This is a genomic window from Streptomyces sp. NPDC047043, assembly GCF_040644055.1.
In the GTDB taxonomy this organism is placed as follows: domain Bacteria; phylum Actinomycetota; class Actinomycetes; order Streptomycetales; family Streptomycetaceae; genus Streptomyces.
Window position 1 is genome coordinate 1 of the sequence record NZ_JBEYVO010000032.1, and the last position, 113,735, is coordinate 113,735.

Sequence of the window (113,735 nt, forward strand, 5' to 3'; positions counted from 1 at the left end):
TCAGCTTGCCCTTGGCGTGCTGCGCCTGGGTCGCCTTCTCGCTCGGTCCGGCCAACGCCCGCGCACGGATCTCGTGCAGCTCGGCCACCCGGCCGCGCGCGTCCGTCGGCTCGCTCACCGGCTCACCCGTCGACTCACCCGGCGCCTCATCCAAAACGGTCATGTAGTGACCATACGAAGCCCACCAAGGATTGCGAGCCGTCGACTCCGTACAGTCTCTGCCCCCTTTTCCTGGTGCCACTGAACAGAACCCGGACGGCATGCAGGCGTTCCGACTGCTCAGAGGGCTCCGGCGTTGTAGGGGCCGAACAAAGCCGTCAGCCGAGAGCCAGGACACATTGGTGAGTCGCACATGACACGCCTGGGGTAATCCGCAGGGTCGTCCGGCGGCCGGTGGAGAGGACTTCGACCGTCTCGTCGGCCCGGAGCACCTCGCACACCGGATGGTCCCAGGTGATCTCGAAAGGTTCGCCCGTACGGGGCGGCTCGCTCACGCAGAGCGTAGCGGTGCGGGCCCGACGGCGTACGAGGACGCTCACGGGCGCGGAGGCGGCCAGCGGGCCCGCTGTACCGGGCTGCCAGAAGTTGGCCGCCGTCAGGCCGAGGGAGGGGACGTGGACGGCCTGGCGGGTGCTGTCGTTGGCGAGGAGCGACAGCCAGTGGCGGTCGGCGGCGCGGGCCGCGACGGCTTGGCGGGAGGCGCCGGGCATGAGCACGTACAGGTACGTGGCGTCCGTCGGGTCCGTGCCGTGGTCGAGCCAGAGGGTCTGCCAGCGGCGGGTGCGCCGTTCCGTCGTGCTGGTGGTGTTGATGTCGGACCAGGCTCCGGTGCGGTCCTCGCGCAGGGTGTGCAGGTCACCGTCGGGCAGGAGCCAGCCGCCGTGGCCGTCCAGGTGGGCCCAGCCCCGGCCCCGTACGAACTCCTGCGTGCCCTCCTCCCCCAGGTTGCGGTTGTCGAGGATCGTCTCGACCGGGACGCCGTCGGTGCAGCTGATGCCGGCGCCCAGGCAGATCACCGCGTCCTCGACGCAGAACCACGACTTGCGGGCCTGGAGCGTCGAGCCGAGGCCCCTCAGATGCTGGCCCACGGCCGCGTACTCGCCGTCGGTCGCGCCGCCGACCCAGCGCACGTCCGGCTTGGGGGCGCCCCATTCGCCGCCCGCGCGGTCGGCGAGACGGAGCGTGGAGACGGTCGTACCCGGCAGGCGGTACCAGTCGACGGTGGGCCAGAACCAGTCCGTGTACTGGTCGCTGCGCCCCTCGGCCCACCAGTAGAGCATTCCGGCGCCGGTGTGCCAGCCGCGCGGGTTCTCGCCGTTGCCGCACTCGTAGTACGTGATGCGGTCGCTGCACATGGCGATGTTCGCGGTGAAGCGGGGGCGGCGGTGGACGGCGCGGTCCATCGCCGGGAAGAGGCGGTGCTCGACGGGTTCGGGGGCGGCCGGGGCCGGCGAGTCGGCGACCGTGTGCAGACGGGCGAGGTCCGCGACACCGAACTGAGGCGCCGTCAGAATCGGTGTCACTGTGTCCCGTTCGATCCAGCCCTTGATGTACGAGTGCCAGCGCTCGCGTTCGGCTTCGCTCGCCCCGCCGGCCAGCAGAGCGATGGCCGCGATGATTCCCTGCCCGTGGAAGTGGTCGCTGCGCATGACGTGCCGGTCGTCGCTCTTGAGGTAACCCCTGCTGATGGCACGGCCGTTGACACTGTCCATCACCAACCCGTCGTGGATCAGGGGCGCGTAGGCGCGCTCGACGCTGTCGAGGACGATCTGGCGGCTGGGGTCGGTCACCTCCCACGCGGATCCGGCGAGGAGCGTGAAGAGGCGGCCGAGGCCGTCGAGCATGACTTGTCCGTACGTCCCCGAGTACGCGACCCAGGTGTGCTGGACGAAGGAGCCGTCCGCGTACAGCCCGTCCCCCTTCGTCACGTACGGGAAGACCGGCGAGAGGGCGTCCCGCGCGAGGGCGATCTTGGCATCCGCCCGGCCCAGGATGCCGCGCAGGGCGACCGAGCGGCACAGGTCGACGCGGTTGGCGCCGGTGGAGGTGCCGGAGTAGTCGGTGAGCATCGTGTCGGGGATGAAGTGGTCGACGGCGGCGCAGGCCGCTTCCCGCTGGGCTTCGGTGAGGTGGTCGTACAGGACGGCCGTGATGTCCGTCAGCAGGCGGGGGCTGCCGATCTGCCATTCCCACCAGTTGCCGTAGCGCGTGGTGGACGGGTTGTAGATCGTGGCGGAGAGGTGGTCGAGGCCGCGCAGGACGTCCGCGAGGAGGGCCGGGTCGCCGGTGGAGCCGGTGCCCTGCTGGACGTAGGCCTGGGTCATGGTCCACAGGCGGCCGTAGCTCTGGGTGATGCCGGCGGGCGGGTCGTAGGGGTGGCCGGGCCAGAGGGAGGTGGGAGTGGGGGCCATGGCGGCCTGGGCTGCGCGGGCGAGTTCGCCGGTCTCGGCGAGGCGGGAGGCGTACGGCTCGGCGGTGGGGTCGTAGCCCGTGCCGAGGGCGATCTCGAGCCAGCGGCGGCGGAGGGTTTCGTACGGGTCCGAGGGCGCGGCACGGGTGGCGGGGGTGGCGGTGGCCAGGAGCGCCGCCGTGAGTAAGACGGCTCTGCGGGTGAGTCTCATGGTGCCCCTGCGGTGTGGGTTCATGCCCTGGGCATCTACCACCTCAGGGTAATCACGCCAACACCTTGCGGATGATGTTGAAACTTGAACGGAATAGGTCTACGGTCGTCCGTGTTGAGTAGTTCAACATTCAACATCACTCCCGAGGAGCACGACATGGCGACCCCCGACCTCACCGCTCTGACCGGCGACTACACGATCGACGCCGCCCATTCCGCGATCGGCTTCACCGTGCGCCACGCCATGGTGACCAACGTCAAGGGCAAGTTCGTCGACTTCAGCGGCTCGCTGCACCTGGACGGCGGTGACCCGTCGAAGTCCGGAGCGTCCATCGACGTCAAGATGGACAGCATCGACACCGGGTCGGCCGACCGCGACGGTCACCTGAAGAGCGCGGACTTCTTCAAGATCGAGGAGTTCCCGACGATGACGTTCCGCTCGACCTCGGCGGAGTCCCTCGGCGGTGACGACTACCGCATCACCGGTGACCTGACGATCCTCGGCACCACCAAGCCGCTCAGCATCGACCTCGAGTTCAACGGCGCCGCGAAGGACCCGTTCGGCAACGAGCGCGTCGGCTTCGAGGGCAAGGCGGAGATCCTGCGCTCCGAGTGGGGGCTGACGTGGAACGCGGCGCTGGAGACGGGCGGTGTGCTGGTCTCCGACAAGATCAAGCTGAACTTCGACATCTCGGCGATCCGCAACGCCTGAGCCTTCACAGCACCTGCACCTGAGAGCGCCCGCCGTCCTGTATCAGGAGGGCGGGCGCTCGGTCATGTCGGTGGGACTTCGGATCCAGGGGGACACATGACCAGGAAGTCAGGACCGCAGCACTATCCGGGAGCCGACCGCGGCCACTGGTACCAGAACCGTTTTCCGGGCGACGCCATGGAGGTCAACGTCGTCGTCCTGCACACGACCGAGGGCCGCATCCTGCCCGACTACCAGGGCGGGCTCGTGGCACCGAACCTCACGGCGGTGCCGGACCTCGCCGCCCGGAAGCTCAGCTGGTACCAGCACTTCGACATCGACGTCTCCTCGCGTGCCCTGCGGAACCTGCCCGGGGGCGTCGAGACGAACACGCTGAACGTCTGCCAGGCCGAACTGGTCGGCACCTGCGACCCCGACCGGCACGCCAGGTGGGAGGCCACGGACAAGGCCCACGTCTTCTGGCCCGAGGCACCCGAGTGGGCCCTGACCGAGGTCGCCCGGTTCCTGGCGTGGATGCACGAGGAGCACGATGTGCCGCTGCGCGGGCCGGAGTTGTGGCCGCCGTATCCGAAGTCGTACGGGAACGGGGGCGGGCAGCGGATGAGCCGGCACCAGTGGAACGCGTTCAAGGGGGTGTGCGGGCACACCCATGTCCCGGAGAACGATCACGGGGATCCGGGGGCGATCGACTTCGGCGGCCTGATCAAGTTCGCGAAGGCGGCTCTGGACGACTGAGCCGGGCGAGGGCGGCCTCCAGCCGGGCCGCCCTGCCCTTCGGAGTGCGCGCTCTGAGCAGGGCGAGGATCACCTGGTAGCGGTCGGTGCGGCCGAGGGAGTCGAAGGTCGCCCTGGCACGGGGATTCTGGTCCAGTGCCTTCGCCAGGTCCTCGGGGACGGCGGCTTCGCTCTGCGACTCGTACGCCGCTGCCCAGCGGCCGTCCGACCGTGCCGCGGCCACCTCGGTGAGTCCGGCGGGGCGCATACGGCCGGCGGCGGTGAGCTCGGCCACGCGGCGGACGTTGACCATCGACCAGAGGCTGCCGGGGCGGCGCGGGGTGATCCGCTGGAGGAAGTACGAGGTGTCGAGGCCCTTGCGCTGTCCGGTGATCCAGCCGTGGCAGAGGGCGGTGTCGTTGACCTCGGCGGCGGTGACCGAGAGCAGGCCCGAGCCCTTCTTGGCGACCTTCACCCAGAGGCCGGAGTGCGGGGCGGGGTGGGTGCTCAGCCAGGCGTCCAGTTCGGCGGCGGAGGCGAAGGCGAGGGGTTGCTCCTCGTCGCGTGCGGTCATGGCGGCAGCGTAGGAAGTGAGTAGGCCGGAACCCGTCCTACTTCAGTAGTGGATGGTCGGATACCAGCCGCCGCACCCCTCCGGCGTGAGGTCGAGATGGTGCCAGACCGGGGCCGGCAGGCCTTCTCCTGGTGGCGCATGAGCTCGATCTCGGCGAGGCGCAGTTCTTCGCGGGCGGCGAGGTGGTCCGCGGATTCTCCGGCCAGGTTGGTGTACCGCATCGTCGGGTCCTCCTGTGGGTTGGGGGTCCCCCGTGCCGGTTCTTCGAGTCCAGGTCCGCGGCCCTCACGCGTCGCGTTTCCGGAACAGCACCGCTCCCACCGCCAACAGCCCCGCCGCATACGCCGCCAGTACGCCGAGGCCCGGCCAGGGGGCGATCGGCAGATGGTTCAGGTTGCGGGTTGCCTGGATGGAGAGGGCCGCCGGGATCGGGGCCCAGCGTTGCAGGCGGTGCTGCCAGGTGGGGGAAGGGAGGAGGTCGGCCAGGAGGGGGACGACGTAGAGGAGGGCCAGGCCCAGGGTGATCGCGGCGGCCGTGTCGCGGAGGAGGGTGGCCAGGGAGAGGCCCAGCAGGGTGACCAGGGTGAGGATGAGGATCGAGCCTGCTGTGGCGCGGAGGGTGGCGGTGTCGGTGAGGGTCGGTGCCTCGAAGCCGTTCGTGGGGAGGATCCGGCCGGCGGTCCAGAGGGTCGTCACCGTCGCCACGGCTCCCGCGGCCGCCGTCAGTGCCATGAGCGCGGTCGCCTTGGCCGCGAGCACGCGGGTGCGGATCGGGATCGCCGTCAGGGTCGTGGTGATCGTGCCCGTGCCGTACTCCGCGCCCATCGACAGGGCGCCCAGGACCAGACAGGTCGCCTGGCTCAGCCAGACTCCCGTCAGGGCCAGCTTGACCGTGTCCTCGTGGCAGGCGGACGGGGACGGGCACACGTCGCGGGTGAGGGAAGAGGCTGCCGCCGCGCCGACCGCCGTCGTCAGGACCACCGTCGCCGCCAGCAGCCACCAAGTGCTCGGCAGGGTGCGGAGTTTCGTCCACTCGGCGTGCAGTGATCTCATGCGTCCCTCCTGCGCAGGCGCCAGGCCGCCAGCAGCAGGGCCGCCGCCGTGTAGGCCACGAGGACCGCGAAGCCGTTCCAGGGGGCGAGGGGGTAACAGCCGCTCTCCGGGAGGCAGTTGTACTGCACCTGGGGGTAGTGCGTGACGCCCTGCTGGATCGCGAAGGCCGCCGCCGGGGTCACCCGCAGCAGCCACTGCGCGGCGGGGAGCGGGAAGGCGAAGGACAGGATCTGCGGGAGGATCACCAGGACCACGACCGTCGCAATGGTGCCCGCGCTGTTGCGGAGGACCGCGCCGAGGGCCAGCGCCAGGACCGCCACCAGGGAGAGCAGGGCCGCGCTGCCCACCACCGCCCGCAGCGCCGGGTTCTCGAGGAGGGAGAGGTCGGGGAACTCGGGGGGCCCGAAGCCGTTGGTGCGCAGGGCGTGCTGGGCGAGGGTGAAGCCCAGGGCGGTGGCCAGGAGGCCGGCCGTGAAGGTCACCGCGGCGATCACCGTCGCCTTCGCCGCCAGGACCTTCAGACGGGCGGGCGTCGCCGTGAACGTCGTACGGATCAGGCCCCGTTTGTATTCGACCGTCATGAAGAGCGCACCCAGCGTGATCATGAACAGGACGCCCACGAAGACGCCCTGGAAGCTCATCTGGACCAGGTCGGGGCCGTCCTGGGCGGGGGCGATGTCGCCGTGGCCGGTGAGGGTGTACGTGCCCGTCGTGGAGACGGCGGTCGTGCCCGGGGGGACGGCGTTCCCGGGGGCCGGGCCGTTGGCGGCCGGGCCGTCGGGGGACCCGCCCACGTCCGTGTTCGTCCAGGAGGTGGTGGAGCTGCCCCGCAGGGCGAGGTGGTCGTAGGTGCCCCTGACGAGGCCCCCGCCGTACGTCTCGCTCGTGCCGCCGAAGGCGCGGTGCACGTCCTGGTGGGCGGGGGTGCCGAGGAACAGGCCCACCTGGACCGTTCGCGGCAGGCCGGTGAGCCGTATGTCCTCGATCTTCGACCAGTTGTGGCCGTCGGCCGACTCGTAGCCGGTGAGGTGGTCGCCCGTCCTCGTCAGGCGCAGCCAGTGCGGGGTCCTCGTCACGTCGGTCTTCGAGCCCGCCGTGTCGTGGGTGAAGTTCCACTGCATACGGATGCCGTGGGCGGGGGTGGTGAGCACCGCCGCGTACGAAGAGCCTTGCACCAGGCTCGACTTGACCATGATCCCGGCCTTGGCCCAGGGCTCCAGGCCCTTGCCGTCGGCGCTGTCGATGCCGGTGACGCGGACCGTGACGCTGCCGTCGCCGGTCAGCGGGCGGTGGGTGAAGCGGAAGACGTCGACGACCGGTTTGCCGTCGGGGCCCAGGGTGACGTCACCGCCGCCGCTGGTGCTGGAACCGCTCGCGCCGAGCTGGCAGATCAGCACGGTGACCGCGGCGGCGACGGCCAGCACGACCGGCCAGGCGCGGACCGTACGGAACTTGGTCCACTCCGCGTGCAGAAGACGGCCGAAACCGGCGCGGGCCGGGTGCAGCCGGGAGCGGTAGGGGGTGGCGGTCGTGGTCATCGGGCCACCTCGTCGGTGTCCGTGGCGGAGGTGAACTCGACCGCGTCTCTGGTGAGTTCCATGTACGCCTCCTCCAGGGTGGCCCGGTGTGCGCCCACTTCGGCGAAGGGGATGCGGGCCTCGCCCAGCAGCTCGACGATGCGTGGTGCGGGCAGGCCGGTGATCGTGAGGGTGTCGCGGTCCGTCACGGCGACGGTGGCGCCCTCCCCGGCCAGGAGCTCCATGGCCTGGGTACGGGCGTCGGTGCGCAGGCGTACGCGGTCGCCGGAGGCCGCCGCCAGGAGGTCCGCGACCGCGGTGTCGGCGATCACGCGGCCGCGGCCGATGACCACCAAGTGGTCGGCGGTGTCCTCCAGTTCGCTCATCAGATGGCTGGAGACGAGGATCGCGCGGCCTTCGCCGGCCAGGTGGCGCAGGAGGTTGCGGATCCACTGGATGCCCTCGGGGTCGAGGCCGTTGACGGGTTCGTCGAGGAGCAGGACCGGCGGGTCGCCCAGCAACGCCGCCGCGATGCCCAGGCGCTGGCGCATGCCGAGGGAGTAGCCGCCGGCCCTTCGGCGGGCCGCGGTTTCCATGCCGACCTGTTCGAGGACCTCGTCCACCCGGTTCAGGGGCAGGCCATGGGAGTTGGCCAGCCAGCGCAGGTGGTCGCGGCCGCGGCGGGCCGGGTGCAGTGCGGCGGCGTCCAGGAGGGCGCCGACCTCCAGGAGCGGGGTGCGCAGGGCGTGGTAGCGGCGGCCGCCGATCAGGGCCTCGCCCTCGTCGGGGGTGTCCAGGCCCAGCAGGGCCCGCATGGTGGTGGACTTGCCCGCGCCGTTGGGACCGACGAAGCCGGTGACCGTGCCGGCCTCGACCGTGAAGGACAGGCCGTCGACCGCGAGGGTCCGGCCGAACCGCTTGCGCAGGCCGCGGACTTCGATGGTTGCGTCGCTCATGCCAACGGAGGCTAGGCGTGGGGCCAGTCGGTGTCGTCACGCCGGGGAGGTCCCTCGCAGGGGGGACGCCGGGTGCCGGGGCCCTGGGCACAATGACCGGGTGGGTGAGGAGAGATGGGTTTCGGCAAGGACGCGGGCGGCCCTGGGAAGCGCTCGCTCCCCCGTCGGTGTCTCAGGAGGCCTCGCTCTGCTGTCCGTCGGCGAGGGGCTCGTCCGCAGTGGCGATCCCAGCAGCAGTCTCGCCGTCGTACTGCTGCTGGCGCTCGCCACGACGCTGCCCCTCGCCCTCGTCCTCGGGGCCGGGCGGGGCAGCCGGGTGGGGGCCGCGATCGCCCTGAGCGCCGCCTGTGTGCTTGCGCTCGTGCCGTTCCGGGCGCTCACCGTCGGTGCCGCCGTCGCCCAGCTGATCTGCGTGTATGTGCTGGCGCGGACGGGGCGGCCGCTGATCGGCGGGCTGTTCGTGGCGCCCTACGTCGTCATCGCCCTGTTCGGTCACGAGGACGCCACCCGGATCGTGGCCGTCCTGCTCGCCACGTCGGCCTCGGCCGCCGCGGCGACCGGCATCGCGCACCACGTGCGCAGCACCGCCCTCGCGCACAGCGCGACCGAGCAGGCCTTCGCGGACACGCTGCTGGAGCATGCCGCCCGCGGCGAACGGGCCCGTATCGCAAGGGAGTTGCACGACGTCGTCGCGCATCATGTCTCGATGATCGCCGTGCAGGCGGAGAACGCGCGGCTGACCACGCCCGGCCTGCCGCCGGAGGGCGCCGCCCGCTTCCTGGCCATCGGGGACACCGCGCGCACCGCCCTGACGGAGATGCGCCGGCTGCTGGGCGTGCTGCGGGAAGACGCGGACACTCCTGTGCAGCGTCGGCCCCAGCCGGGTCTCGGTCAGCTGATGGAGCTGCTCGACGAGTCGCGCGAGGCGGCCGGTTCGCGGACCCGGCTGATCGTCAGCGGGCCGGTCGGACCGCTCGACCCGGGCATCGAGGTCACCGCGTACCGGATCGTCCAGGAGGCGCTGACCAACGCGCGACGGCATGCGCCGGGTGCGGCCGTGGACGTGGAACTCCGGTACGGGGAGGCCGAGTTGGCGATCCGGATCCGCGACAACGGGCCCGGCCCGGCGTCCCCCGGTACACCCCACTCCCCCGGATCTCCCGGCTCCCCGGGTCACGGCCTGCTCGGCATGCGCGAGCGCGCGGCGACCGTCGGCGGCACCCTCGGCACCGGCCCTGCACCCGGCGGCGGCTTCCTCGTCGAGGCACGGCTCCCGGTGCGCGCGGAGGCCCTCGCATGAGCATGAGCATGAGCACAAACGCGAGCACGGGCACGGGCGCGGGCGTCCGGATCGTCGTGGCCGACGACCACGAGGTGGTCCGTGCCGGTTACGCCGGACTCCTCGCCACCCAGCCCGACTTCAGCGTCGTCGGCACCGCACGCGACGGCGCCGAGGCGGTGCGCGTGTGCCGGGAGCAGAGGCCCGACGTGGTCCTCATGGACGTACGCATGCCGGTCATGGACGGCATCCAGGCGACGGCCGAACTCCACAGCGGACCGGACGCGCCGCGCGTCCTCGTCCTCACCACCTTCGACCTGGACGAGCACGTGTACGACGCCCTCGCCGCAGGGGCCAGCGGGTTTCTGCTGAAGGACGTGACGGCGGAGCGGCTGTTCGAGGCGGTTCGGGTGGTCGCCGCCGGTGAGGCGCTGCTCGCGCCCGCGATCACCCGGCGGCTGATCGCGGAGTTCGCCCGGATGCGGCCCAGGGCTCCTGCCCGGGGCACGCTCGCCGTGCTCACCCCGCGCGAGACGGACGTGCTGCGGCTGCTGGCGGAGGGGCTGTCGAACCCGGAGCTCGCCGAACGGCTGCACGTCGGCGAGGAGACGGTGAAGACACACGTCAGCCGGATCCTGTCCAAGCTGGGGCTGCGCGACCGTACGCAGGCCGTCGTGATGGCGTACGAGACCGGGCTGGTCGTGCCGCGGACGGGATGACCGCATCAGCCCGCACACACCGGCCTCAGGACGCGGTCGAGCCCGTCGTATCGGGCCGGGGCGGGCGCCATGGTCACGTAGCGGTCGCCGTGCCAGGTGTGCAGTGTCAGGTGCAGCAGGGGTGTGCCGTCGTGCGGGTGCGACAGCCAGTGCCGGCATGCGGCGGCAGGGTGGACGTACGGGTTGCTCACGGGTGTGCTGCCGATGCCGGTGGGCGCGGGGGACGCCGGGTGCGGGGCGAGGAGACAGCCGGTGAGCAGTGCGAGCGCGACCAGGCAGGTGGAGGCGGTGATGGTGGCACCGGCCCGGGGCGACAGGGGCTGCGAGTGCTCCCTTGACAGTGGCCGGCCCGCTTCGAGGATCTCGACGGCGGTCACTTGCGGCAGGCCTTCCGTACGGCCTTCCCGATCCGGTCGAACTGGGCCTCGGTGGGGACGACTTGGGCGAGCCCTTCACCGCGCTCGTTGCGCACGATCAGGAACAGCAGGGGTGTTCCGCGCCGTGGGGCGTGCCCGTGGCAGAAGACGTTGAAGCGGGTGTGCAGGGTGCGTGCCTGACCGGGTACGAGCGCGGTGCCGGGGGCGGGCATGCCCCACAGGAACAGGTTGTCGTAGCCGCCCTGCATGCCCGTGAACATGACGCGGGAGTCGGCCGTGACGCGGAGGGTGACCGGGAACTCCGAGCTGAGGTGGGCGGGCATGCCCACGTGCGTGATGCGGGCGGTGGTGACGGCGGCCGGGTCGGGCGGCGGTGGCGGAGGGCGGTTCTCGACGACGTAGCCCAGGACCGCGCAGAGCACGACCGCGCAGGTCGAGGCGGCGATGGCGACCCGGGAGCGGCGCGACAGTCCCCGCCAGCGCTCCCGGAACAGTGGCCGGTCCGCGCCGAGGATCTCGACGACGTCCCTGTCGTCCCCCTCTGGTGGGGTCACCATGGCGGGAGCCTAGGCGCGTCGGCCGACCGTTGGATATCGGCCGATCGGCCCCTTTTCAGCCGTCGCTCGGTCGTACGGCGATCCGTGCCGCCGCCGTGCCCCTGCGCGGCACCGGCAGCAGCCACCAGGCCGACGCCACGGACAGTGCCGCGCCGACGGCGATGCCCTCCAGGCGGACGGGGAGCAGGTGCTGGGCGTCCTGGCCGAAGTAGCCGAGGAGGAGGGAGAGGGCGCAGGTCATGCCGGCTGCCCAGTAGGCGTAGTTGAGGGGTCGCAGCCACAGGGCCACCGTGAGGACGGTGAACATCAGCGCCACGGCGGCACGGCCGCTGACGCCGATCGCCGCCACGCCCGCCGCCAGGAGGGTGCCGACGGTCGCCCCGGCGAGGCGCTCGACTCCCTTGCGCAGTACGTCGGTTCGGCCGCGGTTGCCGCTCGCGGCGACGTAAGCGGTGAGGACGACCCAGGGCCAGTGGCCGTCGAAGAGCAGATGACCGAGGGCGAAGGCGGTCGCGACACCGGCCGCCATCTGCAGGGCCATACGGGTGCTGGGGCGGGGGTGCAGTCGCGAGGGACGGCGCGACGGTTCGGGGGCGGCTTCCGCGCGCCAGGGCCCGAACCGGTCCCCCAGTCCCTGCACCAGCCACACGCACCCGCACGCCACCGCCCCGATCAGCGCCGACCAGCCCCAGGTCACCAGCCCGCTCTGCGCCTCGGGCGGCAGCGCGGGACCGGGGACGACCAGGAGGGCGACCAGCGGGATGGTCATCAGGGTGCCGGCCTTGGTGGCGGCGGGGCCGTAGCGGCGGATCCAGATGGCCAACGCCATGCCGGCGGTGAAGACGGCGGCGCCGATCGCGTAGTGCGAGGCGATCAGCCGGCCGAGGAAGACCGAGGCACCGGCCGTCGCGGGCAGCAGCACCAGCGCGGTGAGCCGGCGCCGGGTGTCGGCGGTGCGCTGTGTGGAGGCGAGCGTGAGGGTCAGGGCGATCGCGAGGACGAGCACGTCGGTGTGCAGTCCGGCGGCGCCCTCCAGCTCCAGGGCGACGGCCCAGCAGAGCAGCACGGCGGTCATCGTCAACGCCGATTCGTACGCGTTGCGTATTAGTTTTGCGGTCACTATTGGTATAGTACGCAGATCTGGGCTCCGAGGTAGTAAGTATTAGCGTACGATTTCTGTCATGGACCACCTCCTTCCCGAAGCCGCCCGCATCCGTCGCGGTGTCCTCCGCTTCAACCGTCGGCTGCGGCAGGAGCGCGGCGACGGGAGTCTCAGTCCCAACCAGCTGTCCGTGCTCGGGCATCTGCACCGGCACGGGTCCGCCACGCCCGGTGAGGTCGCGGCGGCCGAGCGGCAGCGGCCGCAGTCGCTGACCCGGGTCTTCGCGGAGCTGGAGGCGGAGGGGCTGGTCGTGCGCGAGCCGGGCACGGTCGACCGGCGGCAGTCCGTGCTGTCGCTGACCGCGGCGGGGCGGCGGGCGCTGGAGCGGGACATGGCCGAGCGCGATGCCTGGCTGGCCGAGGCGCTCGCGCCCCTGAGCCCGACGGAGCGGGGAGTGCTGAAGCTGGCGGCCGACCTGATGGAACGGCTCGCGGACGCTCAGGAACCGTAGACGGACGGTCGAGCCGTGGACGGACGCCGGCTTCAGAACCCTCCGCCGAAGTCCCCGCCGCCCCCGAAGTCGCCTCCGCCTCCGAAGTCCCCTCCCCCGCCGTCGCCGAAGCCGCCGCCGAAGTCGCCGGAGTCGAAGTCCGCGCCGGAGGTGTCTCCGCCGTCGTAACCGCCGAAGTCGCCGTAGCCGGAGCCGTAGTCGGCCGCGTAGGACGGGGTGGCCATCATGCTGCCGAGGAGGGTGCCGACAAGGAGGCCGGGGAGGAGGCCGCCGCCGAAGTAGCCGCCGGCCCAGGGGCCGTAGGCGGGGCCCGCGTCCCAGTACGGGCGGCGGCCGTAGTCGGTGTCGACCTCGCGGATGACGGGGTCGCGGCCGTCGGCGAGGCGGGTGGCGTCGGCCGCGCAGACGGGGACCTCGCGCGGGGCGCCGCCCGGGGGCGTCCAGGAGGCGTCGGCGACGGAGGGGCCGTGGCGCGGGTCGAAGAAGCAGGGCGGCCGACGCTCGGGCAGCGGGCGGCCCTCGCGGCGGGCGGCGAGTTGGGCGAGGGAGAAGCGGCCGTCCTCCAGGGCCTGGGTGACGGCGCGGACGTCCTCGGGCTTGGCGGCGGCGGCCATGTACGACTTGGCCTGCTCGTAGGCGTCCAGTGCGCGTTCGTAGTCCGCGCGCATGGCGTCGTCGGCGCCCGGCTCGGCCGGGTGGAAGTCGAGGCGGTCCAGTTCCTCGCCGAAGGCGGTGATGTCCTCGTCGACGACAACGCGGAGGCGCTCCAGGGCGGCCAGCCGCTCCTCGGCCTTGCGGCGCCTGTTGCGTCGTACGAGTGCGTACGCGCCGCCTCCTCCGGCGACCAGCACCGCGCCCACGGTGATCAGCGCGGTGGACGACACCCCACCGCTGTCGGACGAAGGCCCCCAGCTCGACGGCGCGGAGCCGCCCATGTTGGCGAGGGCGCGGTCCGTGAAGTTCGTCAGCTGGGTCTTGGCGTCCTTGTCGTCCTGCACGCTGGTGACCAGGTTCTGTACGGCGGTGCGCGGCAGGACGGAGGAGTCGGCCCTCGCGTCGAAGCGGTCGCCCAGGCGGATCGCGTACAGGCCGGTGATGCCGGTGTCGGTGCGCAGGTTCCGGAAGAGGTTCGCCGTCGGGTAGCCCGCCGGGAGGACCGCCACGAAGAGGGGCTTGTCGGCGTCCTTGATCTTCTTGGCGAGGGCGTCGGCGTCGGACGTCGAGAGCTGGGCCGAGGCGGCCGGGTCGACGTACACGGGACTCTTGCGCAGGGCCTCCGCGACCGTCGAGACGCTCGTGTCGGCGGCGGCCGGCGGGGCGCCCGCCGACAGCACGGTCAGGGCGGCGAGCACCACGGCCAGGAGCAGCCCTGGGAGGCTTCGGGTCCGTACGCCGGGCTTCATAGTTCGAAGCTACCCGAAGCCCCCCAAAACTGGTCATCCCTGCAGACGGCTGATTCCTCAGGTGGCCCTGTAGGCCGCGATCAGCTTCTCCACCGCCGCTCCGTAACGTCCGGTGAGCGAGAGGTGGTCGGCGTCGGCGAAGGGTTTCGCGACCGCCGCTGTGACGCCCGTGCCCACCTTCTGCTGGACGATCAGCCGTGCCTTGGTCACGAGCGCCCGGCCGGCCTCTTCGGTGCCCGCCTTCTCGGCGACGGCGGCGGCCACGGCCAGCGCCTTCAGGGTCACCGCGCCGCCCTCGGGCACCTTGGTCAGCGTGGTCAGACCCCAGCCGTACGGGAACTGCGGATCGTACGACGCATCGCCGACGTTGATCGGCAGCTGGGCCTCGGACTTGGGCCAGGTGACCGGGAGTTGGCCGGTGAAGGGACGCTTGCCGTAGAGCACGTCGGCCACCCCGTCACCCTCGGTGCCCGGCAGCCAGGAAGCGACCAGGGCATCGATGTCGCCGAGCCGGTCGCCGATCAGCTGGGGGCGCCCGGAGACGATCAGCACCGCGCACTTCATGGCCGCGCACACCTTGTCCACGGCGGCCTTGTCGACGGCCGAGAGCTGCAGATCGTGCCCGTTGCCGACGTCACCGACGCCCTCGGCGTACGGGGTCTCGCCGACGACGACCACACCGACGTCGTAGCCGGCCGTGGGCGCGGAGGCGTCCTTGGAGTAGGTGACGTCACCGTCCTTCCGCATCCCGTCGAGGACGGTCGTGCCCCGGGTGTGCGTGCCGGACGCGCCCTGCCAGGTGACGGTCCAGCCGCCGGTCTGGTTGCCGAGGTCGTCGGCGTTGGACCCGGCGACGTACGCCTTCTGGTTCTTCTTCAGCGGCAGCACGCCGTTGGCGTTCTTCAGCAGCACCTGCGACTCGGCGGCCGCCTGCCTTGCGACGGCCCGGTGCCCGGCGGATCCGATGGCTGAGGCGCCGCTCGTGTCGGCGTACGGCTTCTCGAAGAGCCCGAGCCGAAACTTCTGCGTGAGGATGCGCGCCACGGCGTCGTCGATCCGCCGCTCACTGACCCGGCCGGCCTCCACCTCGTCGATGAGCTGCGCGGTGAAGTCCTTGTAGGAGTACGGCACCATCATCATGTCGACGCCCGCGTTGACAGACGTGCGGACGTGCGAGGCGTAGTCGCCGGGGAGCTGGTCGATGGCGTTCCAGTCGCTGATCACGAAGCCGTCGAAGCCCATCCGGCTCTTGAGCACGCCGTTGATCATGTCGGCGCGGGCGTGCATCTTCACCGGCCCCTGTCCGTCGCCGAGGATGTCGAGCGAGGAGTACGAGGGCATGACCGTGCCGATGCCCCGGTCGACGGCGGTCCGGTACGGCGCCAGGTGGACGGCCTCCAGCTGCTGCCGGGTGACCTTGGTGACGCCCTGGTCGATGGTGTAGGTGCCGGTGGTGGAGGAGCCGTACTCGGTGCCGCCGTCACCGACGAAGTGCTTGGCCGTGGCGAGCACCTTGTCGTTCTTCCTCAAGTCCCGTCCGTCCGACCGGCCTTGAAGGCCCTGGATCATCGTCTCCATGGACTCGACGAGCGCCGGGTCCTCGCCGAAGGACTCGTAGGAACGGCCCCAGCGTTCGTCGCGGGAGACGCAGAGGCAGGGGGCGAAGTCCCAGGGGATACCGGTGGCGCGGACCTCGGACGCGGTCACGGCGCCTGTATTCTCCGCGAGGTGGGGATCGCGGGTCGCGCCGATGCCGATGTTGTGCGGCATGATCGTGGCGCCGACCAGGTTGTTGTGGCCGTGGACGGCGTCGACGCCGTAGATCAGCGGGATCTGGAACCGCGTTGCCTGCGCCCGGAGTTGGAAGCCGTCGATCATCTTCGCCCAGGCCTCGGCGGTGTTGGGCGTGGGTGTGGAGCCGCCGCCGGACAGGAGCGAGCCGAGGTCGTAGGCGGCGATGTCCCCACCGTTCCCCACGGCCCCGCGCTCGGCCTGGGTCATCTGACCGGCCTTCTCCGCGAGGGACATGCGGGACACGAGGTCCGCGACCCGCTTCCTGACCGGCAACTTGGCGTCCAGGTACGGCAGTCCGTGCGCGTCGACGACCACCTGCGGGGTCTCGGCGGGGGGCTTGGCGCCGGTGACCGTGAGCTTGAGGGGGATCGTCTCGGCGGGCTCGGCGGACTTGTCGCGCAGGGTCGGTACGCGGATGGTCCGCGTCGCGCCCGAGGCAGTACCGGCGGGGAAGGTGAGGGTTCCGGTGACCGGCGTGTAGTCCTTGCCGGGGACGGCGGTGCCGCCGGTGGTCTCGTACGTGACGGTCACCGGTTCGTCGACGGGGGCGGAGCCCGTGGTGGCGAGGGTGACCTCGACGGTGGCCGTGCCACCCTCCTTCACGGGGTAGACGGCGGCGTCCGTGGTGACGGAGGCGCGCAGGGACTGGTCCGCCCTGCCGTACAACTCGACGTCGTCCATGGCGAATCGGCCCTTGACGCCGACGGGGAGGGTGACGGCGTAGCCCCACATCTGCGTCAGCCCTAGGACGTGGTCGATGCCGCCGACGGGCTGGTAGTCGGTGCGGTAGACGAAGTCGGTGAAGGGGATCTCGACCTGCTTCCAGCCGCTGAAGTCGTCGGTGAAGGAGGTCGTCCACAGCTCGGAGGCTTCGCCGTTCGCGCCGCCGTCCTTGATCTCGAAGGCGGTCTTCTTGCCGTTGTTCCGCCCCTCCCACCAGAAGCGGATGCCCTTGTGGGCGGACCAGTCGTGGGCGGGTTCGTTCGCGGCGAAGTCGTGGGTGAAGCCGCCGTAGCCGCTGATGTCGTAGGTGCCGGCCAGGACCTTCTCGCCCTCGGGGGCGTCATCTCGCGCACCGAGCTGGAGAGTTGGCGGGTCGTCGCTGTCGCCGCCCCAGGTGAAGATGCCCTCGGCGGGCTGGCCGGCGAAGGGGACCTCGCCCTCGAAGCGGTCCACGGGGACCGGGGCGGGGTCGTCGGCGGCCCGGGAAACGGTGGGCGACACGAACGCGGCGAGCAGCGCGGCGGAGACGAGCAGAGCGGTTCTCGGCATGGACCATCCCTCGACTCTCGTGGTTCACTCAGGACTTAGATCACGCCGTGAGTTAACTAACGGCCCACAGACCCGTCAAGACGTCACGTCAGACATTTCGGGAAGGGCGACGCACGATGAGGAGAACCCCCCACCTGCTCCGGCTCATACTGGCCGGAGTGCTCTCCACCGCCGGTCTCACCGCGGCAGTACCCCCCGCGCACGCGGCCGGCGAGCAGATCACCGCGTATCTCACCACCACGGACGACACCGCCGGTCGGCATGTCGTCCGTGGGCTGCAGGCCCAGGCTCCGTTCGCCTTCCAGTCGGGCACCGGTGGTGGCGGCGAGAACATCACCGTCGACGAGAACACCCGGTACCAGACCTTCACCGGAGGCGGCGCGTCCTTCACGGACACCGCTGCCTGGCTGATGAACAGCAGCGGGGCGCTCTCGCAGGCGACCCGGGACGCGACCATGCGGAAGCTGTTCTCGCCCACGGACGGGATCGGGCTGTCGTTCCTGCGCAATCCGATGGGCGCGTCGGACCTGGCGCGGTACGGATACACGTACGACGACGTGCCGGCCGGGCAGACGGACCCGAACCTGGCCGGCTTCTCCATCGCGCACGACCTCGCGGACGTCGTGCCGCTCACCAAGCAGGCGCTGCAGCTGAATCCGTCCCTGACGGTGATGGCCTCGCCGTGGACCGCGCCCGCCTGGATGAAGGACAGCGGTCAGCTCAACGGGGGCTGGCTGAAGGCGGAGGACTACGGGGCGTACGCCTCGTACTTCGTCAAGTACCTTCAGGCGTACCGGGATCAGGGCGTGAACGTATCGTACGTGACCCCCCAGAACGAGCCGACCTGCTGTTCCGGGTATCCGTCGATGAGCTGGAACGCGAGCGGGCTGGCGTACTTCATGAAGAGCGAGCTGCTGCCCAAGCTGCAGTCGGCCGGACTGTCGACGAAGGTGCTCGCACACGACTGGAACTGGGACGTCTACGACTCGTACGCGGCGCAGACGGTGGACGACGCGGCGATCCGCAACCACCCCAACTTCGGCGGAATCGCCTGGCACGGCTACGGCGGCGACGTCGGCAAGCAGACGACCGTGCACAACCAGTATCCGCAGCTGGACGCGTTCGGCACCGAGCACTCGGGCGGGACCTGGATCGCGAACCAGCAGCGCGAGGACATGCTCAACATCGTCGACTACACGCGGAACTGGGCGAAGTCGGTGACCAAGTGGTCGTTGGCCGTGGACCAGAACATGGGCCCGCACAACGGGGGTTGCGGTACCTGCACCGGGCTGATCACCGTGCACGACGGGGACGGGGCGAGCGGCACCGTCGACTACACGGTCGAGTACTACACGATGGGCCACCTGACGAAGTTCGTCCGGCCGGGCGCCCAGCGCATCGCGTCCACCGCCTCCAGCGGCGTGCCGAACGTGGCGTGGCGCAACCCGGACGGTTCGAAGGCGCTGATCGCGTACAACGATGCCTCCGCCGCCAAGACGGTGACCGTCAACTGGGGCTCGCAGCACGCGACCTACTCCCTGCCCGGCAAGACGTCGGCGACCTTCACATGGTCGGGGACGCAGTCCGGCACAGGCGGACAGTCGGGGGCCTTCGTCGGCCTGTCCGGCAAGTGCCTTGACGTGGCGGGCGGTTCGAGCACGAACGGCACGGCGGTGCAGCTCTACGACTGCAACGGCTCGACCGCCCAGCAGTGGACCGTACAGACGGACGGCACGGTCCGCGCGCTGGGCAAGTGCCTCGACGTGACATCGGGTTCGGCCGCGGACGGGGCGAAGGTGCAGTTGTACGACTGCAATGGGACCGGTGCGCAGCAGTGGTCGTACAACGCCTCGACCGGTGATGTCGTGAACACCGCCGCGAACAAGTGCCTGGACGTCACGGACAACTCCTCGGCGAACGGCGCCCGCGCGCAGATCTGGAGCTGCACGGGCGCCGCCAACCAGAAGTGGCACTTGCAGTAGGGGCACCTGCCGGGGTGGCGCCCGCGGGACGTGACTACTCCGCCGGCTCCACCCCGGCCCGCAGCAGCCCGTACGTGTACGCGTCCTCCAGGGCCTGCCACGATGCCGCGATGACGTTCTCCGCGACGCCCACCGTGGACCACTCGCCCGCGCCGTCGGACGTGGAGATCAGGACGCGGGTCGTGGACTGGGTGCCGTGCACGCCCTCCAGGATGCGGACCTTGTAATCGACGAGGTCGAGCTTGGCGAGCTGGGGGTAGATCTTCTCGAGCGCCACGCGCAGGGCGCGGTCGAGGGCGTTGACCGGGCCGTTGCCCTCCGCAGTGGCGACGATGCGCTCGCCCTTGGCGAAGAGCTTGACCGTGGCCTCGTTGGCGTGGGTGCCGTCGGGGCGGTCCTCGACGATGGCGCGCCAGGACTCGACGTCGAAGTACTTCAGCGGCTTGCCCTCCACCTCGGTGCGCAGCAGCAGCTCGAAGGAGGCGTCGGCCGCCTCGTACGTGTAGCCCTTGAGCTCGCGCTCCTTGACCCGCTCGACCACGCGGCCGACCAGCTCGCGGTCACCGCCCAGGTCGATGCCGAGTTCCTTGCCCTTGAGCTCGATCGAGGCACGGCCCGCCATGTCGGAGACGAGCATCCGCATGGTGTTGCCGACCAGCTCCGGGTCGATGTGCTGGTACAGGTCCGGGTCGACCTTGATCGCGGAGGCGTGCAGACCCGCCTTGTGCGCGAAGGCCGAGACGCCGACGTACGGCTGGTGCGTGGACGGCGTGAGGTTCACGACCTCGGCGATGGCGTGCGAGATACGGGTCATCTCGCGCAGGTGGCCCTCGGGCAGGACCCTCTTGCCGTACTTGAGCTCCAGGGCGGCGACGACCGGGAAGAGGTTGGCGTTGCCGACGCGCTCGCCGTAGCCGTTCGCCGTGCACTGGACGTGGGTGGCGCCCGCGTCGACGGCGGCGAGGGTGTTGGCGACCGCGCAGCCCGTGTCGTCCTGGGTGTGGATGCCGAGCCGGGCGCCCGTGTCGGCGAGGACGGTGGAGACCACGGCCTGGATCTGCGCGGGGAGCATGCCGCCGTTGGTGTCGCAGAGGATCACGACAGAGGCGCCGGCCTCGGAGGCGGTCCGTACGACGGCCTTCGCGTACTCGGGGTTGGCGCGGTAGCCGTCGAAGAAGTGCTCGCAGTCGACGAAGACCCGGCGGCCCTGCTCGCGCAGGAAGGAGACGGTGTCGCGGACCATCTCCAGGTTCTCGTCGAGGGTGGTGCGCAGCGCGAGTTCGACGTGCCGGTCGTGGGACTTGGCGACCAGCGTGATGACCTCGGCGCCCGAGTCCAGGAGCGCCTTGACCTGCGGGTCCTCGCTCGCCTTCGCACCGGCCCGGCGGGTGGCGCCGAAGGCGACGAGCTGCGCGTGCTTGAAGTCGATCTCCTGCCGGGCGCGGGCGAAGAACTCGGTGTCCCGCGGGTTGGCGCCCGGCCAGCCGCCCTCGATGAAGCCCACGCCGAAGTCGTCCAGGTGCCGTGCGATGGCCAGCTTGTCCGCGACGGTGAGGTTGATGCCCTCACGCTGCGCACCGTCGCGCAGGGTCGTGTCGAAGACGTGGAACGAATCGTCGAGCTCGCTGGTTTCGGTCATGGTGTCAAGGCTCCTGTGTTGGATCTCGGTCTGTACCGGAATGACCGGCTCCACCGTCCTCCAATGATCCCTCGCGCTTTGCCTCCGGCTGAAGGTGGGCCAGAAAAGCGAAAAACCTCTCGCGGGTGCGAGAGGTCTGCGCGCGGGTCGAGGACGACGGTGTCCGCCCGTACCTGGTCGTACGTGGCGGTCACTGCGGACCGGCGCGCCTGCTGCCAATAATCATGGCGAACGAGAGCACGGGGGAAGTCTGGCACAAGTCGTCCCCGTGCTCACTGTCCGTCTCAGAATGCGAACCCCCCGGGTTCAGCCCAGTCGGCGCACGAACACGTCGACGGTGCCGTTGGTGTCGTCCGGCACCAGGTCACCGGCGTAGGACTCGAAGGAGACCGCCAGGCCCTCGGGCTGGATGGACGGGCTCCTCGACGATCCGTCGGCGGGGCCGCCCCGGGCGTCGGCGCTGACGAGCTGCTTCGTGCCGGCCGCCAGGTCCGCGAGCCAGACCTGGCGCGGCGCCGACGGGTCGGCCACGGGGGGCCGGACTCGTAGGCCACGTGCAGCCCGTCCGCGCCGAGCGAGGCCCCGTGGGTGAACTCGCCCCGGCCCGCACCCTTGACCAGCCGCGTGCGGCCCTTGTCGAGGTCGCGGACGAACACGTTGGCGCTGCCGTTGGTGTCGCCGGGCGCGAGGTTCGAGGCGTACGAGTCGAAGGCCACGCGGCGGCCGTCGGCGCTGATCGACGGTCCGGTGGACTCGCGGTTCGCCGGTCCTCCGCCGCGCGCCACGGACGCCTTCTCCAGGGCCCCGCTCTCCATGTCCCGTACGTAGATGCCGCTGTGGTTGGCCGGTCCTCCCGGGTGCGGGATCGAGTACTGGTTGTTCTACGGACACCCCACGCATGGCTCTGAACACGATTCCCCCAGCGTTCCCCGTGTGACGCTTCTCCCCCGGCCCTGCGCCGAGGGCTTCTCTCGAGACAAGCGCAACACTCAACACCGGGCAATCCCCCGAATTGAGTACAACCCGGGCGCAGGCTCACGCGTCCGCGAGGAGCCCCTCGTCCAGGAACTCCCGTACGTGGCCGAGAACTTGCGGTCGGTCCGCCCCCCGCAGCCCGACCGCGACATCAATCGAGAAGCCGTCCATCAGCGAGCGCAGCCGGGTCGCGAAACGGTCGGGGTCGACCCGCCGGAACTCTCCCCGGGACACCCCTTCGGCGATCAGAGCCACCAGGTCGCGGTGCCAGGCGCCCTCGATCGCGGCCTGGCGGTCGCGGGCGTCCTCGTCGGCGTTCTGCGAGCGGTTCCAGACCTCCAGCCAGAGGGTCCAGTGCGGGTCGCGGTGGCCGTCGGGGACGTACAGGTCGACGTACGCATCGAGCCGTTCGCGTGCCGTGCCCGTGCGGCCGAGGAGACGGCCGCGTTCGGCGCCGAGCCGGCCCTCGCTCCACTCCAGGGTCTGCAGCAGCAGTTCGTCCTTGGAGCGGAAGTAGTAGAGCAGGTGCCCACTGCTCATGCCGACCTCGCGGCCGAGCGCGGCCATGGTGAGCTTCTCCAGGCCGCGTTCGGCGATCATCTCCATGGCGGCGGCGAGGACGTCCTCGCGGGGCGGGGCAGGGGTGCGGCGGCGGGGGGACGGCGGGGTCATGCCGGGGTCACCCGCACCGCGTCGGGCAGGAAGTCCGTCTCGTACGCGCCGGTGCAGTCGGCGTACAGCGTCGCCACGACCGCGCCGCACCCCCCGCACACCTCGTTGGGCCCCTCGCGCCCGGGCGGACCGCAGCACCCGATCTCCTGGAAGGCGGGGTTGGCGGAGAGATACGCGCGGGTGTCCTCGGGATGGGTCACCAGAGTGTCGCGCGGCCCGGCGGACATCAGGAATCCCTGTCCGTCGGGGTCACCCATGCAGCTGTTGCCCGGGTTGGCGGAATCGCACCAGTCGGGATCGGGATGCGGCACATACGGCGCCCCGCACGGCTCCGGGTCCACCGCATACGCCCCGCGCGGCACGGTCGACGGGGCGTGGCGGGATCCGTCGGCGTTCTTCCGCCCTTCGTACTCCGGGCGGGGCGGTACCTCCGGCAGGAGCCGCAGCGGCTCGGTCAGCCGGCTTCCGCAGGCGACGCAGATCAGCACATTCACCCGTACGTTCTACCTGACCGCCGCCGTCGGCCGCCGCTGAGTAACGCCCCTCGGCTGCTGCTGGGTGATGCAGTGGATGCCGCCCCCGCCCGCGAAGATCGTCCGGGCGTCCACCAGCGTCACCGTCCGCTCGGGGAACAGCCGCCGGAAGATGCCCGCCGCGATCTCGTCCCGCGGGTCGTCGAAGCCGCACAGCACGACGCCGCCGTTGCAGAGGTAGTGGTTGATGTAGGAGTAGTCGGCCCAGTGGCCGTCGGCCTCCAGGACGGTCGGCGCCGGGACCTCGACGACCTCCAGGCTGCGGCCCCGCGCGTCCGTCCGTCCCCGCAGCAGGCCGATGACCTCCTTCGTCACCTCGTGGTCGGGGTGCGCGGGGTCCGGCTGGGAGTGGGCGACGACGACTCCCGGGCGGGCGAACGCGGCGACGATGTCCACATGCCCCAGGGTGCCGAAGCCGTGCGGGGGATAGTCGCCGGTGAGGCCGCGGGGCAGCCAGATCGCCTTGCGGGTGCCGAGCTGGGCGTGGATCTCGGCCTCCACCTCCTCCTTCCACCAGCCCGGATTGCGCTCGGTCCCGAGCTGGACGGTCTCCGTCAGCAGCACGGTCCCCTCGCCGTCGACATGGATCGCCCCGCCCTCGTTCACCAGCTTCGAGGTGTACGTCCTCGCGCCCGCGAGGTCCGACACATACGCGGCGATCTTGGCGTCGTGCTCCCAGCGGGCCCAGTGCTGGGCGCCCCAGCCGTTGAACGTCCAGTCCACGGCGGCCAGTTCGCCCTTGCCGTTGGTGAGGAAGGTCGGCCCGATGTCGCGCATCCAGGCGTCGTCGAGGTCCCGCTCGACGGTGTCGACACCCTCGCCCAGCAGGGCCCGCGCATCGGCGGACTGCCCCGGTCCGCACACCACCGTCACCGGCTCGAACCGGCGTATCGCGCGGGCGACCGACGCCCAGGCGGCGCGCGAGGCGGCGAGGTCGCCGGGGTCCTCGAAGGTGGGGTTGGGGCCCGGCCACGCCATCCAGGTGCGCTCGTGCGGGGCCCATTCGGCGGGCATGCGGAAGCCGTCGGCGGCAGCCTTGTTCATCCGGGAGGTCCTTAGAGGAAGTACAGACGGTTGAGGGAGACGGACTCGGCGGGCTCCGAGCGGATCGGTTCGCCGTCGAGCGTGACCAGACCTGTCCGCTGGTCCACATCCACCGCTCCGGTACGGGAGTTGAGGCACAGATCGGCGGGGCCGATCCCGCGGGTGCCGCGGACGGCGACCCTGCGTCGCCGGGTCGGCATGGTGTCGCCTCCCTGGTCGAGGGCCGCCTGTGCGACGAAGGCGACGGAGATGTCGGCGGGGGTCGCGCCGTGTGCGCCGAACTGCGGTCCCAGGACGAGGGGTTCGCAGGTGTCGGTGGCCGCGTTCGGGTCGCCGACCACGCCGTACGCCGGGAAGCCGGCCTTCAGGACGAGCTGCGGTTTGGCGCCGAAGTACTCCGGCCGCCACAGCACGATGTCGGCCAGCTTGCCGACCTCTATCGACCCGACCTCGCGCGAAAGCCCGTGCGCGATGGCCGGGTTGACGGTCAGCTTGGCCATGTAGCGCAGGACGCGCTCGTTGTCGTGCTCGTCCGGGGCGCCGAACTCGGCCTTCATCTTCCCGGCCATGGCGAAGGTACGGCGGACCGTCTCGCCCGCCCTGCCCATGCCCTGCGCGTCGGACGAGGTGATGCCGATCGCGCCCAGGTCGTGCAGCACGTCCTCGGCGCCCATGGTCCCGGCGCGGATGCGGTCACGGGCCATGGCGGCGTCGCCGGGCAGATCGGTCTTGAGGTCGTGGACGGAGACGATCATCCCGTAGTGCTCGGCGACGGCGTCCCGCCCGAAGGGCAGGGTCGGATTGGTGGAGGACCCGATGACGTTCGCAACGCCGGCCATCTTCAGCACATTCGGTACGTGACCGCCCCCGCACCCCTCGATGTGGAAGGCGTGGATCGTCCGCCCCTCCAGCACCCTCAGCGTGTCCTCGACCGAGAGACATTCGTTCAACCCGTCGCTGTGCAGGGCGACTTGGACATCGTGCTCCTCGGCGACGCGCAACGCCGTGTCCAGTGCACGCGTATGGGCGCCCATGTCCTCGTGCACCTTGAAGCCGGAGGCACCGCCCTCGGCGAGGGCCTCGACCAGCGGGGCCTGGTGCGAGGACGAACCCCGCCCCAGAAACCCGATGTTGACCGGCCAGGCATCGAAGGCGTTGAACGCATGCCGCAGCGCCCAGGGCGAGTTGACGCCAACGCCCCACACGGGCCCGAACTCCTGCCCGATGATCGTCGTCACGCCGGACGCCAGCGAGGCCTCCATGATCCGCGGCGACAGCAGATGGACGTGGGTGTCGACGGCACCGGCGGTCGCGATGAGCCCCTCGCCGGACACGATGGACGTACCGGTGCCGACCACGACGTCGACCCCGTCGAGCGTGTCGGGATTCCCGGCCCGCCCGATCGAGCAGATCCGCCCCTCCCGGATGCCGATGGAGACCTTGCGGATCCCCTGCACGGCATCGATCACCACCACATTGCTGATGACGACGTCACAGGTCTCGCGGACGGCGGCGGCCTTGAGGTGCAACCCGTCCCGCGCGGTCTTCCCGAACCCGGCGAGGAACTCGTCGCCGTAGCGCTGGGAGTCGGACTCCACGCGGACGACGAGCCCCGAGTCGCCGAGCCGGATGCGGTCGCCGGCACGGGGACCGTGGGTGGCTGCGTATTCGTACGGGTTCATCCTTCGGCTCCCATGTATCCGCAGGCGGCGGCCCTGCGCAGGGCCTCTTCCTTCACCCCCGGCGCGTCCAGCGCCCCGTCGACGAGCCCCGCGAACCCGATCGCGACCCGCTCGCCCCCGATCGGCAGCAGCCCCACCTCGACGCTCTCCCCCGGCCCGAACCGCACCGACGACCCGGCGGGCACGGCGAGCCGCATCCCGTAGGCCTTCTCCCGTACGAAGTCGAGGCGCGGGTTGGCCTCGAAGAAATGGAAGTGGGAGGTGACGGAGACGGGCACGATCGCGGTGTTGGTGACCGTGAGCCGCACGACCGCCTCGGGCCCGACGTGCACGGGCCCCGGCAGCAGCGCGCCCGGCGCCCCGTCCCCCAGCCGGCCGCCGGCTATCGGATCACTCACGACCGCGAGCCGCGAACCGTCGTCGAAAACGGCCTCGACATGCACCTCGGTGACGACGTCCGCGACGCCGGGCAGCACGTCGTCCGGCCCGAGCACCGACCGGGCCCGCTCGACGGCCTCGGCGAGCCGGGCGCCGTCGCGGGCGGCCTCGCAGACGGTGTCCGCGATCAGCGCGGCGGCCTCCGGCACGTTGAGCCGTAGACCGCGGGCCCGGCGGGCGCGTGCCAGCTCGGCGGCTCCGAAGAGCAGCAGCCGGTCACGTTCGGTGGGGGTCAGCCGCATGTCGTTCCCTTCATTTAGAGCGTCACTCTAACCGTGAGCATCCATGAACGGAAGGCTTGACGTCCCTCGCGGTGTGACTCACATTGAGTGTCGTTCTAAATGCGGTGCAACGCGAGGGAGCCCAGCCATGCCGATAGAACAGCGCGGAGTCGACACCATCCCCGACGAGGAACGCACCAGCGGCCCACGGGACCTGGTCTCGATCCTGCTCGGCTCCAACCTCTGCCTGGGCGTGATCGTCTTCGGCTGGCTGCCGCCGTCCTTCGGCCTCGACTGGTGGGCGTCGGTGAGCTCGATCGTGGCGGGCACGGTGGTCGGCACCGCGTTCACGGCCCCGCTGGCGCTGGTCTCCCTGCGCACGGCGACGAACCTGTCCACCTCCTCCGGCGCCCAGTTCGGCGTGCGCGGCCGGCTGGTCGGTTCGGTCGTCGGCCTGCTGCTGGCCCTCGGCTACACCGCCCTGACCGTCTGGATCGGCGGAGACGTGATGGTGAGCGTGCTGGGCCGCCTCCTCGGGCTCCCGCAGAACGGTGTCTCGTACGGCGTCGTCTACGCCCTGCTCGCCGCGGCGACCGTCGCGGGCGCGGTGTACGGCTACCGCGTGCTGCTCGCCATGTCCCGCGTCCTCGCCATCGGCATGACGGCCCTGCTGGCACTCGGGGTGATCGCGTACGCCCCGCACTTCACGACCGAAGCGCTCCCGCAGACCGGCGGCTACCTGCTCGGCGGCTTCTGGCCGACATGGCTGCTGGCGGCGGTGGCGGCGGGCCTCTCGGGCCCCATCGCCTTCATCACCCTCCTCGGCGACTACACCCGCTACATCTCACCGACCCGCCACACCTCCCGCCGGGTCCTGCACGCGACCTGGCTGGGCCTGACGGCGGGCCTGCTGGTCCCCCAACTGTTCGGCACCTTCACGGCGTACGGGGCGCGGGCGGCGCTCGACTACGCCGGGCCGCTGGTGTCCGCCTCCCCCACCTGGTACCTGGTCCCGCTCCTCCTCGCCGCCTCCGCGGGCTCGGTCGGCAACGCGGGCCTGATGCTGTACTCCATGGGCCTCGACCTGGACGCCATCCTGCCGCGCGCCTCCCGCGCCCGGGCCACCTGCACCGTCGCGGTCGTCGCCACGGCCTGCGTCTTCGCGGGCCACTACGCCTGGGACGCGCAGTCGGCCATGACGTCCTTCGTCCTGCTCCTGACGGCCATCGGCACACCATGGGCGGTCATCACACTGATCGGCTTCGCGCGCTGCCGCGGGGTGTACGACGCGGACGCACTCCAGGTCTTCAACCGCCGCTCGCGGGGCGGCATTTACTGGTACAGCGCGGGCTGGAACATCCCGGCGACGGTGTCCTGGGCGGTCGGCGCGGGGGTAGGCCTGCTCGCGGTGTCCCTGCCGTCGTACGAGGGGCCGTTGCTGTCGCTGACCGGTGGGGTGGACTGCAGTTTTGTGTTCTCGGGGGTGGTGGGCGGCGCGGTGTATCTGTTGCTGCACCCCCGGGCTCATTCCAGCGAGGGACGCCCGCACGATCGCCGAGCACAGATCAGCCGACGTCCAGCCCGGGCAGGAACCGGCTCAAACCGAACGCAGGCTTGAGGTCCGTGAACCACGTCGCCCCCTCGTCGTACGCCGCGAAGAAGGGGCGGTCCACCAACTCGGGATCCCGCGCCTGGATCAGGTGCAGGACGAACACCTTCTCGCCGGCGATCTCGGCGACCCCGTCCACGCACACCTTGCCCGGCATCGCCGACATCACCGGACCGCGTACCGTGCGGGCCAGCCCCGACACGCGGGCGTAGGCGTCGCGGAAGATCTGGTGGCCGCGGGCCAGGGGGACGCCGAAGTAGCCCTGCGGGCCGGTGTCGCGCTCCACGAACTGGTAGTAGGGCACGGCCCCCAGAGTCGTCGTCACGTCCCACAGCTCGGCCCAGGCCTCGGCGCTGTCGTTGATGCCGGCCACCAGCGGGCCCTGGCAGCGGATCACGGCGCCGGTGCCGCGCACCCGGCGCATCGCGTCCCGCACGACCTGCGGGCGCAGTTCCTGCGGGTGCGTGAAGTGGGCCATCAGCGCGAGGTGGCGGCCGCTTGCCACCACCTTCTCGAACAGGCGGAGGAGGTCGTCGGCATCGCGGTCGGTGGTGAAGCGGTACGGCCAGAAGGCGAGCGACTTGGTGCCGATGCGGATCGAGCGGACGGTGTCGATCTCCAACAGCGGCTCCACATAACGCCGCAGCACCTCCGTGCTCATCACCAGCGGGTCACCGCCGGTGATCAGGGTGCTGGTCACCTCCGGGTGGGCCCGCAGGTAGGCGGACGTGGTCGCGATGTCGTCGGTGGCGATGCGCAGGTCGGCCTCGCCGACGAACTGGGGCCAGCGGAAGCAGTAGGTGCAGTAGGCGTGGCAGGTCTGGCCCTGGCGCGGGAAGATCAGCACGGTCTCCGGGTACTTGTGCTGCAGCCCGGTCAGCCGCCGCCCTTCGTGCACGGGGACGTTGGCGTCGAGCTGGCCCGAGGGGTGCGGGTTGAGCTTCATCCGGATCTCGTGCGCGGCACGCTGGATCTCGGCCCGGGACGCATCCTTGAGCAGCAGATCCGCCATCCGGCGCACATCGGGCGCGGGCAGCATCCCGGCCTGCGGGAAGGTCAGCCGGAAGATCGGGTCGTCGGGGACCGCCGACCAGTCGATGAGTTCGTCGATGACATACGTGTTCGTACGGAACGGCAGGACCGACGAAACAGCGCGCAGAGCGAGCCGCTGATCGTCCGTCAGGGAGACGCGCTGCAGCAGACCGTCCAGGTCACGGGGCGTGAAGGCGCGAAAGCGGGGGCTCGTGGGACGAGCGAGGTGGAGCGCTGAACTCATGTGTGCCGGGGCCTCTATTCCGTGACCAGGACAGGCGGCCGCAACTCGACGAAGGCGGCCGCCGACGCATCGTACTTCTCCGCGAAGTGCTGCCTCAGCAGCTCATGCAGGTCGCTTTCGTCGTCGACGACGATCAGCTCATGGGCGCCCGACACGGCCAAGGCCTCGCTGTACGCGGAGAGTTGGTCGAGGCGGTGGCGCGCCATATAGGACACCAGGTCGTGCCCGGCGACGTAGAGACAGTCCTCGACGTAGACGAACCGGCAGGTGAACTCCCGGCGCCCGTCGGTCGCGTCGACCAGGGTCACCGGCAGATGGGTGAACCGCTCCATCGGCTTGCTCTGCTGCCACAGCTCGTCGAAGCGCTGCTCGACGAAGGCACCGAGCGGGGAGCGCACGGCGACCTCGAGCTGGACGCCCTCGCCGGAGAGCCGGCCGACGGTGAGGAAGGAGACGAGGGAGCGCTCGTCCCAGCGGTAGAGGGTCACGCCCGGGGAGGTGGAACAGAGGCGTACCTCGAGGAACTGGCGGGCGGTGTCGTCGAGGCGGCGGGCGAACTGGCTGAGCGTGCGCAGGTTGCGCAGGATGTCGCGGCGGATGTCGGCGCTCTGCTCGCCCAGTTCGCGGCCGCGCAGGATGACGGCGAGGGAGTCGGGGTCGAGGAGCAGGATCTGCACCCGGGCGCCGTGCGCGGTGGCGGACCTGATGCCGCGGAAGAGCCGTTCGGAGTACTGCGGGCCGAACAGGTTGGAGAAGGTGTCCAGCACCTTCACGTTCGAGGTCGAGCCGTAGACCTGGGCGCTGAACCACTCGTAGTCGAGCCGGGTGTGCTCGCGGACCCGGCCCTCCTGGGCGCGGGAGATCAGCGGGCCGATCACGAAGACGGTGACGACGACGCCGACGAGGTCGGTGCCGAGGTTGAGGGCGAGGTTCTCGCCGTAGCTGTCCATGGCGTGGGCCCACCACAGCAGCAGCCCGGCGACGGCGGCGAGCAGGGCCAGCACCGTGAGGCTCTGCGGCCGGCGCGGGGTGCGTAACGCACGGAGCAGCCAGCGTGGCCTCGACATCGGCGTACGCCCGTTCACCCGCGCTCCCTCCCCCGGCCGTTTCCGCACACCGGAGAGCACGCTCCCCCCGCGGAAGGAGTGGATACCCGCGCGGGGGAAGCGCTACGCGTCGAACGAACTCCCGGTCTTCGACCGGCAGTTGGGATCAGCCGAGGCGGTGCATCCAGCCGTGGACGTCCTCGGCCTTGCCGCGCTGGACGTCCAGCAGCGCCTCGCGCAGCTTGAGGGTGACCTCGCCGGGCTCGCCGCCCGCCTGCTGCCACTCGGCGCTCTCGCGCTTGACCGTGCCGACGGGGGTGATGACGGCGGCGGTGCCGCAGGCGAAGACCTCGGTGAGGGTGCCGTTCTCGGCGTCCTGCTGCCACTGGTCGATGGAGACGCGGCCCTCCTCGGACTCGTAGCCCAGGTCGCGGGCGACGGTCAGCAGGGAGTCACGGGTGACGCCCTCGAGGATGGAGCCCGTCAGGGACGGGGTGACGATCTTGTCGCCGTACACGAAGTACAGGTTCATGCCGCCGAGTTCCTCGACCCACTTGTGCTCGACCGCGTCGAGGTAGCAGACCTGGTCGCAGCCCTTGGCGGCGGCCTCGGCCTGGGCGAGCAGGGAGGCCGCGTAGTTGCCGCCGGTCTTCGCGTCGCCCATGCCGCCCGGGACGGCGCGGACGCGGTCCTCGGAGAGCCAGATGGAGACCGGCTTGACGCCACCGGGGAAGTAGGCGCCGGCCGGGGAGGCGATGACCAGGAAGAGGTACTCGTTGGCGGGCTTCACGCCCAGGCCGACCTCGGTCGCGATCATGAACGGGCGCAGGTAGAGGGACTCCTCGCCGCCGTGCGCCGGCACCCACGCCTTGTCCTGCTGGACCAGGGCGTCACAGGCCTCGATGAACGTGTCGACCGGCAGCTCGGGCATGCCGAGGCGGTGCGCGGAGCGCTGGAAGCGCTCGGCGTTCTTCCCGGGGCGGAAGGTGGCGACGGTGCCGTCGGGCTGGCGGTAGGCCTTGAGGCCCTCGAAGATCTCCTGCGCGTAGTGCAGGACCATCGTGGCGGGATCGAGGGAGAGCGGGGCGTACGGGACGAGCTGGCCGTCGTGCCAGCCGCGGCCCTCGGTCCACTTGATCGTCACCATGTGGTCGGTGAAGTGGCGGCCGAACCCGGGGTTCGCCAGGATCGCCTCGCGCTCCGCGTCGGAGAGTGGCGAGGCCGAGGGCTTGAGCTCGATCGTGGGCGTCGTCATGAGTGGTTGTCCTTCACCGGTTGTGTGTGACGGGCCGCGCTCACGTCCGTACTGCCAGTGGCCAGTGCTAGGACGTCCGAGCATTCCCTCAATCCGCGGCTCCGCGTTCGATTATCGCAAGGCGGGGTCCGATGGGGGTACCACCCATGCCCTTAAGGCTATGGGGGGGAGAAACGGCGTGAAATGCGGCCCAGGGGATGATGGTGGCACCCGGCGGGGGACATGCGAAAGCCGCCGGGTGCGGAGTGACCCGGCGGCTTCGGTGGGGGTCCCCCCGCTCGAGCGAAGTCGAGAGTGGGGGAGTTCGAGTGGCGCCGCGGGTCAGCCGGCTACTCGTACGGCCAGCGCGTCGCCGATCTCGGCGGTGCTGCGGGCGGGCTTGCCGGTGCGCTCGGCGAGGTCGGCGGAGACCGCCTCGTCGATACGGGCGGCCTCGGCCTCGTAGCCGAGGTGGCGCAGGAGCAGGGCGACGGACAGGACCGTGGCGCTGGGGTCGGCCTTGCCCTGGCCGGCGATGTCCGGGGCCGAGCCGTGGACCGGCTCGAACATGGACGGGAACTCTCCGGACGGGTTGATGTTGCCGGAGGCCGCGACGCCGATGCCGCCGGAGACGGCCGCGGCGAGGTCGGTGATGATGTCGCCGAAGAGGTTGTCGGTGACGATCACGTCGAAGCGCTCGGGCTGCGTGACCAGGTAGATGGTCGCCGCGTCCACGTGCATGTACTCGGTGGTGACCTCGGGGAACTCCGCGGCCACCTTGTTGAAGACATTGGTCCACAGGTGACCCGCGAAGGTCAGCACGTTGTTCTTGTGGATCAGCGCGAGCTTCTTGCGCGGGCGGGCCTGGGCACGGGCGAAGGCGTCGCGGACGACGCGCTCGACACCGAAGGCCGTGTTCACGGAGACCTCGGTGGCGACCTCGTGCTCGGTGCCCTTGCGGATGGTGCCGCCGTTGCCGGTGTACGGGCCCTCGGTGCCCTCTCGGACCACGACGAAGTCGATCTGCGGCTCACCGGCGAGCGGGGTGGCGACGCCGGGCAGCAGCCTGCTCGGCCGCAGGTTGACGTGGTGGTCGAAGGCGAAGCGGAGCTTGAGCAGGAAGCCGCGCTCCAGGACACCGGACGGGACCGAGGGGTCGCCGATGGCGCCGAGCAGGATGGCGTCGTGCCGCTTGAGGGACTCGAGGTCGGCGTCGGTGAGGGTCTCACCGGTGGCGTGGTAACGCGTGGCGCCGAAGTCGTACTCCTGGGTCTCCAGCTTCACATCCTGCGGAAGGACGGCGGAGAGGACCTTCAGACCTTCGGCCACGACCTCCTGGCCGATGCCGTCACCGGGGATCACTGCGAGATTGATGCTGCGAGACATGTGGGAACCCTACTCCCCGTCCCATGGGATGACACGTCATGTCCGCGATACGGACAGGGCGACGACGGAGGGCGTCAACTGGACGCCACCCGTTCACCCGTATGACTGGCGGGCGTTGGGATTCGCTGGGAACTTCACCACCATGGACATTCCCGACTTCGGCATTCCGCCGCAGCTCGCAAGCCGCATGAGCATGGCCGAGCAGCACGAGTACCTGCGCACGAAACTCATGCGGCGCCGCACGCTGGTGACGGCGGGCGCGGTGGCGGCGGGCGGACTGCTGACCGGCTGCGGCGGCAGCGGCTCGGGAGCACAGGGACCGCAGGGAACGACCCCCTCGCCCGCGACCTCGCAGGTGCACGGCTCGGTGGTCTCCCCCTTCGGCCGCCACCTCGCCTTCGGTGCCGACCCGAAGACGCAGATGCGGGTCTCGTGGCAGGTCCCGCTCGCCGTGAAGAAGCCGTACGTCCGCGTCGGCCTCGAGCCCGACGACCTGAGCCGGAAGATCGAGGCCGAGATCCGCGACCTGCACACCCCGGGCGTGACGGGTGTGCGCGCGGCGCTGGAGCAGTACTACGTCCACGCGGCCCTGGACGGCCTGCGCCCGGGCACGACGTACTACTACGGCGTGGGCCACGACGGCTTCGACCCGGCCTCACCGAAGCACCGCTCGACGATCAGCAGCTTCCGTACGGCGCCGGCCAGCCCGGAGAAGTTCGTGTTCACGGCCTTCGGCGACCAGGGCGTCAGCCAGGCCGCGGCCGCCAACGACCATGTCATCCTGCGCCAGAAGCCGGCCTTCCACCTCCACGCCGGCGACATCTGCTACGCCGACACCAACGGCCGCGGCGAGAAGTCGGACGGCTACGACCCGGGCTTCTGGGACCTGTTCCTCAAGCAGAACGAGTCGGTCGCGAAGACGGTCCCCTGGATGGTGACGACCGGCAACCACGACATGGAGGCCTGGTACTCGCCCGAGGGCTACGGCGGCCAGCTGGCCCGCTTCTCCCTCCCGGACAGCGGCTTCGACGCGCGCACGGCGCCGGGGGTGTACGCGTTCACGTACGGCAACGTCGGCTTCGTGGCGCTGGACGCGAACGACGTGTCGTACGAGATCCCCGCCAACTTCGGCCACAGCGGCGGCCGGCAGACGAAGTGGCTGGACGAGAAGCTCGGCGAGTTGCGGGCGTCGAAGACGGTCGACTTCGTCGTGGTCTTCTTCCACCACTGCGCCTACTCGACCTCCTCGCACGCCTCCGACGGCGGGGTGCGGGCGGAGTGGCTGCCGGTGTTCGCCAGACACCAGGTGGACCTGGTGATCAACGGCCACAACCACGTCTACGAGCGGACCGACGCCGTCAAGGACGGCGAGGTCGGCCGGTCCGTCCCCATCGGGGCGTCGACGGACCCGACGAAGGACGGGATCGTGTACGTCACCGCGGGCGGCGGCGGCCGTGATCTGTACGGCTTCCCGTCGGGCGTGAAGGAGAGCTACGAGGGGCACGCCACGCACCACGACTCCATCGACAGCTTCCACTGGACGAAGTCGAAGGCCTCCGCGGCGGAGACCGTGGAGTGGTCGCGGGTGCGCTACCGGGGCTTCTCGCTCCTCGCGGTGGAGGCGGAGAGCGGTGCGCGGCCGGTCCTCAAGGTGTCGGCGCTCGCGCAGAGCGGCGAGCGCATCGATCACTTCGAGGTGCGGCGCGGGACGTGAGTCCGCGCCGCACCTCATGGGGTCCCTCCCGCTCGAGCGAGTCGAGAGTGGGGGAGGGTGCGGCTCCCGGCCTGTAGGTGATGCCCGGCTCAGTGGCCGGTCGAACCGCCGTTGTCCCTGCGGTCGAGGGCGCGCTGCAGGGCGGCCGCGGCGTTCTTGCGGTCGGACTCGCTCGTACGGGAGGTGTGACGGACTCGGCGGCGTGCGGTCGTCTCGGCCATGGGAATTCGACTCCTTCGAAATCCTGGAGTGCACAAGAGGGTTACGAGACGCCGGGTGGGGCGGGGAGCGGGCCGCAGGGGTTGCCTGCACGGGGCCCGGCTCACGACCGCCATTCGCTTGGTCGAGCGAGACGTTCGGCTTCTACAAAGCTAAGCGAGGAGCGCCGGTCTGTCTCCACAATTACTCGGACTTCCTACTATCTGAGACGGTGGATTGGGTCACACCGCGCTGAGCTGCGGTTTTCAGCCGACGTGGGCGAAAGCGGTGCGAGGCGATGACGAGCGGGAACCCCGGAGTCACGATGGTCGGGAGCGGCCGTACCGCCGCCCGGTCCGTACTCGGGAGGGAGACCCCGATGACCACGGAACATCCCCGCACCCAGGTGATCACCCAGCGCCGGTTCGGCGGCCCCGAGGTGCTCGAGGTCGAGGAGCGGCCGCTGCCCGTGCCCGCGGCGGGCGAGGTGCTGGTGCGGGTGCGCGCCGCGGGGATCAACGCGATCGACCTGCTGGTGCGTTCGGGCACGGCCCCGCTCTACGGCGAACCGCCCTTCACGCTGGGCCGGGACCTCTCCGGCACCGTGGAGGCGGTCGGCGACGGCGTCACCCGCCTGCGCCCCGGCGACGAGGTCTTCGGCAAGGTCGAGTCGGGCGCCTACGCCACTCATGTCACCGCCCCCGCCGCCCACTTCGCCGCGAAACCCGCCACCGTCGACCACATCCACGCGGCCGCCGCGCCGACGGCCACGCTCACCGCCTGGCAGGCCCTGATCGACATCGCCCAAGTCGGTCCGGGCACCCGGGTGTTGATCCACGCCGCGGCGGGCGGCGTGGGCCATGCGGCGGTGCAGCTCGCCAAGGCGGAGGGCGCCTACGTCGTCGCCACGGCCCGCGCCGACCGGCACGACTTCCTGCGCGACCTCGGCGCCGACGAGCTCGTCGACTACCCGGCCACCGACTTCACGGACGCCGTGCACGACATCGACGTGGCCCTCGACCTGATCGGCGGCGACTACGGCCCGCGCACCCTCAACACCCTCCGCCCCGGCGGCCTGCTGATCTCCGCGATCCCCGGCAACCTGGGCCTCGCCCCGGAGGAGGTGGAGGCCCGCGGCATGCGCTTCGCGGTGGTCCAGGCGGCGCCCTCGGGCGAACGGCTGGAGAAGATCGCCGCCCTGCTGGCGGGCGGCCGGGTCCGCATCCACGTCGAGGCGGCCCTTCCCTTCGCCGAGGCGGCCAAGGCCCATGAGCTGGGCGAGGCGGGGCACGCGAAGGGCAAGCTGGTGCTCGTGCTCCCCGACTGACTCCTACCGGGCAGTGGGCCGGATCGCCCACACGACTGATCCTCCGCGCGGCGCGCGACACCGAATTCCGGCGAACGGGAACAGTGAGGTCATGAGCGACAAATTCAAGGCATTCCTCGAGGGCGGTCCGGCCGACCTGCCCGATCGGATCGTCCAGGTCCCCACATCCGGGGCAGATCTGAAGATCGAGCTCCGCAACGGCTACGAGCACTTCAGGCCGACCCCGCGGCTGACGGAGACGCCCGAGGGGAAGCTCCCCGTCTACGAGTGGTGGGAGCGGACGGAGATGCCCGGCTAGCTCACCCCGATTCAGCCGCCACGGCCCGACGGAAGCCCTTCGGGTCGTCGGTCCACACCATGTGCCCCGCGTCCGGAAGGATCACCCGGCGGACGCGGGGCAAGGTGCGTTCCAGGGAGTCCACGGCGGACCGCGGCCGGATGTCGCGGGCCCCGTCGACGATCAGTACGGGCAGGTCGAGGGACCGGCAGGCGTCGTACAGCCCGGGTGTGCCGCACCGGCGCCCGCGCTCCTCCTCGAGGGCCCTGCTGCACCGGTGGTTGACCCCGAACCACGGGTCGGCCATCCGCCCGGCCCGCTCCTGCGCCCGCTCGCGGTCCTCCGACTCGGCCGACCACTGGAGCACCGCCCACTCCCGGTCGTCCGTCTCGGACCGCACCGGCCGGTCCGCCAACTCCCGCCAGCGGGCGAGGCGTTCGGGGTGCTCGCCGAGCCGGGCCAGGAGGTTGGTCTCGAAGGCGGGGCGCCAGTCGGAGTCGGGGCCGATACCCGTGCCCGCCACGTACACCAGGCCGCTCACCCGCTCCGGGTGCGCCAGCGCATAGCTCAGCGCGAGGTACGCGCCCCAGGAGTGGCCGAGCAGCCGCATCCGCTCCAGCCCGAAGTGCCGTCGTACGGCGTCGAGATCGGCGACGAACCGCTCGCTCGTCCACGGCCCGGCGACGGACCGCTGCGAACGCCCGCACCCGCGCTGGTCCCAGCGGACGACCGGGGTCAGGTCGGCCAGCAGCTCCGCCAGGTCCTCGAAGTAGTCCCAGAGGCCGGGCCCGCCGTGGCACAGCACCAGGGGATCACCGTCCCCGCCCGACCGTGCGGCCCACAGACGTACACCGTCGTCGGCCACCACGGTCGGGGGCTCGTTCTCCGTCATGGTCATGAGGGCAGTGTGCCCTGATGACGTGTCAGCCCATGTGCGGGTAGGTGTAGTCGGTCGGCGGGACCAGCGTCTCCTTGATGGCGCGGGTCAGGGTCCAGCGCATCAGGTTCTGCGGGGCGCCGGCCTTGTCGTTGGTGCCGGAGGCGCGGCCACCGCCGAAGGGCTGCTGGCCGACGACGGCGCCGGTCGACTTGTCGTTGATGTAGAAGTTGCCGGCCGCGTAGCGCAGCTTCTCCATCGTGTACGCCGCAGCGGCACGGTCGCCCGAGACGACCGAGCCCGTGAGCGCGTAGTCGGACACCGACTCCATCTGGGTCAGCATCTCCTCGTACTGGTCGTCCTCGTAGACGTGCACGGCGAGGAACGGGCCGAAGTACTCGGTGCGGAACACCTCGTTCTCCGGGTTGCTGCACTCGACGACGGTCGGGCGGACGAAGTAGCCGACCGAGTCGTCGTAGGAGCCGCCCGCGACGATCGTGCAGGCCGGGTCCTGCTCGGCGCGGTCGATCGCCGCCTTGTTCTTGGCGAAGGCGCGGTCGTCGATCACGGCGCCGATGAAGTTGGCGAGATCCGTGACGTCACCCATGGTCAGGTGGTCGACCTCGGCCGCGAACTCCTCCTTGAAACCGGAGTTCCAGATGGACGCCGGGATGTACGCCCGGGAGGTCGCGCTGCACTTCTGGCCCTGGTACTCGAAGGCACCGCGGGTCAGGGCCGTCTTCAGGACCGCGCGGTCGGCGCTCGGGTGGGCGACCAGGAAGTCCTTGCCGCCGGTCTCGCCGACCATCCGCGGGTAGGTGCGGTACTTCTCGATGTTGTTGCCGACCGTCTTCCACAGGTACTGGAAGGTCTTGGTCGAGCCGGTGAAGTGGATGCCCGCGAGGTCGCGGTGCTCCAGGGCCACCTTGGAGACCTCGATGCCGTCGCCGGTGACGAGGTTGATGACGCCCTTGGGCAGGCCCGCCTCCTCCAGCAGCTGCATCAGCAGGACGGCCGCGTGGGTCTGGGTCGGGGACGGCTTCCAGACCACCACGTTGCCCATGAGCGCGGGCGCGGTGGGCAGATTGCCCGCGATGGCCGAGAAGTTGAACGGCGTGATCGCGTAGACGAAGCCCTCCAGCGGGCGGTGGTCCAGACGGTTCCAGACGCCCGGGGAGTTGGCCGGGGGCTGCTCGGCGAGGATCTGGCGGGCGTAGGCGACGTTGAAGCGCCAGAAGTCGATCAGCTCGCAGGGACAGTCGATCTCGGCCTGCTGGGCGGTCTTCGACTGGCCGAGCATGGTGGACGCGGCGAGCGTCTCGCGCCACGGACCGGACAGCAGCTCGGCCGCGCGCAGGATGATCGCGGCGCGGTCGTCGAAGGACATCGCACGCCAGGCGGGCGCGGCGGCGAGGGCCGCGTCGATGGCGTCCTGGGCGTCCTGCTGGGTCGCGTTGGCGTAAGTACCCAGGCGGGCCTTGTGGTTGTGCGGCTGTACGACGTCGAACCGCTCGCCGCCGCCCATCCGCTTCTCGCCGCCGATGGTCATCGGCAGGTCGACCGGGTTCTCGGCCAGCTCCTTCAGCTTGGCCTCGAGCCGGGCACGCTCGGGCGAACCGGGGGCATAGCCGTGCACCGGCTCGTTGACGGGGGTGGGGACCTGGGTCACAGCGTCCATGAGATCCGTAACTCCTTGAACTTGAGCGGGTGTTCGGGTTCAGCCCTTGCTGATCATGCTGCGGACGAAGAAGCGCAGGTTCGCCGGCTTCTCCGCCAGGCGCCGCATGAAGTAGCCGTACCAGTCGGTGCCGTAGGCGGTGTAGACGCGCATGCGGTGGCCCTCGGCGGCCAGTCGCAGGTGTTCGTCGCTCCTGATGCCGTAGAGCATCTGGAACTCGTACTCGTCCAGCTTGCGCCCGGCCTTGCGCGCGAGCTCCTGGGCGATGGAGATCAGGCGCGGGTCGTGGGATCCGATCATCGGATACCCCTCGCCCTCCATGAGAGTCCTCAGGACCCGGACGTACGCCTTGTCGATCTCCTGCTTCTGCTGGTACGCGACCTCGGCGGGCTCCTTGTACGCGCCCTTCACCAGCCGCACCCGGCTGCCGGCCGCGGCGAGGCGGCGGGCGTCGGCCTCGGTGCGGAACAGGTAGGCCTGGATGACGCAGCCGGTCTGCGGGAAGTCCTTCCGCAGCTCCTCGTGGATGGCGAACATCGAGTCGAGGGTGGTGTGGTCCTCGGCGTCGAGCGTGACGGTCGTGCCGATGGCGGCCGCCGCCTCGACCACGGGCCGGACGTTCTTCAGCGCGAGTTCGTGGCCGCCGTCCAGCGCTTGTCCGAACATCGACAGTTTGACGGACATCTCGACCCGCTCGCCGAGCTCCAGCTGCTTGAGCCTGTCGATCAGCGCCAGATAGGCGTCACGGGCGGCGCCGGCCTGCTCGGGGGTGGTGATGTCCTCGCCGACGACGTCCATCGTCAGCTCGAGGCCCCGGTCGGTGAGGTCCTCGATGATCGGCACGATGTCGTCGACGGTCTCGCCGGGGATGAAGCGGTCGACGACCTGCTTGGTCACCGGGGCCGCCGAGATCAGGCGTCGCATCCGGTCGCTGCGCGACGCGGCAAGAATCACGGGACCCAGCACGGGGCACCTCCACAAACCAGCAGATAGAACCACCGTGAAACCTAAGGATCCCTCCGATCCTCAGCCATCGACAGCTGTCACGCATCCGTGCCGCAGATCTCAGACAGATGTATGAAGGGGCAGGGATTATGCGGGAGAATGCCCGAGTGACGGCCGACGCTGGACCTTTCAAAAACGTGGGTGACTACCAGGAGCTGGTGGACGAGATCTCGGAGCTCCTGGGCGCCCCGGCGACCCTGGAGAACCGCGACTTCGAGCTGATCGCCTTCGGTGCGTACGACAGTGAGGGCGACCTCGACACCTCGGCGCTGGATCCGGTGCGCACCCGCTCGATCCTGACCCGGCGCTCGACTCGGGCGGTCCGTACGTGGTTCGAGGGCTTCGGCATCACACGGGCGACGGGCCCGGTCCGTATCCCGCCCACGCCCGAGGCCGGGGTCTACCGGGGACGGATCTGTCTGCCCGTACGCCATCGGGGTGTGGTCCTGGGGTACGTCTGGCTGCTGGACTCCGATCCGGGCCCGACCGAGCGGCAGCTGACCGCGGCCATGGAGGTGACGGTCCGCATCGGCGCGCTGCTCGCGGACGAGGCCCAGCACGGGGCGGATCTGAGCAGGGAACTGCGGGCCGTGCTGGTCGCCGAGCGGGACTGGCAGCACGACATGGCGGTGACGGAACTGCGCACGGCACTGGGGGCGCGCGCGGACGGCGTCCACACGGTGGTGTGCGTGGCCCCGTGGCCCTCCGACGACCCGGAGGACACCCCGTCGGTGCGTACGGTGCCGGGCGCGACGGCGTTGTGCACGGTGCCGTGGGGTGCGACGGCACACTCCCTGGCGCTGCTGGTCCGGCTGCGCTCGGCCGACGTGCTGACACCGGCGACCTCGGCGGCGGGACGGCTGCTGGAGCAGTCGGGGGCCGGGGCGGCGGCCGCCGGGATCGCCTCCGCGCGGGTGGGGCTCGCCGAGCTGGGGACCGCCTGGCGGGAGGCGTCCGCGGCGGCCCGGGCGGCGCTCGCCGAGCCAAGGCTGGGTCCGGTCGCCGAGTGGGCGCACATCGGCCCGTTCCGCCTGCTGACCGCGATGCCCCCGGAGACGGCCCAGGACCCCGTCGTACACGCCCTGTTGGCACCCGCCCACCGCGAACTCGCCCGTACGGCAGAGGTGTACCTGGACCGCGCGGGCCAAGCGGGCCGCACCGCCGCGGAGTTGGGCATCCACCGCCAGACCCTTTACTACCGTCTCTCCCGCGTCGAGCAGCTCACCGGCCTGGACCTGGACGACGGCGAGGACCGGCTGCTGCTGCACATGGCGTTGAAGGGGGCGCGGTTGTAGGCATGCGGCTGCCGGTGATCGACTGCAGTCGTGCCGCTGCTGATGATCGACCTCGACAACACCCTGGTGGACCGGGACGCCGCCTTCCGTGAAGCGGCGGCCGCCTTCCTCGCGGAGCACGCCCTGCCCGCCGGCGACCTCGCCCGGCTGCTCGCCCTCGACGCGAGCGGCTACACGCCACGGCGGGAGGTCGCCGGGGCCATGACCGACCGCTACGGCCCGGCGGTCCCCGTCTCCGCCGTACGCAGGTTCCTCGATCACGGCGCCGCCGAGCGCGTCACCCTGCCCGAGTCCACCCGGCGCGCTCTCGGCAGGGCCCGCGCGGACGGCTGGACCTGCGTGATCGTCACCAACGGCCGGGTCGCCCAGCAGGAGACGAAGATCCGCAACACCGGCCTGGACGGCCTCGTGCACGGCTGGGTGGTCTCCGAGGCGATCGGCCACAGGAAGCCCGCGCCGGAAGCCTTCGAGGCGGCGGCCGCCATCGTCGGAGCATCCCTCGACGGCGCCTGGGTGATCGGCGATTCACCGCACGCCGACATCCGGGGCGCCATCGGCATCGACGCCCGCAGCGTGTGGGTGTCGGGCGGCCGCCCGTGGACCGAAACGGCGTACCGGCCCACACAGACCGCCACCGACGCCGCATCGGCCATCGACCACGTGACCGGTCGTGCCCCCGGCTACGGTACGAACTCGATCTCGGGGTAGCGCGCGGACGGTCCGGACAGGAGATGTCCGTCCCTGCCGCGCAGGTGGAGGTCGAAGAAGGCGGCCAGGTAGGCGCGTTGGGCCGCGACGGCCCGGTCGGCGTCGATCGTGCCGATGGTGGCGGTCAGGTAGGCGATCACCTCGGGGGCCAACGGCAGTGCCTTTTCCAGCTGTTGGGCCAGGGGCGACAGGTCGGTGTACGTCATGTGCCGCGAGTCGCGCAGCCGCAGGTCGAGGCGCCAGCCGCGCAGCTGCGACCAGAAGTCGGCCCAGGTGTCGTCGGTGTCGCGGCCATGGACCGCGCTGCCCATCAGGAGGAAGGGCCGGTCGAGGCCGGCGGTGCGGGCGGCCCCGTGGACGGCTCCGTCCAGGTTGACGCCGGCGCGGATACGGCGGTCCTGCACCATGACCTCGGCCGTCGTGTCGCCGCCGAGCGAGTGCCCGAACATGCCGACGCGGGACAGGTCGAGGCTGCCGCGCAGGCACCGGGGCAGCGGACGGTGCCCGGCGTCGGGGTTTTGTCCGGCGTTCAGCTGCACCAGCGTGTCCAGCACGAACCGGATGTCGTCCTGGCGCACTCCCAGCGCCTTGAGGATGTCGTCGTCGGTCGCGTCGGCCGGCTGCCTGCTCAGCTCCAGGCGACCGCCGGGGAACTCCACGACCGGGGCCTCGTAGGTGTGGTCGACGGCGACGACCACAAAGCCATGACTGGCGAGGTCCTCGACCAGCGCGGTGCCGAGCGCACGGACCGAGCCGTATCCCGCGGAGAACAGCACGACCGGACGGCCGCGACGACCGGCCGCCACCGGGGCGTCCTCGGCAGCGTGGGTCACGGGAAGGTCGACGTCGTCCAGGGAGGTCCGGATCTGCTGCGCGACCTGCCGCTTCCACACCGCCTCCGCGCCGGTCGGCAGCCAGGGGGCACGCGGTCGGCCGTGGGGGTCGGACGTCGGGTACCAGAGGCTGACCATCAGTTCGCGTGGTGCGGCGGTCGAGGTCCACGGGTCCCGGCGCGAGGAGTCGACGAGGTGCAGCTCCGTCGTGCCGACCTGCGACGGTCCCGTCGGCCCCGACAGCGTCAGCCGTATCCGCTGCGCCCGCTGCCCGGTTTCCGCCCACGCGGTCCGCGTGCCGGTCGCCACGAGGCCCGCCGCCCCGGCCGCCGCGAGTAACGATCTCCTTGCCACTCCGCTCATCAGAACCCCCGAGTCCTGGAGAACCGTCCATCGAGGCCTCGAGGTGCCCGAGACGTCTCAGGAGTCGGCGCCCATGAGCAGATCGCCGACCGCCTCGACCCCCTCGATGATCGCACGGTCCGTCAGATCACCGAATCCCAGGACGAGTTGGGGCGGCGAGGCGGCCCCCGAGGAGCGGCAGGCACTCATGCCGTACAGGCCGACTCCGCGGGCCCGGGCCTCCGCCACCACGGCCCCCTCGTCGGTCCCGGACGGCAGGTGCGCCACCGCGTGGAACCCCGCCGCCAGCCCCGACAGCCGTACGGACGGGGCGTGTCGGGACAGGGCGAAGACGAGGGCGGTGCGGCGGGTCGCGTACGTCGTGCGCATGCGGCGCAGATGGCGGTCGTAGCGGCCGGACTCGATCAGGCGGGCGAGGGCGAGCTGGTCGAGGGCGGGTGAGCCGCGGTCGGCGATGCGTTTGAGGTCGGTGAGGGGTTGGGCTAGTGCCGGAGGGCACAGCAGCCAGCCCAGGCGCAGGGCGGGGGCCAGGGACTTGCTGACCGTGCCGATGGAGATCACCCGGTCGGCGGCCAGGCCCTGGAGGGAGCCCACCGGTTCGCGGTCGTAGCGGAACTCGGCGTCGTAGTCGTCCTCGATCACGTACGCGTCCCTGCGCGCCGCCCACTCGGTCAGGGCGTGCCGGCGTTCGGGCGCGAGCACCACACCCGTCGGCCACTGGTGGGCCGGGGTCACGATCACCGCCCGGGCGCCGGTCGCCTCCAACTGCCGTACGTCGACGCCCGCTTCGTCGACCGGGACCGGTACGGCCGTGAGGCCGGCCGCCTCCGCGGCCGCCGTCGCGGTGGCCGGGCCGCCGGGGTCCTCGTACGCCACCATGCGCACCCCGGAGCCGGCGAGGGCGCGCAGGGCGAGGCCGAGGCCCTGTGCGTAGCCGGAGCAGACGACGGTACGGGCGGGGTCGGCGGCGGCGCCGCGCACGCGCCGCAGGTACCCGGCGACGACCTCGCGCAGGGCCGAACTGCCGCGCGGATCACCGTAGTCGAGCTCGGCGGTCGGGATGGTGCGGGCCGCCTCCCTGGTCGCCCACAGCCAGTCGGCGATCGGGAAGGACCTCAGGTCCGGGACGCCGTGCCGGAAGTCGGCGATCATGCGGGGGCCGGCGTCGGGCGCGGGCGCCGCGGGGACGGCCTCCACCTGGGCGCAGTCCGCGACGCGGGTGGCCGAGCCGACGCGGGTGACGAGGTAACCCTCGGCCTGGAGCTGGGCGTAGCAGTCCTGGACGAGCCCCCGGGACAGGCCGAGGACGCGGGCGAGTTCACGGGAGGACGGGAGGCGTTCGCCGGCCTGCAGCCGACCCGAGCGGATCGCGTCGCGCAGCTGCCGCTCCAGCTGCGCGCACAGCCGCTCCCCGCCGTCCCGGTCGACGGTCAGAAGCAGCTCGGGCGACAGACCGGCCCACTGCAGAGGCATGGAATTGGAGCTTAGCGGGGAGCCGGTCGCTCCCTAGCGTCGTAGGCATGACGACTTCCATGGACGACCCGCAGCCGGACTCCGCCCAGCCGAACGCCCCGCACCCGACCGCCCCTTCGACCGCCCGACCGTCCCTGCTGACCCGGCCCCTGCTGCTCCGCTTCGTGAGCCTGATCGGCGCGAGTGTCAGCTTCTTCCTGCTGCTGTCGGTGGTGCCCGCCTACGCCGCCGGGGCGGGCGGCGGAAGGGGTGCGGGCCTGGCCACCGGCTCCCTGATGCTCGCCACGGTCCTCGGCGAACTGGTCACCCCCCGGCTCGTCGCGCGCTTCGGATACCGGGTGACCCTGATGGCCGGCCTGTTCCTGCTCGGCGCGCCGGCCGTGGTGCTGACGGTCTCCGGGGACCTGGTGTGGATCGTGGCGGTGTGCCTGGTGCGTGGCCTGGGCTTCGCGCTCACGATCGTCGCGGGCGGCGCCCTGACCGCGTCCCTGATCCCGGCGGAGCGGCGGGGCGAGGGCCTGGCCGTGGTGGGCGTGGTCTCCGGAGTGCCGTCGCTGGTCGCCCTGCCGCTGGGCCTGTGGCTGGCCGGGCACGCGGGGTACGGGACGGTCGCCGTGATCGGGGGCGCGGCGGCGCTGGCCGCGATCGTCTCCGTGCTCGGACTGCCGGACCGGCCGGCGGCGTCGGGGGAGTCGGTGGGTGTGGTCCGCGGGCTGCGAACGGGCGCCCTGCTGCGTCCCGTCCTCGTCTTCGCCGCCACCGCCACGGCCGCCGGAATCCTGGTCACCTTCCTGCCGCTGGCCGTCCCGTCGGCATCCGCCCCGGTCGTCGCGGTGGCCCTGTTCGTACAGCCCGCCGCCTCGACCCTGACCCGCTGGCTGGCGGGCCGGTACGGCGACCTGCAGCGCGACCGGCACGGCAGCGCCCGGCTCGTCCTGCCCGGCCTGCTGCTGTCGGCGGCGGGCGTGCTGGTCACCGCCGCGACCGGCAGCCCGGTCGCCGTCGTCGCGGGCACCGCCCTGTTCGGTGCAGGCTTCGGCATCGCCCAGAACGCCACGCTCACGCTGATGTACGCCCGGGTCTCCGCCTCTTCGTACGGCACGGTCAGCGCCCTGTGGAACCTCGCCTACGACGGCGGCATGGGCGTCGGCGCGGCCGGCTTCGGCGTCCTGGCGGGCCTGACCGGCTACCCGTGGGCGTTCGCGGTGACGGCGGCGCTGATGCTGGTCGCACTGATCCCGGCCCTGCGCGACCTGCACCATCCCGCCTTGTGACCCGCACCACCCAGCTATTGAAAACGATTGTCATCATGCTACGGTCGGAACGCTCCCCCTTGACCACCCCTTTACCCGGAGGGTTCCGTGCGCCTGCCCGCCCGCCACCTGCTCTCGGCCGCCGTTGCGTCCGCCCTGCTCACCGGCTGCTTCTCGGGAACCCCCGCCGAGGGCGGCGGTGACGGCCGGCGCATCCGCGTGGCGATGATGCAGCCGCCGCGCTCGGGCCTGTCCCCGCTGTCCGACGACGCGTTCAAGCTGTCGCGCTGGTCGACCGCCGAGACCCTGGTGAAGCTGGACGCGGACGGCGACGCCGAACCCTCGCTCGCCACCAAGTGGACCCAGTCCGGCCGGAGTTGGACCTTCGAGATACGCCAGGATGTCACCTTCCACGACGGCACGAAGCTCGACGCCGAGGCCGTGGTCCGCTCCCTCTCCAGGGCCGCGACCGCCTCCCCCAAGCCCCGCATCCTCGACGGTGTGGACCTCACCGCCGAGGCGCACGGAGACACCGTCACCGTCACCACCGCCGACGAGGACCCGCTCGTCCCGCAGCGGCTGAGCTCGCCGCAGCTGTCGATCCTCGCGGCGAAGGCGTACCGCGGAAAGTCGGTGAACCCGGTCGGCGCGGGCACCGGGCCCTTCGAGCTCGTATCGGTGAACGGCACCTCCTCCGCCACCCTCGACCGCTACGACGGCTACTGGGGCGGCAGGGCCGAGTCCCCCGGAATCGACGTGAAGTTCGTGCCCGACGGCACCGCCCGCGCGGCGGCGCTGCGCAGTGGCGAGGCCGACATCGTCGAGGCGGTGCCCGTCTCGCAGGCCGCGCTGCTCGCCGAGGACCTGATCACCGAGGTCCCGATGCCGCGTACGAACACGCTGTACCTCAACACGGCGAAGGGCCCCTTCGAGGACGCCTCCCTGCGGGCCGCCGCCCGCGAGGCCGTCGACGCCGAGTCGATCGTGAAGGGCGTGTACGAGGGCCGCGCCGACGTCGCCGAGGGGCTGCTGGGGCCCGCGCTGCCGTGGGCGGCCGGGCTGCGCAAGCCGGTGTCCCTCGCGAAGGCGGGCGACCCGGCCGGCCGGACCGTCACCATCGGCACCTTCACCGACCGCGCCGAGCTGCCCGAGGTCGCGGCCGCACTGCAACAGCAGCTGCAGAAGGCCGGGTTCCGGGTGAAGCTGGATGTCCGCGAGTACGCGAACATCGAATCCGACGCGCTGGCGGGCGAGTTCGACGCGTTCGTCCTCTCCCGCGCGACGGTTCTCGACTCCGGCGACCCGGCCGCGTACCTGTACAGCGACTTCGCCTCCGACGGCTCCTTCAACATCTCCCGGCTCGCGGACAGGACCGTGGACAAGGCGCTGAGGAAGGCGGGCGGCACCGCGACCGGCGAGGCCCGGCGCAGGGCCGTCGTCGCGGCCGAGGCAGCCGTGCTCGCCACCGACGCCGCCGTGCCGATGCTCCACGAGCGCGTGATCCAGGGCGATGCCACCGGAGTGGTCGGTGCCGCCCACGACCCGCGCGAGCGGGAGCTGGTCACTGCGGACACGTACGTCAAGTGAGCGTCCGCAGAAGGGGGTTGCCCACCTCGGCCGGGCTGACCCGCGCCCTCTGTCTCGTCGCCGTCGTGGCCGTGGTGGGCCTCCTGCCCTGGCTCTCCGGCAAGGACCCCGCGCTCACGGTCCTGCGCGCCCGCTCCGCCGAGCAGGAGCCCACGAAGGAGGCCCTGGACGCGATCCGGCACGACCTCGGCCTGGGCGCGGGTCCCCTTTCTCTGTTGGGGAGTTGGGCCGGCGACCTGCTGCACGGCGAACTCGGCACCTCCTGGGTGTCGGGCACCGACGTCCTGCCGTCCGTCGTCGCCGGGCTCCAGGTGTCGCTGGCGCTGATGGGCGCGGCCTTCGGTGTGGCGGTGCCGCTGGCGTGCGCGCTGGTGGCGCCGGTGCTGGTACGGGGGCGGGCCTCGGCCGGGGCATGGGCCGCGATGCTCGCCGCCGTACCCGAATTCCTGCTGGCCACCGTGGCTTTGCTGGTGTGCGGGGTGTGGCTGCGCCTGCTGCCGACGTCGGGCTGGCAGGGGCCCGAGTACCTGGTGCTGCCCGCCCTCGCGCTCGGCATCCCGGCGGGCGGGCTGCTCGGCCGGCTGGTCGCGGATGCGCTGCCGGCCGTGCTGGACGAGCGGTGGGTGGAGCTGTGGCGGGGTGCGGGGGTGAGCCGGGCGCGTGTCTCGGGTGCCGCGCTTCGACGCGTACTGCCGCCGCTGGTCCCGCAGTTCGGGATGGTGTCCGTCGGCCTGACCGGTGGCGCGGTGGCGGTGGAGACCGTCTTCGCCGTGCCCGGCATCGGGCGTACGGCGCTGGGCGCGGCCAAGTCGCAGGACCTGCCGCTGCTGCAGGGTGCGGTGCTCGCGCTGCTGCTGCTCGGGCTGGTCACGGGCGCGGCGGCCGCGTTCACACGGCGTCGGCTGCTGGGACCGGCGCTGCGTGACGCCTCGCTCAACCTGCCGCCGACGCGTCCGGTCCGTACACACCCGGCGATTCCGTTGACCCTGTTCACGGCACTCGCCGTGGCGATCGGCTGGGGCCTGCTGCGCGACCCGTACGCCGTACACACCACGGCCAGGCTGGCAGCCCCCTCCTGGTCCCACCCCCTCGGCACCGACGGCCTCGGCCGCGACGTCCTCGCCCGGCTCGGGCACGGGGCCGCCCCGACGGTCGGCACGGCAGCCGCCGTATGCCTGCTGAGTCTGCTGCTCGCCCTGGCGCTCGGTTTCCTGCCGGGCGTCGCGGCGGGCGCGGCCGACATCGCCAACGCGCTGCCCCCGGTGATCGTCGGCATCCTGGTCGCGGCGGCCGCCGGCCCCGGCACCGGCGGCGCTGCCCTCGCGGTCGCTCTGATCTCCTGGCCGCCACTGGCCGCGCATGCGGCGGCGCTGGTGCAGGAGGTGCGTGCGTCGTCCTTCCTGACCGCTCAACGGGCCATCGGCGCAACGCCGTTGTGGATTCTGACCAGGCACGTCCTGCCGTCCGTCGCCGCGCCGGTCGCCCGCCACGCCCTGCTCCGCCTGCCCGGCATCGCGCTCGCGCTCGCCTCCCTCGGTTTCCTGGGCCTCGGCGCCCAGCCGCCCGCCCCCGAGTGGGGACTGCTGCTCGACGAGTCCCGCGCCTACGTGGAACGGGCCGCGTGGGCGGCCCTCGCCCCCGCGGTGGCGCTGGCCCTGCTGGCCGGACTGGCGGTGTCGGGGGCGGCATACGCACAGGGACGGCGTGGCTCCCGCGTCACGGTCACGAAGAAGGAGACCCCCGTTGGAGTCTGAAGAACCGGCGGCTGCGGAGCCGCTGCTCTCCGTCCGTGGTCTGCGCATCGCGTTCGACGGCATCGAGGCCGTACGCGGCCTGTCCTTCGACGTCCGCCCCGGCGAAGTCCTGGCGATCGTCGGCGAGTCGGGCGCCGGCAAGTCCCTCACCGCGCGAGCGCTGCTGGGGATGGTGCCGCGGGGCGCGACCACCGGCGGGAGCATCCGGCTCCTGGGCTCCACGGATCTCGCCGCCCAGCGCGGCCGCCGTATCGCCCTCGTCCCCCAGGACGCCCTCTCCGCCCTCTCCCCCGTCCACCCCGTCGGCGACCAACTCGCCGCCGCCGTACGGTCGGTGGGCCACGTCCCCCGCAGGGAGGCCCGGACCCGGGCCGTCGCCGCGCTCGAACGTGTCGGCATCCCCGACGCCGTACGCAAGGCACGCGCCCACCCGCACGAGTACTCCGGCGGCATGCGGCAACGTGCGGTGATCGCCATGGCGACGATCAACGAACCGGACGTCCTGGTCGCCGACGAGCCGACCACCGCCCTCGACGAGGAACGCCGGGACCAGGTCCTGACGGTTCTCGCCGAGCAGCGCCAGGCCGTCGGCGCGGCGCTCGTCCTGGTCACGCACGACCTCGACGCCGTACGGCGCCACGCGAACCGCGTACTGGTCATGTACGCCGGACGCCTGACCGAACTCGGCCCCGCGGAACACGTGTTGACCCGACCCCTCGCCCCGTACACCGCGGGCCTGCTGGCCTCCCTGCCCTGGAACGCCCGGGGCCGCCGCCTCCCCGCCCTCCCCAGCACGCCCCCCGCCCCGGACGCGCTCCCGCCGGGCTGCGCCTTCGCCCCGCGCTGCACTCTCGCGACGGACCTCTGCCGCCACGAGGAGCCGGAGCCGCAGCGAGTGGGCGGCCGCCTGGTCGCCTGCCATCACCGGGAGGAAGCGTGAGCACACCCCTTCTCGACGTCCGCGACCTCGTCGTCCGCCACGGCACGGTGACCGCCGTGGACCACGTGTCCTTCTCCCTCGCCCCCGGTGAGACCCTCGCCCTGAACGGCCCGTCCGGCTGCGGCAAGTCGTCCACCGCACTGGCGGTGCTCCAGCTGCGCCGCCCGGACGCGGGCGAAGTCCACTTCGAGGGCCGGGAGTTGACGAGACTCCCCGAACGGGAGCTCCGCCCGCTCCGCCCCCGTATGCAGCCGGTCTTCCAGGACCCCTACGGCTCCCTCAGCCCCCGTCACCGCATCCGCGACGCGGTGGCGGAACCCCTGAAGGTCCAGGGCCGCTGGAACGCCACCGACGGCCCGGCCCGGGTAGCCGGACTCCTCGACCGGGTCGGCCTGGACCCGTCGTACGGAGACCGCCGGCCGCACGAGCTCTCCGGCGGCCAGTGCCAACGCGCGGGAATCGCCCGGGCGTTGGCCTCCGACCCGCGCCTGCTGGTGCTGGACGAACCGGTGTCCGCCCTGGACCCGTCGGTCCGGGCCGGCGTGCTGAACCTGCTGGCCGACCTCCAGGACGAGCTCGGCCTCGGGTACCTGTTCATCTGCCACGACCGGGCGGTGGTACGGCACTTCGCTGACCGCGTCCTCGAGATGCGGGACGGCGGCATCAGCCCTTCTGCGCCCCCGCGATCACCCGCCGCAGCCCCTCGGTGAGCTGCTCCGCGTCCGTCGCCGTGTCCGGATCGAAGAGCCACTGCACCATGAGGCCGTTGAGGATGGTCTGGTAGAAGCGGCCCTCCGAGTCGACGGTCTCCTTGTCGAGCTCGGCCTCCGGGACGCCGTTGAACATCGGCACGATCCCCGAGCGGCCCTGCTCCTGCGCGGCGGCGAGCAGCTTGCGCACCTCCTGCAGCCGGTCCGCGTGGATGATGACCTCCAGACTCAGCATCCAGACGGCCCGCGCCTCGGGCAGCGAGCGGATGATGTTCGCCCACACCTCCTGGAAACGCTCCAGCGACCCCGGCGCCGAGTCGGCCTCACCGCCCACGCCCCAGCCGGGGTCGAAGCTGTCGCCGAGGCCCTCGATCAGCGAGACGTACGCCTGCACCAGCAGTGCGTCCTTCGACCCGTAGTGGTAGCCGATCGACGCGAGATTGGTCCCCGACTCCTTGACGATGTCGCGCGCCGTGGTGCGCACGAACCCCTTCCCCAACAGGCAGCGCTTGGCGCCTTCGAGCAGATCCTCACGATGTCCCATGCCCACCACCCTACCCCCGATCCATACAACCGTCCTAGACGCATGACTTACACAAACGTTCTAGACAAGCGTTTAAGACGCCCGTACAGTCCCTGGCATGACGAACTCGACGAGCACCACCACAACCCCGGTCGGCGGGCTCGCCGGCCGCCGCGAATGGACCGCACTGGGCGTGTTGATGCTCCCGCTGCTGCTGGTCTCGATGGATGTCTCGGTCCTCTACTTCGCGATCCCGGCGATCAGCGCGGACCTGGAGCCGAGCGGCACCCAGCAGCTCTGGATCTTCGACATCTACGCCTTCGTCCTGGCCGGCCTGCTGATGACGATGGGCTCGCTGGGCGATCGCATCGGCCGCCGCAGGCTCCTGCTGATCGGCGCCGCCGCCTTCGGCACCGCCTCACTGATCGCGGCGTACGCGAACAGCGCCGAGACCCTGATCGCGGCCCGCGCGGTGCTCGGCATCGGCGGCGCGACCCTGATGCCGTCGACGATGGCGCTGATCCGCACGATGTTCACGGACCCGGGCCAGCGCGCGAAGGCGATCGGCCTGTGGTCCGGCGTGATGACGGCCGGCATCGCGCTCGGCTCGGTGATGAGCGGCGTCCTCGTCCAGTACTTCTGGTGGGGCTCCGTCTTCCTGGTCAACCTGCCCGCGATGGCACTGCTGCTGGTCCTCGGCCCGTTCCTGCTGCCCGAGTCGAAGGACCCGAACCCCGGCCGCTTCGACTGGCTGAGCGTCCCCCTGTCCATGGCCGCGGTGCTCCCGGTGATCTACGGCCTGAAGGAGATCCCGTCGGAGGGCTGGCACGCCGAGTACGTCGTCTCGATCACCGTCGGCCTGCTCTTCGCGACCGCCTTCGTCCACCGCCAGCGCACCGCGGCCTCCCCGATGATCTCGCCGGCCCTGTTCCGCGGCCGCGGCTTCGCCCCCTCCGTCGTCCTCAACCTCATCGCCTCGTTCGCCATGATGGGCTCGGCGTTCTTCACCACGCAGTACCTGCAGTCGGTGCTCGACAAGAGCGCGATGGAGGCGGCCCTGTGGGCGCTGCTCCCCTCGGTGCCGATCGGCATGGCGGCCCCGCTGGCGACGGCCCTGGTCCAGAAGGGCGTCAACCGCGCCTACGTGGTCACCGCGGGCTTCGCGATCGGCGCGGCCGGCTACGCGCTGCTGGCCCTCGCGGACACGGACTCCCTCTGGCTGGTCCTGACCGCGTGCGGTGTCCTCGCCTCCGGCATCGTCATGGTCATCTCCCAGATCACGGACCTGGCGATGAGCAGCGCCCCGGTGGAACGGGCCGGCTCGGCCTCCTCCCTGATGGAGACGGGCGCGGAGTTCGGCGGCGCGCTCGGAATGGCGATCCTCGGCTCCATCGGTACGGCGGTCTACCGCCACGAGATTCCGGGCACAGCCCCCGCTCCGGCCCACGAAACACTGGGCGGCGCACTGGCGGTGGCCTCGCACCTCCCGGGGCGCGCGGGAGACGCCCTGGCGACGACGGCCCGCGAGGCGTTCACGAGCGGGATGCAGGGCGCGGCGATCGCCGGCACGGTGCTGCTGGTCGGGGCGGCGGCGCTGGCGGCGAGGGCCCTGCGGGGGATCCACGTGGCCGACAAGTAGGGGAGAGCAAAGGGCGGCCGAGCTGACTCACGTCAGCTCGGCCGCCCTTTTTGATCTGTCAGACCAGGTTCACCGAGCGGGCGAACGTGGCCCCGATCTCGGCCTCGACCTCGGTCAGCACCCCGGCGGGCACCGTGTCGTCAACGGTCAGCACGGCAAGCGCCTCGCCACCGGCAACGGCCCGCGAGACCTGCATACCGGCGATGTTGATCCCGGCCTCACCGAAGATCCGGCCCACCGTACCCACGACACCGGGACGGTCCTCGTACCGCAGCACCACCATGTGGTCGGCGAGCGCGAGGTCCACGTCGTACTCACCCACGGCGACGATCTTCTGCAGGTGCTTCGGCCCGGCCAGCGTGCCGGACACCGACACCTCCTCGCCGTTGCCCAGCGTGCCGCGCACGGTGACGACGTTGCGGTGGTCGGCCGACTCCGAGCTGGTCGTCAGCCGCACCTCGACGCCGCGCTCCTGCGCGAACAGCGGCGCGTTGACGTAGGAGACCGTCTCGTCGACGACGTCCTCGAAGACACCCTTGAGGGCGCTGAGCTCCAGCACCTTCACGTCGTGCTGGGTGATCTCGCCGTACACCTCGACGTCGAGGCGGACCGCGACCTCGCCCGCGAGCGCGGTGAAGATGCGGCCGAGGCGCTCGGCGAGGGGCAGACCCGGCTTGACGTCCTCGGCGATGACGCCGCCCTGGACGTTCACCGCGTCGGGCACGAGCTCACCGGCGAGGGCGAGCCGCACCGAGCGGGCGACGGCGATACCGGCCTTCTCCTGCGCCTCGTCGGTGGAGGCGCCGAGGTGCGGGGTGGACACGACCTGGTCGAACTCGAACAGCGGCGAGTCCGTGCACGGCTCCTTGGCGTACACGTCCAGACCGGCACCGGCGACCCGGCCCTCCTTCAGCGCCGAGTACAGCGCCTCCTCGTCGACGATCCCGCCGCGCGCGGCGTTGACGATGCGCACGCTCGGCTTGACCTTGCGCAGCGCCTCGTCGCCGATGAGGCCGAGGGTCTCGGGAGTCTTCGGGAGGTGGACGGTGATGAAGTCGGCGACCTCGAGCAGCTCGTCCAGCGACAGCACCTTGACGCCCATCTGCGCGGCGCGCGCGGGCTGGATGTAGGGGTCGTAGGCGACGACCTTCATCCCGAAGGCGGACATGCGCTGAGCGACCAGCGCACCGATGCGGCCGAGGCCGACGACACCGAGGGTCTTCTCGGCGAGCTCGACACCCGTGTACTTGCTGCGCTTCCACTCGCCGTTCTTCAGCGCGGCGTTGGCCTGCGGGATGTGCCGGGCGGTGGCGATGAGCAGACCGCAGGCCAGCTCGGCGGCGGTCACGATGTTCGAGGTGGGGGCGTTGACGACCATCACGCCGGCCTTGGTGGCGGCGGAGACGTCCACGTTGTCCAGGCCGACGCCGGCTCGTGCGACGACCTTCAGCCTGCCCGCGGCGGCGATCGCCTCGGCGTCGACCTTGGTGGCCGAGCGGACCAGGATCGCGTCGACATCGGCGATGGCAGGGAGCAGTTCGGCTCGGTCCGCTCCGTTGCAGTGCCGGATCTCGAAGTCGGGGCCAAGCGCGTCCACGGTCGCGGGCGACAGCTCTTCAGCGATGAGTACGACGGGTTTCGAGCTCACGTGAGTCCTCACAAGTCCAATGCGGACGGCCGTCCCGACGGCCGCAGGCGGTGGAGGTTTGCTAGCCGCGTTGGAGACGCACGACGCTGTGGGCCTGACGCGTATGTACTACGGCAGTGTAGTGGCGCGGCGATGGTCGTCCTGCGCCTCTGCGGAAGGATCACCCGTCCGTGAGTGGACGGACTGGACAACGGGGCCGGAGCGGTCCGCTCCGGCCCCGTGGCCATGAGGCTTTACGCCTCCTCGTCGACCCAGCTCATCAGCTTGCGCAGCTGCTTGCCGGTGGTCTCCAGCAGGGACTCGGCGTCCTTCTGCTTGTACTCGTTGTACTTCTTCAGACCGCCGTGGTACTCGGCCATCCACTCACGGGCGAAGGTGCCGTCCTGGATCTCGGCGAGGACCTTCTTCATCTCGGCCTTGGTGGCGTCGGTGATGATGCGCGGGCCGGTGACGTAGTCGCCCCACTCGGCGGTCTCCGACACGCTCCAGCGCATCTTCTCCAGACCGCCCTCGTACATGAGGTCCACGATCAGCTTCAGCTCGTGCAGGCACTCGAAGTACGCGATCTCCGGCTGGTAGCCGGCCTCGGTCAGCGTCTCGAAACCGGCCTTGACCAGGGCGGCCGTGCCACCGCAGAGAACGGCCTGCTCACCGAACAGGTCGGTCTCGGTCTCCTCGGTGAAGGTCGTCTTGATGACGCCGGCGCGGGTGCCGCCGATGCCCTTGGCGTACGACAGCGCGAGCGCGAAGGCGTTGCCCGTCGCGTCCTGCTCGACGGCCGCGATACACGGAACGCCGCGGCCCTCCTCGTACTGGCGACGGACGAGGTGGCCCGGGCCCTTGGGGGCGACCATGCAGACGTCGACGCCCGCCGGCGGCTTGATGAAGTCGAAGCGGATGTTCAGGCCGTGACCGAAGAACAGCGCGTCGCCGTCCTCGAGGTTGTCCTTGATGGACTCCTCGTAGACCTGGGCCTGGATCGGGTCCGGCACCAGGATCATGATGACGTCGGCCTCGGCGGCGGCCTCGGACGGCGTCACCACGCGCAGGCCCTGCTCCTCGGCCTTCGCCTTGGACTTGGAGCCCTCGTGCAGACCGACACGGACGTCGACACCCGAGTCACGGAGCGACAGCGCGTGGGCGTGGCCCTGGCTGCCGTAACCGATGACCGCGACCTTGCGGCCCTGGATGATGGACAGGTCGGCGTCGGCGTCGTAGAACAGCTCGGCCACTTTGGGTTCTCTCCTTGTGTGCAGGTGTTGCGTCCCACCGTATGACGGCGGGCGGAAGTGAAGTTTCGCGGTCTCGGTATACGGGCGGCCGGAGTCACCCGACCGCCCGAATCCGTCGCTATGCCGACCGGTCGAGGGCGCGCAGCGAACGGTCCGTGATCGAGCGGGCGCCGCGGCCGATCGCGATCGTGCCGGACTGGACGAGCTCCTTGATGCCGTACGGCTCGAGCATCTTCAGCATGGCCGACAGCTTCTCGCTGCTGCCGGTGGCCTCGATCGTGACGGCCTCCGGGGAGACGTCGACGGTCTTGGCGCGGAACAGCTGGACGATCTCGACGATCTGGGAGCGCGTCTCGTTGTCGGCGCGCACCTTCACCAGGACGAGTTCGCGCTGAACGGCCTGGGTGGGCTCCAGCTCGACGATCTTCAGCACGTTGACGAGCTTGTTGAGCTGCTTCGTCACCTGCTCCAGCGGCAGGTCCTCGACGCCCACGACGATGGTGATGCGGGAGATGTCGGGGTGCTCGGTGACGCCGACCGCGAGCGAGTCGATGTTGAAGCCGCGGCGGGAGAAGAGGGCGGCGATCCGGGCCAGGATGCCGGGGGTGTTCTCCACCAGGACGGAGAGCGTGTGCTTGGACATGGTCTTTTTACGTCTCTCTCGCTCAGTCGTCTTCGTTGTCGCCGAAGTCGGGGCGGACGTCCCGGGCGGCCATGATCTCGTCGTTGGAGGTGCCGGCGGCGACCATCGGCCACACCATCGCGTCCTCGTGGACGATGAAGTCGACGACGACCGGGCGGTCGTTGATCGAGTTCGCTTCCTCGATGACCTTGTCCAGGTCCTCCGGGGACTCGCAGCGGATCGCGTGGCAGCCCATGGCCTCCGACAGCTTCACGAAGTCGGGGACGCGGGTGCCCCTGGCCTCCGGGTTGACGTCGTTCGGGCCGGAGTGCAGCACGGTGTTGGAGTAGCGCTGGTTGTAGAACAGGGTCTGCCACTGGCGGACCATGCCGAGCGCGCCGTTGTTGATGACCGCGACCTTGATCGGGATGCCGTTCAGGGCGCAGGTGGTGAGCTCCTGGTTGGTCATCTGGAAGCAGCCGTCGCCGTCGATCGCCCAGACCGTCTGGTCCGGGGCTCCGGCCTTGGCGCCCATGGCCGCGGGGACGGCGTAGCCCATCGTCCCGGCGCCGCCGGAGTTCAGCCAGGTGGCGGGCTTGTCGTACTCGATGAAGTGCGCGGCCCACATCTGGTGCTGGCCGACGCCCGCCGCGAAGATCGTGCCCTCCGGGGCGAGTTGGCCGATCCGCTCGATGACCTGCTGCGGGGACAGCGAGCCGTCCTCGGGCTGGTCGTAGCCGAGCGGGTAGGTCTCGCGCCAGCGGGACAGGTCCTTCCACCAGGCGCTGTAGTCGCCCTGGTTGCCCTCGCTGTGCTCCTTCTGCACCGCCTGGATCAGGTCGGCGATGACCTCGCGGGCGTCACCGACGATCGGCACGTCCGCGGCGCGGTTCTTGCCGATCTCGGCCGGGTCGATGTCGGCGTGGACGATCTTGGCGTACGGGGCGAAGCTGTCCAGCTTGCCGGTGACGCGGTCGTCGAAGCGGGCTCCGAGGGCGACGATCAGGTCGGCCTTCTGCAGCGCGGTGACGGCGGTGACCGCACCGTGCATGCCCGGCATTCCCACGTGCAGCGGGTGGCTGTCGGGGAATGCGCCGAGCGCCATCAGGGTGGTGGTGACGGGCGCTCCGGTGAGCTCGGCGAGGACCTTGAGCTCGGCGGTGGCGTGTGCCTTGATGACACCGCCGCCGACATAGAGGACGGGCCGCTTGGCGGAGGTGATGAGCTTCGCGGCCTCGCGGATCTGCTTGGCGTGCGGCTTGGTCACCGGGCGGTAGCCGGGCAGGTCCATGACCGGCGGCCAGGAGAAGGTGGTCTTCGCCTGGAGGGCGTCCTTGGCGATGTCGACCAGGACCGGGCCGGGTCGGCCGGTGGAGGCGATGTGGAACGCCTGCGCGATGACCCGCGGGATGTCCTCGGCCTTGGTGACCAGGAAGTTGTGCTTGGTGATCGGCATGGTGATGCCGACGATGTCCGCCTCCTGGAAGGCGTCCGTGCCGATCGCCTTGGAGGCCACCTGCCCGGTGATCGCCACGAGCGGCACCGAGTCCATGTGGGCGTCCGCGATCGGCGTGACCAGGTTGGTCGCACCCGGTCCGGAGGTCGCCATGCAGACACCGACCTTGCCGGTGGCCTGCGCGTAGCCGGTGGCCGCGTGACCCGCGCCCTGCTCGTGACGGACCAGGACGTGGCGCACCCGGGTCGAGTCCATCAGCGGGTCGTACGCGGGAAGGATCGCACCGCCGGGAATGCCGAATACCGTGTCGGCCCCGACCTCCTCGAGAGAACGGATGAGGGACTGCGCACCCGTGACGCTCTCGGGCGCGGACTGCTGTCCTCCGGATCGGGGCCGCGGCTGCGGATGGTGGGCCCCGGTGGCCTGCTCGGTCATCGGCATTCTCTTCTCGATGCTGAGGGTTTTTGCGAGGTTTGTGCGGTGTTCAGGCGCTGCACGACTGGTGCCTGTGCAACAAAAAACCCCTCGTGCCGTAAGGCAAGCGAGGGGAGCGCGCCGGGTGTGGTCGCTGGGAGTTCCGGGTCCGTCCGGACATCACCAGCTCAGCCGACGCGCTTTCCAAGTACGAGAATTCGGGTGCGCATGGCACTGACCCTCCCCCCGACGCGCACCACGTGTCAAGTGGGTGGGACGGGAGTCTCATTATGTGAGCGCAGGGCACTTCCGCCTCCCAATACGGCGGGCACACCACCTGTGTACACCCCTGCACCGCCGCCCGCGAACGCGGGCTCGATCGCACCGTGCGGCACCGGATAATGGCCGGATCCGAGCGCCCGCCGCAGCCGGTACTCGTCCAGCGGACCGGAGAACGCCATGCCCTGCCCGTGCGTGCAGCCCATCGCGCGCAACGCGACCACCTGCTCCGGCAGATCCACACCGTCGGCCACGGACTGCAGCCCGAGGTCGGTCGCGATCCTCAGCAGCCCGCTGGTGATCTTGTGCAGCCGCGCGGACTCGACGACGCCCTCGACCAGACTGCGGTCGAGTTTCAGTACGTCGACGGGGAGCCGTCGCAGCGCCGTGATCGCCGCATAGCCGCTGCCGAAGCCGTCCAGGGCGATGCGGACGCCGAGTCTGCGCAGGGCGCCCAGACGTCGCTCCAGTTCCTCCAGGGAGACCTTGGGGTCGGCGTCGGACAGCTCGATCACCAACGCTCCGGACGGCAGCCCGTGCCGGGTCAGCAGGGCCTCGATCGAGCCGAGCGGCATCGACCGGTCCAGCAGCCGCCGGGCGCTCATCCGGACCGCCACGGGCACGGCCAGCCCCGTCGTGGTGCGCTCGGCGGCCTGCTCGACGGCCTCCTCCAGCATCCAGCGGCCCAGCTCGGCGGTCCTGTCGCTGTCCTCGGCCACCCGCAGGAACTCGGCCGGCGTGAACAGCACCCCCTGCGAGGACCGCCAGCGCGCCTGGGCCTCGACCGACGTGATCCGGCCGTCCTCCAGGCAGACCACGGGCTGGTGCAGCAGCGCGAACTCGCCGTCGTGCAGTGCGGCACGCAGGCGCGTGGCCAGCTCCGCCTTCCGTACGACGTCCTGCTGCATCTGTGGTGCGTACAGCTCGACGCGTCCCTTGCCGGACGCCTTGGCGCGGTACATGGCGAGGTCGGCGTTGCGCAGCAACTCGCCCGCACCGAGGCCCGGTTCGGCGAAGGCGACACCGATGGAGGCCGCCACCCGGACATCGTTGCCGTCGATCATGTACGGCTGCGAGAGCGTGATCCTGAGGCGGTCGGCGAGCTCCAGGATGTGCCGTTCGCGCGCGGAGCGGTCACGGGCGCCGTCCCCGACGATCAGGGCCGCGAACTCGTCTCCGCCGAGCCGGGAGGCGGTGTCGCCCTGCCGTACCGCGTCCTGGAGTCTGCGGGCGGCCTGGACGAGCAGCTCGTCCCCGGCCTGGTGCCCGATCGTGTCGTTGACGGCCTTGAAGCCGTCGAGGTCGATGAAGAGGACGGCCGTGCCGCGCAGGGCCGCGCCCCGGTCGGAGGCCCGGCGCCCGGACAGTGCCTGCTGGACGCGCTTGGTGAACAGGGCGCGGTTGGGCAGGTCGGTGAGCGGGTCGTGCTCGGCGTTGTGCTGCAGCTGGGCCTGCAGGCGCACCCTTTCGGTCACGTCCCGGCTGTTGAAGATGAGGCCGCCGTGGTGGCGGTTGACGGTGGACTCGACGTTGAGCCAGCCTCCCCCGCCGCCGGACCGGAAGCGGCATTCGATACGGGTGGTGGGTTCTTCCTGGGGGCTGGCGGCGAGGAAGCGGCGCACCTCGTGCACCACGCAGCCGAGGTCCTCCGGGTGGATGAGATTGGCCAGTTCCGTACCCACCAGCTCCTCGGCAGGGCGTCCGTAGACCCCGGCGGCGGCCGGGGAGACGTACCGGAGGATGCCGTTGGGCGCGGCGATCATGATGACGTCGCTGGAGCCCTGCACCAGGGAGCGGAAGTGGTTCTCCTTCTGCGCCAGTTCCTGGGTGAGGGTGATGTTGTCGAGCAGCATGATGCCCTGGCGCACCACGAGGGCGAGCACGACCGTGCCGCCGGTCAGGAGCACCACTCGGTCGACGCTGCGGCCGTTGAGGACGTTGTAGAGGATTCCCAACGTGCAGACGGCGGCGGCGAGATAGGGCGTGAGCGCGGCCAGGGAGCCGGCGATCGGCCGGGCGGCCGGATACCGGCTGTGATCACCTCCCTGGGGCGTCGCATGGTGCTGGTGCGTGCCGCCCCGGAGGCCGGGCACGTGTTCGTGCACCACGCGCGCGTGCCCGTCGTCCTCCGCGGCCGGCCGGCCGTGCCGGGGCGCGGCCCAGGGGGCGTACGCGAGGAGCAGGGAGCCGGCGAACCAGCCCGCGTCGAGCAACTGGCCCGAGTGGTAGTTGTTGTGCAGCAGCGGTGAGGTGAACAGGGCGTCGCACATGACCGTCAGCGCCAGTGCGCCGATGGCGGTGTTGACCGCGGTGCGGTTCACCGCCGAGCGCCGGAAGTGCAGTGCGAGCACCATGCTGACCAGGGCGATGTCCAGCAGCGGGTAGGCCAGCGACAGCGCGGTGTGCGCGACGCTCGGCCCGTCGAACTTGGCCGCCTGGGCGAGTGCGAGGCTCCACGACAGCGTGAGCAGCGAGCCGCCGATCAGCCAGGCGTCCAGCGCCAGACAGACCCAGCCGGCCTTGGTCATCGGCCGCTTGGCGAGCACCAGGAGTCCCACGATGGCGGGCGGCGCGAAGCACAGGAAGAACAGGTCGGCATAGCTCGGGGTGGGCACCGGCTGCCCCAGCACGACCTCGTACCACCCCCAGACCGCATTGCCGAGGGCCGCCATCGCCGAGGAGAGGGCGAACAGCAGCCAGGCGGATCGAAAGCGGATACGGCGGCTACGGGCGTAGAGGAAGAGCGAGACGGCGGCGGTGCCCGCCGCGGCGCTCAGCCCGAAGTCACCCATGATCAGCGCGACTTCGCTCGAACCCCAGTCGAACGCGGAACCGACGGCGTATCCCGCGCAGACCAGGGCCAGGACGAGTTGGTGGACCAGGCTCGACCCGCCGCGGAAGGCCGGCGGGCGCGGCAGCAGCGGCCCCCGCGAGGGCCGTGCGCGCAGCGCTCGGTCGAGGGTGGTCGTGGGAGGCAGCGGCGAGCTCACCGGATCCTCCCGGTCCGCGCCGCTCCCGGGTCCCGCAGGTCCCGGTGCGCTGGGTGCGCATGCCTCCGGCGGCTGCTGTGCCTGCTGTGGTGATGGTTGTGACGGCAGCCGTGACTGCCGTGGTGACCGCGTCTGCGCGCGGCCGTACGCCAGGGTCGCCTCCGGCGGCCCCGTCGCGTCGGATCGCTCGCCCATAGGCCGTGCATCGCCCGTCGCCCCCCTCACAGTCTGAAATGTTCATCCCCGGCGCCGAACGGTGCGCGGCGCAGCCCCTGCTCGGGACGATACACCAGTCTCGTCACTCAGGGACATAGTTCCTCTACGCTCCGTGACGACCAGCGGCGATGCGAGCACGGACCGCGTCCGCAAGGTTGCGGAGGGTACCGGAAACGGATTGCGCGCCTGTTGCGCCCGTCACGCGGATCGCGCGCCGGACGCTCAAGTCGTCGGGGTCACGCGCCGGTTGCGCCTGTCGTAAGGATCACGTTGCGCAAGGGCTCCTGGTTCACGAATCGGGTCAACTGGTCCACGAGCAGCCGCTTGGCACGGGGCAGGAACGCGGACGTGGGACCGCCGACATGGGGGCTGATGAGGACGCCGGGGGCGCGCCACAGGGGGTGTTCGGCGGGCAGCGGCTCGGGGTCGGTGACGTCCAGAGCGGCGCTGATACGTCCGCTCTCCACCTCGGCGAGCAGCGCCTTGGTGTCGACCACGGGGCCGCGGGAGACGTTGACGAGGAGCGCGCCGTCCTTCATGCGCGCGAGGAAGTCGGCGCCGGCCAGGCCACGGGTGGTCTCGGTCAGGGGCGTGATCAGGACGACGACGTCCGCCTCGGGGAGCAGGGCGGGCAGGTCGGTGAGCGGGTGCACCGGTCCGCGCTCCGTGGTGCGTGCGGAGCGCGCGACGCGCGCCACCCGCGCGACCTCGAACGGAACGAGCCGGTCCTCGATGGCGGATCCGATCGACCCGTACCCCACGATGAGCACGTTCTTGTCGGCCAGTGCGGGCCGGAACCCGCCGAGCCACTCCCCGCGCTCCTGCGCCCGCACGAAGTCGGGAACGCCGCGCAGCGAGGCCAGGATCAGCGTGAGCGCGAGCTCCGCGGTGCTCGCCTCGTGCACCCCGCGCGCGTTGCACACCTGCACGCCCGGCCGCAGGTCCTTCAGCCCCGGCACCAGGCTGTCGATGCCGGCCGACAGTGTCTGCACGACCTCCACGGAGCTCATCCGGGACAGGGGCCGCACCGCGACCTCGGCGGGCTTCATGTAGGGGACGACGTAGTAGGCGCAGTCGGCGGGCTCGGCGGGGAAGTCCTCCTCGCCGTTCCAGAAGCGGTAGTTCGGGCCCTCGGGCAGACCCTCGATCTCGTCCGGCGGGATGGGAAGCCACACGTCAGCAGTCATGTCAGGAGGCTATGTCAGGCCGCCGGGGGCGCAGAGGTTAGGTTGGGGGCTCGGCAGAGGGAGGGTCACGAGCAGGTGGAGCGCAGGACGATCGGCGCGAGGGCGCTCGCGGTGGGGGCCGTCGGACTCGGGTGCATGCCGATGAGCTGGGCGTACAGCGGGTCGCGGCAGCGGGGCGAGGAGTCGCTCAGGGCGGTGCACCGGGCGCTGGACCTGGGCTCGACGCTCCTGGACACGGCCGACATGTACGGCCCGTTCACCAACGAGCTGCTGGTGGGGCGGGTGCTGAAGGAGCGCCGTGAGGACGCCTTCGTGTCGACGAAGGTCGGGCTGCTGGTGGGTGAACAGCACATCGTTGCCAACGGCCGCCCCGGCTATGTGAAGCGCGCCTGCGACGCGTCCCTGCGGCGCCTGCAGGCGGACGTGATCGACCTGTACCAGCTGCACCGCGCCGACCCCGAGGTCCCGGTCGAGGAGACGTGGGGCGCGATGGCGGAGCTCGTACAGGCAGGAAAAGTACGGGCGTTGGGGCTGTGCGCTGTCGGCGCCCGCGGTGGCCGCCGGTCCGGCGGGCGGCTGCACGACGCGACGATCAAGCAACTCCAGCGGGTGCAGCAGGTGTTCCCGGTGAGCGCGGTCGAGGCCGAGCTGTCGGTGTGGTCGCCGGAGGCGCTGGAGTCGCTGGTGCCGTGGTGCGAGGCGCGCGACGTGGGCTTCCTGGCCGCGATGCCGCTGGGCAACGGCTTCCTGACCGGCACGCTGACCCCCGGCGAGGGCTTCGAACCGGACGACGTGCGCGCCCGCCACCCCCGCTTCACCGCGGAGATGATGGCCGCGAACCAGCCGATCGTGGCCGGTCTGCGCCGGATCGCGGCCCGGCACGGTGACGTCACGCCCGCCCAGGTGGCGCTCGCGTGGGTGCTGGGGCAGGGTCGGCACGTGGTCCCGGTGCCGGGGACCAAGCAGGAGCGGTGGGTGGCGCAGAACGCGGCGTCGGTCCGGCTGAGCCTGACGGCACAGGACCTGGCCGAGGTGGCGGAGCTGCCGGGAGCGCGGGGATCGTGGGACTGAAACCGGGCGGGTGGCCGGGGTGTCTCCGATTCGGTCTCACTTGATCGGGAACCTGTGAGGCGCGAGCGGTGTAAGACAAGTAGCACCTGCACGCAGCACCCGCTGCAGGAGACCGCCGCGTCGAAGGGACCAAGATCGTGCGACAACGAGCTGTGTCGGCCGTGCTGGCCGCGACCGCGCTCCTGCTGACGGCCGGCTGTTCCTCCGACGGAGGTGGCGGAGGGTCGTCGGGCGACGGTGGCAGCAAGACCTCGGGGAGCACGACGGCCCAGTCCTCCCCCTCGCAGCAGGCGGCCGAGCAGGGTCCGCCCGCCAAGGGCTCGGTCAAGGTGCTGCGGACGGTCACCACGGGCCTGAACACCCCGTGGGGCCTGGCCCCGCTGCCCGACGACAGCGCCCTGCTCGTCGCCTCCCGGGACGAGGGGACGATCACCAAGGTCGACGTGAAGAGCGGCAAGAAGACCGAGCTGGGCAAGGTGTCCGGGGTCTCGCCCGCCGGAGAGGGCGGCCTCCTCGGCATCGCGCTCTCCCCGGACTACGCCTCGGACCACATGATCTACGCGTACTTCACCTCGGCCTCCGACAACCGCATCGTCCGCATGCTGTACGACGCGAAGAAGCCGGCCGGCGAACAGCTGGGCGCGCCCGACACGATCTTCAAGGGCATCCCCAAGGGCTATATCCACAACGGCGGCCGGATCGCCTTCGGCCCGGACAAGATGCTGTACGCGGGCACGGGCGAGAGCGGCAACCGGGGCCTGGCCCAGGACAAGAAGTCCCTGGGCGGCAAGATCCTCCGCCTGACCCCGGAGGGCGAACCGGCCCCGGGCAACCCGTTCCCGAACTCCCCGGTGTACACCTACGGCCACCGCAATGTGCAGGGCCTGGCCTGGGACTCCAAACAGCGCCTGTTCGCCTCGGAGTTCGGCCAGGACACCTGGGACGAGCTGAACGCGATCAAGCCGGGCGCCAACTACGGCTGGCCGGACGCCGAGGGCAGGTCGTCCGACTCCGAGTACCAGAACCCGATAGCCCAGTGGCACACGGACGACGCCTCCCCCAGCGGCATCGCCTACGCCGAGGGCTCCATCTGGATGGCCGGCCTGAAGGGCCAGCGCCTGTGGCGCATCCCTCTGAAGGGCACGGAGGCCTCGGCGGACCCGCAGTCCTTCCTGCAGGGCAAGTACGGCCGCCTGCGCACCGTGGTCTCCGCCGGCGGCGACAAGCTGTGGCTGACGACGAGCAACACGGACGGCCGGGGAAGCCCGAAGTCCGGGGACGACCGAATACTGGAGCTGCAGGTCGGCTAGCGGCTCACTCGTCGCAGGTCGGCCAGGGGCTCACTCGTCGGCGGGAGATGTCTCGTCCTCCCGCCGAGGCGGCCGTACGACGACCTTCCCGGACGCCAGATCTATCGGCCCGCGCCCGGGGTCGTTGTCCCCGACGTCCTCGCGGGTCAGTTCCAGCCGTTTCTGTTCGTCGCGGGTGTGCTTGCGGCCGGGCGCGAAGAGTTCCTCGAAGACGTTGAACATCGCTCTCCCCCTCTATGGCTGCTCCGTCATCCGGCGACCAGCCGGTCGACGTCCTCCGGTGGGAAGAGACCCAGCCGGTGCGCCACCGCCGCCGCCTCTCCCCTTCCTGAGACGCCGAGCTTGGCCAGAATGTTCGAGACGTGGACGCTGGCCGTCTTCGGGGAGATGAAGAGCTCCTCCGCGATCTGGCGGTTGGTGCGGCCGGCGGCGACCAGGCGCAGGACGTCGCGTTCCCGGCCGGTGAGCCCGAGGGCCTCGGCGGGGTCGGCGGGCCGCTGCTCCGGGACGCGGTTCAGGGTGAGGCGGGCGCGCTGGGCGAGCAGAGTGACGGCGTCGGCGAGCGGGCGGGCGCCGAGGTGTTCGGCCACGGCATGGGCCAGGCGCAGCAGTTCGGTGGCGCGGTCGCGCTCGTCGTCGCCGCCCGCGGCGAGAAGGACCTCGGCCAGGCGGTGGCGGACGCGGGCGAGGTCGTAGGGGCGGTCCAGGCCTTCGAAGGAGGTGACCACGTCCGACCAGGTGTCGATGGTGTCCTGGCCCTCGACGCGGGCGAGTTCGGCGCGGACCCACTGCTCATGGGCGTGCCAGATGGGAGCGTTGGTGGTGGTTTTCTTGGCGGCCTCGCGGAGGCGTTCGAGCGCCTCGGCGCGGCCCTGTGCCGCGGCGGGCACGGCACGGGCGTCGGCCTCGGCCGTGGCGGCGGTGAGGAGCAGGGGCCAGCCGTAGTCCTGGGTGCCGGGCGGGATGTCAGTGGTGAGGACGCGGGCGAGTTCGGCGCGGGCGTCGAGGAGTCGGCCCTCGGCAGCGGCGACGCCGATCGCGAGGCAGGAAAGGGGCAGTGACTGCTGAGGCATGGGGTCGTGAGTACCGAAGTATCCGTGGGCGCCGTCCAGTTGGCGGGCAGCCTCGGCCACATCGCCGCGGCCCAGGGCGACCTGGGCCAGGCACATGGCGCCCGTGCCCTGGGGTTTGGCGTTCCGTCCCCAGCGCAGTGTGTTCTCCGCGGCCTCGGCCGCCTCGTCCCAGCGGCCGAGCGCGTAGAGCGAGTTGGAGAGGTTGGCCCACACCCAGGCCTCGGAGTTCAGCAGCCCGAACCTCCGGGTGTAGAGGATCCCCTCCTCCAGGATCGGGACCGCCTCGCGTGAACGCCCCACCGAGTCGAGCTCCGACGGCAGGTTGACGTAGGCGCGGCCCGCGACATAGGCGATGCCGTCCTCGACCGCCCGTTCCTTGACCTCGTACATCGCCGCGAGTCCCGCGTCGGCGTCACCCGCGTCGACCATCAAGCCGCCGAGCGTGAGACGCGCGTTCATCTCCGTCTCCCGGGCACCCACCATGCGTGCGTACTCCACCGCACGCTCGGCCGCGTGGAAGGCGTCCGGACCGGGTGCGCGCAGCATCGACCAGCCGGCGACGGCGGCCAGCACCTCGGCGTGCACCTCCGAAGGCGGCAGGCCTCGAACCAGTTCCTGAGCGGTGGCGAGTTCCTTCCAGCCGTCACCACGGCCCTGGCTCTGCACCAGCATGGAGCGCTGCGTCCAGAACCAGGCGGCGCGCAGGGGATCGCCCTCGTCCTCCAGGAGGTGCAGTGCCCGCTTCGTGATCTTCAGGGCGCGTTCGCGCTCGCCGCTCAGCCGGCCCGCCACCGCCGCCTCGGCCATGAGGTCGAGGTAGCGCAGGGGTGTGGTGGCCGGGTCGCAGCCGCAGGGTGGATAGACCTCGGTGAAGTCGATGGGGCGCAGTCGGTCGCGTACGTCCTCGGGGGCGGTGTCCCACAGCTCCATCGCCCGTTCCAGGAGCCGCAGTTGCTCGCTGTAGGCGTGGCGGCAGCGGGCCTCGACGGAGGCGTCCAGGACGGCGGGGAGGGACTTGGCGGCGTCGTGGGCGTGGTACCAGTAGCTGGCAAGGCGCATGACGCGCTCGTCGGCGGGGACGAGCGTCGGGTCGGCCTCCAGGGCCTCGGCGTAGCGGCGGTTGAGGCGGGAGCGTTCGCCGGGCAGCAGGTCGTCGCTGACGGCCTCGCGGACCAGGGAGTGGCGGAAGCGGTAGCCGTCGCCGGCGGGTGCGGCAAGCAGGATGTTGGCGTTCACGGCGGCCCGCAGGGCCTCGATGAGGTCGTCCTCGGCGAGCCGGGCGACGGCGGCGAGCAGCCGGTACTCGACGGTTGAGCCGCCCTCGGCGACTATCCGGGCGACCCGCTGGGCGCTCTCGGGCAGGCCCTCGACACGGACCAGGAGCAGGTCGCGGAGGGAGTCGGTGAGGCCGGTGCCGCAGCCCTCGGTGGCGCAGACGGCGAGTTCCTCGACGAAGAAGGCGTTGCCGTCGGAGCGTTCGAAGATGTCGTCGACCTGGATGGGGTCCGGTTCGGCGGCGAGGATGCCGGCGATCTGGCGGCCGACCTCCTCGCGGTTGAAGCGGGCGAGTTCGACGCGGCGGACGGTACGCAGCCGGTCGAGCTCGGCGAGCAGGGGGCGCAGCGGGTGGCGGCGGTGGATGTCGTCGGCGCGATAGGTGGCGAGGACGACGAGGCGGCCGGTGCGCAGGGTGCGGAAGAGATAGGCGAGGAGGTGACGGGTGGAGGCGTCGGCCCAGTGCAGGTCCTCCAGGGCGACGACGACGGTGCGGTCGGCGGCGACACGCTCCAGGAGCCGGGCGGTGAGTTCGAAGAGACGGGCCATGCCCTCCTCGTCGTGCCGTCCGCCGGTGGACTCGCCCAACTCGGGCAGCAGCCGGGTGAGTTCCTCCTCCTGGCCGGCGGCCGCGGCGGCGAGTTCCTCGGGCAGTTCCCGGCGCAGTGCGCGCAGGGCGGTGGAGAAGGGGGCGAAGGGCAGGCCGTCGGCGCCGATCTCGACGCAGCCGCCGAGCGCGACGACGGCGCCCTCGCGGCAGGCCGCGGTGGCGAACTCCTCGACGAGCCGGGTCTTGCCGACCCCGGCCTCCCCGCCGATGAGCAACGCCTGCGGCTCGCCCGCGGCAGCGCGGGCGAGCGAGTCCTTCAGCGTCTCCAACTCTTCGGTGCGGCCGACGAACACGGGACTGACGGACCTGGTCTCCACGAGCCCGAGCATCGCACGGGGGTCCGACAGTGCGGCACCGGTTTTCGACCGGCCGGTGCTTCCCGGGAGGGCTCCCGGGCGCACCGCTGCCCTCACCGCGGGGAGGTGCGGTGAGGGCGTGAGCGGGTTCTTCCTCCTGCGGTCCTGGTCCTGCCGAGGTCGGCCCTCCCCCGCGCGGCCGTCCTCCCGGACCCCCGTGTTCATGCGGCCCGGGACCGCAGCCGACGGAGACGGGGGGTATGGGATTCGTCCTCGGCCGCGTGGCGGGCGGCCTCACGGCGGGCGGCGCGGCGGCCTCGGAGGGCCTCGCGGGCCAGCCGCTCGCTCTCGGCCCGGCGGATCAGTTCGGCGGAACGGATCTGGGAGATCTCGTACTCGTACATGTCGTGTCCCTTGTGAGAGGCGGTTTTCCGGCTTCGCTCGTTGCGATGCCTCAACCTTCGTCTCCAAGGGGGGTGCGTCACATCGGGAGAGTTCCGCATCTTCGGGCGCCCCGGGGGCCTTAGATGTGCGGGAGGGGCCTCAGGAGCATCCGTAAGGTGCTTACGGATGTCCTAAGACCCCTCAGGACCTGCGGTGATTCAGCTGGTGGACGGCAGTCCGAGCAGGACGTCGGTGTACTTCAGGACGGCCAGGAGCAGGCCGATGACGCCGAGCGCGACACCGCCCCAGGCGACCGACTTGATCCACGTGGCCTGCGGCTTCCCGGGGACGCCGAACGCGGGCCGGACGAGCACCACGACGCCCACGACCAGCGCGAGCAGCGCGAACAGGCCGCCCCACAGGGCGCTGGTCTGCCAGGCATCGCCGTAGACCTCCTTGACCTGCTTGGCGACGCTCGCGGTGGACGAGGTCTGCAGCTGGCCCACGAGGGTCTCGCGCGCGGCGGCGACGGTGCCGATCCAGCTGCCGGTCAGCGAGACGAGGCCGAGCGCGGCGGAGACGACGGCGCCCGCGCCCTGGCCCACGCCGGAGGGGCTCGCCTCCTCGTCCTCGGGGAGGGCAAGCGCTTCGTCGTCGACCACGTCCTCGGCGGCCTCGGCCTCGGCGTCGTCCGCCTTGGTCGCAGCCTCGGTCTCGGTCACCTCGTCGGCCTTGGTGACGTCCACCTTCTCCTCGTCGGTCGTGGCCTCGGCGCCTGCCGCTGCACCGGTCTCGTCAACTGTCTTGGTTCCCATGTCCGGCACCGTACGGATCCTGTCTGAGAGGCGTCTTAATGATCGTTGTGTGCGGCACGCGCGCGTGCTTCACGCCATTCGGGGGCGAGGATCGACCACACCTCCAGGTCGTGCCGTACGCCACCATAGGGGTGCGCCTCCCGCCGGACCCCATCGCGGGTCATGCCCAGGCGCCGGGCGACGTTCAGGCTGGGTGTGTTGCCCGCGGCGGCGACCCATTCGATGCGGTGGATGCCGCGTTCCTCGACCGCCCAGTCGATGAGCACCCGCATCGCCCGGGTGATCAGCCCGCGTCCGGTCGCGGCGGGCTCCAGCCAGCAGCCGACCTCGGCGTTGCCGGTCTCCACGTCGAAGTTCAGCGTGAGCACGCCGCCCACGAGCTTTCCGTCCAGCCAGATGCCGTGGTACGAGGCGGTGTCGGCGGCGCGCATGTCGGCGTACCGCTGGAGCGTCTGCCGTGCGGAGGGCACGTCCACGGCCTGCGAGCCGAACGGGATGAACTGCCCGATGAACTCCCGCCCCCGCTCCAGATGCGCCAGGAACTCCTCGGCGTGCCACGGCTCCAGGGGACGCAGTTCGGCTCCGTCGTCACCCAGGGATATCGCGTACATCCTCTTCTTCCCGCCCCTTCGCCAGTACGTCCGCCACCTCGGCGTCGGTGGCAGCGGCCAGCCTTTCATGGGCGGCGCGGCACTCGGGCGGTTCGATGCTGATGCGGGGCAGGCGCTGGTCGAGCCAGCGGGGCAGCCACCAGTTGGCGCCGCCGAGCATGTGCATGAGGGCCGGCACCAGCAGCGTACGCAGGACGAAGGCGTCGAGGGCTACGGCGGAGGCGAGGGCGATGCCGAACATGGCGATCACGCGGTCGCCGCTGAGCACGAAGGCGAGGAAGACCGAGATCATGATGACCGCGGCGGAGTTGATCACCCGGCTGGTCTCGGCGAGGCCCACGCGGACGGCGCGCCGGTTGTCGCCGGTCTCCAGCCACTCCTCGTACATCCGGCTGACCAGGAAGACCTGGTAGTCCATGGAGAGCCCGAAGAGGACGGACACCATGATCACGGGGAGGAAGGGCTCGATCGGTCCGGCGCGGCCCAGGCCCAGCAGCTCGCTGCCCCAGCCCCATTGGAAGATCGCGACGACTATGCCGAAGGCGGCGGCGACGGCGGCGACGTTCATCGCGGCGGCCTTCGCCGGGATGCCGATGGACCGGAAGGCGAGCAGCAGGAGCAGACAGCCGAGGCCGATGACGACGCCGACGAACAGGGGCAGCTTGCCGACGATGACGTCGGCGAAGTCGTCGTAGCTGGCCGTCACACCGCCGACCTTCAGGTCGAGCGAGGTGCCGGTCTCGGCCCGCGGCAGCACCTCGGTGCGCAGCCGGTCGACGAGGTCGCTGGTCTTCTGCGACTGGGGCGCCGACTGCGGGACGAGCGTGAAGTACGCCGTGTCACCGGCGCTGTTGTACGTCACCGGCGTCACCGACGCGACGCCCTGGGTGGTGCGGATGGTGGCGTCGAGGTTGTCGAGAGCGAGCTTGTCCTCGGCGCCGTCGACCTTGGTGACGAGGGTGAGCGGGCCGTTCACGCCGGGACCGAACCCGTCGGCGAGGCGATCGTACGCCTGCCGGGTGGTGGACGACTTGGGGTCGTTGCCCTGGTCGGAGGTGCCCAGGTGGAGGGAGAGCGTCGGCAGCGCGAGGACGGTCATGACCACCAGGGCGACCACGCCGAGCACCTTGGGGTGCCGCTCCACGAAGGCCGACCAGCGGTGGGCGAACCCGGTCGGCAGCTCCGGCTGCGGCCCGTGCTCCTCCAGCCGCCGCCGCTCGCGCCGGCTCAGCGCGCGCATGCCGATGAAGGACAGCAGGGCGGGCAGCAGCGTCACGGAGGCGGCGACCGTCAGGACGACGGTCAGGGAGGCGGCTATCGCGACGCCGTTGAGGAAGCTGAGCCTGAGGATCAGCATCCCCAGCAGGGCTATGCAAACGGTGGCACCTGCGAAGACCACGGCCCGTCCCGTCGTCGTCACGGCGTTCGTGACCGCCTCGGTGACGGACAGCCCGCGTTTCAGCCCGCGCCGGTGTCTGGTCACGATGAACAGCGCGTAGTCGATGCCGACGCCGAGCCCGATCAGCATGCCGAGCATGGGCGCGAAGTCGGCCACCGTCATCGCGTGCCCGAGCAGCACGATCGCGGCGTACGCGGTGCCGACGCCGACCAGCGCGGTCGCGATGGGCAGCACGGACGCGGCGAGCGAGCCGAAGGCGAGGAACAGCACGACCGCGGCGACGACCACGCCGACCACCTCGGCCAGGTGGCCGCCCGACGACTCGGTGAGCCCGACCGCGCTGCCGCCGAGCTCCACCTCGAGCCCGTCGGCCTCGGCCGCCTTCGCCGCATGGACGACGGCCTCGGCCTCGGACTTCTTGATGTCCTCGGCACGGTCCTCGAAGGTGATCGTGGCGTACGCGGTGTGCCCGTCGGCGCTGATCCGGCCGGTGCCCTGGCCGTGGTACGGGCCGGTCACGGCCGCCACTCCGGGCAGGTCCGCGATCTTGTCGAGGGTCTCGGTCATCGTCTGCTCGACGTCGGCGGCGCGGACGCTGCCCGACGTGGTGTGCCAGACAACGGTGTCGCTGTCGCCGCCGGATCCCGGGAAGCCCTCCTGCAGCAGCTGCATGGCACGGCCCGACTCGGTGCCGGGAGCCTCGTAGTCGTTCGAGTACGCCGAGCCCGTGACCGCGGCGGCCGCGCTCACTCCGCCGAAGGCGAGGAGCCACAGCAGGACCGCGACGAGGCGGTGCCGAACACACCAGCGTGCAAGGGCTGCCACGAACGTGCTCCCAGGGGGGATTTGTGGATCTTTGACCGGGAACCGTCGTTCATGAGGTGAACAGCCCGCAAAGAACGCATGAGCAATGTGAAGACCACTCTTGCAGGCGAAAGTGATCGTTAAGCCCGTTCGTGCGTTTATTCACAGGAGTGGGAGGCAGATCACAGGACAGTAACGAGAACTCTGTCACCTCAGTCGAACTGGTCCCCCAGCGCCATCACCATCGCCCCGACGATCAGCAGCCACAGCGCCCGCCGGGTGCGCCCGCGGGAGCCGAGCACCGAGGCCAGCGCACACACGAAGGCACCGAAGGCGTAGGCGCCGGGCACGAGGGCCGGGGCGGATCCGGTGAGGCGGAGCACCGACGCGGCCAGCCCCGCGAGGGCCAGCAGCGCCCCGGTGCCGGTCGCCGTCCAGCGGGCCCGCCGCGCGTCCTCGGCGGAGTCCACGACGTCCTGTATCTCGGAATCACCGCGTCCGTCCATGGCGGGCGAGCGTAGCGCGTCCCCCTGAGAAACCAGGTGCGGGGCGTCCACCACGGCTGCTAGCTTCCGCGCGTCAGCCGTCCCCGGCTCCTCGCCGACGACCGAAGCGGGTGCATTGTTTGAAGGTCCGACCGAGCTCCTACGCATCTCTTTCCACTACGAAGGACTCAAGGAGCCCGTTCACCGATGTCCGACATCACATCCAGGACCTCGCACCACCTCACTGACCGCCTGACCCACCCCCGCTGGTCGCGCAGCAACCACTACGACGCCCGCTGGACGATCGAGAACCAGATGGGCCCGAACGCCCTGTGGCTGCTGGAATGGCTGGCCCCCGCCCTCGGCCTCGACGCGCTGCGCCCCGGCGCCCGCGTCCTGGACCTGGGCTGCGGACGCGCCATGACCTCCGTGTTCCTCGCCAAGGAGTACGACGTCCAGGTCGTCGCCGCCGACCTGTGGGTCAAGCCCGACGAGAACGCCGTACGCATCGCCGAGGCCGGTGTCGCCGACCGGGTGCTGCCGCTGTTCACGGAGGCGCACGACCTGCCGTTCGGCGAGGGCACGTTCGACGCGATCGTCTCCGTCGACGCGTACCAGTACTTCGGCACCAACGACCTCTATCTGCCCACCCTGACACGGCTGTTGAAGCCGGGCGGACGGATCGGGATCGTCGTGCCGGCGCTGCGGGAGGAGCCGACGGGCGACGAGCCGCCGGCGCATCTCAAGGAGTACTGGGAGAAGGACCCCGGTTTCTGGGCGTTCCACACCCCCGCCTGGTGGCGGCGACTGTGGACGCGCAGCATGGCCGTGGAGGTCGAGGCCGCCGACTGGCTGGACGACGGCTGGCGCGACTGGCTGCTGTGGAGCGAGGTGTGCGCCGAGGAGAGCCCCAGCGAGTTCATGGCGGACATGGCCCGCTGGTCGGTCGACCTGATGCACGCCGACGTGGAGCATGTGCTCGGCTTCGCGCGGATCGTGGGACGCCGTAAGTAGGCAGCCCTACGGCCCCGCAGGCGTCGTAGGCAAGCGAACGGCCCCGGAGGTCACACCTCCGGGGCCGTTCCCGTCCTGTGGCCTCAGCCCTCGCTGACGCCCAGCTTCTGAAGGATCAGCTCCTTGACGCGGGCCGCGTCGGCCTGGCCCCGGGTCGCCTTCATGACCGCGCCGACCAGGGCACCGGCCGCGGCCACCTTGCCGCCGCGGATCTTGTCGGCGATGCCCGGGTTGCCGGCGATGGCCTCGTCGACCGCCGTGCCCAGCGCCGAGTCGTCGGAGACGACCTTCAGACCGCGCTTGTCGACGACCTCGTCCGGGGTGCCTTCGCCCGCGAGGACGCCTTCGATGACCTGGCGGGCCAGCTTGTCGTTCAGGTCGCCCTTCGAGACCAGCTCGGTGACCCGGGCGACCTGCGCCGGGGTGATCGCCAGCTCGTCGAGCGCCTTGCCCGACTCGTTGGCGCTGCGCGCCAGTTCGCCCATCCACCACTTGCGGGCGGAGGCCGCGTCGGCGCCGGCGTCGATCGTGGCGACGATCGGGTCCAGCGCACCGGCGTTGAGGATCGCCTGCATCTCGGTGGCCGAGATGCCCCACTCCGCGAGGAGCCGGTTGCGGCGGACCAGCGGCAGCTCGGGCAGGGCGGCGCGGATCTCCTCGACCCACTCACGGGACGGGGCGACCGGCACCAGGTCCGGCTCCGGGAAGTACCGGTAGTCCTCGGCCTCTTCCTTCACACGGCCCGAGGTCGTCGACCCGGTGTCCTCGTGGAAGTGCCGGGTCTCCTGGATGATCGTCCCGCCGCTGCTCAGCACAGCGGCGTGCCGCTGGATCTCGAAACGGGCCGCACGCTCCACGGAACGCAGCGAGTTGACGTTCTTCGTCTCGGAGCGCGTGCCGAACTTCTCGGTGCCGTTCGGGCGCAGCGACAGGTTCACGTCGCAGCGCATCTGCCCCATCTCCATGCGGGCCTCGGAGACGCCGAGCGCCTTGATGACCTCGCGGAGCTCACGGACGTACGCCTTCGCGACCTCGGGAGCGCGCTCGCCCGCACCCTCGATCGGCTTGGTGACGATCTCGATGAGCGGGATGCCGGCGCGGTTGTAGTCGAGCAGCGAGTGCGAGGCGCCGTGGATACGGCCCGTCGCGCCGCCCACGTGGGTCGACTTGCCGGTGTCCTCCTCCATGTGGGCGCGCTCGATCTCCACGCGGAAGGTCTCGCCGTCCTCCAGCTGTACGTCGAGGTAGCCGTTGAAGGCGATCGGCTCGTCGTACTGGGAGGTCTGGAAGTTCTTCGGCATGTCCGGATAGAAGTAGTTCTTCCGGGCGAAACGGCACCACTCGGCGATCTCGCAGTTCAGCGCGAGACCGATCTTGATCGCGGACTCGACGCCGGTCGCGTTGACGACCGGGAGCGCGCCGGGCAGGCCGAGGCAGGTGGGGCAGGTCTGCGTGTTGGGGTCCTGACCGAGCTCGGTCGAACAGCCGCAGAACATCTTGGTCTTGGTGCCGAGTTCGACATGGACCTCGAGGCCCATGACGGGGTCGTACGACGCGAGAGCGTCCTCGTACGACACCAGGTCGGTCGTGGTGGTCACGGTGAAACTTCCCTCTCAGCCCAGCAGGACGTCGTCGTCGCCCAGCCGCTTCAGCTCGCGGTACAGGATGGCGAGGCCGGTGACGACGGCGACGGCGGACACGGTGGCGTCGATCAGGACCAGCGTGTCCTGCTCGGCACGGGCCTTCTTGAGCCGCTTGGCGACACCGATGGCGCCGAACGCCGTGGTGGCGATGGACAGGTACGTACCGGACTTGGACTTCTTGAAGTCCTTCGCCTTGGACAGCTTGCTCACAGCGACGGTGCCTCCTCCAGGAGCGGGTGCCCCCACTTTTCCACGAAGGCGGCCTCGACGGCGGCGCCCACCTTGTAAAGACGGTCGTCCTTCAGCGCCGGCGCGATGATCTGCAGGCCGACCGGGAGGTTGTCCTCCGGGGCGAGACCGCAGGGCAGCGACATGGCCGCGTTGCCCGCGAGGTTGGTCGGGATGGTGCAGAGGTCGGCCAGGTACATCGCCATCGGGTCGTCGGCGCGCTCGCCGATCGGGAAGGCGGTGGTGGGCGTGGTCGGCGAGACGATCACGTCGACCTGCTCGAAGGCCTTCTCGAAGTCGCGCGTGATGAGCGTGCGGACCTTCTGGGCGGAGCCGTAGTAGGCGTCGTAGTAGCCGCTGGAGAGGGCGTAGGTGCCGAGCATGATGCGGCGCTTGACCTCGGGACCGAAGCCGGCCTCGCGGGTGATCGAGGTGACCTCCTCGGCGGAGTGCGAGCCGTCGTCGCCGGTACGCAGGCCGTAGCGCAGGCCGTCGAAGCGGGCGAGGTTGGAGGAGCACTCGGAGGGCGCGATCAGGTAGTACGCCGACAGCGCGAGGTCGAAGCTCGGACAGTCCAGCTCGACGATCTCGGCGCCCAGTTCCTTCAGCAGCGCGACCGACTCGTCGAACCGCTGGATGACACCGGCCTGGTAGCCCTCGCCGCGGAACTGCTTGACGACGCCGACGCGCATGCCCTCGACGCTGCCGTTGCGGGCGGCCTCGACGACCGGCGGGACGGGCGCGTCGATGGACGTGGAGTCCAGCGGGTCGTGCCCGGCGATGACCTCGTGCAGGAGCGCCGCGTCCAGGACCGTACGGGCGCAGGGCCCGCCCTGGTCGAGGGAGGAGGAGAAGGCGACCATGCCGAAGCGGGACACGGCCCCGTACGTCGGCTTCACGCCCACCGTGCCGGTGACTGCGGCCGGCTGGCGGATGGAGCCGCCGGTGTCGGTGCCGATGGCGAGCGGCGCCTGGAAGGAGGCGAGCGCGGCGGAGGAACCGCCGCCGGAGCCGCCGGGGATGCGGGTGAGGTCCCACGGGTTGCCGGTCGGCCCGAAGGCGCTGTTCTCCGTCGACGACCCCATGGCGAACTCGTCCATGTTGGTCTTGCCGAGGATGACGACGTCGGCGGCCTTCAGCTTCTTGGTGAGGGTCGCGTCGTACGGCGGGATCCAGCCCTCGAGGATCTTCGAACCGACGGTCGTCGGAATGCCCTCGGTGGTGAAGATGTCCTTGAGCGCGAGCGGCACGCCGGCGAGAGGACCGAGCTTCTCCCCCTTGGCGCGCTTCTCGTCGACGGCACGGGCCTGGGCGAGGGCGCCCTCGCGGTCGATGTGCAGGAAGGCGTGCACCTTCTCGTCGACGGCCTCGATACGGGCCAGGTGGGCCTCGGCGACCTGTACGGCCGTGAGCTCGCCGGAGGCGATCTTCGCGGCGGTCTCGGCGGCCGTGAGCTTGATGATGTCCGTCATGGCGATTAGTCCTCCCCCAGGATCTGCGGCACCTTGAAACGCTGCTGCTCCTGGGCCGGGGCGCCGGAGAGCGCCTGCTCGGGGGTGAGCGACGGACGGACCTCGTCCGCCCGCATGACGTTCGTCAGCGGGAGCGGGTGCGAGGTCGGCGGTACGTCTTGGTCGGCGACCTCGCTGACGCGAGCCACCGCGCCGATGATGTCGTCCAGCTGGCCTGCGAAGTGTTCGAGCTCTTCGGGCTTCAGCTCCAGACGCGCCAGCCGGGCGAGGTGGGCGACCTCCTCGCGCGTGATGCCAGGCATGCAGCGTTCCTCTGGGGTGAGTGTGTGTGGTTTGGGCCCAATCCTAGGGGGCGGGGCCCGGTGGCCGTTAAACGGTTTCTCCTCTCACGGGCGAGCTTCCCACGCTGGGCTGCGCAGGAAGTGGTTGTCGTACAGCTCCTGCACCTCCAACAGCGTCTCCGGGGCGACCTCGCCCAGGCGGATGCGCTGCAGGTGGCGGCTACTCGAAGCGTTCGACGCCCGGCGTGATGACGATGAGCAGATCCGCCGTGGCACCGGGGGCGGCGGCGAAGGCGTGCGGGCGATCCGGCGGGACGATGAGCAGATCGCCCCGCTCGGCGGTGACGACGTCGTCGCCGGAGAGGACCTCGGCGGCGCCGTCGAGCAGGTAGAACATCTCGGCGGAATTGCGGTGCAGATGTGGACGGGCTCCGTCGGCACCCTCGGCGAGGGTGACGCGCACGGTGGACAGAGCACCGCCGCTGGCACTGCTGTCGGCCAGCAGCCGCACGGCGACGGGGTCTCCCCCGACCACCTCGGCCTCCGCGTCACGGACCAGGACGGTCTCGTCGAACTTCGGTACGAACAACGACATGGTTCGGCTCCCCTGCGAAACGTCGTCAGACCGCGAAGAGCAGTCCGGCACTGATCAGCACAACGATCGCGGTGGCGAAGTGGACCCCGAACGCCACGGCTTTCGTCCCGCCGTTGCGCAGGACTATCAATGTGTCGCCGAACGGGATGAGCGCCACGCACAGCATGAGCCAGGCCTCGGCATGCGCCCCGGCGAAGACCAGCACAGCGAGGCCGATCACGCCGAGGGTGCCGTCCCTGAGGCCCTTGATCGAGAGATAGGCGCCGGCGTCGCCGTCCGGACGGGCGGGCACACCGTAACCGGCGGCGGACGGGCCCGGCTGGAACAGGAACCGGTAGCCGAGGAACAGGCAGAACAGGTTGAGCAGCACGGCCAGGGTGTAGGCGGTGACGGTCATGGATCCCCCTCGATGAATTGCTTCTAGCGGCGCTAGCAACACAATCGACGCTAGCAGAGCATCGACAGGTTGACTAGCGCTGCTAGAATTCTTGCCATGTCGCTTCAGACGCGCCGGGAGCGCGAACGAGCGGAGCGCGAGCGGCTGATCGTCACGGCCGCGCGCGGACCGGCGGCGGCCGAGGCTGGGACGCGGTGACGACCCGTCGGCTGGCGGCGGAGATCGAGTACAGCCGGCCCGTCCTCTACAGCCACTTCAAGGGCAAGGACGCGATCATGGCGGCGGTCGCGGTACAGGGCTGCGCGGACCTGGCCGAGGAGTTGCGTACGGCGCGCGGGGCGGCGAAGGACACGCGCGGGCGCTCGCCGCGGTGGGCCAGGCGTACTCGGACTTCGGGCGACGCCGGCCGGCCCTGTACGACGCGATGTTCACCCACGCCGTGGACCTGCCGTCGCCAGGGAGGAGGTTCCGGAGCCGCTGAAGGCGGCGTTCGGGGAGCCGGCCCAGGCGGTGGCCCCGATCACGGCCGAAGGCGATGACCTGGGGGTGCTGACGGAGACGTACGGGGCGGGCCGGGCAGGCGGCCGCTGGGCATCAGGGAAAGGGCACACGAGCAGCGCCGGGCACTGCTGATCGGCCACTTCACGGCAGGGGTCGACTGAGGGAGGAGACCACACCGGCGAGCCGCCCCACGGGCTACGGCCGCTCCTCCACTCCTCGGCCAGCCGGAAAGCTACTCGTCGGTGGCCGCTGCCGGGAGGGCCGCTCGGGGGCGCTGCCAGCCGCGGGAGCCCCGGGCCCGTAGCCACGCCGTGGTCTCCTCCGGCGGCATCGCCGCCGCGACCAGCCAGCCCTGTACGGCGTCGCAGCCCAGGTCGCGCAGGCGTTCCCAGGTCTCGTCGTCCTCGACGCCCTCGGCGACGACCAGCAGGCCGAGCGAGTGCGCGAGATCCACCGTGCAGCGGACGATCTCCGCGTCCTCGGTGTCGACGGCCAGCCGGGCCACGAAGGAACGGTCGATCTTCAGCTCGCTCACCGGCAGTCGCCGTAGATGCACGAGCGAGGAGTACCCCGTGCCGAAGTCGTCCAGCGACATCTTCACGCCGTGCCCGGTCAGCCCGTTGAGGGTGTCCGCGGCGCGCTGCGGGTCCTCCAGGAGGACGTGTTCCGTTATCTCGAGTTGGAGCGCTCCCGCGGGCACTCCGTGCCGGGCGAGGCGCGCGGCCACGGAACCGGCGAACCCGGGCGTGTGGACGTCGCGCGGGGAGACGTTGACTGCGACGGGGACGTACAGCCCCTGGGCCCGCCACTCGGCGACCTGGCCGAGGGCCGTCTCCAGCACGTACTCGGTCAGATGCGGCATCAGCCCGGAGGACTCGGCGATCGCTATGAACTCGTCCGGCGGCACCTTCCCGCGCTCGGGATGCACCCAGCGGACCAGGGCCTCCAGCCCGGCCACCTGCCCGTCGAAGCGGACCTTGGGCTGGTAGTGCAGCTGCACCTCGTGCGCATCGAGCGCCCGGCGCAGATCGCCCAGCAGCCCGAGCCGGTCCGGGGTGTTGGAGTCCCGCTTGGACTCGTACACCTCCACGCCCGTACGGTCCCGCTTCGCCTGGTACATCGCCACGTCCGCCCGCCGCAGCAGCCCCTCGGCGTCCAGGGCGTGGTCCGGGAAGACGGCGACGCCCGCACTGGCCTCAAGGACGAGCGTGAGCCCGTCGAGGTCGAGCGGGGAGCTGAGCGCGGCCACGAGACCGCGGGCCAAACGGGTCGCGGACGTCGTGGAGTCGGCGACCGGCAGTAAAACGGCGAACTCGTCGCCGCCGAGCCGCGCGGCCTCCGCCCCTCGCGGGAGCGCAAGGCGCAGCCGGTCGGCTATCTGCAGCAGGAGCCGGTCACCGGCGAGATGCCCGAGCGTGTCGTTGACCGAGCGGAAGCGGTCCAGGTCGATCAGCATCAGGGCGGCGCGCGCGCCGATGCGCTCGGCGTCGTCCAGCGCGGTCCAGATACGCTCCAGCAGCCACTGCCGGTTGGGCAGTCCGGTCAGCGGGTCGCGCAGCTGCTCCTCGGCCCGGGCGCGGGCTATCCACAGCGTGGAGTCGAGGGCGATCAGCGGGATGGCGAACAGCGGCAGCAGCACCGGCTGGGCCACGGCGACCACACATACCAGCGGGGCTATGCCGAGCAGCGCGACCGCGACCAGGCCCTGTCTGACCAGGGCGGTGCGGGCGACGGTGGGCAGTCCGCCGTGGCGCGGGGCGTGCAGATACCAGAGCAGGGTGCGGGTGACCAGGAGGTAGGCGGTGGCGACCAGCACCACCTCGGGGGCGGTGTAGAGGGTCCAGCTGTCGGGGTTCCAGGGATTCTCCACGGACGGCACGCGTCCGAAGGCGCCCAGCACGAGGGCCCCGGTGCCGATGCCCAGTATGTCCACCGAGCCCTGCAACACTCCCTGGCGCCAGCGGTTTCGGCGGGCTATGCCGACCAGCACGACGACGGTGAGGCTGACCATGCCCGCGGGCACCCAGCCGTACAGCATCAGGACGGCGAGGGTGAGGGCGGCGCCGGAGCCCGTGCCGCCCCACCAGCGGGAGCGGCCGAGCATGACCAGATGGCCGACGATGATGCCGGTCAGCACGGCCAGGGACCAGCCGACGGTGCCGGACGGGAAGAGCGCGTGCGTCCCGGTGAACGCCCGGTAGAAGCCGGCGCCGAGGACGAACGCGGCCGCCGCGACGACCGCCGCGGGCAGCGCGGGCCACGACAGGTGCCGTTCCGTCTCGGCGCCCGGCAGGCCGGAGGTGTGGTCGGTGGTGAGGTGCGGGGCGCGGCCGTCCGTCGCGGTGTACTGTCCGGTGGCGCGCCCCTCCGCGCCCGGACGTTCCGCCCAGCGACTCGCCCGCCACGCGCCGGTGACCCGGCGCAGGCGCAGCCGTGAGTCCGGGGCGGCGCTCTCGGTCGGTTCCATTCCCGTCCCTCTCACAGCCGGCGGTGCCCACGCCACGCGGTCCGATGCCCGACAACCTTCAACGGCACCGCGTTGGAAAACCCTTCCCCTTGCTCGTCAAGAGCAAGGGGATGCCCCAACCGCAGCTGGGCACGGCAGGTGCACATCTCAACAGTAGGCCGCAGAAGGCTTCCACGGGCAGCGGTCGTCGACGGTTGCCCGAATGCACTCCGGCCACCTGTATGCATCTGGTATGCGCCGATCGGGTGGCGTTCAATCGCTACTCCTCTGTGGGAAGCGCAACTTCTGCCGCCGCGTCCGGCCCCTGTTCCAGCAGGACGTTGAAGCCTTCCTCGTTCAGAACAGGCACTTTGAGCTGCATCGCCTTGTCATATTTGGAACCAGGATTGTCGCCCACCACAACGAAAGACGTCTTCTTCGAAACAGAACCGGTCACTTTCGCTCCGCGAGTCTGGAGTGCCTCCTTGGCTCCGTCCCGCGTGAAGTGTTCGAGGGTGCCGGTGACGACGACCGTAAGCCCTTCCAGCGGACGGGGTCCTTCGTCCTCTCCGGAGCCCTCCTCCTCCATGCGGACGCCTGCGGCCCGCCACTTGCGGAGGATCTCCTGGTGCCACTCCTCGGCGAACCACTCCTTGAGGGAGGCGGCGATGATCCCGCCGACGCCGTCGGTGTTCGCCAGCTCCTCCTCCGTGGCCTGCTCGATGCGCTCGATCGACCGGAACTCGCGGGCCAGCGCCTCGGCGGCGACCGGGCCGACGTGACGGATCGACAGGCCGGTGAGGATGCGGGCGAGGGGGCGCTCCTTGGCGGCCGCGATGTTCTCCAGCATCGCGACCGCGTTCTTCTTGGGCTCGCCCTGCTGGTTGGCGAAGACGGTGGCGATCTTCTCCTCGCCGGTCTTCGGGTCGCGCTTGGGCAGGCCGCTGTCCTGGTCGAGGACGTACGCCTTGATGGGCAGCAGCTGCTCGATGGTGAGGTCGAAGAGGTCGCCCTCGTCCAGCAGCGGCGGGTCGGCGGGCTCCAGCGGCTTGGTGAGGGCCGCGGCTGCGACGTATCCGAAGTGCTCGATGTCCAGCGCCTTGCGGCCCGCCAGGTAGAACAGGCGCTCGCGCAACTGGGCCGGGCAGGTGCGGGCGTTGGGGCAGCGCAGGTCGACGTCGCCCTCCTTCATCGGCCGCAGGGCCGTCCCGCACTCGGGGCACTCGGCCGGCATCACGAACTCGCGCTCGCTGCCGTCGCGCAGGTCGACGACCGGGCCGAGGATCTCCGGGATGACGTCACCGGCCTTGCGCAGCACCACCGTGTCGCCGATGAGGACGCCCTTGGCCTTGACGACGTCCTGGTTGTGCAGGGTGGCGAACTCGACCTCCGAGCCGGCCACCGTGACCGGCTCGACCTGGGCGTACGGCGTGACCCGGCCCGTGCGGCCCACGCCCACGCGGATGTTGATGAGCTTGGTGTTGACCTCCTCGGGCGCGTACTTGTACGCGATCGCCCAGCGCGGCGCACGGGAGGTGGAGCCGAGGCGTCCCTGGAGCGGGATTTCGTCGAGCTTGACGACGACTCCGTCGATCTCGTGCTCCACGGAGTGGCGGTTCTCGCCGTAGTACGCGATGAACTCCCGTACGCCGTCGAGGTCGTCGACGACCTTGTTGTGCCGGGAGGTGGGCAGGCCCCAGGTCTTGAGCAGGTCGTAGCCCTGGGAGAGGCGGGTGAGGCCCTCGAAGCCCTCCAGGGCGCCGATGCCGTGGACGACCATGTGGAGGGGGCGGGTGGCGGTGACGCGCGGGTCCTTCTGGCGCAGTGAACCCGCGGCCGCGTTGCGCGGGTTGGCGAAGGGCTTGTCGCCGGCCTCGACCAGGCGGGCGTTGAGCTCCTCGAACTTCTCCATCGGGAAGTAGACCTCGCCGCGGATCTCCACGAGATCGGGGACGCGGTCGCCGCCCAGCCTGTCCGGAATCTCCGCGATCGTACGGACATTGGGAGTGATGTCCTCGCCCGTACGACCGTCGCCGCGGGTCGCCGCGCGCGTGAGGCGACCGTGCTCGTAGGTGAGGTTGACGGCGAGGCCGTCGACCTTGAGCTCGCACAGCAGGTGGTAGTCGGGACCGCCGACGTCCTTGGCGACGCGCTCCGCCCAGGCGGCCAACTCCTCGTCGCTGAAGGCGTTGTCGAGGGAGAGCATGCGTGAGCGGTGCTGCACCGCGGTGAACTCGGTTTCGTACGCCCCCGCGACCTTCTGGGTCGGCGAGTCCGGCGTACGCAGCTCCGGGTGCTCCTCCTCCAGCGCCTCCAGGGAGCGCAGCAGCTTGTCGAAGTCCGCGTCGCTGATGACCGGAGCGTCGTTCACGTAGTACCGGAAGCGGTGCTCCTCGATCTGCTCAGCGAGCTGCGCGTGCTTCTCCCGTGCCTCGGCGGGCACCGTCGTCTCCGCTTGCTTTTCGCCGGCCACCGTGTTGTCCTCCCGTTACTCTGGGTTGTCCGCGAGGGATCTCGCCGCCCGGACGCAGTGGGCGAGTGCCTTGCGCGCGTAGTCGGGGGAGGCCCCCGCGAGTCCGCACGACGGCGTGATCGTGACCGCCTCCGCGAGAAGCCCCGGTTGCAGCCCCAGCCTGCGCCACAGCGTCCTGACACCCATGACGCTACCGGCAGGGTCTGACAATCGGCCGTCCGTGCTCGGTACGACACCGGCGAAGAGCCTCGTCCCCCCTTCCACCGCCTCGCCGATCGCGTCGTCGTCACGCTCGGTGAGGAGCGAGAAGTCGAAGGAGATCGCCGCCGCGCCCGCCCTGCGCAGGAGGGCGAACGGGACGTCCGGTGCGCAGGAGTGGACCACGGTGGGGCCGTCGCTGTGAACCCCGACGACGTCGCGGAGGGTGGCCTCGACGACCTGCCGGTCGACGGCGCGGTGCGTCCGGTAGCCGCTGGCGGTCTTCACCTGTCCGCGCAGTACGGCGATCAGGGACGGCTCGTCGAGCTGAAGGACGAGTTGTGCGCCGGGGATGCGGCGGTGCAGCTCGGCGAGGTGGAGGCGGAGCCCTTCGCCGAGCGAGGCGGCGAGGTCGCGGCAGGCGCCGGGGTCGCCGAGAGCGGCCTCGCCGTTCTTCAGCTCGAGACCGGCGGCGAGGGTCCAGGGCCCCACGGCCTGCACCTTGAGCGGGCCGTCGTACCCCTGTGTGAACTCCTCAATGGCATCGAGGTCTTCGCCGAGCCAGGACCGGGCGCGCTTGGTGTCCCGGCCGGGGCGGTCGCCGATCCGCCAGCCGCTGGGCTCCACGCGCGCGTACAGCTCGACGAGCATCCCGGCGGTCCTGCCGATCATGTCCGCGCCGGGGCCCCGGGCAGGCAGTTCGGGCAGGAAGGGGAAGTCCTCGACGGCACCGGTGGCGGTCTTGGCGGCCTCCCGGGCGTCGCCTCCCGGCAGGGAGCCGACGCCGGTGGCGGGACCGAAGCTGAACTGGCTGTTGTTGCTCACCCCGGAAGCGTACGTAACCTCCGGGCGCGGCTTCACCGCATGCGGATCCCGTGCCGTTCCAGGAAGGCGACCAGCCCCGCCGGGTCCGCGACCTCCAGGTTGTTCCGGAAGCGGCCGCGCTCCCAGGAGACGTCGGTCTCCCCGTGCACGCTGCCGCTCCCGATGAACTCGCCCTCCGCATCGAGCAGGGCGATGGTCGGGCCGCCGTGACAGCGGCAGATGTCGTCCGCGAACTCGCCGGCCGTGGCGAGGGAGCGCAGCTCGGCGAGATCGTCCGGGTCGAAGACCTCGCCGCGGATCCTGCGCCCGTCGAGGGGACCGCCGTTGTCGCCGCCTTCGAGGACGACCGCGGCCTCGGTGCGCTCCCAGACCTCGTCGAGCCAGGCCCGGACCACCGCGCCGCTCGCCCTGTCCCACCGCGCCGGCCCGGTCACTTTCCGGGCCGCACCGTCAGGTCGTTGACCTCCGCGTCCCGCGGCAGGTCCACGGCCATCAGGATCGTGGTGGCCACGGACTCCGGGTCGATCCACTTCGACGCGTCGTACTCCTTGCCCTCCTGCTGGTGGACCTTGGCCTGCATGGGGCTCGCCGTACGGCCGGGGTAGACCGAGGTCACGCGGACGCCGTTGCCGTGCTCCTCGTGGCGCAGCGAGTCCGCCAGGGCCTTCAGTCCGTGCTTCGAGGCCGCGTAGGCGGACCAGTCGGCGTGGGCGTTCAGGCCCGCGCCGGAGTTGACGAAGACCACGTGGCCGCGGGCGGCGCGGAGTTGGGGCAGGAGGTGGCGGGTCAGTTCGGCGGGTGAGATCAGGTTGACGTTCAGCTGGTGGCGCCAGGTCTTCGGGGTCAGCTCCCCCACCGGACCCAGGTCGACCACGCCGGCGATGTGCAGCAGCGAGTCCACGCGGTCGGGCAGGGACTGGTGCGAGAAGGCCCAGCTCAGCCTGTCCGGGTCGGCCAGGTCGCCCACCAGGGTCCTCGCTCCCGGGAACTCCGCCGCCAGCTCCTTCGCACGGCCCGCGTCGCGCGCGTGCAGCACGAGTTCGTCCCCGCGCGCGTGGAGGCGGCGGGTGACCGCCGCGCCGATGCCGGAGCCCGCCCCGGTGATCACATGTGTAGCCATGCCGCCATGCTCGCACCCGCCGGCGACTACTCCACGCCCTGGCTCTCCTCCAGGTACGCCAGCGCCCCCACCGGCTCCTCGGCGAAGAACACCAGGTCGGTCAGCGGACGGGGCAGGAAACCCTCGTCCTCCATGCGGCGGAACTGCTCCTTCAGACCGTCGTAGAAGCCCGCGGTGTTCAGGAGCACCACCGGCTTGTCCGTGTGGCCGTGCTTCTTCAGTTCCAGGATCTCGGTGGCCTCGTCGAGCGTGCCCGTACCGCCCACCATGATCACCACCGCGTCGGCCTTCTCCAGCAGCAGCCTCTTGCGTTCGGCGAGGTCACGGGCGATCACCATCTCGTCCGCGCCCTGCCGTGCCTTGGCCGCCAGGAAGTCCACGGAGACCCCGCACAGACGTCCTCCCGCCTCCTGCACGCCGTCGGCGACCACCTTCATCAACCCGACGTCCGAACAGCCCCAGACGAGGGTGTGCCCGCCCTTGCCCAGCAGTTTCGCGAAGTCGCGCGCGGGGCGCGTGTAGCGGTCGTCGAGGTCGGCGGCGGAGAGGAAGACGCAGATTCGCATGAGGTCACCGTACGCGGGAAGAACCTGGGGCCCGCGAACGCTTTTCCGGTATGGCAGAAGGACACACGATCACCATCGAGCAAGTCGACCAGCACGTGCGCGTGGTGCACGGCGACCAGATCCTGGCGGAGAGCGAACGGCCCCTCGTCCTCAAGGAAACGGGCTGTCCGCCGCGGTACTACCTCCCCGCCGACGACGTACGACTCGATCTGCTGACCCCTTCCGACACCCACACCTACTGCCCGTTCAAGGGCACGGCCTCCTACTGGTCGCTGCCCGACGCGGCCGACCTGGTGTGGTCGTACCAGGAGCCCAAGCCGGACGTCGCCGAGATCAAGGGGCACCTCTGCTTCTACGACGTCGAGGTGCTGTGACCCGTACGACCGGTACGCCTCACCGATGATTTCCATGCCGTGGGGCAGTCTCCACGGCATGGACAAGCAGACCATCTCGCGCGACGGCACCTCCCTCGCGTACCAACGAACCGGGCAGGGCCCGGCGGTCATCCTGGTGAGCGGCGCCATGTCGACGGGCGCCACCGTGGCGCCCCTCGCCGGGCCCCTCTCCGGTCGCTTCAGCGTCATCTCCTACGACCGCCGGGGCCGCGGCGAGAGCGGTGACACCGAGCCCTACTCGGTCGCCCGCGAGGTCGAGGACCTCGCCGCACTGATCGACGCGGCGGGCGGCGAGGCATCGCTGTACGGCATCTCGTCGGGCGGCGCGCTGGTCCTCGAGGCGGCGGCGAGCGGGCTGCCCGTCCGCCGGGCGGCCGTGTACGAGGTGCCGTTCGCCGTCTACGAGGGTGGCGCCAAGGAGCGCGCCGAATACACCGAACACCTCACCGAGGCGCTCGAACAGGGCCGGCGCGGGGACGCGGTCGAGCTGTTCCTCCGGCTCACCGGGCTGGCCGAGGAGATGATCCAGGGCGCCCGCCACTCCCCCATGTGGGCCGGAATGGAGTCGATCGCACCGAGTCTCGCCTACGACAACGCCGTGATGGGCGACGGTCTGGTGCCACGGGACCGGCTGGCCGCGATCGACGTGCCCGTCCTGTCCGTCGCGGGCGACGCGAGCCCCACCTGGCTGCGCGAGGCCGCCCGGGCGGTGGCCGAAACGGCACCCCGGGGGACGTACCGGAGTCTGCAGGGCCAGACGCACATGGTGGATCCGAACGTCCTCGCGCCCGTGCTGGCGGAGTTCTTCGCGGCGGCTTAAGAACAAACCTTGAGCAGTCCGAGACCCTCCCGTAAGCAGTAGTCACATAAGATTCACAATCAACTCGCGCTTCGGCGGCGAGCCACCTTGTCCCCCGGCATTCCGGCTCGCTTGTGGAGCACGCCCCTTGAACACCCCGCACGCCCAGTCCGACGGCGGCATCCCCGCGGTCCCGCCGCAGCGCCGCCGCCGGGCCGACCCGCGCAAGGCCGTTTCCGGCCACGCCTATCCCGGACTGCTTCCGGCCCCTCCCGACGACCGGGAGAAGATCTCGTACGTCCGGCGGCACACCTGGGTGCTGACCTGTTCCTCCCTCGTCGGCTTCGTCTGCCTGGTGATCAGTCAGGTGCGGGCGGCGGCGACCAGCGTGTGGATCTGGGCGTACGTCCCGCTTCTGCTGCTGTCCGTCGTGAGCTATCTGATCTCCTTCCGGCTGGACGCCTTCACACCGAGCTTCGACCTGCGCGGGCACCGCCGGCTGGTCAAGGCCTGGCGGCCCGAGCGGTATCCGGACGTGGACGTCTTCCTGCCGGTGTGCGGCGAGCCCATGGAGGTGCTGCACAACACCTGGCTGCACGTGCGCACCCTGGCCGAGCACTACCCGGGCAGGGTCACTCCGATCGTGCTGGACGACTCCGACGACTCGGAGATCGGCGCGATGGCGGCCGACCTCGGCTTCCGGTACCTGGTGCGGCCCAACCGGGGATGGATGAAGAAGGCCGGCAATCTGCGGCACGGGTTCGAGCGCTCGTCGGGCGAGTTCATCCTCATCCTGGACGCCGACTTCGCCCCGCGCGCGGACCTGCTGCACGAACTCCTGCCGTACATGGACCGCGAACCGCGCACCGGCATCGTCCAGTCGCCGCAGTTCTTCCGGGTCCTGGACCAGCAGAACTGGATCGAGCGCGGAGCCGCGGCCGTGCAGGAGCTCTTCTACCGCAGCGTCCAGGTCTCCCGGCAGAAGAGCGACGGCTCGATCTGCGTCGGCTCCTGCGCGGTCTACCGGCGCAGCGCGCTCGCGGAGATCGGCGGCACCAGCCTGGTCGAGCACTCCGAGGACATGTACACCGGCTTCGAACTACGCGCGCGTGGATGGGATTTGACCTACGTCCCGCTGGCGCTCTCCACCGGCGTGTGCCCGGACACGGTCGGCGCCTTCTACAGCCAGCAGTACCGCTGGTGCATGGCCTCGCTCGCCATGCTGGGCAGCAGGGACTTCTGGCGCACGAAGATGCGCTTCGCAAGCCGACTGTGCTACTTGTCCGGTTTCGTCTACTACATCGAGACCGGACTGCTGACCTTCAGCGGCCCGCTCATCGCGCTCACGATCATGCTGGCGGCCCCCGAGCAGCTGAAGCTGGCGAACATCGGCCTGGTGCTGCCCAGCGTGATCTACCTGACCGTGATCTACCCGATCTGGCACCGCAATCCGTACCGCCTGGAGGCCTGGGCCACCCGCATCCTGTACGGCTGGGCGCACGCCTTCGCCATCTGGGACACCGTGCGCCGCCGTCCGATGGGCTGGACGCCGACCGGGGCGGGCGGCGCCAAGGGCAGCAAGACGCGCCGCCTGTGGATCGGCATGTGGGCCTGGAGCGGGACCACGGCCGTGGCCTGGATCGCCGTCGCGGTGTGGCGGATGAGCACCTCGCTCAGCCCCTCCGACTACGCCCTGATGCTCGCCTCGGGCCTCTTCTACGGCGTCGCGGTCGCCCGCGCCCTCATCCAGCCGCACGCCGAGGAAGCCGTCGCCGTGGAGCCGCTCACCGAGGGGGCCGTCGCGTGACCGCCCCGCGCCGTCTGCTGCTCGCCCTCGTCGGCTGTCTGCTGGCCGCCGCCGTCGGTGCCTGTGCGCCGCCCGCGCCGCAGGTCTCCTCGGCCGCCGCCACCGCCAAGGTGCCGACGCAGAGCGCCGAACCGCCGTACGACATACGTCCGTTGATCGAACCCGGTCACAAGTACCTCGGCGTCGCCTTCAACGGCTCGCCCCGCGCCACCGCGCCGGTGACGGCCTTCGCCGACAAGGCGGGGAAGCGGCCCAACCTCCGTGAGTACTACGCGAAGTGGGGCGATCCGTTCCAGCCGGACGTCAACCGGGCCGTCTGGGACGGCGGTCAGCTGCCCTTCCTGGTCTGGGAGCCCTTCTCCCGTACGGCCGCGCAGATCGCCGCGGGCCAGGACGACGCGTACATCCGGGAGTTCGCCGACACCGTGCGCGACTACAACCGGCCGCTCGCGCTGAGCTTCGGGCACGAGATGAACGGCGGCTGGTACCCCTGGGGCAGCAAGAAGACCGGGGCGGCCGACTTCGCGCGCGCGTGGCGGCACATCCACGACCTGTTCACGGACGAGGGCGCGGGCAATGTCATCTGGGTGTGGAGCCCGAACGTCATCAACCCGGTGCCGGACGTCCGGCTGAAGCCGTACTACCCGGGGGACGCCTACGTCGACTGGATCGGTGTCGTCGGCTATTACGCGCTGAGCGGCCCGACCACCTTCCGCACGCTCTTCGGGCCGACCATGACCGAGATCCGCCGCTTCAGCCGCAAGCCGTTCATCATCGCGGAGACCGGTGTGCAGGCCGGGGAGAGCAAGCCCACCGAGATCGCCGACCTGTTCGCGGGCCTACGCGCGCGTGACGACGTCCTGGGCCTGGTCTGGTTCAACCTCAAGAAGGAGGCCGACTGGCGCATCGACAGCGGCCCGTTGTCGCTCGCCGCGTTCAAGAAGGCGGCGGCGGACGACTCCTTCGGCTTCGACGTCCGCAAACCGTAGGGGGCCCGTCAATGGAGCGCAACGACTCCACCATGCAACTGCCCGTGGCCCGGCCGAAGGCCCGGTCGAGAGTGGCCGAGACCATGCAGCTGCGGGTGCTCGGGCCCCGCAGGTCCGGCTACACCCTCCCGCCCGCCCCCGACTCCGGCTGGTCCGCCGCCCCGAGCTCCCGCCGCGCCCGGGTCAGCCGGCTCGTGCTGCTCGCCCTGCTGGTGATGCAGGCCGCGCTGTCGCTGCGCCTGCAGAACACCGCCTTCGAGGACGAGGCCCTCTACCTCTTCGCCGGCCACGCCGAACTCGGCCATCTGCTCCACGGCACAAAGCTCTACGGCGGCTTCGAGAGCTACTTCTCGGGCGCGCCCGTCCTCTACCCCGTGCTGGCGGCCGCCGTCGACTCCGTGTTCGGGCTGGCCGGGGCCCGCGCGCTGAGCCTGGCCTGCATGCTGGGCTGCACCGCCCTGCTGTACGCGATGACCCGCAGGCTGTTCAACGAACGGGCCGGACTGTGCGCGGCCGGTGTCTTCGCCGTGGCCCAATCCACGGCGTTCATGGGCAACTTCGCGACCTACGACGCCCTCGCCCTGTTCCTGCTGGCGCTGGCCGCGTGGATCGTCGTCCGCACCGCGGACTCGCATCCCTTGCTCATCCTGCTCGCCGCCCCGGTGGCCGCGCTCGCGGTGGCCGTGAAGTACGCCTCCGCGCTCTACCTGCCCACCGTGGTGCTGCTCGGCGTGCTGACCGCCTACCAACGGCGCGGTCTGCCGCGGGCGTCGGGGCGCGGCGTACTGCTCGCCGTGGCCACCGCAGCGCTCCTGGGCGCCGGGCTGTACACCTCCGGATACCTGGCGGCGATCCAGTCCACCACCACGGCCCGTGCGGCCGGTACGACGCCCTCCTGGACGATCCTGCGGGACTCGGCCCGCTGGGGCGGCCTGGCGGTCGCCGTGGCGCTCCTGGGGGCGTTCTCGTACGTCCGCAGCGGCCGGATGAGCGAGATGCCGGGCTGGCGCGGGGCGCTGCCGGGAGCCCGTTGGCGGGCCTCGCTCGGACTGCTCCTGGTCGGCACGGCCCTGCTCGCGCCCGCCTACCAGCTGCACCTGCACACCGAGGTCTCGCTGCACAAGCACATCGGCTACGGCCTGTTCTTCGCGGCACCGCTCGCCGGAGTCGGCGTCACACGGCTGATGGGCGCGCACTTCAAGTACCCGCAGTGGGCGATCTTCCTGGGCGTGGTGATGCTGTCCAGCGGCATGTCGCAGGCGTACGACAACTTCCACGTGTGGCCTGACTCCAGGAGCCTGGTGGCCACGCTGCGGCCCTACATGAACGCGCACGGCACCTATCTCGCCGACACCTACGAGGTGCCGGTGTACGCGCTGGGACGGGACACCTCGTACCGCCAGTGGAACTCGACCTACACGATCGACTACACGACCCGCACCGGCCGCCACCTGACAGGCGCGGCCGGCTTCAAGGCCGCCGTGACCGACCGGCACTTCACGCTGATCGTGCTCGACCGGGGCAACCCGACGGGCGAGAGCACGACCGTCCGCGACGCGCTCGTGCACTCGACCGGCTACCGCCTGATCGGCACGGTGCCCTACGCGACGGCCTGGGGCAGCAGCCGGTTCGAGCTGTGGGCGCCTTCCTAGGGCTTACGCGACCGAAGTCGTCGTCTTCGCGCGCGTGGTCGTCGCGATCGTCGCCGAGCCCACCACGCGCGTGCCGTCGTAGAGGACGATCGCCTGGCCGGGGGCGACGCCGCGGACCGGCTCCGTGAAGGAGACCTCCAGGTGGCCGTCGACCAGTTCGGCAGTGACCTCGGTCTCGCCGCCGTGCGCGCGGAGCTGCGCGGTGTAGGTGCCGGGACCGGAGGGCGCCGTGCCGCACCAGCGGGGCTTGATCGCGGTCAGGGCGGTGACGTCCAGGGCGTCGGCCGGGCCGACCGTCACCGTGTTGTTCACCGGCGAGATGTCGAGGACGTAGCGCGGCTTGCCGTCGGGCGCCGGGGTACCGATGCGCAGGCCCTTGCGCTGGCCGATGGTGAAGCCGTACGCGCCCTCGTGCGTGCCCAGCCTGTTGCCGGACTCGTCGACGATGTCGCCCTCGGCCTTGCCCAGCCTGTTCGCCAGGAACCCCTGGGTGTCGCCGTCGGCGATGAAGCAGATGTCGTGCGAGTCGGGCTTCTTGGCGACCGCCAGGCCGCGGTGCTCGGCCTCGGCACGGATCTCGTTCTTGGTCGTCACCGTGTCGCCCAGCGGGAAGAGCGCGTGCGCGAGCTGCTTCTCGTCGAGGACGCCGAGGACGTACGACTGGTCCTTGGCCATGTCGGAGGCGCGGTGCAGCTCACGCGTGCCGTCCTCGCCCACGATCACCTTGGCGTAGTGGCCGGTGCAGACCGCGTCGAAGCCGAGGGCGAGGGCCTTGTCGAGCAGGGCGGCGAACTTGATCTTCTCGTTGCAGCGCAGGCACGGGTTCGGGGTGCGGCCCGCCTCGTACTCGGCGACGAAGTCCTCGACCACGTCCTCGCGGAAGCGGTCGGCGAGGTCCCAGACGTAGAACGGGATGCCGATGACGTCCGCGGCGCGGCGGGCGTCGCGCGAGTCCTCGATGGTGCAACAGCCACGCGCGCCCGTGCGGAAGGATTGCGGGTTCGCGGAGAGCGCGAGGTGGACGCCGGTCACGTCGTGGCCGGCCTCCGCGGCGCGGGCGGCGGCGACGGCGGAGTCCACACCGCCGGACATGGCGGCGAGTACGCGAAGGGGGCGGGGGCGCTGCGAGGTGTCAGTCATAGCCCTTCAAGAGTACGGGGATGCGGGAACCGGAGCCCACGAGTATCCGTTGGTGATCACATGGGGGCGAGCAAGAAGGACACCGACAAGCGGCTGGGCCGCCGTGCGCTGCTGGTGGGCGGGGCCGCGGCCGCCGTCGGCACGGCGGTGTTGGCGCGCGACGAGCTGGCGCATCTGTGGTGGCGGCTGCCCGGCGTGGAGAAGCCGCGGGTGGCGGGCGCGGTCGACTTCCGGGGTGCCCGCTGGGTGGCGGCCTCGCCGGCGAACTACCGGCGGGCCGACCGGCCGGACGACTACTCGATAGACCGGGTGGTCATCCATGTCACCCAGGGCGGCTTCTCGAGCGCGGTCAAGGCCTTCCAGGACCCGGACCACCGGGCCGCGGCCCACTACATCGTCCGCAAGGACGGGCGGATCACCCAGATGATCCGCGAGCTGGACGTGGCGTTCCACGCGGGCAACCGGGAGTACAACGAACGCAGTGTCGGCATCGAGCACGAGGGCTTCGTGGAGCGCAGATCCTCGTTCACGGACGCGATGTACGCCTCCTCGGCGCGGCTGACCGCCGGGATCTGCGGGCGGTACGGCATACCCGTCGACCGGGAGCACATCATCGGGCATGTGGAGGTGCCGGGGACGGACCACACCGATCCGGGGCCCTACTGGGACTGGAACCGGTACATGAAGCTCGTACGGCAGGCGGCTTCGGCCCCGGCAGCTTCGTCAACGAAGTTGTAAAACATTTCCCGGCCTCTCCCCGGGCCGGGGTGTCCGATGCGTCCCCTATCCCTCGCGCGATCAGGGCTTCGTCAACTTGGCTTTTCTTCAAGGGAGTTGGCGGCGACCTGCGCTCAAGGCACGTTCACAGCCTGCGCGGCTCGCTCCTAACTTCGCCCCAGCCTTTACACAGCCCTTAGGCCAACCATCCCGAGCCATGACTCACATCACTGAGCCCGGCTCCGGCACGGGCAGAGACGCCAAACAGGACCACTCCAAGGAAAGCACCACCAAGAGCGAGCACCGCAAGAACGCCCGCAAGGGCAAGGGCCTGCACCGGCGCACCTTCCTCGGCGGGATGGCCGGGGCAGGCCTCGGGGCGGTCGCGGCGGCCGGGGCGACCTTCTCGCTGCTGACCGAGGCGGGAAAGAACAAGGCCGGCGCGGCGACCAACACCGCCACCCTGACCATCCCGGACCTCCTGGAGGGCACCACCTCCGACAGCACGACCACCTTCACGCTGGAGGCGCAGACCGGCTTCAGCGAGGTGGTCAGCGGTGTCACCAGCTCCACCATGGGCTACAACCAGGCATTCCTCGGCCCCACCATGAAGTGGACCAACGGCAACACGGTCCTGCTCAACATCACCAACAGCATCGACGAGGACACCACCGTCCATTTCCACGGCGCACATGTCCCGGCCAAGATGGACGGCGGTCCCCAGGTCGCCTTCTCCGACGGCGAGACCTGGTCACCGACGTTCGAGGTGAAGGACGAGGCCAAGACGCTCTGGTACCACCCGCACGCCCTGGGCACCACGGCCAAGCAGGCGGTGCACGGTCTGGCCGGCATGATCATCGTCGAGGACGCCTCCGACACGTCCTCTGCGCTGCCCAGCGACTACGGCGTGGACGACATCCCGATCATCCTGCAGTGTCTGGCGTCGGACACGTCGGGTGACATCAAGTACGACCTCACCGGCTACCTGAGCAGCGGCCTGGTCTACCCCGTCCTCTGCAACGGCACCAACGTCGACGACACGACGCTCACCTTCGAGGCGACCAAGACCCGTACCCGCTTCCGGATCCTCAACGCCTCGCCGTCCGACATCATCACCGTCCAGCGCAGCGACGGCGGCACGATGACGCAGATCGCCACCGACCAGGGCTATCTCACCGAGGCCGCCGACGTGACGAGCATCCGCCTGGTGGCCGGTGCCCGCGCGGAGATGGTCATGGACCTCTCGGACGACGTCACGCTGCAGGCGGTCATCACGACCGGCTGGGTGCGGGGCGGCAGCGGCACGTACGACTTCCTGACCGTCACCGCGAGCGGCACCGACACCCCGGACGACCTGCCGAGCACGCTCAACACGATCGACCGGTACGACACCAGCGACTTCACCGCGCGGACGATCACGCTCGGCCAGAGCGGCACGACGATGCTGATCAACGGTTCGGCGGGGACGAGCATGTCCTCCATGGCGATGATCAGCACCACGCTGGGCTCGAAGGAGATCTGGACGGTCAAGAACAACACGCAGCTGGAGCACTCGTTCCATCTGCACGACGTGCCGTTCCAGCTGATCTCGGTCAACGGCGAGGATCCGACCGGCGTCGAACTCGGCTGGTACGACACGTACGAGGTGGTCGGCGGCGGCTCCATCGAGATCGCCATGGAGTTCACGGACTTCTCGGACGACACCTACATGTACATGCTCCACTGCCATCTCCTGCAGCACGAGGACGAAGGGATGATGGCGTCCCTCATGGTGACGGAGAGTTAGCGCAGTATCAGGTCAGCCCCGCGGCGCGCGCACGCTCGACCGCGGGGCCGATCGCCTTCTCCAGGGCCTCCACGTCCGCCTCCGTGGAGGTGTGGCCGAGGGAGAAGCGGAGGGTGCCGCGGGCCAGGTCCGGGGCGGTGCCGGTGGCGAGGAGGACGTGGCTGGGCTGGGCGACGCCCGCGGTGCAGGCGGAGCCGGTGGAGCACTCGATGCCCTGCGCGTCGAGGAGCAGGAGCAGGGAGTCGCCCTCGCAACCCGGGAAGGTGAAGTGGGCGTTGGCCGGGAGGCGGTCGACCGGATCGCCGCCGAGGATCGCGTCGGGGACCGCCTTGCGGACCGCCTCGATCAGGCTGTCGCGCAGGGCGCCGATCTCCCGGGCGAACCACTCGCGCTGCTCGGCGGCCAGCCGGCCCGCGACCGCGAAGGAGGCGACCGCGGGGACGTCGAGGGTGCCGGAGCGGACATGGCGCTCCTGGCCGCCGCCGTGCAGTACGGGCACGGGGGTGTACTCACGGCCGAGGAGCAGGGCCCCGATGCCGTACGGACCGCCGATCTTGTGGCCGGACACCGTCATCGCGGCGAGGCCGGAGGCGGCGAAGTCGACGGGGACCTGGCCGAAGGCCTGGACGGCGTCGGCGTGCAGGGGGACGTCGAACTCCTTTGTCACGTCCGCCAGTTCACGGACCGGCATGACCGTGCCGATCTCGTTGTTCGCCCACATCACGGTCGCCAGGGCCACGTCGTCGGGGTTGCGGGCGATCGCCTCGCGCAGCGCCTCGGGGTGCACGCGGCCGTAGGAGTCGACCGGGAGGTACTCGACGTTCGCGCCCTCGTGTTCGCCGAGCCAGTGCACGGCGTCGAGGACGGCGTGGTGCTCGACGGGGCTGGCGAGGACACGGGTGCGGTTCGGGTCGGCGTCACGGCGGGCCCAGTACAGGCCCTTGACGGCGAGATTGTCGGCCTCGGTGCCGCCGGAGGTGAGAACGACCTCGCTGGGGCGGGCGCCGAGCGCTTCCGCGAGCGTTTCGCGGGCCTCCTCGACGGTGCGCCTCGCGCGGCGGCCGGACGCGTGCAGGGCGGAGGCGTTGCCGGTGACGCTCAGCTGGGCGGTCATCGCCTCGACTGCCTCGGGGAGCATCGGGGTCGTCGCGGCGTGGTCGAGGTAAGCCATGGTGGGCACGATTCTACGGGGCCGGACTCAGGGCCCTCACGTCAAGGTCCGCGGCGTGCAGCCGGGCGGTGCCGGGGGGCGCGGCCAGGGGGCCCCGCGGTGGTGCGGCTCGTCCCAAGCCGCCTGTCACCACACGGGAGGTCGCTCCTAGAAGCTCCACGAAATCGTGCTGTCCACCTGCATGAACGCCACCAGGACCAGCAGGTCGGCGACACCGAGGCCCAGCCCCAGGAAGGCACGGCCACGGCGCTTGGTGCCCCGCCACAGGGCCGCGGCGGCCAGGACGATGGCGATCGGGCCGAGGAAGACGTTCAGGACGAGGAGGCCGACGAGGCCGAGGATGAAGGACGCCACGGCCATGCCGTCGGCGTCACGGCGGGTGGGGGCGGGGGCGGTGCGGCCGTTGGCCGGTGCGGTGAGTTGCATGACGGATCAGCTCCAGGAAGTCGGTTGTGCGGAGGGTCAGTTGGCGGTCGTGTTCTGCCTGCGGCCGTGGCGCTCGCGGAGCGCGAAGATGCCGAGCCAGGCGCCGATGACGGCGGCGGCGACGAGGGTGAAGGTGAACGGCGCGTGGGCCACGGTGCCCAGCACGGCCCCGAAGAGCAGAAGTGCGGCGACGAGGAACAGCATGGGATGAATCCCCCTCCGAGACGCCTCGGGGGCGCCTCTCGTTACGGTTCGGTGAACAGTTGTGGTTACAGTTGTTCACTGACTCCAGAGTCTAGCGCGCCTTACGGCTTTCCAAATCCAGAGAACAGTTGTTAACTGGATGACATGAGTCACACCCTCGGCATCCGGCAGGCCCAGAAGCAGAAGACCCGGCAGGCGCTGCTCGACGCGGCGCTCGGTCTGCTGGAGGAGCAGAGCCTGAGCAGTCTGGGCCTGCGCGAGGTCACCCGCGCCGTCGGCGTCGCCCCGACCGCCTTCTACCGCCACTTCCGCTCCACCGCGGACCTCGGTGTGGCCCTGGTCGAGGAGGCGCTGGGCAGCCTGCACCCGATGATCCGCACGACGGTGACCACGGCGGACAGCAGCGAGGAACGCATAGCGCGCGCCATTGAGTTGATCGCCGGTCATGTGGACGCGTACCCCGCTCATGTGCGTTTTATCGCCCGTGAGCGACATGGCGGGGTTCAGCCGGTGCGGGAGGCGATCCGGGACCAACTCGTCCGGTTCGCCGAGGAAGTGAGCACGGAACTCGCCAAGGACCCCGAGTCGGCGGGCTGGAGCGAGGACGACCTGCTCATGCTGGCCCATCTGTACGTGGACCAGATGCTGATCACCGCCTCGCTGTTCCTGGAGGCGCTGGAGGGCACCGCGGAGGACCGGGCGCAGGTCGCACAGGTCGCCACCCGTCAGATGCGGCTGATCAGCATCGGCCGGCATCACTGGCCGACGGGCTGAGACCACGATCCCGAGCAACACGCAGGGGCGGCACCCCCGTTCACCGGGAGTGCCGCCCCTGTCGTACGGGCCGCGAGGTCAGTTCTTCGTCGTCGCCTGCCCGCTCGGGGCGCCACTGGGGGCGGCACCGCCGGGACCGCCCTGGCCGCCACCGCCGCCACAGCCGCCGCCCTGGCCGCCACCGCCGGGACCGCCGCCCTGGCCGCCGCCACCGGGGCCGCCGCTGGGCGCACCGCTCGGCATACCCGACGGTGTACCGGTGGGCTTGGCGGTCGCGTTGCCGGTCGGAGCGCCCGACGGTGCGCCGCTCGGCATGCCGGACGGGGCGCCGCTCGCCGCGCCGGACGGGGCCGAACAGGCCTGCTGCTGCCCGGAGTTGCCGCTGTTCGAGGACGACGAGGAGTCGCTCGAGCCGCAGGCCGCCAGGACCAGAGGCGAGAGCGCCAGCAGGGCCACTGCGGGGACGAGACGCACACGCTTCATGAGAAACAACTCCAAGGAAGATGAGGGAGTCTTGAGTGCGGGAACTCAATCAACGGCGCTTGGGGGTTCCTTGAGCCCCCACTGTCCCCGGCCTGTGATTCAGGTAAAGCGCACCTCAAGAAACCGCTCTGACCTGCGAATTCACAGACCTCCCTCGCCTACTCGCTGGTACAAGTCCGTGACAGAAGCGGCCGCGGCGGCGAGTTCCTCGCGCACCTCGGGCGGCGAGAGGACCTCCACCCGGTCGGTGAACGCGAGCAGTTGGCGGGCCTCGCGGACGAAGCGGTACGACAGCCGTGCGGTCACCCACTCGCTGACACCGTCGTCCTCGGGGAGCCCGGCGAGCTGCGCGGCGTTCAGGCGCAGGAACATGTCGAGGCGGTCGCGGCGGACGCGGACGGTGACATCGAGGCCGCCGGGCCGCTCCTCGACCTGGCGGCGCAACACCTCCCAGGCGTCGGCGAGTTCGACGCCCGGCCGCCGTTTCACCGGGTCCGCGAGGGCGGTGGCGGACTGCACCCGGTCGGCGCGGAAGAGCTGCGGTTTCGCACGGCGGTCGGCGACCAGGTACCAGACGCCGGCCTTCGACACGAGTCCGTACGGGTCGACGGTGTACGTCCGCGCCTCCCGCTCGCCGCTGTGCCGGTACCGCAGCCTGAGGCGCCGGTCGGCGAAGACGGCGTCCTGCAGCACGTCCAGGTCCACCGCCTTCTGCGGTCCGCCCTTCCAGCGCGTGGCGTCGACGAGGATGCGGCGGCTGGTCACCTCGGCGGCCGGGCGGTGCGGCGCCGGCAGCGCGGCCATCACCTTGCGCAGCGCCGAGCCGAGTGCCGCGTCCAGGCCGAGCGCGGCGTGCGCGCCCTGGGCGGCCAGGATGAACAGGGCACGGGACTCGTCGGCGGTCAGGCCGGTCACATCCGTACGGAATCCCGCGAGCAGCTCGATGCCGCCGTGCCGTCCGCGCTCGGCGTAGACGGGCACTCCGGAGGCCGAAAGCGCCTCGACGTCCCGGTAGATGGTCCGCACCGACACCTCGAGCCGCTGGGCGAGTTCGTGCGCGGGGACACGGCCGCGGGTCTGCAGGAGCAGCAGGATCGAGAGCAGGCGGTCGGACTTCACGCCCCCAGAATCGCGCCGCGCGCAGGCCGTGCGCAAATGCTGACGGAAACTGTCAGGTTATCCAGGGACTCTCGGCCTACCGACTCACGAACGCACGAACTCACCGAGGAGCCCGTCACCATGAACGCCGTGGACCCCCGCCCCGTCTACACCCGCGCCACCGAGCAGGCGGCCGCGCTCATCAAGACCGTACGGCCCGAGCAGTTGACCGGCCCGACCCCCTGTACCGAGTTCGACGTACGCACCCTGCTCAGCCACATGGTCGGCGGCACCCGGCGCATCGCGGTGGTCGGCGAGGGCGGTGACGGCATGGCCGTGCGCCCCTTCGCCGACGGTGTGCCGGACGACGGCTGGACGACGGCGTACGACGAAGTCAGGACCCGGGTCCTCAAGGCCTGGGAGAACGACACCCGCATGGAGGCACCGGTCCGCGTGCCGTGGGGCGAGGTCCCCGGCCGCGCGGCCCTCTCGGGCTACGTCATGGAACTGGTCACCCACACCTGGGACCTCTCCGAGTCCCTCGGCCACCCCCTCGAACTCGACCCGGAACTGGCCGACTTCGCCCTCACCACCGCCCGCCGCGTCCTGCCCGACCCGCAGCGGGACGCGGACACCCCCTTCGCCACCGCCCGGACGGCTCCCGAAGGATCCGACAGCTATGGGCAGTTGGCGGCCTGGCTGGGCCGGGGCCCGGTCAGCCGAGCCTGACCCGCGCCAACTGGCGGGACTGGGCGACCAGTCGGTCTTCGCCGTCCCAGACCTCGGCGTCCTCCTCCAGGAAGCCGCCCGCGAGGTTGCGGGTGGTGATCGAGACGCGCAGGGGGCCCGGGGCCGGGCGGGTGCGGACGTGGACCGTGAGTTCGACCGTGGGGACCCAGCCCTTCAGGCCGATTTCGAAGGCGGTGGGCGGGAGGGCGTCCACCGCCAGGAGGAGGGAGAGGGGGTCGGCGTCCCGGCCGTCCGCGAGGCCGAACCAGGCGCGCATCTCACCCTTGCCCGAGGGGGCGCCCAGCGCCCAGCCCAGGGTCGAGGGATCGATCTTGATCATCAGGCGGTCGGCGATCGCCGAACTGCCGGACACCGGCGCCGGTCCGTCCTGGGGGCCGAAGCACTGGTCCATGGGTGGGAACGCCGGCGGCTTCGCCGTCGTACGGACGTCGTCCGGCAGCGCGTCCAGGTCGCCGTACGAGGCGAGGACGCGGATGCGTTCCACCTCGCGGCCCCGCTCGTCGTACTGGAAGAGCGAGGCCTGGCCGGTGGAGAGGGTGCGACCGGTGCGCACGACCTCGGTGCGGACGACCGCCGGGCCCGGCTGGGACGCCGTCAGGTAGTGCGCCGAGATCGTGAACGGGTCCGCGTGCGGCAGGGTGTCCGCGAGCGCTCGGCCCAGGACGGCCAGCAGATAGCCGCCGTTGACGGCGTTGATGATGGTCCAGCCGGCGGAGAGGTCGATGTCGTAGACGCCGGGGGCGCGCAGGGTGAGCGCGGTGTCGCGGTCGAACTCGCTGTCGCCGATCCCGGCCCGTGTGACGGCCGGCGCGGAAGCTGCTTCTGGCATGCCTGAACCGTACAACGAGAAATTACTAAGCGGTAGCTTTTACCATTACGGCTGCGTGACACCTGCACGTTCCCGCGCCGGCCCCACCCGTCCTCCTGGGTGAGGTTCCGGCAATTTCTTGGTAAGTGTCCGGACTCGCCCCCAACCCGGAAAGCCCTCTCCCCCTCTATGGGGACATGAGCCTCACCGGGACTCCGTTCCTCTACACGCTGATCGTGCTGTTCGCGGTCGCCCTGGCAGTGCCGCTCATCCTGTGGTCAAGGGTCCGCGGGCCGAAGGCCCTGCGTGCCGTGGCCCGGATGCTGATGCTGCTGTTCGCCCAGGGAACCGCGGTCGCGCTGGTCTTCGTCATGGTCAACAACGCCAACGGCCTCTACGACAACTGGGCCGACCTGCTCGGCACGGGCAACCATGTGCAGCAGGCCGCCGACCTCGGCGCCGACGGCACCGGCGGAATAGCGCTGAAACGGTTGCCCAAGGTCAGGCAGAACTTCACCTGGGCCAGTGGACCCGGCATGCACGGCGTGCGCGAGACACAGCTCAAGGGCCGCGTCTCCGGCGTGAACGCCGAGGTCTACGTCTGGCTGCCGCCGCAGTACAACGAGCCCCGCTACCGCCACCACAAGTTCCCGGTGGTGGAGCTGCTGCCCGGCTATCCCGGCTCGGCGAAGGCGTGGTTCGGGTCGATGAAGGGGACCAGGCAGCTGGAGCCGCTGATGCGCGACGGCCAGGTCGCCCCGTTCATCCTGGTCGCCCCGCGCACCAACCTGCTGGCCGGGGTGGACACGGGCTGCGCCAACATCCCGGGCACGGTCAACGCCGACAGCTGGCTCAGCATCGACGTACCGAAGATGGTCATGGACAACTTCCGCGCCGAGCCCGCCCCCAAGGGCTGGGCGGTCGCCGGGTACTCGGCCGGGGCGCACTGCGCGGTCAAGCTGGCCGTCGCCCACCCCGACCGCTACCGCGCGGCGGTCGGCATGTCCGGCTACAACGACCCGATCGGCGAACGCAATTCGCTCGCCGCGCAGAACCCGACCCTGCGCGCCGAGAACAATCCCTATCTGCTGCTGAGGAACAAGCGGACCGCGCCGCCGATCGCGCTGTACATCTCCGGCGAGTCCGGTGACGGCTACCAGGCCGGCGTGGCCCTGGAGTCCATCGCCAAGGCCCCGACGACCGTGCACGTGGTGTTCCTGCCGCGCAGCGCGGGCGGTCACACGATGGCGCTGTGGCGGCCGCAGGTGCCGACGGTGTTCCGCTGGCTGACGCTGGAGATGGGCAAGAACCGTCCGAAAATCAGGTCCGGCTCTACTCCTCTCGCACCGTCGACCGCCGGTTCCACGCACGCGGCGCTCGCCAGTGGAACCTCATCGCGAGCAGGCGCAGGACGAAGGCGGTGACGGCCGCGAGCCCGCTGGTGAACGGGGTCAGGGCGTCGTAGTGGATGCACAGGACGACCATGGTGGCGCCGACGATCGCCGGGACCGCGTACAGGTCGCGGTCCCAGCGCAGCAGCGACGGCACCTCGTTGGCGAGCACGTCCCTGAGGACACCGCCGCCGACGGCGGTGGCGAGGCCGAGGGTCGCGGACTGGGTGAGGCCGAGACCGTACTCGTACGCCTTCGTCGTCCCGGCGACGCAGAACAGGCCGAGGCCGGCCGCGTCGAAGACGTTCACGCCGACCTGGATGCGCTCCACCTGCGGGTGCAGGAAGAAGACCAGGAGGGCGGCGAGGAGCGGGGTGATGAAGTAGCCGAGGTCCGTGAAGGCGGCGGGCGGCACCGCACCGATGATCAGGTCCCGGAACAGCCCTCCGCCCAGCGCGGTGACCTCGGCGAGTACGGCCATGCCGAAGATGTCGAAGTTCTTGCGGACGGCCAGCAGCGCGCCGGAGATGGCGAACACGAAGATGCCTACGAGGTCGAGCGTGTGCTGGACGGAGGGGCTGAACAGTTGCTGAAGCACCCATACATTCTTACCTATGAGAGGGTGCTCCCCTTGCAATGCAAGGGTCAGAGGGTCGGTTTCCCTGTTGTGAACAGCCAGGTCTGGAACAGGTCGTCCAGCTGCTGCCCACTGACCTTCTCCGCCAGCCTGATGAAGTCGGCGGTGTTCGCGTTGCCGTACCGGTGGATCTTCGTCCAGGTCGGCAGCAGCTTGAAGAAGGCCTCGTCGCCGATGCGTTCGCGGAGCATCTGGAGGGTCATCGCGCCGCGCTGGTAGACCGCGGAGGCGAACATGGTGTCGCGCTGCGGGTCGCCGACGGTGATCTGCCAGAAGGCGCTGTCGGCGGGGCGGGCGTTGTACGCGGCCAGGAACGAGTCGTGGGCGCTGCGGGTGCCCTGGTGCTCGGCCCACAGCCACTGGGCGTAGGTGGCGAAGCCCTCGTTGAGCCAGATGTCCTTCCAGCGCTCGACGGACACCGAGTCGCCGAACCACTGGTGGGCCAGCTCGTGCACGATCGTCGTCTCGCTGCGCACCGCCGAGTAGATCGGCTTCGACTGCACCTCCAGCGAGAAGCCGGCCTCCGGCATGTCGTCGACGATCGCGCCGGTCTCCTCGAAGGGGTACGGCCCGAAGACCTGCGACCAGTAGTCGGTGGCGGCGGCGGTGACGGAGTACACGTCGACGTTGTTGCTGTTCGCGAGCACCGGATCGACGGCGACGTAGATCGGGATCCCGGACGGGGTCCGGCCGGTCCGCACGTCGAACTTCCCGATCGTCGCGGTCGCGAGATAGGTCGCCATGGGCTTGTTCTCGCGCCAGTGGGTGTACGTCGACTCGCCCTTGTCGTACGTCGAGACGAGCCGGCCGTTGGAGACGCCGGTCAGGCCCTTGGGGGCCTTGATGCGGATGTCGTACGTGGCCTTGTCGTCCGGGTGGTCGCTGGACGGGAACCAGGTGGAGGCGGCGTTGGGCTCGCAGGCGACGAAGACGCCGTCGGCGGTCTTCATCCAGCCGTAGCTGGAGCCGAACACGATGGGGCCGCCGAGGGGTTCGGGGACGCCGCCGTAGGTGACGGTGACCTGGAAGTCGTGGCCCTTGCGCAGGAAGTCGTGCGGGGTGATGCGCAGTTCGTCGCCGTCACGCGTGAACTCGGCGCGTCTGCCGTTCACTTCGACCCTGGTGACCTCCAGTTTCTGCAGGTCGAGGTCGAAGGAGGAGAGGTTCTGGGTGGCGCGGGCCGTGAGTGTCGTACGGCCGTCGAGGCGGTCGGTGTCGGGGTTGTACGCCACGTCGAGGGCGTAGTGGCGGGCGTCGAAGCCGCCGTTGCCGAGGTTCGGGAAGTAGGTGTCGCCGATGCCGGGCCCTCCGGGGGATGGTGCGGAGGAGGCGGCGATGGCGAAGAAAGAAGCCGCCGCGGTGGCGACGGCTCCTAAGCGTGTCGAACGGGAGAGTTTCATGAGTCGTCCCTTTCGAGCGTGTGCCGATAAGTCGGACACGGACGACTCTTCACTCTCCCGTTCGGTCATGTGCATGACTTTGCCAACTCGTCATGCCTTACTTGTCGGTTGACTCCTGACGGTCCGATTCCGCTTCCGGAGCCTCGTCGGTGACGGCCTCGTCGGCCGGGGTCTCCTCGGAAGAGGTCTCCTCCTGGGCGGCAACCGCCGCCACCGCGGCCGACGTCTCCGCCGACTCCGCCAGCACCTCGTCCGAGACCAGCTCTGCCGCCTCCTTGGCCACGGTCAGCAGCACCGTGTCCTGCGGGGCCTGGTCCTCGAAGTTCTCCGGGTGGTGGCAGGCGACCTGCTGACCGGGCTTCAGCTCGACGAGCTTGGGCTCGGTCGTCTTGCAGATCTCCGTGGCCTTCCAGCACCGGGTGTGGAAGCGGCAGCCGCTCGGCGGGGAGATCGGCGAGGGCACGTCGCCGCGGAGCAGGATGCGCTCGCTCTTGGCGCTCTTGCGCTTCGGGTCCGGGATCGGCACCGCCGACATGAGCGCCTTGGTGTACGGGTGCATCGGCGCCTTGTACAGCGACTCGCGGTCGGCCAGCTCGACGATCTTGCCGAGGTACATCACCGCGATCCGGTCCGAGACGTGCCGGACGACCGACAGGTCGTGCGCGATGATCACGTACGTCAGGCCCAGCTCCTGCTGGAGGTCGTCGAGCAGGTTGACGACCTGGGCCTGGATGGACACGTCCAGCGCGGAGACCGGCTCGTCCGCCACGACCAGCTTCGGGTTCAGGGCGAGCGCGCGGGCGATGCCGATGCGCTGGCGCTGACCGCCGGAGAACTCGTGCGGATAGCGGTTGTAGTGCTCGGGGTTGAGGCCGACGACCGACAGCAGCCGCTGGACCTCCTTCTTCACACCGCCCTCGGGCTGGACGCCCTGCAGCCGGAACGGGGCGCTGACGATCGTGCCGATCGTGTGCCGCGGGTTCAGCGAGGAGTACGGGTCCTGGAAGATCATCTGCACGTCACGGCGCATCGGGCGCATGTCGCCCACACCGAGGTGCGTGATGTCCTTGCCGTCGAACTCGACCTTGCCGGCGGTCGGTTCGAGCAGCCGGGTGATCAGCCGGCCCATGGTCGACTTGCCGCAGCCCGACTCGCCCACGACGCCGAGGGTCTCGCCCTTGCGGACCTCGAAGTCGATGCCGTCGACGGCGCGCACCGCACCGGTCTGCCGCTGGAGCAGGCCCTTGCGGATCGGGAAGTGCTTCTGGAGCCCGGTCACCTTCAGCAGGGTCTCGCCGTCGGCGGCGCCCTTGGTGAGGGCGGCACCGTCGCTCTGCGCAGGGATGGTCACTGCTTTGTCCTCGCTCACAGCTTCGGCGCAATCTCTTCGGTCCAGATACGCTCCCGCTGCTCCTGGCTCATGTGGCAGGCGGCCCAGTGCCGGGTACCGACCTCGCTGAGCTCGGGCCGGACCGTGCGGGTGACGTTGTCCTTCGGGATGTCCGCGTACGGGCAGCGCGGGTTGAACGGGCAACCGGACGGGACATTGATGAGGGAGGGCGGGGAGCCCTGGATCGGGATGAGGCGGTCCGTCTCCTCCCGGTCGAGCCGCGGCATCGACCCGAGCAGACCCCAGGTGTAGGGGTGGCGGGGCTCGGAGAACACGGAGTCGGCCGGGCCACGCTCCACGCACCGGCCGCCGTACATGACCAGCAGGTCGTCGGCCATCTCGGCGACGACGCCGAGGTCGTGCGTGATCATGATGACCGCGGAGCCGAACTCCTTCTGCAGATCCCGGATCAGGTCGAGGATCTGCGCCTGGACGGTGACGTCCAGGGCGGTGGTCGGCTCGTCGGCGATGAGCAGTTCGGGGTTGTTCACCAGCGCCATGGCGATCATCGCGCGCTGGCGCATACCGCCGGAGAACTCGTGCGGGTAGCCGTCGACTCGCTTGGCCGGCTCCGGGATGCCCACGCGGTCCAGCATCTCGATGGCCCGCTGCCGGGCCACCTTCTTGTTCACCTTGTGGTGGACCCGGTAGGCCTCGATGATCTGCTGGCCGACGCTGTAGAACGGGTGCATCGCCGACAGCGGGTCCTGGAAGATCATGGCCATCTTCCGGCCGCGCAGCTGCCGCACGTCGTCGGCGTCGGCGGTGATCAGCTCCTGCCCGTCCAGCCAGACCTCGCCGGAGACCTTGGCGTTGGCCGAGCGGTGCAGGCCCATCACGCCGAGCGAGGTGACGGACTTTCCGGAGCCGGACTCGCCGACGATGCCCAGCGTCTGACCGCGGCGCACGCTGAAGCTGACGCCGTCCACCGACTTGACGAGACCGTCGTCGGTGTCGAAGTGGATGCGCAGATCGCGTACGGAGAGGAACGCGTCGTCGGCGTCGGTGGGGGCGACGGTGGCCGGTTCGCCCAGCGCCGCCTTTTCGAGCTTGCTCACGAGTACCTCACGCGGGGGTCGATGGCTGCGTACACCAAGTCGACGATGAGATTGCAGAAGACGATGAAGAACGCGGCGACCAGCGTCACGCCCATGACGATCGGCAGGTCGTTGTCCTTGATGGCCTGGATCGAGTACGCACCGATGCCCTGCAGGGAGAACACCGTCTCGGTCAGCACCGCGGTACCGATCAGGGTGCCGAAGTCCATGCCGAAGATGGTGACGATGGGAGTCAGCGCGGCCCTGAGGCCGTGCTTCGTGACGACCGTGGACTCCTTGAGGCCCTTGGCCCGTGCGGTCCGGATGTAGTCCTCGCCCATGGTCTCCAGCATGCCCGCCCGGGTGAGCCGGGCGTAGAGGGCGGAGAAGAGGAATGCGAGGCTGATCCAGGGCAGCATCAGATGCCAGGCCCAGTCGGCCGGGTTCTGGGTGAACGGCACGTAGTCCGTGCTGTCCCAGATGGGCCACTGGTAGACGAAGAGCGCGTTGATGACCTGACCGGTGAAGAAGATCGGCAGGGAGACGCCGGCGAGCGCGATGAACATCGCGATGCGGTCGATCGGCTTGCCCTTGCGCAGCGCGGAGATGACACCGGTGGTGACACCGAAGATCACCCAGATCACCGCGGCACCGACGGCCAGCGAGAACGAGACCGGGATGCGCTGCGTGAGCTGCGGCCACACCTCGACGTGGCTCTTGAAGGAGTACCCGAAGCACGGGGCTTCACAGTGCGTGGCGTCGGGGCCGAACTTGTAGTCGGCACCCACGAACAGGCCCTTGATGTAGTCCCAGTACTGGATGTAGATGGGCTGGTCGAAACCCAGGTTCTTCTTGATCGCGGCGATGGACTCGGGGTTGGCGTCCTTGCCGACGTACTGGGTGGCCAGCTGGGTGGCCGTCTGGCCGCCGAGGCGGGGGACCAGGAAGAAGATGCCGAACGTGACTGCGCTGACCACCAGCAGCAGCACAAATGCGCCCAAGACGCGTCGGATGATGTACGCAGCCACAGCTGTGCGGCTCCGAGCGGCCGGGACGGGGTTGTCCGTCCCGGCCGCCCGGTGCCTTCACCTGCCTTTCAGGGGAATCCGGCCTGTGCTTACTTCGACGAGCTCAGCAGCACGTAGTCGTACATACCGAGGTACGCCTGCGTGACCGTCACGTTCGTCGCGGACGTCGGCCGGAGCAACAGGTTCTTGCGGTAGACGAGCGGGACCACCGAGCCGTTGTCCATGACCATCTTGTCGATGTCGCCCCACGCCTTGGTGCGGGCCGCGGAGTCGGTGTTGGCGATCGCGCTCTTCAGGGCGTTGTTGATCTTCGGGTCGTCCAGCTCCATCAGGTTGTTGCCACCCGACGGCTTGATGGCCGCACCGTTGATGATCTGGTCCAGGAAGCCGTAGCCGGTCGGCCAGTCGGCACCCCACGCCATGGAGAGCATGCCCAGCTTGTGCTCGTGGACGTAGCTCGGGACACCGGCGAAGTTGGAGAAGTACTTGCCGGAGGGGAACTGCTTGATCTCGACCTTGATGCCGACGGCCTTCAGCGAGTTCTGGATGGCCGTGGCCTGGGCGATCTCGGCGGGACGGTCCGAACGGGCCGTCAGCGTGGTGGAGAAGCCGTTCGGCTTGCCGCACTGCTTGAGCTCCGCCTTGGCCTTCGCCACGTCACCCTTGTGTCCGGCGGACGGGTAGGTGTCGAACTTGGTGTAGCCGTTGACCGACGGCGGCAGCAGCGTGGTGGCCACGTCGCCCTTCGGCGTACCGCCGATGGCGTCGAGGACCGACTGCTTGTCGACCGCCCAGTTCACGGCCTTGCGGCAGTGGACGTTGTCGAACGGAGCCACGTGGACGTTCAGCGCGATGTACGAGGTCGCACCCGCGTAGGAGTTGTCCGTCTGCTTGGCGTACTTGCCGCTCAGCACCTTCGGCTGGGTCTGCGGCTGGACGCCGGTGCCGGCGATGTCAGCGGTGATCTTGTCGGCCAGCAGGTCGTTGTCGATGGTGACCGGGTTGACCTTGAACTTGACCGTGATCTTGTCCGGCAGCGCCTTGCGGACCGTGTCGGTCTTCTGGTCCCAGTTCGTGTTGCGGACGAGGGTGGCGCTGCGGCCCTCCTCGTACGACTGGAACTTGTAGGGGCCGGAGGACACGATGTGCTGGACGTACTTCGCGCCGTCGTCCTTGGCCTGCGGCACGGGGGACGTCTGGGAGAAGGTCGCCAGGTAGTCGAAGTCGGCGAACGGCTGGTTCAGCTTGAAGACGATCGTCCGGTCGTCCGGAGTCTCGATCGACTTCAGGCCCTCGGCCGACTTGTCCTTGTAGGGACCCTTGTACTTGTCGCCACCGACCAGGTAGGCCTTGAAGTACGTGGGGCCGTTGGAGAGTGCCTCGGGCGCGAAGTTGGAACGCTCGATCGCGTACTTCACGTCCTTGGACGTGATCGGCGTACCGTCGTCGAACTTCAGGCCCGAACGCAACTTGTACGTCCACGTCTTGGCGTCGGAGCTGGCCTTGCCCAGCGACTCCGCGAGGTCCGGGACGACCTCGAGACCCGCCTTGCCCGCGGCCGGCTTGAACGTGACGAGCGTACGCGCGTAGAGGCGCGAGAAGTTCTGCACGAACCCGTAGTACGTGTTGCCCGGGTCCAGGGAGTCAGGCACGTCGGAGTCCTCCAGTGTGACCGAACCCCCCTTCTTGTTCGACACGTTGACGATGGCGTCGAGCGCCGCGTCCTTCTTGCCGGCGCCGCCGCTGTTGTCGTCCTTGCCGCCACCGCCGCCACAGGCTGCGGCGCCGAGCGAGAGCGCCAGTACCGTCGCGACGGCGGCGGTAACCCTTCTCGTCTTCACGTGAGGAAAGCCCCCTCTATCGATGGATCACTTGCTGCGAGGGTCGAGTGCGTCACGCAGCCCGTCACCCAGCAGGTTGAAGGCCAGGACGGTGATGAAGATCGCCAGTCCGGGCACGAACATGTACTGCGGATCTGCGGTGTAGAGATCCACGGCGTTGCTGAGCATTCCGCCCCAGGAGGCCTGCGGCGGAGCGATGCCGACTCCGAGGAAGCTCAGCGCGGCCTCGAAGAGGATGTTCGTCGGGATGATCAGCGTCGAGTAGACGAGGATCGGCGCGACGAGATTGGGGAGCAGTTCCCGGAACAGGACGTACGGACCACGTGCCCCGAGACTGTGGGCCGCCTCGATGAACTCACGCTTGCGCAGGCTCATCGTCTGGGCGCGCACGATACGGCCGATGTAGGGCCAGCTGAAGAAGCCGATCACGAAGATCAGCACGCAGATGCGCAGCGACAGGCCGTTGAGTCCGAAGAAGCCGTCCTGTACCGAAGCCGAGATGGCGATGGCGAAGAGCAGCAGCGGGAAGGCGAGGAAGGTGTCCATCAGCTTGCTGACGATGCTGTCCACCCAGCCGCCGTAGTACCCGGCGACGACACCCAGCACGGTGCCGATCACCACCGACAGCACCGTGGCGCCGCCGGCGACGAGGAGCGAGACCCAGGAACCGTCGATGATGCGGGCCAGCATGTCGCGGCCGTACTGCGGCTCGACACCGAGCGGGTGGTCCCAACTCATGCCGCCCCAGCCGCCCTTGGGCGCCAGCAGCGCCGGGTCGATCAGGTCCTGGTGGAACTTGTCGGGGTCGAGCCCGAAGATCCACTCGATCGGCTTGGCCAGGATGGCCATCAGCGTGAGGCAGATGACGACGATGCCGCCCGCCACGGCCACCTTGTCCCGCTTGAACCGGGTCCAGGCGATCTGAGTGAGGGAACGCCCTTCGATCTGGCTCTTCTTGGCCCCGGCGAGCACGGCCTCGGGCTGCGCTCCGGCTTCCGCCCCCGTGGTCTCGATCGGTGCGGTCACAATGACCTGACCCCTCTCGCCGGTGGTGACCGGCCTTTGTCCGCCGCTGTGGGCGGCTTGGTTCGCTTGCCTGCTGCGCGGCGGCCGCAGATGGTACGGCCCGACTGTCCAGGTGATCCTCGATTGGTACCGATCGGTACTCGCTCACAGGATCGACATTCCTCGCGTCTGAGAGGCGAGTCTTCAACGCGCTCGCGATCACGCGCCAGGTCTGATGGAGAAAGTATGCGCAACCGTGATGCTGTCCGGGGGGTTCCGTTATCCGGACAGCCGTGCACGGGGGCCGGACGCGGTTCTGTTGGGACCTTTGGGGACAGAGTGGGACCTTCCGCCCGCTTCTACGCGCGCAGATCAACTCCCGCCCCGGCGCGAACGGGTGGCCGTCTCAGTATCCGCCGTGCACCGGCGGGTAGCCGTATCCCGACGCCGGCGCCTGGGCCGGAGCGGCCGCGTGGGCCTCGCGGTCGTAGAAGGGGCGGGCACTCGCGCGCATCCACAGGGCGACCGGGTCGTACTCGTCGGACATCGCCACGGTCGACACCGGCAGGCCGTCCGGGACGGCGCCGATGGACTGCTGCATCATCGCCCGCACCGAGTCCACGGCGGGTGGGCTGGTGTCGTACACGTCCAGGCCGATGGCGAGGTACGGCGCCCCGAGCGCCGGCTGCACCCAGGCACGGCGCAGGGCGCGGACGGCCGGGGTGCGGTGGGCGTTCTGCGCGAGCAGGGCGTAGAACTGCGGGATCTCGATGCCGGGTTCGGACAGCCGCAGGGGGCCGGCGGGCTGGCGCTCCAGACCGGTGGCGATACGGCGCAGGTCCAGCCAGGGGATGCCGACGCCGCCGCCGGGGGCGTGCGGGTTCAGCCAGAGGCCGAAGTGGTCGGGGTAGAGGGTGCGGGCGACGTCGAGTCCGTCGACGACTTCGTAGGAGCGGTTCCAGCCACTGGCCGAGAGCTCCTGGGCCGAAGTGACGCACGGGGCGTAGCCGTAGCCCTCCACCTCCATGTTTCCGTACTGGGCGTCCGGGGAGCCCGCCTGGCCGTGCCACAGGAGCATCCAGACCTGGCCGGAGCCGGGGGTTGTGAGCGCGCGGAGCAGTGCCTCGTAGGCGTCGTAGCGCCCCGGCGTCACCTGGCGCAGCATGTGCTCGACCGTCCCGGTCGTGGTGCCGCTGGCGCTCACGTGTACCGCCCCTTCTGATGGTTGCCCCGCGTATGCCAACAGCTTAAGCGTCTGGGAGGTCGGGACCTGGTGTGTGTTCGCGAGTGCGGGTCGGGGAGTCCTAGTGGCCGTACTGATAGAAGGGCCGGACGTTTTCCCTCATCCAGTTCGCCACCGGATCCTCCGTGACATCCAGGAGGACCAGGTTGACCGGCCACCGGGTCGGGACCCTGGTCACCGCCCGCTCCAGGGCCTGCAGCGGGAGGGCCCTCAAGTCGCCCTCCCGCTGGGAGAGTTCGACGCCCACGAACATCACCGGATGCGCCGTCTCTACGGCCGCGAGGCAGCGGCGGGCCGATACCACCACGCCCGTCTCCGCGAACTCGGCCGAGGCGGCCGCCAGGAAGTCGATCGGGTCGTCCTGCCAGTCCGGCTCGAAGAGCTTGACCCGGCCGCCGGACGTCGGGCCGTCCAGGGGCGTGCGGCCCACTCGGCAGAGTTCGGCGACCGCGGCCGGCGGGAGGGGGACGCCGACCACGCCGTCCGGGTTGACCGCGAGGCCCACCTGCGGAGGCAGACCGCGGGCGAACTCGACGGCCGGGGCGATCGTGTACCCCATGTGGGAGCCGACGACCTGGCGGAACTGCTCCTCGGAGCTGAAGACCGGGACGTACGCCTGGCCCTCGATCTCCAGCGTGGGCAGGTCGAGGGGGCCGCTGTGCGGGCCGCCGCCGTTGGGCAGCGGGATCCAGACGAAGCTGCGGCCGAGGACCTCGATGATGCGGCCGCCCGCCGAGGGCATGCCCAGGGAGGCCGACAGCACCTCCTCCAGCTCGT

General features: G+C 70.6%; 100 protein-coding genes and 3 pseudogenes (1 of these 103 running past the window's edge). 33 read left to right on the forward strand and 70 right to left on the reverse strand.

Features of this window, described 5'->3' with window-relative positions; genetic code table 11:
* Positions 1 to 262 (reverse strand): annotated as a pseudogene (locus tag ABZ880_RS40205) (methylmalonyl-CoA carboxyltransferase); the annotation flags it as partial.
* Between the two features lie 55 nt (positions 263 to 317).
* Entirely contained in the window at positions 318 to 2,621 is a 2,304-nt protein-coding gene (locus ABZ880_RS40210) for a polysaccharide lyase 8 family protein (protein ID WP_361273963.1), read from the reverse strand.
* Between the two features lie 156 nt (positions 2,622 to 2,777).
* On the opposite strand from ABZ880_RS40210, the gene ABZ880_RS40215 reads away from it, so the two are divergent.
* Complete coding sequence (locus ABZ880_RS40215) at positions 2,778 to 3,332, forward strand: YceI family protein (protein WP_361273966.1); 555 nt, start codon at positions 2,778 to 2,780, stop codon at positions 3,330 to 3,332.
* Between the two features lie 96 nt (positions 3,333 to 3,428).
* Positions 3,429 to 4,067, forward strand: a complete 639-nt coding sequence (locus ABZ880_RS40220; RefSeq protein ID WP_361273969.1) for a hypothetical protein — start codon at positions 3,429 to 3,431, stop codon at positions 4,065 to 4,067.
* On the opposite strand, the gene ABZ880_RS40225 is transcribed toward ABZ880_RS40220, so the two are convergent.
* The 4 genes from ABZ880_RS40225 to ABZ880_RS40240 form a co-directional block, all read right to left on the reverse strand.
* Positions 4,036 to 4,620: a YdeI/OmpD-associated family protein gene (locus tag ABZ880_RS40225; protein WP_361273972.1), complete on the reverse strand. Its 585-nt coding sequence runs from the start codon at positions 4,618 to 4,620 to the stop codon at positions 4,036 to 4,038. The genes ABZ880_RS40220 and ABZ880_RS40225 overlap by 32 nt on opposite strands.
* A 285-nt stretch (positions 4,621 to 4,905) precedes the next feature.
* Positions 4,906 to 5,673 carry an ABC transporter permease gene (locus tag ABZ880_RS40230; protein ID WP_361273974.1) on the reverse strand — a complete coding sequence of 256 codons (768 nt, stop codon included), beginning with the start codon at positions 5,671 to 5,673 and terminating at the stop codon, positions 4,906 to 4,908.
* Positions 5,670 to 7,211, reverse strand: coding sequence for an ABC transporter permease subunit (locus ABZ880_RS40235; protein WP_361273977.1), 1,542 nt, complete (start codon positions 7,209 to 7,211; stop codon positions 5,670 to 5,672). The genes ABZ880_RS40230 and ABZ880_RS40235 overlap by 4 nt, the downstream gene beginning before the upstream one ends.
* Positions 7,208 to 8,146 (reverse strand): ATP-binding cassette domain-containing protein, encoded by a 939-nt coding sequence (locus ABZ880_RS40240; protein ID WP_361273980.1) that lies wholly within the window; start codon positions 8,144 to 8,146, stop codon positions 7,208 to 7,210. The genes ABZ880_RS40235 and ABZ880_RS40240 overlap by 4 nt, the downstream gene beginning before the upstream one ends.
* Positions 8,147 to 8,288: 142 nt before the next feature.
* On the opposite strand from ABZ880_RS40240, the gene ABZ880_RS40245 reads away from it, so the two are divergent.
* Positions 8,289 to 9,446, forward strand: a complete 1,158-nt coding sequence (locus ABZ880_RS40245) for a sensor histidine kinase (RefSeq protein ID WP_361274324.1) — start codon at positions 8,289 to 8,291, stop codon at positions 9,444 to 9,446.
* Between the two features lie 8 nt (positions 9,447 to 9,454).
* Positions 9,455 to 10,144 carry a response regulator transcription factor gene (locus tag ABZ880_RS40250; RefSeq protein WP_361273983.1) on the forward strand — a complete coding sequence of 230 codons (690 nt, stop codon included), beginning with the start codon at positions 9,455 to 9,457 and terminating at the stop codon, positions 10,142 to 10,144.
* A gap of 5 nt (positions 10,145 to 10,149) precedes the next feature.
* Here ABZ880_RS40250 and ABZ880_RS40255 read toward each other — a convergent pair whose 3' ends face one another.
* The 3 genes from ABZ880_RS40255 to ABZ880_RS40265 are packed head-to-tail and all read right to left on the reverse strand — an operon-like array spanning position 10,150 to position 12,198.
* Positions 10,150 to 10,521: a hypothetical protein gene (locus ABZ880_RS40255; RefSeq protein WP_361273986.1), complete on the reverse strand. Its 372-nt coding sequence runs from the start codon at positions 10,519 to 10,521 to the stop codon at positions 10,150 to 10,152.
* On the reverse strand, positions 10,518 to 11,078 hold the full coding sequence (locus ABZ880_RS40260; protein ID WP_361273988.1) for a hypothetical protein: 561 nt from the start codon (positions 11,076 to 11,078) through the stop codon (positions 10,518 to 10,520). Before ABZ880_RS40260 ends, ABZ880_RS40255 begins: the two co-directional genes overlap by 4 nt.
* Before the next feature lie 55 nt (positions 11,079 to 11,133).
* Positions 11,134 to 12,198 (reverse strand): FUSC family protein, encoded by a 1,065-nt coding sequence (locus ABZ880_RS40265; protein ID WP_361273991.1) that lies wholly within the window; start codon positions 12,196 to 12,198, stop codon positions 11,134 to 11,136.
* A gap of 61 nt (positions 12,199 to 12,259) precedes the next feature.
* Here ABZ880_RS40265 and ABZ880_RS40270 point away from each other — a divergent pair, with 61 nt between their 5' ends.
* Positions 12,260 to 12,691: a MarR family transcriptional regulator gene (locus ABZ880_RS40270; RefSeq protein WP_361273994.1), complete on the forward strand. Its 432-nt coding sequence runs from the start codon at positions 12,260 to 12,262 to the stop codon at positions 12,689 to 12,691.
* A 32-nt stretch (positions 12,692 to 12,723) separates the two neighbouring features.
* Here ABZ880_RS40270 and ABZ880_RS40275 read toward each other — a convergent pair whose 3' ends face one another.
* Together ABZ880_RS40275 and ABZ880_RS40280 are read right to left on the reverse strand one after the other, a co-directional pair.
* Positions 12,724 to 14,094, reverse strand: coding sequence for a hypothetical protein (locus ABZ880_RS40275; RefSeq protein ID WP_361273996.1), 1,371 nt, complete (start codon positions 14,092 to 14,094; stop codon positions 12,724 to 12,726).
* A 57-nt stretch (positions 14,095 to 14,151) separates the two neighbouring features.
* Entirely contained in the window at positions 14,152 to 17,160 is a 3,009-nt protein-coding gene (locus ABZ880_RS40280; RefSeq protein ID WP_361273998.1) for a glycoside hydrolase family 3 N-terminal domain-containing protein, read from the reverse strand.
* 116 nt (positions 17,161 to 17,276) lie between these two features.
* Here ABZ880_RS40280 and ABZ880_RS40285 point away from each other — a divergent pair, with 116 nt between their 5' ends.
* Entirely contained in the window at positions 17,277 to 19,142 is a 1,866-nt protein-coding gene (locus tag ABZ880_RS40285) for a ricin-type beta-trefoil lectin domain protein (protein ID WP_361274001.1), read from the forward strand.
* 34 nt (positions 19,143 to 19,176) lie between these two features.
* Here the strand turns inward: ABZ880_RS40285 and cimA are convergent, their stop codons facing one another.
* Together cimA and ABZ880_RS40295 are read right to left on the reverse strand one after the other, a co-directional pair.
* Positions 19,177 to 20,781, reverse strand: a complete 1,605-nt coding sequence (gene cimA, locus ABZ880_RS40290) for a citramalate synthase (RefSeq protein WP_361274004.1) — start codon at positions 20,779 to 20,781, stop codon at positions 19,177 to 19,179.
* Positions 20,782 to 21,087: 306 nt separating this feature from the next.
* Positions 21,088 to 21,312: a hypothetical protein gene (locus ABZ880_RS40295; RefSeq protein ID WP_361274006.1), complete on the reverse strand. Its 225-nt coding sequence runs from the start codon at positions 21,310 to 21,312 to the stop codon at positions 21,088 to 21,090.
* 102 nt (positions 21,313 to 21,414) lie between these two features.
* On the opposite strand from ABZ880_RS40295, the gene ABZ880_RS40300 reads away from it, so the two are divergent.
* Positions 21,415 to 21,609: a hypothetical protein gene (locus ABZ880_RS40300; protein WP_361274008.1), complete on the forward strand. Its 195-nt coding sequence runs from the start codon at positions 21,415 to 21,417 to the stop codon at positions 21,607 to 21,609.
* Between the two features lie 207 nt (positions 21,610 to 21,816).
* On the opposite strand, the gene ABZ880_RS40305 is transcribed toward ABZ880_RS40300, so the two are convergent.
* Genes ABZ880_RS40305 through ureA form a run of 5 tightly spaced genes read right to left on the reverse strand, consistent with a single transcriptional unit; the run spans position 21,817 to position 26,367 of the window.
* Positions 21,817 to 22,428 (reverse strand): TetR/AcrR family transcriptional regulator, encoded by a 612-nt coding sequence (locus ABZ880_RS40305; RefSeq protein ID WP_361274011.1) that lies wholly within the window; start codon positions 22,426 to 22,428, stop codon positions 21,817 to 21,819.
* A complete protein-coding gene (locus ABZ880_RS40310) occupies positions 22,425 to 22,922 on the reverse strand; it encodes a hypothetical protein (RefSeq protein ID WP_361274014.1) in 498 nt (165 codons plus the stop codon). Before ABZ880_RS40310 ends, ABZ880_RS40305 begins: the two co-directional genes overlap by 4 nt.
* A 9-nt stretch (positions 22,923 to 22,931) precedes the next feature.
* Positions 22,932 to 24,005 carry an agmatine deiminase family protein gene (locus ABZ880_RS40315; RefSeq protein ID WP_361274017.1) on the reverse strand — a complete coding sequence of 358 codons (1,074 nt, stop codon included), beginning with the start codon at positions 24,003 to 24,005 and terminating at the stop codon, positions 22,932 to 22,934.
* Positions 24,006 to 24,016: 11 nt separating this feature from the next.
* A complete protein-coding gene (locus ABZ880_RS40320; protein ID WP_361274020.1) occupies positions 24,017 to 25,687 on the reverse strand; it encodes an urease subunit alpha in 1,671 nt (556 codons plus the stop codon).
* Positions 25,684 to 26,367: an urease subunit gamma gene (gene ureA, locus ABZ880_RS40325; RefSeq protein ID WP_361274023.1), complete on the reverse strand. Its 684-nt coding sequence runs from the start codon at positions 26,365 to 26,367 to the stop codon at positions 25,684 to 25,686. Before ureA ends, ABZ880_RS40320 begins: the two co-directional genes overlap by 4 nt.
* A gap of 127 nt (positions 26,368 to 26,494) precedes the next feature.
* Here ureA and ABZ880_RS40330 point away from each other — a divergent pair, with 127 nt between their 5' ends.
* Complete coding sequence (locus ABZ880_RS40330) at positions 26,495 to 27,964, forward strand: cytosine permease (protein WP_361274025.1); 1,470 nt, start codon at positions 26,495 to 26,497, stop codon at positions 27,962 to 27,964.
* Here the strand turns inward: ABZ880_RS40330 and ABZ880_RS40335 are convergent.
* From ABZ880_RS40335 to ABZ880_RS40350, 4 genes are all read right to left on the reverse strand, one after another.
* Entirely contained in the window at positions 27,912 to 29,231 is a 1,320-nt protein-coding gene (locus tag ABZ880_RS40335) for a lysine 2,3-aminomutase (RefSeq protein WP_361274027.1), read from the reverse strand. The two genes, ABZ880_RS40330 and ABZ880_RS40335, sit on opposite strands and share 53 nt — an antisense overlap.
* A 14-nt stretch (positions 29,232 to 29,245) precedes the next feature.
* Positions 29,246 to 30,316, reverse strand: coding sequence for a hypothetical protein (locus ABZ880_RS40340; protein WP_361274029.1), 1,071 nt, complete (start codon positions 30,314 to 30,316; stop codon positions 29,246 to 29,248).
* A gap of 127 nt (positions 30,317 to 30,443) precedes the next feature.
* A complete protein-coding gene (locus tag ABZ880_RS40345) occupies positions 30,444 to 31,532 on the reverse strand; it encodes a branched-chain amino acid aminotransferase (RefSeq protein ID WP_361274030.1) in 1,089 nt (362 codons plus the stop codon).
* A 321-nt stretch (positions 31,533 to 31,853) separates the two neighbouring features.
* Positions 31,854 to 32,897: a 3-isopropylmalate dehydrogenase gene (locus ABZ880_RS40350; RefSeq protein WP_361274033.1), complete on the reverse strand. Its 1,044-nt coding sequence runs from the start codon at positions 32,895 to 32,897 to the stop codon at positions 31,854 to 31,856.
* Between the two features lie 142 nt (positions 32,898 to 33,039).
* Here ABZ880_RS40350 and ABZ880_RS40355 point away from each other — a divergent pair, with 142 nt between their 5' ends.
* Positions 33,040 to 34,611: a metallophosphoesterase family protein gene (locus ABZ880_RS40355; protein WP_361274036.1), complete on the forward strand. Its 1,572-nt coding sequence runs from the start codon at positions 33,040 to 33,042 to the stop codon at positions 34,609 to 34,611.
* Between the two features lie 89 nt (positions 34,612 to 34,700).
* Here ABZ880_RS40355 and ABZ880_RS40360 read toward each other — a convergent pair whose 3' ends face one another.
* Positions 34,701 to 34,832 carry a hypothetical protein gene (locus ABZ880_RS40360; RefSeq protein ID WP_020121043.1) on the reverse strand — a complete coding sequence of 44 codons (132 nt, stop codon included), beginning with the start codon at positions 34,830 to 34,832 and terminating at the stop codon, positions 34,701 to 34,703.
* Between the two features lie 356 nt (positions 34,833 to 35,188).
* On the opposite strand from ABZ880_RS40360, the gene ABZ880_RS40365 reads away from it, so the two are divergent.
* A complete protein-coding gene (locus ABZ880_RS40365; protein WP_361274040.1) occupies positions 35,189 to 36,136 on the forward strand; it encodes an NADP-dependent oxidoreductase in 948 nt (315 codons plus the stop codon).
* Positions 36,137 to 36,227: 91 nt separating this feature from the next.
* Positions 36,228 to 36,434 carry a DUF5988 family protein gene (locus ABZ880_RS40370; RefSeq protein WP_361274043.1) on the forward strand — a complete coding sequence of 69 codons (207 nt, stop codon included), beginning with the start codon at positions 36,228 to 36,230 and terminating at the stop codon, positions 36,432 to 36,434.
* A 1-nt stretch (position 36,435) separates the two neighbouring features.
* Here the strand turns inward: ABZ880_RS40370 and ABZ880_RS40375 are convergent, their stop codons facing one another.
* The 3 genes from ABZ880_RS40375 to ABZ880_RS40385 are packed head-to-tail and all read right to left on the reverse strand — an operon-like array spanning position 36,436 to position 39,934.
* A complete protein-coding gene (locus tag ABZ880_RS40375; protein ID WP_361274046.1) occupies positions 36,436 to 37,311 on the reverse strand; it encodes an alpha/beta hydrolase in 876 nt (291 codons plus the stop codon).
* 25 nt (positions 37,312 to 37,336) lie between these two features.
* The gene (gene pruA, locus ABZ880_RS40380; protein WP_361274049.1) at positions 37,337 to 38,968 is read right to left on the reverse strand and encodes an L-glutamate gamma-semialdehyde dehydrogenase; all 1,632 of its coding nucleotides are present in this window, start codon (positions 38,966 to 38,968) and stop codon (positions 37,337 to 37,339) included.
* A gap of 39 nt (positions 38,969 to 39,007) precedes the next feature.
* The gene (locus ABZ880_RS40385; protein WP_361274052.1) at positions 39,008 to 39,934 is read right to left on the reverse strand and encodes a proline dehydrogenase family protein; all 927 of its coding nucleotides are present in this window, start codon (positions 39,932 to 39,934) and stop codon (positions 39,008 to 39,010) included.
* A 128-nt stretch (positions 39,935 to 40,062) separates the two neighbouring features.
* Here ABZ880_RS40385 and ABZ880_RS40390 point away from each other — a divergent pair, with 128 nt between their 5' ends.
* Both ABZ880_RS40390 and ABZ880_RS40395 read left to right on the forward strand, forming a co-directional pair.
* A complete protein-coding gene (locus ABZ880_RS40390; RefSeq protein ID WP_361274055.1) occupies positions 40,063 to 41,268 on the forward strand; it encodes a helix-turn-helix domain-containing protein in 1,206 nt (401 codons plus the stop codon).
* Between the two features lie 30 nt (positions 41,269 to 41,298).
* Positions 41,299 to 41,976 (forward strand): HAD family hydrolase, encoded by a 678-nt coding sequence (locus ABZ880_RS40395; protein ID WP_361274058.1) that lies wholly within the window; start codon positions 41,299 to 41,301, stop codon positions 41,974 to 41,976.
* Here ABZ880_RS40395 and ABZ880_RS40400 read toward each other — a convergent pair.
* Positions 41,949 to 43,163, reverse strand: coding sequence for a lipase (locus ABZ880_RS40400; RefSeq protein ID WP_361274061.1), 1,215 nt, complete (start codon positions 43,161 to 43,163; stop codon positions 41,949 to 41,951). The two genes, ABZ880_RS40395 and ABZ880_RS40400, sit on opposite strands and share 28 nt — an antisense overlap.
* A gap of 66 nt (positions 43,164 to 43,229) precedes the next feature.
* On the reverse strand, positions 43,230 to 44,645 hold the full coding sequence (locus ABZ880_RS40405; protein ID WP_361274064.1) for a PLP-dependent aminotransferase family protein: 1,416 nt from the start codon (positions 44,643 to 44,645) through the stop codon (positions 43,230 to 43,232).
* 47 nt (positions 44,646 to 44,692) lie between these two features.
* Here ABZ880_RS40405 and ABZ880_RS40410 point away from each other — a divergent pair, with 47 nt between their 5' ends.
* The 5 genes from ABZ880_RS40410 (at position 44,693) to ABZ880_RS40430 (ending at position 50,889) form a co-directional block, all read left to right on the forward strand.
* A complete protein-coding gene (locus ABZ880_RS40410; protein WP_361274067.1) occupies positions 44,693 to 45,919 on the forward strand; it encodes an MFS transporter in 1,227 nt (408 codons plus the stop codon).
* Positions 45,920 to 46,006: 87 nt separating this feature from the next.
* On the forward strand, positions 46,007 to 47,485 hold the full coding sequence (locus ABZ880_RS40415) for an ABC transporter substrate-binding protein (RefSeq protein WP_361274069.1): 1,479 nt from the start codon (positions 46,007 to 46,009) through the stop codon (positions 47,483 to 47,485).
* Between the two features lie 17 nt (positions 47,486 to 47,502).
* Complete coding sequence (locus tag ABZ880_RS40420) at positions 47,503 to 49,239, forward strand: ABC transporter permease subunit (protein WP_361274326.1); 1,737 nt, start codon at positions 47,503 to 47,505, stop codon at positions 49,237 to 49,239.
* Complete coding sequence (locus tag ABZ880_RS40425) at positions 49,229 to 50,179, forward strand: ABC transporter ATP-binding protein (RefSeq protein WP_361274072.1); 951 nt, start codon at positions 49,229 to 49,231, stop codon at positions 50,177 to 50,179. Before ABZ880_RS40420 ends, ABZ880_RS40425 begins: the two co-directional genes overlap by 11 nt.
* Entirely contained in the window at positions 50,176 to 50,889 is a 714-nt protein-coding gene (locus ABZ880_RS40430; RefSeq protein ID WP_361274075.1) for a dipeptide/oligopeptide/nickel ABC transporter ATP-binding protein, read from the forward strand. Before ABZ880_RS40425 ends, ABZ880_RS40430 begins: the two co-directional genes overlap by 4 nt.
* On the opposite strand, the gene ABZ880_RS40435 is transcribed toward ABZ880_RS40430, so the two are convergent.
* Positions 50,843 to 51,433 (reverse strand): TetR/AcrR family transcriptional regulator, encoded by a 591-nt coding sequence (locus tag ABZ880_RS40435; protein WP_361274078.1) that lies wholly within the window; start codon positions 51,431 to 51,433, stop codon positions 50,843 to 50,845. The genes ABZ880_RS40430 and ABZ880_RS40435 overlap by 47 nt on opposite strands.
* Positions 51,434 to 51,530: 97 nt before the next feature.
* Here ABZ880_RS40435 and ABZ880_RS40440 point away from each other — a divergent pair, with 97 nt between their 5' ends.
* On the forward strand, positions 51,531 to 53,051 hold the full coding sequence (locus tag ABZ880_RS40440; protein WP_361274081.1) for an MFS transporter: 1,521 nt from the start codon (positions 51,531 to 51,533) through the stop codon (positions 53,049 to 53,051).
* Between the two features lie 58 nt (positions 53,052 to 53,109).
* On the opposite strand, the gene serA is transcribed toward ABZ880_RS40440, so the two are convergent.
* The 6 genes from serA to ABZ880_RS40470 form a co-directional block, all read right to left on the reverse strand.
* Positions 53,110 to 54,699 (reverse strand): phosphoglycerate dehydrogenase, encoded by a 1,590-nt coding sequence (gene serA / locus ABZ880_RS40445; RefSeq protein WP_361274084.1) that lies wholly within the window; start codon positions 54,697 to 54,699, stop codon positions 53,110 to 53,112.
* Between the two features lie 233 nt (positions 54,700 to 54,932).
* Complete coding sequence (ilvC, locus tag ABZ880_RS40450) at positions 54,933 to 55,931, reverse strand: ketol-acid reductoisomerase (protein ID WP_361274087.1); 999 nt, start codon at positions 55,929 to 55,931, stop codon at positions 54,933 to 54,935.
* A gap of 118 nt (positions 55,932 to 56,049) precedes the next feature.
* Positions 56,050 to 56,574: an acetolactate synthase small subunit gene (ilvN, locus tag ABZ880_RS40455; RefSeq protein ID WP_361274090.1), complete on the reverse strand. Its 525-nt coding sequence runs from the start codon at positions 56,572 to 56,574 to the stop codon at positions 56,050 to 56,052.
* A gap of 22 nt (positions 56,575 to 56,596) precedes the next feature.
* Complete coding sequence (locus tag ABZ880_RS40460) at positions 56,597 to 58,450, reverse strand: acetolactate synthase large subunit (RefSeq protein WP_361274092.1); 1,854 nt, start codon at positions 58,448 to 58,450, stop codon at positions 56,597 to 56,599.
* A 236-nt stretch (positions 58,451 to 58,686) separates the two neighbouring features.
* A complete protein-coding gene (locus tag ABZ880_RS40465) occupies positions 58,687 to 61,692 on the reverse strand; it encodes an EAL domain-containing protein (protein ID WP_361274094.1) in 3,006 nt (1,001 codons plus the stop codon).
* 452 nt (positions 61,693 to 62,144) lie between these two features.
* Positions 62,145 to 63,095: a 2-hydroxyacid dehydrogenase gene (locus tag ABZ880_RS40470; RefSeq protein ID WP_361274097.1), complete on the reverse strand. Its 951-nt coding sequence runs from the start codon at positions 63,093 to 63,095 to the stop codon at positions 62,145 to 62,147.
* A 75-nt stretch (positions 63,096 to 63,170) separates the two neighbouring features.
* Between ABZ880_RS40470 and ABZ880_RS40475 the strand changes: the two genes are divergently transcribed.
* A complete protein-coding gene (locus ABZ880_RS40475) occupies positions 63,171 to 64,166 on the forward strand; it encodes an aldo/keto reductase (protein WP_361274100.1) in 996 nt (331 codons plus the stop codon).
* Between the two features lie 152 nt (positions 64,167 to 64,318).
* On the forward strand, positions 64,319 to 65,476 hold the full coding sequence (locus tag ABZ880_RS40480; RefSeq protein WP_361274329.1) for a PQQ-dependent sugar dehydrogenase: 1,158 nt from the start codon (positions 64,319 to 64,321) through the stop codon (positions 65,474 to 65,476).
* A 30-nt stretch (positions 65,477 to 65,506) separates the two neighbouring features.
* Here ABZ880_RS40480 and ABZ880_RS40485 read toward each other — a convergent pair whose 3' ends face one another.
* The 7 genes from ABZ880_RS40485 to ABZ880_RS40515 form a co-directional block, all read right to left on the reverse strand.
* On the reverse strand, positions 65,507 to 65,698 hold the full coding sequence (locus tag ABZ880_RS40485; protein ID WP_361274103.1) for a DUF6191 domain-containing protein: 192 nt from the start codon (positions 65,696 to 65,698) through the stop codon (positions 65,507 to 65,509).
* A gap of 26 nt (positions 65,699 to 65,724) precedes the next feature.
* Positions 65,725 to 68,763, reverse strand: a complete 3,039-nt coding sequence (locus ABZ880_RS40490; protein ID WP_361274106.1) for an AAA family ATPase — start codon at positions 68,761 to 68,763, stop codon at positions 65,725 to 65,727.
* Positions 68,764 to 68,951: 188 nt separating this feature from the next.
* Positions 68,952 to 69,134: a hypothetical protein gene (locus tag ABZ880_RS40495; protein WP_361274109.1), complete on the reverse strand. Its 183-nt coding sequence runs from the start codon at positions 69,132 to 69,134 to the stop codon at positions 68,952 to 68,954.
* Between the two features lie 198 nt (positions 69,135 to 69,332).
* Positions 69,333 to 69,929 (reverse strand): hypothetical protein, encoded by a 597-nt coding sequence (locus ABZ880_RS40500; RefSeq protein ID WP_361274112.1) that lies wholly within the window; start codon positions 69,927 to 69,929, stop codon positions 69,333 to 69,335.
* A gap of 35 nt (positions 69,930 to 69,964) precedes the next feature.
* Positions 69,965 to 70,540 carry a GNAT family protein gene (locus tag ABZ880_RS40505; RefSeq protein ID WP_361274115.1) on the reverse strand — a complete coding sequence of 192 codons (576 nt, stop codon included), beginning with the start codon at positions 70,538 to 70,540 and terminating at the stop codon, positions 69,965 to 69,967.
* The gene (locus tag ABZ880_RS40510; protein WP_361274118.1) at positions 70,518 to 72,764 is read right to left on the reverse strand and encodes an MMPL family transporter; all 2,247 of its coding nucleotides are present in this window, start codon (positions 72,762 to 72,764) and stop codon (positions 70,518 to 70,520) included. Before ABZ880_RS40510 ends, ABZ880_RS40505 begins: the two co-directional genes overlap by 23 nt.
* Positions 72,765 to 72,955: 191 nt before the next feature.
* On the reverse strand, positions 72,956 to 73,249 hold the full coding sequence (locus ABZ880_RS40515; protein WP_361274121.1) for a hypothetical protein: 294 nt from the start codon (positions 73,247 to 73,249) through the stop codon (positions 72,956 to 72,958).
* Between the two features lie 186 nt (positions 73,250 to 73,435).
* On the opposite strand from ABZ880_RS40515, the gene ABZ880_RS40520 reads away from it, so the two are divergent.
* The gene (locus tag ABZ880_RS40520) at positions 73,436 to 74,242 is read left to right on the forward strand and encodes a methyltransferase domain-containing protein (RefSeq protein WP_361274123.1); all 807 of its coding nucleotides are present in this window, start codon (positions 73,436 to 73,438) and stop codon (positions 74,240 to 74,242) included.
* Between the two features lie 83 nt (positions 74,243 to 74,325).
* On the opposite strand, the gene gatB is transcribed toward ABZ880_RS40520, so the two are convergent.
* The 6 genes and pseudogenes from gatB to ABZ880_RS40550 form a co-directional block, all read right to left on the reverse strand.
* Positions 74,326 to 75,840: an Asp-tRNA(Asn)/Glu-tRNA(Gln) amidotransferase subunit GatB gene (gene gatB, locus ABZ880_RS40525; protein ID WP_361274127.1), complete on the reverse strand. Its 1,515-nt coding sequence runs from the start codon at positions 75,838 to 75,840 to the stop codon at positions 74,326 to 74,328.
* Between the two features lie 15 nt (positions 75,841 to 75,855).
* The gene (locus ABZ880_RS40530; protein WP_361274129.1) at positions 75,856 to 76,095 is read right to left on the reverse strand and encodes a hypothetical protein; all 240 of its coding nucleotides are present in this window, start codon (positions 76,093 to 76,095) and stop codon (positions 75,856 to 75,858) included.
* On the reverse strand, positions 76,092 to 77,585 hold the full coding sequence (gene gatA, locus ABZ880_RS40535; protein ID WP_361274132.1) for an Asp-tRNA(Asn)/Glu-tRNA(Gln) amidotransferase subunit GatA: 1,494 nt from the start codon (positions 77,583 to 77,585) through the stop codon (positions 76,092 to 76,094). Before gatA ends, ABZ880_RS40530 begins: the two co-directional genes overlap by 4 nt.
* Before the next feature lie 5 nt (positions 77,586 to 77,590).
* Complete coding sequence (gatC, locus tag ABZ880_RS40540) at positions 77,591 to 77,887, reverse strand: Asp-tRNA(Asn)/Glu-tRNA(Gln) amidotransferase subunit GatC (RefSeq protein WP_007384860.1); 297 nt, start codon at positions 77,885 to 77,887, stop codon at positions 77,591 to 77,593.
* An 84-nt stretch (positions 77,888 to 77,971) separates the two neighbouring features.
* Positions 77,972 to 78,461 (reverse strand): annotated as a pseudogene (locus ABZ880_RS40545) (cupin domain-containing protein).
* A 25-nt stretch (positions 78,462 to 78,486) separates the two neighbouring features.
* Positions 78,487 to 78,858 (reverse strand): DUF4267 domain-containing protein, encoded by a 372-nt coding sequence (locus ABZ880_RS40550; RefSeq protein ID WP_361274134.1) that lies wholly within the window; start codon positions 78,856 to 78,858, stop codon positions 78,487 to 78,489.
* A gap of 96 nt (positions 78,859 to 78,954) precedes the next feature.
* Here ABZ880_RS40550 and ABZ880_RS40555 point away from each other — a divergent pair.
* A pseudogene (locus ABZ880_RS40555) lies at positions 78,955 to 79,520 on the forward strand (TetR/AcrR family transcriptional regulator).
* A gap of 71 nt (positions 79,521 to 79,591) precedes the next feature.
* Here ABZ880_RS40555 and ABZ880_RS40560 read toward each other — a convergent pair.
* From ABZ880_RS40560 to ABZ880_RS40585, 6 genes are all read right to left on the reverse strand, one after another.
* Complete coding sequence (locus tag ABZ880_RS40560) at positions 79,592 to 81,826, reverse strand: bifunctional diguanylate cyclase/phosphodiesterase (RefSeq protein WP_361274136.1); 2,235 nt, start codon at positions 81,824 to 81,826, stop codon at positions 79,592 to 79,594.
* 259 nt (positions 81,827 to 82,085) lie between these two features.
* Positions 82,086 to 84,278, reverse strand: a complete 2,193-nt coding sequence (gene ligA / locus ABZ880_RS40565) for an NAD-dependent DNA ligase LigA (protein WP_361274139.1) — start codon at positions 84,276 to 84,278, stop codon at positions 82,086 to 82,088.
* A gap of 15 nt (positions 84,279 to 84,293) precedes the next feature.
* Complete coding sequence (locus ABZ880_RS40570; RefSeq protein WP_361274142.1) at positions 84,294 to 85,301, reverse strand: methionine synthase; 1,008 nt, start codon at positions 85,299 to 85,301, stop codon at positions 84,294 to 84,296.
* Between the two features lie 32 nt (positions 85,302 to 85,333).
* A complete protein-coding gene (locus ABZ880_RS40575; protein ID WP_361274145.1) occupies positions 85,334 to 85,735 on the reverse strand; it encodes a hypothetical protein in 402 nt (133 codons plus the stop codon).
* A complete protein-coding gene (locus ABZ880_RS40580; RefSeq protein WP_361274148.1) occupies positions 85,732 to 86,421 on the reverse strand; it encodes an SDR family oxidoreductase in 690 nt (229 codons plus the stop codon). The genes ABZ880_RS40575 and ABZ880_RS40580 overlap by 4 nt, the downstream gene beginning before the upstream one ends.
* Before the next feature lie 26 nt (positions 86,422 to 86,447).
* Positions 86,448 to 86,987, reverse strand: a complete 540-nt coding sequence (locus ABZ880_RS40585) for a TIGR00730 family Rossman fold protein (protein ID WP_361274151.1) — start codon at positions 86,985 to 86,987, stop codon at positions 86,448 to 86,450.
* A gap of 50 nt (positions 86,988 to 87,037) precedes the next feature.
* Here ABZ880_RS40585 and ABZ880_RS40590 point away from each other — a divergent pair, with 50 nt between their 5' ends.
* The 5 genes from ABZ880_RS40590 to ABZ880_RS40610 all read left to right on the forward strand — a co-directional run bounded on the left by ABZ880_RS40590 (position 87,038) and on the right by ABZ880_RS40610 (position 92,629).
* Positions 87,038 to 87,361, forward strand: coding sequence for a DUF427 domain-containing protein (locus ABZ880_RS40590; protein WP_361274154.1), 324 nt, complete (start codon positions 87,038 to 87,040; stop codon positions 87,359 to 87,361).
* 58 nt (positions 87,362 to 87,419) lie between these two features.
* Positions 87,420 to 88,202, forward strand: a complete 783-nt coding sequence (locus tag ABZ880_RS40595) for an alpha/beta hydrolase (protein WP_361274157.1) — start codon at positions 87,420 to 87,422, stop codon at positions 88,200 to 88,202.
* 334 nt (positions 88,203 to 88,536) lie between these two features.
* Complete coding sequence (locus ABZ880_RS40600) at positions 88,537 to 89,988, forward strand: glycosyltransferase family 2 protein (protein ID WP_361274332.1); 1,452 nt, start codon at positions 88,537 to 88,539, stop codon at positions 89,986 to 89,988.
* Complete coding sequence (locus tag ABZ880_RS40605; RefSeq protein ID WP_361274160.1) at positions 89,985 to 90,977, forward strand: glycosyl hydrolase; 993 nt, start codon at positions 89,985 to 89,987, stop codon at positions 90,975 to 90,977. Before ABZ880_RS40600 ends, ABZ880_RS40605 begins: the two co-directional genes overlap by 4 nt.
* A gap of 11 nt (positions 90,978 to 90,988) precedes the next feature.
* Complete coding sequence (locus tag ABZ880_RS40610) at positions 90,989 to 92,629, forward strand: glycosyltransferase family 39 protein (RefSeq protein WP_361274162.1); 1,641 nt, start codon at positions 90,989 to 90,991, stop codon at positions 92,627 to 92,629.
* A gap of 3 nt (positions 92,630 to 92,632) precedes the next feature.
* On the opposite strand, the gene mnmA is transcribed toward ABZ880_RS40610, so the two are convergent.
* On the reverse strand, positions 92,633 to 93,769 hold the full coding sequence (gene mnmA / locus ABZ880_RS40615) for a tRNA 2-thiouridine(34) synthase MnmA (RefSeq protein ID WP_361274165.1): 1,137 nt from the start codon (positions 93,767 to 93,769) through the stop codon (positions 92,633 to 92,635).
* Positions 93,770 to 93,829: 60 nt separating this feature from the next.
* Between mnmA and ABZ880_RS40620 the strand changes: the two genes are divergently transcribed.
* Both ABZ880_RS40620 and ABZ880_RS40625 read left to right on the forward strand, forming a co-directional pair.
* Complete coding sequence (locus ABZ880_RS40620) at positions 93,830 to 94,507, forward strand: N-acetylmuramoyl-L-alanine amidase (RefSeq protein ID WP_361274168.1); 678 nt, start codon at positions 93,830 to 93,832, stop codon at positions 94,505 to 94,507.
* Positions 94,508 to 94,703: 196 nt separating this feature from the next.
* Positions 94,704 to 96,272 carry a multicopper oxidase domain-containing protein gene (locus ABZ880_RS40625; RefSeq protein ID WP_361274171.1) on the forward strand — a complete coding sequence of 523 codons (1,569 nt, stop codon included), beginning with the start codon at positions 94,704 to 94,706 and terminating at the stop codon, positions 96,270 to 96,272.
* A gap of 7 nt (positions 96,273 to 96,279) precedes the next feature.
* Here ABZ880_RS40625 and ABZ880_RS40630 read toward each other — a convergent pair whose 3' ends face one another.
* The 3 genes from ABZ880_RS40630 to ABZ880_RS40640 form a co-directional block, all read right to left on the reverse strand.
* Positions 96,280 to 97,443 (reverse strand): cysteine desulfurase family protein, encoded by a 1,164-nt coding sequence (locus ABZ880_RS40630; RefSeq protein ID WP_361274174.1) that lies wholly within the window; start codon positions 97,441 to 97,443, stop codon positions 96,280 to 96,282.
* Between the two features lie 147 nt (positions 97,444 to 97,590).
* Entirely contained in the window at positions 97,591 to 97,869 is a 279-nt protein-coding gene (locus tag ABZ880_RS40635) for a DUF4190 domain-containing protein (RefSeq protein ID WP_361274176.1), read from the reverse strand.
* Between the two features lie 36 nt (positions 97,870 to 97,905).
* Positions 97,906 to 98,073, reverse strand: coding sequence for a hypothetical protein (locus tag ABZ880_RS40640; RefSeq protein ID WP_361274179.1), 168 nt, complete (start codon positions 98,071 to 98,073; stop codon positions 97,906 to 97,908).
* 144 nt (positions 98,074 to 98,217) lie between these two features.
* On the opposite strand from ABZ880_RS40640, the gene ABZ880_RS40645 reads away from it, so the two are divergent.
* Positions 98,218 to 98,847: a TetR family transcriptional regulator gene (locus ABZ880_RS40645; RefSeq protein ID WP_361274181.1), complete on the forward strand. Its 630-nt coding sequence runs from the start codon at positions 98,218 to 98,220 to the stop codon at positions 98,845 to 98,847.
* Between the two features lie 78 nt (positions 98,848 to 98,925).
* Here the strand turns inward: ABZ880_RS40645 and ABZ880_RS40650 are convergent, their stop codons facing one another.
* A complete protein-coding gene (locus tag ABZ880_RS40650; RefSeq protein WP_361274184.1) occupies positions 98,926 to 99,330 on the reverse strand; it encodes a hypothetical protein in 405 nt (134 codons plus the stop codon).
* A gap of 141 nt (positions 99,331 to 99,471) precedes the next feature.
* Entirely contained in the window at positions 99,472 to 100,449 is a 978-nt protein-coding gene (locus ABZ880_RS40655) for a YafY family protein (protein ID WP_361274187.1), read from the reverse strand.
* A gap of 120 nt (positions 100,450 to 100,569) precedes the next feature.
* Between ABZ880_RS40655 and ABZ880_RS40660 the strand changes: the two genes are divergently transcribed.
* Positions 100,570 to 101,157 (forward strand): TIGR03086 family metal-binding protein, encoded by a 588-nt coding sequence (locus ABZ880_RS40660; protein WP_361274189.1) that lies wholly within the window; start codon positions 100,570 to 100,572, stop codon positions 101,155 to 101,157.
* Here ABZ880_RS40660 and ABZ880_RS40665 read toward each other — a convergent pair.
* Positions 101,144 to 102,007, reverse strand: coding sequence for a thioesterase family protein (locus ABZ880_RS40665; protein WP_361274191.1), 864 nt, complete (start codon positions 102,005 to 102,007; stop codon positions 101,144 to 101,146). The two genes, ABZ880_RS40660 and ABZ880_RS40665, sit on opposite strands and share 14 nt — an antisense overlap.
* 176 nt (positions 102,008 to 102,183) lie before the next feature.
* Here ABZ880_RS40665 and ABZ880_RS40670 point away from each other — a divergent pair, with 176 nt between their 5' ends.
* Entirely contained in the window at positions 102,184 to 103,410 is a 1,227-nt protein-coding gene (locus ABZ880_RS40670) for an alpha/beta hydrolase-fold protein (protein ID WP_361274194.1), read from the forward strand.
* Here the strand turns inward: ABZ880_RS40670 and ABZ880_RS40675 are convergent.
* The 9 genes from ABZ880_RS40675 to ABZ880_RS40715 all read right to left on the reverse strand — a co-directional run.
* The gene (locus tag ABZ880_RS40675; protein WP_361274197.1) at positions 103,319 to 103,975 is read right to left on the reverse strand and encodes a trimeric intracellular cation channel family protein; all 657 of its coding nucleotides are present in this window, start codon (positions 103,973 to 103,975) and stop codon (positions 103,319 to 103,321) included. The two genes, ABZ880_RS40670 and ABZ880_RS40675, sit on opposite strands and share 92 nt — an antisense overlap.
* A 47-nt stretch (positions 103,976 to 104,022) precedes the next feature.
* Positions 104,023 to 105,414, reverse strand: coding sequence for a M1 family metallopeptidase (locus ABZ880_RS40680; RefSeq protein WP_361274199.1), 1,392 nt, complete (start codon positions 105,412 to 105,414; stop codon positions 104,023 to 104,025).
* A 97-nt stretch (positions 105,415 to 105,511) separates the two neighbouring features.
* Entirely contained in the window at positions 105,512 to 106,765 is a 1,254-nt protein-coding gene (locus tag ABZ880_RS40685) for a dipeptide ABC transporter ATP-binding protein (protein WP_361274202.1), read from the reverse strand.
* Positions 106,766 to 106,779: 14 nt separating this feature from the next.
* Positions 106,780 to 107,862 (reverse strand): ABC transporter ATP-binding protein, encoded by a 1,083-nt coding sequence (locus ABZ880_RS40690; protein ID WP_361274205.1) that lies wholly within the window; start codon positions 107,860 to 107,862, stop codon positions 106,780 to 106,782.
* The gene (locus tag ABZ880_RS40695) at positions 107,859 to 108,869 is read right to left on the reverse strand and encodes an ABC transporter permease (protein ID WP_361274208.1); all 1,011 of its coding nucleotides are present in this window, start codon (positions 108,867 to 108,869) and stop codon (positions 107,859 to 107,861) included. The genes ABZ880_RS40690 and ABZ880_RS40695 overlap by 4 nt, the downstream gene beginning before the upstream one ends.
* An 89-nt stretch (positions 108,870 to 108,958) precedes the next feature.
* Positions 108,959 to 110,710 (reverse strand): ABC transporter substrate-binding protein, encoded by a 1,752-nt coding sequence (locus ABZ880_RS40700; protein WP_361274211.1) that lies wholly within the window; start codon positions 110,708 to 110,710, stop codon positions 108,959 to 108,961.
* Positions 110,711 to 110,737: 27 nt separating this feature from the next.
* Complete coding sequence (locus ABZ880_RS40705) at positions 110,738 to 111,736, reverse strand: ABC transporter permease (RefSeq protein ID WP_361274214.1); 999 nt, start codon at positions 111,734 to 111,736, stop codon at positions 110,738 to 110,740.
* Between the two features lie 385 nt (positions 111,737 to 112,121).
* Positions 112,122 to 112,919, reverse strand: coding sequence for an enhanced serine sensitivity protein SseB C-terminal domain-containing protein (locus tag ABZ880_RS40710; protein ID WP_361274217.1), 798 nt, complete (start codon positions 112,917 to 112,919; stop codon positions 112,122 to 112,124).
* Positions 112,920 to 113,019: 100 nt separating this feature from the next.
* Positions 113,020 to 113,735 carry the 3' portion of an enhanced serine sensitivity protein SseB gene (locus ABZ880_RS40715; protein ID WP_361274220.1) on the reverse strand. 76 nt of this gene lie beyond the right edge of the window, so only the last 716 of its 792 coding nucleotides appear in the window; its start codon lies beyond the right edge, outside the window; its stop codon occupies positions 113,020 to 113,022.

Coding starts and splice junctions, on each gene's coding strand:
- ABZ880_RS40210 (WP_361273963.1), bottom strand. CDS start 2,621: ATGAGACTCACCCGCAGAGCCGTCTTACTCACGGCGGCGCTCCTGGCC.
- ABZ880_RS40215 (WP_361273966.1), top strand. CDS start 2,778: ATGGCGACCCCCGACCTCACCGCTCTGACCGGCGACTACACGATCGAC.
- ABZ880_RS40220 (WP_361273969.1), top strand. CDS start 3,429: ATGACCAGGAAGTCAGGACCGCAGCACTATCCGGGAGCCGACCGCGGC.
- ABZ880_RS40225 (WP_361273972.1), bottom strand. CDS start 4,620: ATGACCGCACGCGACGAGGAGCAACCCCTCGCCTTCGCCTCCGCCGCC.
- ABZ880_RS40230 (WP_361273974.1), bottom strand. CDS start 5,673: ATGAGATCACTGCACGCCGAGTGGACGAAACTCCGCACCCTGCCGAGC.
- ABZ880_RS40235 (WP_361273977.1), bottom strand. CDS start 7,211: ATGACCACGACCGCCACCCCCTACCGCTCCCGGCTGCACCCGGCCCGC.
- ABZ880_RS40240 (WP_361273980.1), bottom strand. CDS start 8,146: ATGAGCGACGCAACCATCGAAGTCCGCGGCCTGCGCAAGCGGTTCGGC.
- ABZ880_RS40250 (WP_361273983.1), top strand. CDS start 9,455: ATGAGCACAAACGCGAGCACGGGCACGGGCGCGGGCGTCCGGATCGTC.
- ABZ880_RS40260 (WP_361273988.1), bottom strand. CDS start 11,078: ATGGTGACCCCACCAGAGGGGGACGACAGGGACGTCGTCGAGATCCTC.
- ABZ880_RS40270 (WP_361273994.1), top strand. CDS start 12,260: ATGGACCACCTCCTTCCCGAAGCCGCCCGCATCCGTCGCGGTGTCCTC.
- ABZ880_RS40275 (WP_361273996.1), bottom strand. CDS start 14,094: ATGAAGCCCGGCGTACGGACCCGAAGCCTCCCAGGGCTGCTCCTGGCC.
- ABZ880_RS40280 (WP_361273998.1), bottom strand. CDS start 17,160: ATGCCGAGAACCGCTCTGCTCGTCTCCGCCGCGCTGCTCGCCGCGTTC.
- ABZ880_RS40285 (WP_361274001.1), top strand. CDS start 17,277: ATGAGGAGAACCCCCCACCTGCTCCGGCTCATACTGGCCGGAGTGCTC.
- cimA (WP_361274004.1), bottom strand. CDS start 20,781: ATGACCGAAACCAGCGAGCTCGACGATTCGTTCCACGTCTTCGACACG.
- ABZ880_RS40305 (WP_361274011.1), bottom strand. CDS start 22,428: ATGACCCCGCCGTCCCCCCGCCGCCGCACCCCTGCCCCGCCCCGCGAG.
- ABZ880_RS40315 (WP_361274017.1), bottom strand. CDS start 24,005: ATGAACAAGGCTGCCGCCGACGGCTTCCGCATGCCCGCCGAATGGGCC.
- ABZ880_RS40320 (WP_361274020.1), bottom strand. CDS start 25,687: ATGAACCCGTACGAATACGCAGCCACCCACGGTCCCCGTGCCGGCGAC.
- ureA (WP_361274023.1), bottom strand. CDS start 26,367: ATGCGGCTGACCCCCACCGAACGTGACCGGCTGCTGCTCTTCGGAGCC.
- ABZ880_RS40330 (WP_361274025.1), top strand. CDS start 26,495: ATGCCGATAGAACAGCGCGGAGTCGACACCATCCCCGACGAGGAACGC.
- ABZ880_RS40335 (WP_361274027.1), bottom strand. CDS start 29,231: ATGAGTTCAGCGCTCCACCTCGCTCGTCCCACGAGCCCCCGCTTTCGC.
- ABZ880_RS40345 (WP_361274030.1), bottom strand. CDS start 31,532: ATGACGACGCCCACGATCGAGCTCAAGCCCTCGGCCTCGCCACTCTCC.
- ABZ880_RS40350 (WP_361274033.1), bottom strand. CDS start 32,897: ATGTCTCGCAGCATCAATCTCGCAGTGATCCCCGGTGACGGCATCGGC.
- ABZ880_RS40355 (WP_361274036.1), top strand. CDS start 33,040: ATGGACATTCCCGACTTCGGCATTCCGCCGCAGCTCGCAAGCCGCATG.
- ABZ880_RS40360 (WP_020121043.1), bottom strand. CDS start 34,832: ATGGCCGAGACGACCGCACGCCGCCGAGTCCGTCACACCTCCCGTACG.
- ABZ880_RS40365 (WP_361274040.1), top strand. CDS start 35,189: ATGACCACGGAACATCCCCGCACCCAGGTGATCACCCAGCGCCGGTTC.
- ABZ880_RS40370 (WP_361274043.1), top strand. CDS start 36,228: ATGAGCGACAAATTCAAGGCATTCCTCGAGGGCGGTCCGGCCGACCTG.
- ABZ880_RS40375 (WP_361274046.1), bottom strand. CDS start 37,311: ATGACCATGACGGAGAACGAGCCCCCGACCGTGGTGGCCGACGACGGT.
- pruA (WP_361274049.1), bottom strand. CDS start 38,968: ATGGACGCTGTGACCCAGGTCCCCACCCCCGTCAACGAGCCGGTGCAC.
- ABZ880_RS40390 (WP_361274055.1), top strand. CDS start 40,063: ATGCGGGAGAATGCCCGAGTGACGGCCGACGCTGGACCTTTCAAAAAC.
- ABZ880_RS40405 (WP_361274064.1), bottom strand. CDS start 44,645: ATGCCTCTGCAGTGGGCCGGTCTGTCGCCCGAGCTGCTTCTGACCGTC.
- ABZ880_RS40410 (WP_361274067.1), top strand. CDS start 44,693: ATGACGACTTCCATGGACGACCCGCAGCCGGACTCCGCCCAGCCGAAC.
- ABZ880_RS40435 (WP_361274078.1), bottom strand. CDS start 51,433: ATGGGACATCGTGAGGATCTGCTCGAAGGCGCCAAGCGCTGCCTGTTG.
- ABZ880_RS40440 (WP_361274081.1), top strand. CDS start 51,531: ATGACGAACTCGACGAGCACCACCACAACCCCGGTCGGCGGGCTCGCC.
- ilvN (WP_361274090.1), bottom strand. CDS start 56,574: ATGTCCAAGCACACGCTCTCCGTCCTGGTGGAGAACACCCCCGGCATC.
- ABZ880_RS40460 (WP_361274092.1), bottom strand. CDS start 58,450: ATGCCGATGACCGAGCAGGCCACCGGGGCCCACCATCCGCAGCCGCGG.
- ABZ880_RS40470 (WP_361274097.1), bottom strand. CDS start 63,095: ATGACTGCTGACGTGTGGCTTCCCATCCCGCCGGACGAGATCGAGGGT.
- ABZ880_RS40485 (WP_361274103.1), bottom strand. CDS start 65,698: ATGTTCAACGTCTTCGAGGAACTCTTCGCGCCCGGCCGCAAGCACACC.
- ABZ880_RS40490 (WP_361274106.1), bottom strand. CDS start 68,763: ATGCTCGGGCTCGTGGAGACCAGGTCCGTCAGTCCCGTGTTCGTCGGC.
- ABZ880_RS40495 (WP_361274109.1), bottom strand. CDS start 69,134: ATGTACGAGTACGAGATCTCCCAGATCCGTTCCGCCGAACTGATCCGC.
- ABZ880_RS40500 (WP_361274112.1), bottom strand. CDS start 69,929: ATGGGAACCAAGACAGTTGACGAGACCGGTGCAGCGGCAGGCGCCGAG.
- ABZ880_RS40505 (WP_361274115.1), bottom strand. CDS start 70,540: ATGTACGCGATATCCCTGGGTGACGACGGAGCCGAACTGCGTCCCCTG.
- ABZ880_RS40515 (WP_361274121.1), bottom strand. CDS start 73,249: ATGGACGGACGCGGTGATTCCGAGATACAGGACGTCGTGGACTCCGCC.
- ABZ880_RS40520 (WP_361274123.1), top strand. CDS start 73,436: ATGTCCGACATCACATCCAGGACCTCGCACCACCTCACTGACCGCCTG.
- gatA (WP_361274132.1), bottom strand. CDS start 77,585: ATGACGGACATCATCAAGCTCACGGCCGCCGAGACCGCCGCGAAGATC.
- gatC (WP_007384860.1), bottom strand. CDS start 77,887: ATGCCTGGCATCACGCGCGAGGAGGTCGCCCACCTCGCCCGGCTGGCG.
- ABZ880_RS40550 (WP_361274134.1), bottom strand. CDS start 78,858: ATGACCGTCACCGCCTACACCCTGGCCGTGCTGCTCAACCTGTTCTGC.
- ABZ880_RS40560 (WP_361274136.1), bottom strand. CDS start 81,826: ATGGAACCGACCGAGAGCGCCGCCCCGGACTCACGGCTGCGCCTGCGC.
- ABZ880_RS40580 (WP_361274148.1), bottom strand. CDS start 86,421: ATGGCTACACATGTGATCACCGGGGCGGGCTCCGGCATCGGCGCGGCG.
- ABZ880_RS40585 (WP_361274151.1), bottom strand. CDS start 86,987: ATGCGAATCTGCGTCTTCCTCTCCGCCGCCGACCTCGACGACCGCTAC.
- ABZ880_RS40590 (WP_361274154.1), top strand. CDS start 87,038: ATGGCAGAAGGACACACGATCACCATCGAGCAAGTCGACCAGCACGTG.
- ABZ880_RS40595 (WP_361274157.1), top strand. CDS start 87,420: ATGGACAAGCAGACCATCTCGCGCGACGGCACCTCCCTCGCGTACCAA.
- ABZ880_RS40610 (WP_361274162.1), top strand. CDS start 90,989: ATGGAGCGCAACGACTCCACCATGCAACTGCCCGTGGCCCGGCCGAAG.
- mnmA (WP_361274165.1), bottom strand. CDS start 93,769: ATGACTGACACCTCGCAGCGCCCCCGCCCCCTTCGCGTACTCGCCGCC.
- ABZ880_RS40620 (WP_361274168.1), top strand. CDS start 93,830: ATGGGGGCGAGCAAGAAGGACACCGACAAGCGGCTGGGCCGCCGTGCG.
- ABZ880_RS40625 (WP_361274171.1), top strand. CDS start 94,704: ATGACTCACATCACTGAGCCCGGCTCCGGCACGGGCAGAGACGCCAAA.
- ABZ880_RS40630 (WP_361274174.1), bottom strand. CDS start 97,443: ATGGCTTACCTCGACCACGCCGCGACGACCCCGATGCTCCCCGAGGCA.
- ABZ880_RS40635 (WP_361274176.1), bottom strand. CDS start 97,869: ATGCAACTCACCGCACCGGCCAACGGCCGCACCGCCCCCGCCCCCACC.
- ABZ880_RS40640 (WP_361274179.1), bottom strand. CDS start 98,073: ATGCTGTTCCTCGTCGCCGCACTTCTGCTCTTCGGGGCCGTGCTGGGC.
- ABZ880_RS40645 (WP_361274181.1), top strand. CDS start 98,218: ATGAGTCACACCCTCGGCATCCGGCAGGCCCAGAAGCAGAAGACCCGG.
- ABZ880_RS40650 (WP_361274184.1), bottom strand. CDS start 99,330: ATGAAGCGTGTGCGTCTCGTCCCCGCAGTGGCCCTGCTGGCGCTCTCG.
- ABZ880_RS40660 (WP_361274189.1), top strand. CDS start 100,570: ATGAACGCCGTGGACCCCCGCCCCGTCTACACCCGCGCCACCGAGCAG.
- ABZ880_RS40665 (WP_361274191.1), bottom strand. CDS start 102,007: ATGCCAGAAGCAGCTTCCGCGCCGGCCGTCACACGGGCCGGGATCGGC.
- ABZ880_RS40670 (WP_361274194.1), top strand. CDS start 102,184: ATGAGCCTCACCGGGACTCCGTTCCTCTACACGCTGATCGTGCTGTTC.
- ABZ880_RS40680 (WP_361274199.1), bottom strand. CDS start 105,414: ATGAAACTCTCCCGTTCGACACGCTTAGGAGCCGTCGCCACCGCGGCG.